Origin of the sequence: Ruegeria sp. HKCCA5463, from assembly GCF_013034175.1 — a bacterium.
GTDB lineage: Bacteria > Pseudomonadota > Alphaproteobacteria > Rhodobacterales > Rhodobacteraceae > Ruegeria.
In genome coordinates this window covers 170,564-282,827 of sequence record NZ_WQFL01000002.1, presented here as the reverse complement: position 1 = coordinate 282,827, position 112,264 = coordinate 170,564, and the positions used below count along the sequence as shown (strand labels likewise).

The window sequence follows — 112,264 nt, the reverse complement described above, 5'->3', positions numbered from 1 at the left end:
GGATATGGTCGTATTGCCGGCCATGTTCTCGATCGTCCTTACCCGGGCCGGGCTGAACGCATCAGCCGCGTTTGGCATCTGGTCCTTCGCTGGCAAACTGGGCCTCGCCCTGGCTGCCTTTTTCACTCTGCCGCTGCTGGAACGCAGCGGTTTCACCCCCGGTCAAACCAATTCCGCACAGGCGCTGGATACACTCAATCTTGCCTATGCGGTGCTGCCCTGCATCCTGAAAGTCGGAGCGTTCGGGATGGTGTTGACCCTGCCGTCCGAGGTCACAAGCAAATGAACGCTTTCACCATCATCCTTCTGGTCCTTCTGACCGCTGTCTTCATCCGCGCAAGGCTGCTGAGCTTTCGCGCGCAATCGCCGTCAGATTACAGCGGCACCGGGCCAGATTTTTCCCTGAAAAAACACCTGAACGGAGAGATCTTGTCCGAGGGCCTGATCTATGGCCCCAACGGCAAAATGTCGAACAGCTTTGTCGCGCGCATGTCCGGCGAATGGAAAGGCAACTCTGGCACGCTGACCGAGTACTTCACGTATTCCAACGGAAAACAGATGACCCGCAAATGGTACCTGACGCTGGGAACTGGCAACACATTCACGGCAATGGCGGATGATATCGTAGGCGAAGGTCGGGGCATCATCTCGGGGTCCACGGTGAAACTGACCTATCGTATCATTCTGCCAGATGACGCCGGTGGACATACGCTGGATGTCACCGATTGGATGTATCTGACAGAAACCGGCGTCATCATGAATCGGTCCGAGATGCGCAAGTTTGGCGTCAAGGTCGCGGAACTGATCGCCACAATGCGTCCAAGCCCCAGTTCTAAACCGATGCATCCAAGTGGGTCAAACGGGTATGACGCGACTTTGGAAGGGAAGCCGTTGCAATGATCACCTTTCGCTCTTTCATCGCCTGCGTCGCCATCGCAAGCCTTGCACTTCTGGCGGCCTGCTCCAGCAAACCGAAGGTACCAAAAACGTTTCTGTCGGACCGACAGTTGAACCTCGAGGAATTTTTCGAAGGCAAAACAGTGGCCTACGGTCAGTTTCAGGATGTTCTGGGAAATATCCCCCGCAGATTCACGGTTGATATCGACGGGACATGGGACGGCGAAACCCTGACCCTGGTCGAAGACTTCGTCTACGACGATGGCGCGACGGAACAGCGCATCTGGACATTGACCAAAACCGGAGAGGATACGTGGACCGGTACGGCGCCTGGCGTGCTGGGAACCGCCAGCGGGATTGAGCGCGGGGATACGTTCAACTGGAAATACAAGATCGACCTGCCGATCAAGGACGGGACCATGCGTGTCAAATTCGACGATTGGATGTGGCTGCTGGATGACGACCGTCTGCTGAACCGCGCGTATGTCTCACGCTATGGCGTCCGTCTGGGTGAAGTCATCCTGTTCTTCGAGAAGAAATAGGGCCGCCAGGACCGGTTTCATCACAAAAGTCAGTAGAAAATAAACTCGTCCACCAATGCTGTCGTCGATCCCTTGACCTCACCGGCCGTGTTTGCCCTTGGCCCGTCCGAGGCCGCGCCCTCGGCGCGTTCGCCGCCCTCGACCTTCAAGCGCGCGCGTTCTATCTGCCCCCAGAGGAAAAACAGACCATCCCGTTTTCCCATGAGGCGCGAAGGAACTGTTGTCCGCAAAACACCTGTTTTCGGTTTTGGCATCTGCTCTCTTACTGCCTCCGGTGTTTTCCACCATTTTCGGAAAACGTAATGGTTTTTCCCGAAAAAGACAATTTTTTATGGACAAAATGAGGTTTTCTACCGACCGTTGACAAGGTGGACTGACAACTCTCGCATGACGGATATTCGCCTTCTTCACCTGCCCCATTGAAAGCCAGCACTATCCCAAACGGATCAACTTCACCCAAAAGGGCTTGCTGCAAACCTCCTTCACTTGGCTTGACACTCTCTTTTCCAGCCATGCTCAGGCGACGTGCAGCGTTTCGTTTCTGATCCGAGCAGCCGGGCCTTCGCCGTCGCGGTTGGGGGACAATTAGGCGGCGCCGATGTCAGACGTGGCCGCATCCATCGCAAGGCCATCGGCCACCGCAAAACGCCATGCTGGCGGGCCTGCCACGCCCCTGTGCCAAGGACTGTGATCCCGGCGCCGTCCACGCTGCCGGAAAATTTCCATGTCTGTTTTGAAACCGGAAATGTCGCAAGCATTTCAGCGCCCAAGCGGGTAAAAAGTAGGCTGCCATCGTGAGGTGCCGCTGCTTGATTCTCAGACAGCGGAGAATTGGGAAATCGGTGTAAGTCCGGTACTGCCCCCGCAACGGTAAGGAAGGTCAGGTTCGACAATCAACCACTGGGACGAGGATCCCGGGAAGGTGTCGCAACCGGGCGCAAGCCCCTTTCAAGTCCGGAAACCAGCCTCAAAGATATGTCAAACCGCGGGTGGCGGTGGGGGCACGGATTTCGGACGTGATCCTCGCGCGCTTCCGGACGGCTCCTCCTTGTCATCTGCCCAAGCAATGCCGCGGGGCGCGGCAGGAGAGCCAGAAGTGAACAATGTCCAAAACCTGTTGGCGCGTCGAATCCCGGGCTATGCTCTGGAACGGGCCTTTTACACCGACCCCGAGATCTTTCAGACCGACCTGGAAACCATCCACTATCGCGAATGGCTCTTTGCCATTCCTGCTTGCGAACTGGTGAAAGCCGGCGACTATGTAACATACAACGTGGGTGCCTATCGCGTGATCATCGTGCGCGGCGCCGACAACCAGATCCGGGCGTTTCACAACACCTGCCGCCATCGCGGCTCGATCATATGCAAGGCGGCAAAAGGCAACGCGCCGAAGCTGGTTTGCCCATATCACCAATGGACCTACGAGCTTGACGGCTCTTTGCTGTGGGCCCGCGACATGGGGCCGGAATTTGATCCCAGGCAGCATGGTTTGAAGACGGTTCATTGCCGCGAGCTTGCCGGGTTGGTTTACATCTGTCTGGCGGATGTCGCCCCGGATTTTGACACGTTCGCCAATATCGCCCGCCCGTATCTTGAGCCGCATGATCTTGCGAATGCCAAGGTCGCCTTCGAAAGCACGATCATCGAGAACGGCAACTGGAAGCTGGTCTGGGAAAACAATCGCGAGTGCTATCACTGCGGCGGCAACCACCCTGCGCTGTGCCGGACCTTCCCTGATGATCCGGGCGTGACGGGGATCGAAGGCGGTGAAACCCCAGCCTATATGCAAGCCCATTTCGACAGGTGCCAGGCAGCGGGTATGCCATCGCAGTTCTACCTGCACGAGGACGGCCAATATCGACTGGCGCGGATGCCGCTGAAAGAAGGGGCCGAGAGTTATACGATGGACGGGAAATCCGCCGTGCGCCGTTGGTTGGGCCGGTCGCCCTTTGCGGATGCGGGATCGCTTTTGAAGTTCCACTATCCGACCACGTGGAACCACTTTCTTGCCGACCACTCGATTGTTTTCCGCGTCACGCCGATCGGCCCGACAGAGACCGAGGTCACGACCAAATGGCTGGTCAACAAGGATGCGGTTGAAGGCGTTGACTATGACGTGAAACGTCTGACCGAAGTCTGGGTCGCCACGAATAACGAAGACCGTCAGGTGGTCGAGGACAACCAGCAGGGCATCAACAGCCCGGCCTATGTGCCCGGCCCGTATTCAGCCATTCAGGAATCCGGCGTGCTGCAATTCGTGGATTGGTATTGCAACACAGTTTCGGCCCGCCTGGCGCCTGACTCCATGGCGGCGGAGTAAGGCTGATGAAAGACCTGAACACGCTTTCATCAGCCGTCTGGCAGGATGGAGAGATGCTGGAATGTGTCTCGGTCGTGCCCGAGATGCCGAACACCGCCAGCTTTTCGTTCCGTGCCCCCTCGGGGGCGCAGTTCGCCTATCACCCCGGTCAGTTCCTGACGCTCGAGATTCCGGCGCCCGGCCAGCCCGGAGGCGTTGTGCATCGCACCTACACGATCTCATCGTCGCCGTCGCGGCCGCGGTCGATCACCATCACCGCCAAAGCGCAACCCGACAGTATCGGCACGCGCTGGATGCTGGACAATCTTCAACCCGGCATGCGGATCAAGGCCATTGGGCCCGCGGGCCTGTTCACCAACGCGTTGAGCGATGCGCGCAAGTTCCTGTTTATCTCGGCTGGCTCGGGCATCACCCCGATGATGTCGATGACCACCTGTATGTGGGACGAAGGCCGCGATCTGGACGTTGTCTTCATCAACTGCGCCAAAAGGCCATCCGAGATCATCTTCCGCCAGCGCTTGGAACAGATGGCCAGCCGCACGGATGGTTTGGACCTGAAATTCGTGGTGGAAGAGCCGGACCGCTACCGCCCATGGACGGGATATCAGGGTCAGTTCAACCAATTGATGCTGGGGCTGATGGCGCCGGATTACCTTGAGCGCGAAGTCTATTGCTGCGGTCCTGAGCCCTTCATGCAAGCGGTACGCGACGCGCTGGCCGGTCTTGGTTTTGATATGAACAACTACCATCAGGAAAGCTTCGGCGCGCCGGTGGAAACCGAGGCGGATCAGCCCGAGTTGGATGACGTTGTTCTGGACGACGACAGCAGCGCCGAGATCCTGTTCGCGACCTCGGGCGTGACGGCCAAGGTTGCCGAGACCGACACGGTGCTTGCCGCCGCCCGCTCGGTTGGCCTGAACATACCGTCAGGCTGTACCTTCGGCGTGTGCGGTACCTGCAAGGTCAAGAAAACTGCCGGAGAGGTCCATATGGTCCACAACGGAGGGATCTCGGAAGACGACATCGACGCGGGGTACATTCTGGCCTGCTGCTCGAACCCGATCGGCAAGGTCGAAATCGAGGTTTAGGCGCTTCGCATCACGATCAAAGCCGCAGCGTGGCTGACACCCGCTGCGGTTTTCGGCGCGGTTTTTCTGCCCTTTGCAGAACACGGGCCGGATTGGGTCGCCGGACGTCCGGAGCTTTCCCGCCATCTCACAAACGCGGCTCAAGCATCTGCCTTTGTCTTCGCCGGCCATCACGCTATTGTAGAAAACGCGAGAAGAGAGAGCCCCACAATGCCCGCGGCTGTTCCCTGCGGCAGTTCCTGAGCACCCTTACAAGGGTTTGAAGAGGTTCTGGCGGTCAGTCAAATGACCGCACATCTGGAAAACCAACGAAAACATGATCACAGGCACGCGCCTCGCAGACGACCCCTTGCGGCAATAAGCTCAAGCTGACGACTTCATCGTCCGCGGACCGGTTGATCAATCATGGCAGTGGATAATGTGTTCGTCGGCGCGGTGTCGAAGCTTGGGCCCGGAGCCAATACGCTAAGCTTGTCCGAGAGTAGGTGTAAGCGATTGGATGAGCGTCATCAGGCCAGAGAACCCATTCACTAAGACGCACCAAAGCAGCGTTGATTCAGTTGATCTATCAGAAAACGGGTACTATGCGCGCTGTCCAACTGTTGCTTGGCCATAGCAAGACGGACAGTACAATGCGAAACCCGGAATGGACGCGCAACAGCAGCCAAGACGTACATTTTATTGGTCAGAGGCTGCCCCTGATGTTCCTCGAATTGTCAGGGTTGCAGAATACTCGAAATGGCGAACTGGCATTTCAGGTGTTCGCATGCGGTCCAGAAGGATCTCGGCCAATCGCGTACCCAATTTTTTTGGGTTGATCGCCATTGTTGTGAGGCCAGGCGTCGAGACGGCGGCATCTTCGATGTCGTCGAAGCCTACTACTGAAAAGTCACGCCCGGGTTTCAAATTGGATTGGATCAAGCCAAAGCATGCCCCAAGTGCAACAACATCGCCATTGCAAACAACGCCTGTTACCTCAGGGTGTCGCTGACGAAGTGCGGTGATTGCTTCAACACCAGAGCGTTTTGTTTCTTCGCATGGCCAGATAACCGGATGCACGCCGCCCAATTTCTCCAAGGCACTCAGATAACCGGCGATGCGCTCTTCGCGCACAGACGTTTGTTCGGTTCCGCCTAAGTAGGCGATGTGCCTGTGCCCCAAATCAATCAAGTGTTGTGTGGCCTGCACGAGGGCCTCTTTGTTTAGAACACCAACGTGATCCAGAGACTGAGACACCTTTCGCATGAATGTGACAGCAGGAACACCGTGAGCATCCAGAAGCCCCATGGCGTCCCCGCTGGTGTTGAGTGCCGGAACCCAGATCAGACCACGTCGACCAAATCTGATGCAGGCTTCCAGAAGGCGGTCCTGGCGCTGAAGGTCTCCTTGAGCATCGAGGACCGAAACCATAAAGCCCTCGGCCTCCAGCAGGTTAACAGCGCCGCTAACGACCTCTGCGTTGAACGGGTTTGCCAACTTGTTAAGGATAAAGCCGATTTCGCGATTGTCGCCCGATCGCATTGTGGCCGCAGCGTGATTTGGGACGTATCGAAGCCGCTTAGCCGCGCTCAAAACTTTTTGACGCGTTTTTTCTGAAATTCGACCTGTGTCGCGCAAGACCTGACTAACAGTTGGTACTGACACGCCAGCTTCTTTGGCAACGCTGGAAAGGGTGGGTTTCTTCGCCATGGATGAGTTTTTGTAGGTATAACGTTTTGTCTATTTTGCAGTCGAAATCGAATACTTCAAGTAAAATATGGAAACATGAACGGGCTATCCGACTTGACTCATGATAAAACGATATATCATAGTGCCAACATTCGCCATAGACTGATCCAAGATTGTCGGCGAGGGAGGGAGGTTGCCAGATTTTGGCCAGCCCCAGACAAACGGAGGAAAACATGTCCATTCAATCGAAACTTGCGGGTGCCGTATCAGGTTTGGCTATTCTTGTTGGCGCAGCTGCCGTACAAGCCGAAACTCTGTTCTGGTCGACCCAAGCCCGTCCTGCTGAAGAGGCGCAAGCCATGCGGGCCGAGGTGCTTGGTGGATTTGATGGCGAAGTTGATTACCAGCCAAACGAAGATGGCCCTTGGTTGACCCGGCTCCAAGCCGAGTTGCAGGCGGGCTCGGGTAGTATTGATCTGCTGGGCTCTTTGCACGGCAACTTCTCGGCAATGAACCCCGATGATCTGATGGATCTCAGCGATCTGGGTGTGATGTCGGCGTCGGACACTTTCAACGATCTGGCTAAGCTGGGAACGGACAGCCTGCAATACATGCCGTGGATGCAAGCGAGCTATATCATGGCCGCCAACAAGGAAGCGCTGCAATACCTGCCAGAAGGTGCAGACGTTAACGCGCTGACCTATGACCAATTGATCGCATGGACAGCCAATGTCGAACAAGCGACTGGTCAGAAGAAATTCGGTTTTCCGGCTGGGCCCAAAGGGCTGAAACACCGTTTTTTCCAAGGCTATCTTTACCCGTCCTACACTAACGGTGTCGTGCGAACGTTTGCTTCGCCCGAGGCTGTGACCGCATGGGAGAAATTCAAAGAGCTTTGGAGCCATACGAACCCTGCATCAACCAACTTCTCGTTTATGCAGGAACAGCTATTGAACGGAGATGCGTGGATCGTCTTCGATCACACCTCGCGCCTGGCGCAGGCATTCAATGAACGCCCCGATGATTTCGTCGCCTTCCCGGCGCCTGCAGGTCCGACCGGCCGTGGCTTCATGCCTGTTCTGGCAGGTGTTGCCATACCGCGCACCGCGCCGGATGCAGAAGGTGCCAAAGCTCTGGTAACTTATCTGATGCAACCAGAGACGCAGATCGCAACTCTGAGAGCCACTAACTTCTTCCCTGTAGTTGACGTCGAGTTGCCAGACGATTTGCCGCCTTCGGTAAAAGCTGCCGGTGAAGCCGTTGCCAAGATGAGCGGTTCGGCAGACGCCAATCCTGGATTGTTGCCCGCAGGTCTGGGCAGCATGGGCGGTGATTTCAATCGTGTCTACGTAGATACGTTTGAACGCATTGTTCTGGCTGGCCAGCCCATCGAGCAGGTACTGGATGATCAGAAGAAACAGCTTGAAAAAATCATGACCGAAACCGGCGCGCCCTGCTGGGCACCTGATGCGCCTTCGGAAGGCGCGTGCCCGGTCGAGTAAGACCTTCCAACGGTCGGGCCGCTGAAATAGCGGCCCGGCTCCCCAGCATTTTCCCAACTTGAAGGAGCGGTCCGATGGAAGCGCGGCTATTGCCATACCTTCTGATCCTCCCGGTGACTCTGTTTCTCTGCCTGTTCTTTCTTTACCCGTTTGCGTTGGTGGCGCAGCAGGCTTTTGGAACCGAGAGCGGTTTCTCACTGGATAATTTTCGCGAGGTTGTGAACTACTGGAAGTTCCCGATTTCAATGAAGAACACTTTTCTTCTGGCAGCGGCTGTGGTGCCGATCCAGTTGGCCCTTTCGCTTCTGATGGCCACAATGGTCACGAAGATGCAAAGGGGACGCGATCTGGTTCTGTACATTTGGACCATCCCGCTGGGCATTTCGGACCTTGCTGCTGGCATCATCTGGTTGGCTATCTTCGAGCAGTCAGGCTTCCTGAATTCGATGATGGTGGGATTGGGTGTCACTGACCAACCTGTGAGTTTGCTGAGCTATCAGACCCCCTGGATTGTATTCCTTGCGATTATGCTGGCCGAGATTTGGCGCGCAACCGCGATTATGCTTGTGATCCTTGTCGCAGGCATCGGCTTGATACCCAAAGAATACTACGAGGCCGCAGACGTGTTTGGAGCCTCGCGCTGGAAGCAATTCACGCGGATCACCCTGCCCCTTTTGCGCCCGTCCTTGCAAACGGCACTGGTCCTGCGTGTCATCCTTGCCTTTGAGGTTTTTGCCGTGGTCGCAGCCCTTGGGGGCACGATTTTTCCGGTGCTTATGGGCGAGATCTATGCCTATCAGTTTGATCTGCAAAATGGCGGTGCGGCAGCAGCACTCGCGATCATCGTTCTGATTATCTCAATCGTCTTCACTCTGATCATTTTGCGCGCCTTGCGCGTCCCGAAAGGAGCCACGATATGACGGCTGTTGCAGACGTAGTTGCCCCCGACGCACGTAAGGCGGGGAAGGGGCTTTACCGGGCCGGGGTTATCCTGCTGTGCGCCTGGGTGATCGTCCCGCTCTACCTGCTGTTTGTGAACACGATGTCCTCACCGGATACTGTTAACAGCTTCCCCAAGAGCTTCCTCCCGGAATTTGACATGGGATCCTTGGAATTCTTTGCGGGGTTCCAGGGAATGCTGGCGGCACTGTGGAATTCAGTTGTGGTTGCTTTGATGACGATGGTGATGTCCATCGCGATCGGAGCCCCGGCTGGGTACGCCCTGTCACGGTTCGACTTCCGGGGGAAGGAACTGTTCCGCCTTTTGATCCTGCTGACACGGGCTTTCCCACTGCCACTGCTGGCGTTGCCTCTGGCGGTTCTCTTTATCCGCACGGGTCTGGATGACACAGCCTTCGGTCTGGCCCTTGTCCACACCACACTGGCAATCCCCTTTGCGGTGCTCATAACCTTTTCGCTATTCTCAGGCATTCCGCTTGAGCTGGAAGAAGCGGCCTGGACATTGGGCTGCACGCGGCTGACCGCCTTTACCAAGGTGATCCTGCCGTTGGTCCTCCCGGGGATCACGGCCTCGGCTATCTTTGCCTTCGTGATCTCGTGGAACGAGGTTTTCGCAGCCGCCGTTCTGACCATCGAAAACCGGACGCTTCCCGCGTTCCTGTTGCAGACCCTGGGCGAAGCACCGCTGCATCTGAAATTTGCAGGCGGGTTCATTCTCGTGGTGCCTGCACTGATTTTCATCTTCGCCGTGCGCAAATATCTCTTTGCCATGTGGGGTATTGCCAACCGCTGAGCGGTGGCTGAAAGGAAACTGTTATGGCTGAAATACAGATCAAAAACATCGCCAAGAACTTTGGGTCCTACCAGGCTCTGCACGACATCAACCTGACCATCTCGGATCAGGAATTCATGGTGCTTTTAGGTGCTTCGGGCTGCGGCAAGTCCACGCTTTTGCGTATCATTGCCGGGCTCGAGACAGCGACCACCGGCGAGGTCTGGATCGGTGGTCGCCGGGTGGATCACCTGTCGCCAAAGGATCGCGGTATCTCGATGGTGTTCCAGAATTACGCGGTGTTCCCGCATCTGACGGTGTTCGAAAATATCGGCTTTGGTCTGCGGATGCAGAAACTGCCCGATGCGGAAGTCAAACGTCGGGTCGAACGCACCGCTGGATTGATGCATATCGAGCAGCTTCTGAAGCGCTATTCGGGCGAGCTATCGGGTGGTCAGCGCCAACGGGTCGCCGTTGCCCGTGCATTGGCGATGGAACCGGATGTGATCCTGATGGACGAGCCGCTGTCTAACCTTGACGCATTGTTGCGGATGGAGATGCGGGCCGAGCTGAAGGGTGTTCTGGCTGAAAGTAAAACCACAGCAATCTACGTGACCCACGATCAGGTCGAAGCTATGTCCATGGCTGACCGGATCAGCGTCATGCATCAGGGCAAAATAGTTCAGGCCGCCTCGCCTATCGAGGTGTACCGGGATCCCGCGGCCGAGTTTGTGGCCAGCTTTATCGGCAATCCGCCAATGAACTTCCTTCCTGCCGAAGCAGCGGGTTCCGGGCGCTGGAATGTGGCAGGGCAAAACCTTGACGGGCCGGCAAACGGCAAAGAGCTGAAATGGGCGATTCGACCGGAAGATCTGCGCATTGCAGATCAGGGTTTCGGAGCGCGGGCCAAAGTTGTGGAGCCTCTGGGCGCGCATTTGCTGGTGACTTGCGATGTGGACGGACACCAATTCCGCGCTGTGCTGGATAGTGAGCTCGACGTGAAACCAGGTGACGTACTCACCTTGGCGCCGCAAGAGGGTCGCGGACGCTGGTTTGACCCCAAAACAACTCTGGCCGTTGCGTAAAGGAGAACCACGATGAGCCAAGCGCTGATCGATCAGGCCTGCAAAGTAATGGAAGGCAACGACCGTGGCAGTTATACCGTGCCTACCCACGGTCTCTATCCCTTTCAGTGGAACTGGGATAGCGCATTGTCTGCGCTAGGCTTTTCGCATTTTGACATGGACAGGGCTTGGGTCGAGGTCGAGACCCTAATGGCCCATCAGTGGGAAGACGGTATGGTGCCCCATATCGTTTTTCACGAACCCGATGACGGCTATTTCCCCGGTCCTGACGTCTGGCAAACCGGCCAATCTGTACCGACGACCGGTATCACCCAGCCGGCGGTTGCGGGACTTGCCCTGCGCAAACTCTATAATCGGGCCGAAGACAAAGCCGCCACCCGGACGCGGCTTGCTGAACTTCTGCCCAAGGTCCACGCATGGCATCAGTGGTTCTACCGCAACCGCGATCCAGAAAACACCGGGCTGGTGGCAATCATTCACCCGTGGGAATCCGGGCGAGACAACTCGGTGGACTGGGACGAAGGGCTGGATGCTGTACCGACTGAGGGCATAGCACCGTTCACGCGACGCGATACAACACATGCCAATCCCGATCATCGCCCGACAGATGATCAGTACCAAAGGTATATCTGGTTGGTGGAACACTTCCGCGGATTGCGATGGGACAACACAAAACTACATGACGCCTCGCCTTTCCGATTGGTTGACCCGGGGTTCAATGCCATCCTTATTCGGTCTTGTGACGATGTTGCGGAATTAGCGGAGATTTTGGGTATTCCTGCCATGGCCTCTGAAGCACGCGAAATGGCCACCAAGGGCCGTGAAGCGTTGGAAAGCTTATGGAATGCAAATCTTGGACAATACACGTGTTACAACCGCGCCGCCGGGAATCTGCAAGACACGCCAACGGTCGGCGGGTTACTTGCGGCAATTGCTCAGGTGCCTCCCGAGCGCGCCCAAGCCCTGGTGCGAAGGATCGCCTTGCTGTCCGAGCGATGCGATTATCTGGTGCCAAGCCACGACCCGGCGGATGACGCCTTTGACAGTAAACGCTATTGGCGTGGACCGACATGGCTGGTCGTGAACTATATGATTGCCGAAGGGCTTATCCAATCAGGACAGGAAGCAATGGCACAACGTATCCTTGCTGGCAGCTTGCGCCTCATTGAGAAAAGCGGCTTTGCGGAATACTATGATCCCATCAGCGGTGAACCGTGTGGGGGTGGAGATTTCACTTGGACAGCTGCAATGGTGATTGAAATTCTCAAGATTCAAAAAGTGCCCGCATGAAACGTTCGCGCATCAACGAGATTATGGCGCAAGCAAATGAGCTAATTCGCTCTCACGGTTTCACATTGCCGCCGTTTGCCTATTGGACGCCGGAAGAATTTAAGGCTCGTGAAAGCGATGCCCGTCACGTGATTGACGCGCGTTGCGGTTGGGATATCACTGATTACGGCGACGGTGATTTTGATCGGATGGGCCTGTTTCTTTTCACCCTGCGCAACGGTCTGCAGAGCGACTTAGCGAAAGGCGGCGGCATGTGTTACGCTGAGAAGCTTTTGATTTCACGGCAAGATCAGCTTTCGCCGATGCACACGCATGTTCTGAAGGCAGAAGATATCATCAACCGTGGTGGCGCGACCCTAGTGATCGAGCTTTTCGGCTCGGATGATGCCGGAGGTTTTGCAGAGGATCGCGGCGGCGTAGTCTGGCTGGATGGTATCCGCCGCGATTACGGCCCGGGCGAGAAACTGCGCCTGGCCCCCGGTGAAAGCGTCACCCTTCGCCCTGGTGATTGGCACGCGTTTTGGGGCGAAGGTGGCGATGTGCTGATCGGCGAGGTCTCGACCGTCAATGACGACGAGACCGACAATGTTTTTCGCGACCCAATTGGCCGATTTGCCGAGGTTCAGGAGGACGTCGCGCCGACACATCTTCTGGTCAGCGACTACTCAAAATGGCTAGGCTGATTGATGAAGCCATTGGAGGAGTTCGTGGCGTCTTGGCGCGAACTTAACGCTCTCTATCCGAGTTTGGGCGGTCATCCTTCACAGAAAATTGGCAATATCTATAGGCTTCATTTGCCCGTTCGCTGCGTTGTGCTTCAACAGCTGGAAACGCGAACAACGCCACGGTTTTAGGATCACCACGATATTCATTTCGCCTGAAAATTAGACGTCACTTAAGACGACAGTATCAAATCGAGCCTGAACGACTTGAAAATTCTGATTTGAGCGTGAAACTTAACACATGAGTGAGTATTTTGATGAAATGTTCAACGGCGATGGATCACTCAGAGGTCCATATGAAGAGATCGGCCGCTGGTTCAATGCTGAAGACGTATCACGGCTGAGGGCGAAACAGCGTGAAGCCGAAGAAGTTTTTAGGCTGACGGGCATCACCTTTAATGTTTACGGCAAAGCAGAGGCAGAGGAACGACTGATACCGTTTGATATCGTGCCGCGTGTCATTTCGGCACGAGAGTGGCAGCGGCTGGAACGAGGTATCGAACAGCGAGTTCGGGCAATCAACGCGTTTCTTCATGACATATACCACCGTCAGGAAATTGTTCGCGCAGGCCGTGTGCCGGCTGAGATGATCGCCGCAAACGAAGCGTTCCTGCCGCAGATGCTGGGCATCACGCCACCTGGTAAGGTTTATACGCACATAGTCGGTGTTGATTTGGTGCGAACCGGGCCGGACGAGTTTTTTGTGCTGGAAGACAATGCGCGTACGCCGTCCGGTGTGAGCTATATGCTCGAGAACCGGGAAACGATGCTCAAAATGTTCCCGGAACTGTTTAGCACCACAAATGTCCGGAATGTTTCCGATTACCCGCGTAGTTTAAGACGGTCTCTGGCTGCATGCGCGCCAGCTTGCGCCGAGGGAGAACCCACTGTCGCCGTGTTGACGCCTGGCATCTACAATTCAGCCTACTACGAGCACGCCTTCTTGGCAGATCAGATGGCCGTGGAATTGGTCGAAGGTCACGACTTGCGGGTTGTAAACGGGCGTGTCTGCATGCGCACCACCAGAGGTTATAAACCCATTGACGTTCTCTATCGCAGAGTGGATGACGACTTTCTGGACCCGTTGAATTTCAACCCCGACAGCGCATTAGGCGTGCCGGGTATTCTGGACGTTTATCGCGCTGGCGGTATCACGATTGCGAACGCCCCGGGAACAGGCATAGCCGATGACAAGGCGATCTATTCATACATGCCTGAAATCGTTGAATTCTACACGGGTGAGAAGCCCCTGCTTCAAAATGTTCCCACGTGGCGTTGCAGCGATCCCGAATCTCTGTCCTACGTACTGGACAATCTGTCCGAGCTTGTTGTGAAAGAAGTGCACGGGTCTGGCGGCTACGGGATGTTGATCGGCCCGACCGCCAGCAAGAAAGAGATTTCAGCTTTCCGCGACAAGCTCAAAGCGCGGCCAGCGAACTATATTGCTCAGCCGACACTGTCGCTTTCAACCGTTCCGATCTTCGCGCGTTCGGGGCTGGCCCCCAGACATGTCGATCTGCGGCCTTTCGTATTAGTGTCGCCTGAGGGGATCAAGATCACTCCCGGCGGCCTGACCCGCGTGGCACTAAAGAAAGGGTCATTGGTCGTAAACTCGAGCCAGGGCGGTGGAACCAAAGACACCTGGGTTCTGGAGGACTGACCATGCTGGGAAAAACTGCTGGTGGGTTGTTCTGGATGTCCCGCTACCTGGAACGAGCGGAAAACACGGCCAGGCTGCTTGAAACAGGTCAGCGGATGGCGTTGACCCGCACCAAGAATTCGACCGAAGAATGGGGTTCTGTTCTGAAAACGGCCGGCGTTCTGGATGGGTACCACGCCAAATACGATGATGTTTCAAAAGACAACGCGGTGGATTGGATGCTGCGTGATGCGGATAATCCATCCTCGATCAAGTCAGTCATCAAACAGGCAAGAGACAATGCGCGCCTTGTTCGAACCGCACTGACACACGATGTTTGGAGCGCAGTAAACTCTACCTGGATGCAGATTGATGATGTCATGAAGCGCCGCGTGAATGAGCGGGACCTGCCTGCGACGCTGGAGCTTATTCGCCAACAGGCGGCCCTGGTTCGTGGCGCTACATTGGGCACGATGCTACGCAATGACATTTTCGACTTCACCCGCATTGGTACCTTCGTCGAACGAGCCGACAATACCGGGCGCATTCTGGATGTGAAATACTACGTTCTTCTGCCCACAGCTTTCTCAGTTGGCTCATCACTGGACAACATCCAATGGGAAAGCATTCTCCGTTCCGTCGGCGCTGGCGGAGGATATCGAATGACCCACGGTGAGAAAACCCAACCGTCTGATATCGCACAGTTTTTGATCTTGGATCAGCGAATGCCGCGCAGCCTTCACTTTTGCTGCAGAAAAATTCAAGAAAACCTTTCTTACCTAAAGAAAGACTATGGCTTTGCCGGGCCTTCCTGCGAGGCCTCGAATGGCCTCTACGAGAAATACCTGGATCAAAAAATCTCTGATATCTTCGAAATCGGTCTGCATGAGTACATTCAGGATTTTCTGACAGATCTCGGCAGCTTAAGTCGACAGATCGAGGTTGATTACAGGTTCTACGAGTAGCCAATGAAACTGCACATTCGACACGAGACACGATACGATTTCGATGCACCCGTTCCCTTCGGGCTGCAACAGCTGAGAAAGACACCAAAGTCATTCCGCAATCAGAACATTGTAAGTTGGAGCACCCAAATCACTGGCGGGCGCAAAGAACTGACTTTTGAAGACTACCACCGCAACACCGTGGAATTGATCAGTTTCGACGTAAACACCCAAAGCATCTCGTTGATTTCAGAAGGCGTTGTAGAAGTGGAAGACACACATGGCGTCCTCGGGCGTCACGAAGGGTCGACTCCATTGTGGCTATTCAAAAGGAGCACCCCTCAGACAACGCCGGGGAAAGGGGTTGCCGAAGTAATAGGCGCGTTGCCCAAAGGCGAACCGCTGGAAAAGATGCATGCCCTTTCCGAAAGCATTCGCACTCAGGTCGCGTACGAGATTGGAAGTTCGCACCCGGGCTGGAGCGCAGAAGACGCGCTCGAATCCGGGTGCGGCGTGTGTCAGGACCACGCGCATATTTTCATTGCCTGCGCGCGACAGATTGGAATTCCTGCACGCTATGTATCGGGTTACCTGATGATGAACGAAACGGAACTACAGGACGCGACCCATGCGTGGGCCGAGGTGCACTTGGACGGGCTTGGGTGGGTTGGGTTCGACGTTTCAAACGGGATTTCACCTGACGATCGATACGTACGCGTCGCGACCGGTCTGGACTATTCCCAAGCTGCCCCAGTAATAGGGAACAGAATTGGGGCAGCGGGTGAGCAATTGACAGTGCAGTTGCAGGTCGCACAGCAATAACGGAGAATTTGATGACCTATGCTGTGGGTATGCGGCTGAATCGCGGGTTGGTGTTCATGTCCGACACGCGCACGAATGCAGGCGTCGATAATGTTTCGACCTTCAACAAGATGTTCAATTGGACAGTTGATGGCGATCGGTCGATCACTATCCTAACGGCCGGAAACCTTGCGACTACTCAGGCCACCATAAGCCTTCTGGAAGAGCGGACCAAAGCGCCAGAAGATCGCTCGCCGTCCATACTGGAAGCACCGACAATGTTCCAAGTCGCGCAACTGGTCGCGGCTACGTTGAATGACGTCATACAGGAGCATTCCCAATCCGGTCAGCAAGCCGACAGCGCCTTTCATGCGACACTCATTTTAGGTGGCCAGATCAAAGGCGGCCCGTCTCGCCTGTTTCTGATCTACCCCGAAGGCAACTTTATCGAGGCTGGCGCTGACACTCCGTTCTTTCAGATTGGAGAGACGAAATACGGTCGTCCAATTCTGGTGCGCGCCTATGATCCGGAGATGAGCTTTGCGGAAACTGTGAAACTCCTGCTTGTCAGCTTCGACTCCACGATCAAGGCCAATCTATCTGTCGGAGCTCCGCTTGACCTTCTTCTTTACGATGAAGACAGTCTTGAAGGCGGCACACGGTCCAGATTCGAACCCGACGATCAGTACTTTCGCACCATTTCCGAGGTGTGGGGCGACGCGTTGAAATCGGCCTTGTCCAAGCTTCCAGAATACAAACCAGAGCGAAAGCCAAGCGATTGAGCGTCCGCTTTAATCCGCACTGCGGACTTTCGCTGAGCTTTGCTTGAGTGTCTACTTGGCGGGCTAGGCAGACGATGGTTTATACGATCGCACCCGTGTTTCTGCCCGCAATAAAAGCGCGCCGTGTTTGCCAAATTCGGAAGAACAGTGTTGAATCTGCAACGGATTAACCCGATTTGTCGACGCGCGCTTGGATAGTAACACTGATTTCGAAGCACATTCTTCTTGATGCTGGAGTGGACGCCTGAAAGCTTTACTTCAGGCAACTCATGAAACTTGCATTTCCCTCTCCGGCCAGAACTCGTCCACTATGACATAAGCGACAATCACGAAGAAAGCGGCCCCTGCAACTTGCAAAACGCGCGTGATACTTTTGACGTCAGCCTCATCCGAAAACGGCGCAACCGACCCACCGTAAACGATCAGAACCGTTGTCAACGCCGAACCGGCTGCTGCTGCGAGTGCGACCTGAGATTTCCCAAGCGCTCCCAGGGTGAAGCAGAAGAACAGACATAACAAAATGGGCGTCAGAATAACCGGTGCGATCACGTTTACCTCGTAACAAATGATCGACACCGCTGCCCCAAGCAGGTTTGCCGTAAGCATAGCTTTGGCGACGGCTTTTCCCATCGACGGCATGGCGGCCAGTTGCTGGCTCAAAAGAGCGACAAAGAACAGAACCAACAAAGCAGATGCCCCGGACACAAAAAACACCATGGCAAATGGAAGCGTCACAAGCGACATTCTGACGATCCGCCGGTACCGGTCAAAATCTGGTGGCGCGTCGGCTTTCTTTTGGGCGACTGTTTGAAGTTCCGCTGGGATCATCACAAACATCAGCGTAGATACGAAACCTGCAAATAGCAGGTTAATCGGTATCCAAAATACTAGCACAAGCGCCAGATCCTGCGATTGCAATACAAGGTTCGGGATCATCAACGCCCCCATGAGTGCTATGACACCGGGTAGAACACCGGCCCCTGAAACTGACCACATGAAGGACAGGATGATCCCGATGGCAACCAGAATAAGGAATACCACGGGATAGGGTGCGAAAACGGACGACAACAGGAATGAGATGAACATCAATCCTATAGAGAAAACAAACAGCTTTGCGAATGCCGCCAACGGCAGCGCGGTGGGCGCTTGTAGGAACAGCGCGGTGAAAACTGCCCCCACAACCGCCAAAGGCCACCCAAGAAACAAACCCAAGGCGAAAACGCCGGTCACACCCAGCGCAAGCCGGATAACGGATTTTCGATCCTCAATAGGCATAGGATAGTATTGAGACCAAACGGATATAGGTCCGGCCGACCACATTCAGCAGGGAATTGTCGCTCAAATACATGATCACGTCGGCCTGCCCGTTGAGTTGGAAGCGCAGTTCGTCTTTGGCGTTTCCGGCCTCATATCCCGGCAGCACGATCCGAACGGGAAACCGTTCTGGTTCGCGCAGAAACCCCTTGGTACTTGGCGGGCTGGCCAACTGGCCAGGTTCATCGCCACCGCTCAAGGATACAGCCGCGCTGAAGCTCTCAATGACACCTGGGATAATTTGACCGGGGTGCATATCCAACACGACATCAACAGGAGAACCCACCCCTGCCCGGCCTAGGTTGTTTTCCGTAAAATACGCCTCTATCCATATGTCGGTTGCATCCAGGAACGTCAAAAGGTCCTGACCGGACCGTGCATACGTACCAGGTGCGATCAACAGATTGGATATGACACCCGTCGCCGGAGCACGCAGTTCAGTCCATTCCAGGTTTAGCTCTGCATCCGCCAAGGCAGCTAACGCGCGCTGAATTTTTGGATTTTCGATCCCGTCGTCACCCAGCCTCTGCTTTGCTTTTTCAAGATCCGCTTTGGCGTTCTCATAATTTGCTTCGGACTCTGCCAGTTGACCTCGGGCATCGTCGGCTTTTGAGACGGCGATCAATCCCTTTCTTTCCAGCGCAAAAACACGCTCTGTTTGAATGCGTATTGTGTCCAGATCGCTCTGGGCCCGCGCCAGTTTGGCTTGCGCGGCTCTTACCTCTGCCGAGGATGCACCCACCTCCTGCGTGGCCGCTTCTAGATCAGCTTCCGCCTTGTTGCGTTGAATTTCGTAGGGCCTGGGGTCGATCCGAACCAGAATATCACCTGCCGAGACGATCTGTCCGTTTTCGACAAGAACTTCGGTCACTGTACCGGTGACCTGTGGAACGATCTGGGTCGCAATGGCCTTTACTCTGGCATTCCCGGTAAACGGCGTTTTTCGGTCAGCGACAAGATACCAGATAAGAAAAACAAGAATGACGGCCAAAGTGGTCCAAATCGTCTTTCTCATTTCGTGGCTCCTTCAGCCGCGCTTTCAGCTTCTGCAGGGGCGTCGATCCAGACCTTGAACAGCTCATAAAACACGGCAAACAGAACAGGTCCCATAAAAATGCCGATCAAGCCATAGGCCATCATGCCGCCAAGAACACCAATGAGTATGACCAGCATTGGTGTTTCGAGGCCTTTTGAGATGAATACAGGCCTTAGGAAGCTGTCCATTATCGCAACGGGAATAGCCAGGATTGTGAAGATCAACGCGGCACCGCCGGACATGGTGCTCCAAGCGTAAATAATCACTGGCAAAAGAACCAAGCCGGGCCCGATCTGGATAATCGAGAGGATCAAACAGATAAACGCCAGCGTGGCGGCCGAGCCAATTCCGAACAGCGCCAACAATATCCAAACCACGACCGCCTGAATCGCAGCCACGCCAATCACACCTTTTGTCACATTGCGGATCGTAGCGCCGGCAAGTGTAACGAACTCACCGCCACGGGGCGCAAAGACACGGTTGGCAAAGCGCTGCAGGCCTTGCACCAGACTTGGACCAGGACTGAACAAAGCCCCCATGATCAAGACGGACAGGGCCAGCGCCAAGAGCCCAAGCCCTATGCTTACGACCTTTCCGAACAGTGATTTGGTGATCTCAAGAATCTGCGCGCCGTATTTGGCAAGCGCGCCGTCAAGGTTTCGTTCAAACAAGCCCCAGACTTCAGCAATTTTGTTTCCGACCAGCGGCAGCTCCTTTAAGCCATCGGGTGCCGGTGGGACTTTTAGCTCGCCGTTGTCAGCTTGTTCTGCAAATCCAGACCCAAGTTCGGCTGCTCCGGATACCGCTGTCGCGACCGGTCCCAAGGTCAGAACGAGGCCCAACAATACCAGTATCGTCGTCGCAAGCTTCTTTCTTCCGCCCAACCTGGACTGCAGCCAATCGAAAACCGGATAGAGTGCGACGCACAGGATCGTCGCCCAGATGACCACGCTTGCCAGCGGGGCCACCATTACCAAAGCGCTGTAAAGGAATAGCCCGAGAAACAGCAATCTAATCGCGAGATCGACAATCTTCGCGTCCTGAGTCTTTTCCATACCATCCCTCCAACATTTGTTTGTTCAAACTTTACACTCAAAAAAATTAATATGTATATTTAAAATACCAAAAAACCTGCAACCATTTGAAGTATATCGCAAATCCGGATTTCAGAGGGGCTGTTCAGTCGACGTATTGCCTGCGTATGAAATCGCAGTGGCTCGGCGGGGCAAAACTAGTTGTCCTCTTGCTTGTCGTCCTGGGACAGGATTGTATCTGCCACCGTAGTCGCTGCAGTCACGAAGATACCGAGCCCAACGATGATGTAGAAAATTGTAAATATTTTCCCTGCCGCTGTTTCAGGAGAAAAGTCACCGAACCCAACGGTCGAAATTGTCACAACAGAAAAATAGATAGAGTCAAGCCAGCTCCAACCTTCGACATAACGGTAAAACACCGACGCCCAGAGGATCATGCCAGTAGTGAATGCTAGAAGGCCCTTCACCCTGCCATCTTTAAAGGCGACGCCTATACCTCGCGTAATTCTCGTTAGTGAATTCATAAAGAAAGAATACCAAGGGATTTATTTATACATAGGATTTTTTGAATTTTCTCGTATTTTTCCAAAAAGCCTGTTGCGCTCCCACCGCGCGTGTCCGGCAGGAATGTTAACCAATGTCTCGCTCAATCGCTTCGGGATTACTCAAGTCAATTCTGTTTTTAATCACCCGGCAAAGTCGGCAATGGGCTCGGCAGAGTCATTCGGTGCACTCGGCGTGAACGACTGCTTCGCGGACAAAGCCGCTATTCAGCCTCAGCGACTGATCCGTCAGGATAGAGCCCAAACTTGCCGCTGGAGGATAGGTTGCGAACGTCTGCTTTGCCCTCTCTCTCACTGAACTCGGGCTACGGTTGTGGTTTTGAGCACCGGGTTTCGAAAGGGAGTTACGCTACATTCGGCTTTCAACGCGAACCTGTGTTGCTAAAACTGTGACAAGCTTCTCGAAAACGGAGTTTTCAACTTTGTCAGAGAAGCCTTCCAATCATAATTAGCCTGCAACTCTGCATTGACTTGACGGGCGGGTTAATCAGCGGAAGCTGGCCTACAGAATACCAAGTATGAGGATGAGGTTTCGTGTTTTTTCTGTCTTATAAGTTGAATCTCAACCTCAGCCCGAACACCAGAGGATCATCATCGGTGAAGCCGGGATTGTTCAGATACTGGACATCTGCCGTAAGCGCGAGGTTGTCGGAAATATCTAAGCGATAAAACGCTTCGACGGTGGTTTGCGTGTCAAGGTTTTGATCGGATGGGTCGGCGACCGTCACGCCAAACCCGATCAAGTCGTCATAAAACCCGGGGCGCCACATGACCCCGGCGTTGACCGCACGTCTGGCAATCGGGGCATCGCCGTCGGACCAGCCAAGGCGACCGAACAGCATAATGCTTTCGTCAAGGGTCACATTGCCTGACAGCATCGCTCCGTGACTGCTGGGCACACCAGCGTCATCTCTGTCATCCACATGGAATACACCGAGATGAACATTGGTGAGGTATCGCTGGTCTCTGGCAGGCGTCCAGCCGATCTCACCGTAGGTGAAAAACTCCGAACCGCCGGGAAACCAGTCTACATCCGTCAATGATCCATTGGCATCGCTGACCAAGCCAAGCGCATAGATCTGATCTGTAAAGTAACCTCCGCCAGCAACGCCAAAGCCAGGATCGGGAATGGGAAGGACTGGACTGAACAGAATTGAAAAATTCGAAAAAGTCGTGCGCGGGTTCACGTAGCCAAGGATATCGGAATAGTCGCCGGGGTCAATGCGACCGGCCACGAAGCCTCCGTTGATCCCGGACAGGGCCTGCGACCAATACGCGACCGACAGTGTAGAGTCCGTGTCGCTGAATGTCGTTGCCGTGACACCGAGATACCCAATTTCGCCCGCGAGACTGCCCGGCGCGATATCCGTGCCCAAACGATGACGGTTTTCGAGGATAAAGACGAAACTGCCTGCATTGTCGGTCCCACGATTCAGCAATTCCCAGTTGCCAATGATCCGCGCCTGCCCCGAAGCGGCCTCGTCGGTGCCACTCAGGCTGTCTGAAGACTTCTGGTAGAGCGCTTGGTAGTCGAAGGACAAATTCAACCCAGTGCGTTTGGCAAAAGCCTCGCGCGACTGTTCGAGGGGATCGAAAAACCGATCCAGCCCCGGCAATCTGGAATCCTCAAGACGCCGGAGCCTGTCCTGCTCTAATTGCGCCTGAGCCGACGCTGGCCCCCCAAGCGATGCGGTGGCAGCCGCCTCCAACTGCCGTACCGTGCTGTTTTCTTGGGCTGACGCGCCCGAAGCGATGGCACCGGCAAATAAGAAAGCAACTATTTTGATGTGCTTCTTGGTCATACTCGTCCTTCGTTTAGGGCGGCAGCGGGTCATTCACGAATCAACCGGCCCGTGCGCGGCATATTTTCAAAGCGACCTACTCTCCCCAATTCGCTTCATAAAGGCGCATCAGATTGCCACCCATCAATCCGCGGATTTCGCTCTCGCTCCAACCGTGCTGTTCCTCCAGAACTCGGGAAACCGCCCATGCGTCGGCGGGCGGGGCCATCTGAGTTGGCAGACCATATCCCTGTTCCGGCGGGTACTTTTCGGGATTCCCAATAATTGGACCAAGTGCGACGGCATAGTTCTCGACATAATCGACGCCGAAGCAGGTTGCCTGTTTTCCGACAAGTTGACCGATGTAGTTGATATGCTTGGCAATGGCCTCCGGCGTAGCCTGAACTTGCCCATTCAGAAAGCCACCAAGGAAATTCACGCATACAACGCCACCGGTAGCAGCGACGGCTCGGATTGCTTCATCCGATACATTTCGAAGGTTCTCGTACAACGCGTACGAGTTGCTATGCGAAATCATCATCGGCTTGGTGGTAAGCTCTGCTGCTTCTATGCAAGTTTCCCATGAAGAGTGTGAGCAATCGACGATCATGCCAACACGGTTCATCTCGGCGACCACAGCTGCGCCCAGCTCGGTAACGCCCATGTCACTCGCCAAGGGGTCATTGTCGACCATACCAGCAGAATAGGGGCCGGTTTGATTGTACGAAAAATTCATCTGGCGGATTCCGAGATCCCAATAGCGCTGAACGTTCGCGATATCCTCGTCGAGCATATCCATGCTTTGCGAGTTCAGCATCACAGCAACAACGCCTGCCTCCTTGGCATCAATCAAATCCTGAACTGTCGTCGCCAGCGTGAAACGGTCAGAGTTTTCGTCAATCCACGCCTTCATGACATCAATCCGTTCGAGAACGGCGAGAGCACCTTCGGAGCCGTTGGATATCGTTGTGCTGAACGCAGCGTATCCATACTCCTCGTAATGATTGGCAAGGCTCTCCCAATCCTTGAGCAGGAAGTCGATACTCTCGAACCCGGGCGAGCCGACCGCAAGCGCATCGATCATTAGGGCGTCGACATACCGCTCCCGATATGCCAAATCGCCCTGCCTCGCCTCATCCCCGCGGGGATCAGCCATTTCCACAAGTTTCTCGATACGCGCGGCGATTTCCTCTTCGCTTGGCGGTGCTTGTGCAAAAACCGGACCGCTCAAAACCACCGCTGCAAGAGCAAGTTTGGTAACCTTTTTCATGCTTTCATCTCCTTTTTCACGACCCGTTACTTCAGATCATCCTGCGCTTTGATCTCAGGTACGCGGGACAACGCTTCGGCCATGTCCGCGCTGCTCATCAGTTCGATCATCTGGTAGTCATCGAGCAGCCCATCCCCAAGACGGCTGACGTAAAACGCCTGAATGAACGTAGGATCGTCAGGTAGCGAAACGGTGATGTAGTTTTTCCCGTTTCCGAGGCCCCAGTAGTAACTGAGAAGCTCCCCGCCAAGCGCCTCAATTCCACCTTTGACGCTAGCTGCGCGATCACCTGGATTTGCGATCTGCATTTCCCACGCGGCACTGTTGGACGTGCCGATGAAGAGAAATGTGCGCATGTTTTGGCTGTCTTCTGCATTGACCAATGTGGCGTATCCCGCCAGAAGAGCGCCCAGCATAAGATGTTTCATTGTGCGTCCTTTCAATGCTGAGCCTGCGGCGAGACGAAACAGGCTACTGTTTGGATGCTCGCGCCAAAAAAGGCGCGATCCGGCGCAGGCATAGGCAGAGTACAAAAAACCTCTGCTTATCACTCCAGCGTGTTCTTGTAGATCACGCCGTCTTTCATGATCATTCGAATGCTTGGGACATCCTGCCCGCGTGGCGGCGCATCAAACCATGTGTCCACCGCGCCGATGGCCGAGATGTCTTCAAGTGGGTTCCCGTCTACGATCAGAATGTCGGCGTAGGCGCCTTCTTCGATCACACCAAGCTTGCCTTCAGGGTAAGGGTTTCCTCGCCCGGTCAGCGCCGCCAGTTCGCCACCATTTGAGGTCATCATCTGCAATGCCCAGAGGTTGCCAAACTCACGCGCGACAAACGCCTTCGTAAAATCCATTGACTGGCGATAAGGGACACCCGTGAGAAGCACGTAATCGGAATCGAACACCATCTTCGGCTTGTATTTTTTTACAAGATCCATCAGCTGCTTGCTGTTTTCCCGCAACCACAGAAACTTCGCCGTCGGCGGGAAAGTCGGGTCCTGATGCATCGGGTGTTCCAGAGCTTCGGGCGCAAGCGCAGTCAGGTTGGGCGAAAAGAACGCCTCTTTTTCGACCAGCTTCTGCATCGTCGGTTCGGTAATGGTCAGGCCGTGGTCTACCACTTTGACACCAAGATCGAGCGCACGGGACAGGTCGCTGTCCATAAATACGTGCATAGCGACGTATGAGTCCATATCGCCTGCAACCTCTACTGCGGCAGAAATCTCTTCGTTTGTGAAAGCAGACTGATATATCGGGTCCTTGATCGATGTCACGCCACCGCTGACCATGATCTTGAGATAGTTTGCCCCTAAAGCAAAATTCCTCCTCGCACCCTGAAGCACCTCGGCGGGCCCGTCCACCAATCTGGTGATCTCCAGTCGCTCAAGATTGCTCTCGTTCTTGCGCTGACCAGCGATACCCCAGTCGCCGTGTCCGCCCGTTTGGCTAAGGCATGCGCCGGAGGAATAAATTCTTGGGCCGGGAAGTGATCCTTCATCAATAACCGCTCTCAGCCCACCATGAGCGCCGCACATATCGCGAACCGTTGTAAAGCCCATCGCCAACATTTCCTGCGCGAATGCGGCAGCACGTGCGCCAATCTCTTCCCATGTGGTGTCCTGAAGCCCCGGGATAGTCCCGTTCTTGTACATGTTCACATGCACATGGCTGTCGATAAGCCCAGGCATGAGCGTACGACCGTCTCCGTCAATGACGGTCACATCCACTTCTTTGGTCTCGATGCCGCGTTCCGTTTGAACGGTGAAGGAGTAGCCGTCGATGCCGCCGACTGGATCAGGCAACCGCTTGGATCCCCCGGTGCGCACATCGACTTCCCACTTCCCGCCCTCAGGAATGTCAGCGTCAATCTTGTGAATCTTGTTGCCTACCACGAGCACGTCGACGTCCTTGAGGCCGTCATTCACTCCATCAAAAACCATCACATTCTTGAAGAGTGTAACAGGGGGGATGTCACCTGTGGCCTCTTGTGCAAAAGCCGCGCTTGTTGTGAGAGCCAGTGCGCTCGCCATCATTGTAGATTTGCCGAGGTATTTCATAGGCTTCCTTTCCCTTCCGCTATCGGGGTGCGCGGGGTGCCGAGGTTAATTCACCCCGCGCGACACTCAATCGAGTGTATTCTTGTAAATCACGCCGTTTTTCATGATGATTTTCAGATTGGCGTCCGGCTCGGCCAGCAGCAGGATGTCCTCCAGCGGGTTGCCATCGACCAGCAGAAGATCGGCATAGGCACCTTCCTCGACCACGCCGAGGGGGCCGTCTTGATACGGGTTGTTCAAGCCGGTCAGTTGGTTCATGCGGGCGCCGTTCGACGTTGCGATGCGCAGAATGTCATATGCGCTGAAACCCGCTTCGTGCAGATACCCGATTTCGTCGTTCATCTTCTTGTCTTGCTCAAGCGTCTGATCCCAGTTGTTCACAAGGTCTGTGCCCAGTGTGTAGAGATCAATCATGCCCGGCGTCGTCTGGATCACTTCGATCATATTGGCCGCAGCATCCCGCACACTTTTCCATTTCACGAAGGACGCTGGCGTGTAAAAGGCTTCCGCTTGTTCGGTGGTCACCGAGTAGACCGGGGCCACCGCCGTCGCGAACATGATCTGCTTTTCGACCATGATCTCGGCAGCCTCCTTGGTTAGGAACGGGATGTGTTCAATCGTCTTGGCACCATTGTCGATGCAGTTGCGGATCGCCTGTTCGGTGAACACATGGCAGGTGACATAGGTGCCCCACTGCGCGGCCGTTTTGACCGCCATCTGAATCTCGTCAGCCTGATACTGAAGTGAGTGCAGCGGATCGAACTCTGACGTAACCCCGCCGCTGACCATGATCTTGATCTGGGTGGCCCCGCGACGCAGGTTTTCACGCACAGCCATTCGGATTTGCTCAGGTCCGTCGGCGATAAAGCTCATGTCCGTTTCGACCCAATGCGACGGCCCCTGACCCGACAATGTGGGATGCCGGTCGTTTAGTTTGCGGAAATCAGCATGGCCGGATGTCTGGGTGATAAACGCTTCCGAGGAATAGATACGTGGGCCCGGAAACATTCCGGTGTCAATTATGCGGGCGATGGATTTGGCCGGTCCTCCAAGGTCGCGCACGGTTGTGAACCCGTTCATGAGAATGCGCTGGGACCGGATCGTGGCGACGCCGCCAAGATGAAAGGGCGTGATATTCTGGCGTAACCCGTCGCTGAGCGGATTGAATACTGTAAGATGCACGTGCTGGTCATGCATACCCGGCATCAACGTGCGCCCACCGCCGTCGATGATCTGGACATTCGCTACAGCCAGAGGCTCGGTCGAAACTTCGGCAATCAGGTTGTCAACCACCAGAACATTGGCATTTTCGATCCGCTCTTCGTTCACGCCGTCAAAGACATGCACGTTGGTGAAGAGGATCGGAAAGCTTTCCTCTTGAGCAAATGAATATGTTGCGACCGCTGAAAGAAAAGTGGCGACCGTTAAACTTTTGAACATTTTGGAGTTCCTTCGTGGCAATGCACTGCTCTGCACGATTGTATCTTTGCGTGTGGCGCTCAGACTGTCATTAGCATTGTGGTTGAAATGCATAAAAAAATGCTCGAAAATGCGAATGGAAAAATTAAACTGTGAGTGTTCGGGTCGACAAATGAAACTCCCAACTGTTGAATGCTCGATGGCGCAACCTTTTGTGTCCCTTGCCCTCAGCCATGGCCTTGAAGTTGACAAATTTCTTGAGCCATCCGGCCTCAGTCTGAAGGACGTGCAGCGCGGCGAAGCGTTCATGGCAGGGCAGCATTGGTACGATCTGATCGACAATTTCGCGAAGGCATTGAGTAACCCGCATTTGGGGTTTGACGTCGGTGCGAATGCGGCTCTCAAGACATTGCCCAACCTGTCGATCCTTGAAACTCAAAGCGCGTCGCTCGGTGACCTTTTGATATCGCTAGTTGTGGACGTGGGCAGGATTTCGTCCATGGCGACCTACAATCTCGAGACCGACGGTCATGTCGCCAGGTTAGATGCAAAACGCACATTCAAGCCATCTTCTCCACCTGGCCAAGTCGACGGCTATTATCTGGGATTTATGGTTCGACTAGTTCGATCCGTCTGCGGTCCCGACTGGGATTCCAAAAAGCTACATTTCTGGGTTTGCAAACCTGATTGCATACCTGATTGGCAGAAAAAGGAGATTTCGGTACGCCAGACCAATCGCTTGGGCGCTCGCATCGAGTTTCCAGCGAACTGGTTGCTGCTTCGGTCCGGGGGTGGGCAAAGCCAGAATCTCCCGGAGAACGTCACAGGCGCCGACGACTTTCTTCAGCAAACCCGCGATTTGCTTGAACTGCATCTCGACAAGCAACCTGCCACCCTGAACTGGTTTGCCGAGTTGTATTCGCAAAGCCCCGACCGTTTGAAACGCACCTTCCGAGCCAATGGTACAAGCTTCAAAGCAGAACTGGAAAAATGTCGGGCGAAGCGAGCGAAGACATTGCTTGTAAACAGCCAACTTTCGATAAAAGAAATTGGTGAAAGTGTTGGGCTTCTGGACCAACCCAGTTTTCACAGGAGTTTCAAGCGATGGACCGGGATGACTCCGAATGAATTCAAGAAACGCAATCAGATATGCAACTCTGACTGATCGTTAAGCTAAAGATTACCGCTCCAAGATTCATAAGCGACGACGCAAGTCCCAACTTACTGCAGGCGTTGGCTCGCTTCGGATATCCGGCGTTTTTCCGTGGGACTTCAACGCCGCGAAAAGCGTAAAGACTCGGCCATACCGACTCAACAGGCTTCTCACGGGCGTTTCGGATATGGGCTGATACGGCCCCCGCAGCTTTCAAACGATCCAACAAATACGCTAAGCCCGCGAACGAAGCGCACTTCTGGAAAGCGGTCATTGATCAAATGGTGGCTTTGTCCCGCTTATGGGGATTTGCATAGTTTAGTTGCGAATGTCCGGTTTGGGCTGCGAGCGGCCACCGATGCGAAAAGCGGCGAATGGCCGTACCGAGCCCAAAACTAGACTTTGCGCAGTAGGTGCACGTCCCTTTCTTACATCAACCGGTTTATCCCAATACCGTGTCTACACCCAGCCTATCCCGCACTCATCGCTGTCGTGGCCCTACAAAATCTGATCAGCGTCAATGCTTGCGCAACCACCAAGCACTATTGTTGCGATTTGCTCAGAAATCTTCACCACTGTAGGCCGCGTTGAGTCCGCATGCTTTCAGCTATGTAATACGTCATTTATGGTTCACCGCTATCAACATGAGGTAAATTCAGACTCAAAACTGAAAATGGGCGGCAGTCGTTTAGTGACTAGGATTCGAAGGAAAAATCAAAAAAATACGTGGACTGCCCTTCGAAGCCAGGCAGTTTACTGCCCGCAAGATCGATTTGTTGGCTGGCAACACATTCGTTTACCAAAATCATTTGTCGCTTTTGATTGCTTCCGTCTCAATGTTAATCGTCACTTCATCGCCAACAAGCCCATTCGCGACTCCGTAGTCCATCCCAAACTCACTGCGCAAAATGGCGGTGTCGAGCGACAGTCCTAAAACCTCGCGTTTATGGCCAAACGGATATTCTGCGACTTTGTTTAGCGTAACATTCAGCGTTACGGGAAGAGTTTGATCCAAGATCGTCAATTCTCCGGTCACAGTTCCGCTGGTGTCGTCCGAAGCTGTGCCACCGTTCGCAACAAACTTGATTTCGGGATACGTCGAGACATCCAGGAAGTCTCGGTTTCGAACATGACCGTCACGCGCGTCGTTGAACGTGTTCACGGACGCCGCTTGGATTATAACCTCTACGTCGCGCAACTCTTGCGTTTCAGTGTCGTAAAAGAAGTTGCCCGACACTTCTGTGAACACACCAAGTGTTTTTGCGTAGCCGATGTGATCAATTGTGAAATAGATGGCCGTGTGCGTTGGATCGAGTTCATACCGCGCCATATCGGCGTTAGCCGCCATTGCATATGCACTTAGTGCAGCCGAGGTTACAATCGTTCGCGTTGTAGTGCCAAAGCGGCCGAGATCGGTTTTTAAACGCTTTAAAGCCATAGTACGAAGACCTCCGAGTGGTAGCCAAGGTTATAAATAATATAGGTTGCAAACGGACAAAGGCCGTAAAAACATGAGCAACTCCACAATTCGCTGCGCAACATGGAACATTCATCGCGCAAAGGGACCAGATGGACAGGTCGATCCAAACCGTGTGGCCAACGCAATCGGGACGGAACTGACGCCTTTGGGTTTGGACATTCTGGCGTTGCAAGAAGCGGATGAGGAATGTCGACCGCACGCTCGGATCGTAGACGTGCAGAACATCTCCGAGCTTACGGGGCTCAGATACACACAAGACGCCCCCGCATTGCGTTGGGGAAGTCAGAGCGATGGATTTCTGGGAAGCATCCTGTTTCTGGGCGAGAGGTTTCAGCGCACCCATGCAGATGTGATTGATCTACCAGGCCATTGCCACCGGGGCGCCATAGTGTTCGAAACGCTGGTTGACGGTTATCCGTTGCGCATAATGACGATGCATCTCTCTTTGTCGCAACCGTTGCGCATCATCCAAATGCGTACCATTGGGCAGTACTTACATCGTCGCCCAACTATGCAAACACTCATGCTAGGCGACTTCAATGAATGGCGGCCTTGGGGCGGTTTGATGTTCCATCAACGGATTACTGGAACGGCCTTTCAAGGGCCTGCTCGAGCCAGTTTCCCGAGCCGAGCGCCTTTTTTACCCCTGGACAGGATCTTGACGGATTTTCCAGACGCAATTTCAGAGGTTCACGCACTAAAATCAGAGGTTTTGGTGCAGGCTTCGGATCACTTGCCTTTGACGGGCGTTGTTAAGCTTGGGAAAAGGACGTGAGCGGTTGGTTGCCCACAAGGCTACCCGAAGGTCGTTGGCGGGCTAATTTGTTCTTAGGATCAATTGGGTGACGTTTATGTTTGGCGGTGATTTTTACAACGCGACAAGGCCTGTGGAGGTGGAACCACCTGTTGCCAACCTGTGCCTGGCCAGCGCGGTCATTGCTCTTGCAATGGCAGTATGCTCATTACTGGCGTTTGGTTCCGCATTGCCCCCTTTGGTCGTCTTTGGGGTAGTCGTCGGATTGCTGATCCCGGGGTTGCGTCGAACCTATCCTTATGAAGTGTTGGGTCTGTGTAACCTTGTAACCCTAATCCGCGCTGCAATGGTCGCGTTTTTGGCTGGCACTGTGGTCGCGCCAACCGTGAACCCTTGGCTGGTATTTGTGGTGGCAACAGTAGCATTCGCATTGGATGGCGTAGACGGCTGGTTGGCGCGGCGATCAAAACTCACATCCCGATTTGGCGCGAGGTTTGATATGGAAACGGACGCGTTGTTGGGCGCGGTCCTCTCTGTGTGGCTTTTGGTATCAGGGACAACAGGCCTGGAAATTCTGGTTCTTGGTTTCATGCGATACACCTTCTGCGCAGCAAGTCTATTTTTGCCCGCATTGCAGGCTGAACTCCCCGAGTCGTTCCGTCGAAAAGCAATTTGCGTTATACAAATCGGTGCGTTGGTCACGCTCCTGTTTCCCTTGACGCCAACAACAGCGTATTTGCCGATATCTTTTATGGCTGCGATACTGCTCGCATGGTCCTTCTTTGTGGACATCAATTGGCTTCTTGGGCGTGCTGAATGAGGCAAGCACTTTTCTTAGCTTTGGGTGCGTTGGCTGTTTTTTCTGTTCTCGCGCTGCCAAACCATCCAAGCGCTTTTGGGTGGGGCGCGGTGTTGCGCTGGCCTCTCGAGCTGCCTGTGATACTATTTCTGATGATGGTGCTGGGTCGGCGCTTGATCATCGTACACGCGGTCGCGCTGGCTTTGTTGGCTGTCGCTGTTTTGAAGCTCGCCGACTATGCAATGTTTAGCGCTTTTGACAGGCCTTTTAATCCGGTCGTTGATATGCCCTTGATCGCTGCAGGGTTCTCATTCGCCCACGATAGCCTTGGTTTGGTTGTATTTGTTTTTGCAGTGTCATCGACCATTTTGTTGCTGGCACTGCTTTACGTTTTTATAGTCCAGGGCTTTGCCGCTTGGGCGTCACTTGGACAAAATGCAAAAACAGGATTGGCAGCAGCTTTGATCGGCGTCGGCTGCACTGGATGGGCTGTCGCGGATGCGGGTCATCACCTCAGTTTCTGGAAATTGGGAAACAGCCCGCCGGGGACCACCTGGACCGCTCGCTTAGCAGTAAATCGCGTAGAGGAAATACAGAGAACAACCAGAGATTTGGCTGAGTTTCGTAAGGCCGCAGGTTCAGATACCTATGCCAATCAGACCGGATTGTTGAACAAGCTTGATGGGCGGGATGTGCTTTTGATCTGGATTGAAAGCTACGGTCGCGCGAGCTTCGACAACCCGCTGTACGCGCCAACGCATCTTGCAACGCTGCGGTCTGCTCAGGCGGAAATCGCGGGTTCGGGCCTTGCCATGAAAAGCGGTTGGCTGACCTCGCCAACGGCAGGCGGACAAAGCTGGTTGGCACATGGGACCCTGGGGTCCGGCTTGTGGACCGCCGATAACGGGCGCTATCAAGCGATGATCGACAGTGGGCGCAAATGGCTATCTCATATCGCGCAAGCGGCGGGGTATCGGACAGCCGCTGTCATGCCTGCAATCACAAAGGACTGGCCCGAGAGCCGAGCGATGGGGTTTGAGCTTGTTTTTGACAAGGCCACAATCCCCTATGCGGGCGAGAGTTTTCGCTGGGTCACGATGCCCGACCAATTCACCTTGGCTGCGTATCCCGATCTCTTGCCGCCGGACCCGAGACCTGATTTTGTCCAGATCGCCCTGATCTCTTCACATGCCCCTTGGACGCCAATCGCAGATGTAATCCCGTGGAAGGACGTAGGCGACGGCACCGTCTTCAATGAGATGGCCTTACGGGGACCGACACCTGAAGTGTTGTGGAAAGACCGGGATGCCGTGCGGGACGCGTATCGCAAATCGGTAGACTACGTTTTGCAAGTCGTCTTTTCTCATGTTCTTCAACTGGCCGACGATGCACCACTGGTCATTGTCGCAGGGGACCATCAAGCCGCTGGATTTGTATCAGGCAGTGACAGCAAGGATGTAGCTGTTCATATAATCGGACCCCCGCAAGTCTTGGATCACATCGAGCATTGGCGTTGGACCGAAGGGCTTGTCCCCGCATCCGACGTCCCTGTTCGCCGAATGGACAGTTTTAGGGACAACTTTATCGCGGCCTTTTCTGACAAGACCTCAACCGCAATGGTAACGCAATGAACCGGTATTGGGTCAGGTTGGTCGTATCGATCACGTTGATTATCGCGTTGCTTTGGTGGACGGATTTGGCGCCTGTCGCTGATCATCTGCGGATGCTTAGCCTGGAATGGGTAGGGCTTTCGATCCTTGCAACAACTGCCGCAACCTTCTCCATGGCATTCCGATGGCAACTTACAGCGCGCACGTTGGATATTCGGTTTGATTACTCTTTCGCCCTGCGCGAATACTATATCGCGCAGCTGGTGAATATGGTTCTGCCCGGCGGCGTTCCGGGGGATCTGACCCGTGCGGTTCGGGCGGGGAAGAAAGCAGACCTCAAACGCTCAGCTCAATCTGTGTTCGCGGAACGGCTGTTGGGGCAAATCGCGATCATGGCAGTCCTTTTTCTGGGCGTCTGTGCTGCGCTAATGTGGCCCGCAGGCTTCGATCATCCTGAACTGAGCATGACAGTTCTTGCTGTGTTGCTATGCGCTCTAGTCGTGGTGAGCCTTATATCACTTGCCCTTCCATCAATTGGGAGGTTCGTTGTCTTTTTGATCAGGTTACAACGTCGAACGGCCTTTGTTTTACTCGGCTTAGTCAGCTCTGCATGTCTGATACTGGGATTCTACGCGTCAGCAAGGGCTGTAGGGGTTGTCATACCATCAGGCGGCTTGCTTATCATTATTCCTCTGGTGTTGACCGCCATGCTGATCCCTATGTCGATTGGTGGTTGGGGTTGGAGGGAAGGAGCCGCTGCCGCCTTATTTCCAATAATCGGGCAGTCATCCAGTGCGGGCATTGCTTCGGGTGTCACTTATGGCGCCGTTATCCTGATCGCCGCGCTGCCAGCAGTTGCAATTCTGCTGTGGCCAAGATCGCTTGAACTGCAACTAACGACAGGGAGAAGAAATTCGCTATGAAACAGCCCGCCCACCTTACACGCCGTTTTTTTCTTCAAACCGGAGCAGCCGGTTTTGCCGCTTCTGCATATGGGTTGCCGGCACTAGCAGCTAACTTACAACCTTTGAATTTCCAGCTGTCGTGGCTGCATTCAGTGCAGTTTGGCGGAAGTTACATTGCGAAAAACAAAGGGTATTGGTCCGATCTGGGTTTGGATGTCTCACTCGCCCAAGGCGGTCCAAACGCGCCTGTCGAGCCGCCCGTGGTTTCAGGAACTGCTATGGTTGGGATATCAGCTGCGGACTATACCGCCGCCGCTGTGGCGCAGGGCGCGCCGTTCAAAATTATCGCTGTTGCAATGCAAAAGAATCCGTTCGCGATTGCATCGCTTGCGGCCAACCCGGTAAACGAACCCGCGGATCTGGTCGGCAAAAAGATCGGTATGGCCGTCGCGAATACGCCCGTCTTGCAAGCCTTATGCAAGTTGAACGGGATAGACATCGACCAAATTGAAATTATCCCCACTCAATATGACCCGGCACCGTTAGTCAGTGGCCAAGTGGATTGCCTGCTTTGCTGGGAAACAGATTTGCCCGTCGCCATGACTGTGCAGGGCGTCGACAACACCACAATGCTCATGGCTGACTACGGGTATGCCGTTCATTCTCAAACCTATATCGCCACCGAAGACTCTCTTGCTCAAAGGCGCGCAGAGCTTGTGTCTTTACTGAAAGGCGAAGTCATGGGGTGGAATGATTATCACAAAGACACCGACGCCGCCGCCCAGTTGACGCTGGAGATGTTCCCTGATGCAGGTCTGGATCTCGCCGCGCAAAAGCTGCAGGCCGCGCGCCAAGTGCCGCTGATGTTCTCAAACCTGACGGCCGAGTTCGGGTTCGGTTGGTTCACCGACGAGACTGTGGCGGCCAATGTCGAAACGCTCGCGCTGTTGGGTCGAAACGTTACTCCTGACCTTTGGGACAGGTCGCTGCTGGAAGAGGTGTATGGCTGACTCGAGGGCTGACGCGTGACCACGCCCGGAATCTCCTGCACCAACATCCGCAAGAGTTTTGATCGCACAGAGGCGGTGTCAGAGCTTTCGGTTGACTTTCGATCCGGTAAGACGACGGCGTTGGTTGGACCATCCGGCTGCGGGAAATCAACCGTTCTGCGAATGATAGCCGGGTTGGAAACACCCGACACGGGGCACATTACGATTGGCCGTGAAACACCAAAACAGGTCGCCCGTCGCGGGGGGCTTGCCATGGCATTTCAAGACGCATCGCTGCTGCCATGGCGAACCGTAAGATCCAACATCGCATTGGGTGCGGAACTCGCTCGCAAACCGGTGGATCGCGTAGATGACCTGATAAATCTTGTCGGGCTGGACGGGTTTGCCGAGCATCGGCCTGCAGAACTGTCAGGTGGTATGCGCCAACGCGCCGCAATCGCGCGCAGCCTTATTTCAGAGCCAGAGGTCCTGCTGTTGGACGAACCTTTTGGGGCCGTCGATGCGATCACGCGACGTCGATTGAATCAAGAACTCCCGCCGTTGTGGCGTGAGCGCCAAACGACAACACTTCTCGTTACGCATTCCGTGGAAGAGGCGGTTTTGCTTTCGGATCGCGTGATCGTGCTGTCACCTCGGCCTGCGCGTATCTTGGCCGATATACAGGTCGAAATTAACCGGAACTGCACAGTTTCCACTGCAACTTCACCAGACTTTCGCGCTTTTGTGACGCAAGTTCTGACCGCGTTGGAGGAGGCTGAGTAGGTGGAACCGGGACGTATCATGCTGGGCGTCTTGCTTATGCTTCTAATCTGGGAAGGCTTGGCGCACGTTCAGCCAAACAGCGTGTTGTTCAGTGGACCATTTGATATCGCGGAGTATATCAATGATCATTCTGGGCTACTTTTCAGGGCAGCGACCGAAACCTTAAGGAATGCCGCGCTCGGGTTCTTTTGGGGAAACCTTGCGGCGGTGGCCCTGGCCTGTTTCGTGATCTTGGTCCCGAAGTCAGAATGGGTAATATCGGCGCTCGCTCTTCTAGTGTTCTGCATTCCGCTGATCGCGAGCGGCCCGATTTTACGGGTCCTGTTCGGGCCCGGAGCTGGCCCACAGATCGCTTTGGCGGCACTGGCTGTTTACTACACCACATTCCTGGCCTTGGTTGTGGGTCTTCGGGCGATCTCGAAAAGCTGGACAGATTTGATGGCCGTTTACGGTCGGGGCCGCCTGTCGACCCTATTCGTTGTGCGATTCAGAGCCAGTTTGCCTTACCTTTTTGTGGGATTGCAGATCGCGGCGCCAGCTGCCTTTCTGGGTGCGATGATTGGAGAATTCACAGGCGCCGAGCGAGGATTAGGTGTTTTGACCTTGAGGGCCATGCGCGGTCTTCAAACGGATGCGACCTGGGCGCTGGCGGCTATTTCCGCATCACTGGCTATGCTCGGGTATGCATGCGTTGGCCTGCTCAAAAACAAACTGACACCACATGCACCGACAATCCTGCTGTCGACGCCCAGAGTTGGTCAAAAGCGCGCGCTCTCTACTCAAATACTTGGTATCGTTTTTCTGTCTGCCATGGTTTTGGTTCTGTGGCAGGGACTCATGGATTTATTTAACCTGAATTCGTTCTTCGCGAAGCGACCAGCAGATATTTGGACCTTCGTTTCCAACACAACGAACCTGAACACATTACTAACTGCGCTTGGCGAAACCCTGGCTTATGCGATACCCGGATATCTCGCCGGTTTGGCGCTTGGTGCGGGACTGGCCGTGATTTTAACGCTTTGGCCACCAGTGGAGCGGGCGATTATGCCGACCGCCATTACATTACGCGCCGTGCCGATCATCACAACTGCGCCCTTGCTGGTTCTGGCATTTGGGCGCGGCTTTACCGGGACCGTTGCAATTGTCGCTGTGATGGTTTTCTTCCCAACTCTTGTTGCCTGCCTGCAGGGATTGCGGCAGGCTCCGAAGCAAATCGTGGATCTTTTTGAAAGCTATGGTGCCGGTCGTTTGAAACTACTCCGATGCGCCCAAATCCCGGCCATGTTGCCCGCTTTATTCGCGTCTGCCCGCATGGCAGTGCCAGCCGCGCTATTGGCTGTCACTACAGCTGAGTGGCTGGCAACCGGGCGCGGCATAGGCGTGTTAATGGCACTGACCGCGAGTACATCAAACTACAATATGCTGTGGTCCTGCGTTGTCCTTTTGTGTCTTGCGGCAGTCACAGCATACGCTGGAGTTGCATGGTGCGAAAAGCGGGTTCTGCGCGTTTATGCGAGCGAGCAAGTGGTATGACAGAAGCTGTTTTTGCAATCCCTGGTGACAAAGACCGGCGCACCGGCGGATTCATCTACGAAGCCACTGTATTGCGGGTTCTTAACGAGATAGGTTGCAAGACCGAACACCTGAAACTACCGGGTCGATTTCCCGACCCAACGCAGGACGATATGGCAGTGGCACTGAACGCCCTGCGCGCCGTACCCGGAAAACGCCCGATTATCCTTGATGGATTGGTTTTTGGCTCCATCGATCCAGAGGGTTTGGCGCAGGTGAGCGCCCCTATAATAGCAATGATACACCACCCCCTTGGACTAGAAACTGGGTTGCCGACGGAACGGGCTAATTTTCTGCTCAAAAACGAAGCCGCAGCTCTTCAGCACGCAGCACATATTGTCGTTCCAAGTCCAGAAACTGCGCGCGTGCTGGTCAACCAATTGGCTGCAAAACCGGATCTAATAACTGTCGCACCCCCAGGTTTTGATCGTCCGGTTGTCTGTAAACAGCCGAAGCGTCCGCCTTTGATTTTGTCAGTTGGCCTGTTGGCCCGCCGCAAAGGGCATGACACTCTTCTAGGTGCGCTTGAGACAATCAGGGACTTGGAATGGCAGGCTGTTATCGTTGGCAAGGAGCACGACGATAACACTGCGGTTGAGCTTTACTGTCAGGCCAAGGCCCTCGGTCTAACTGAGCGCGTGACCTTCACGGGAGAGTTGGACCGAGCCCCGTTGAACGACTTGTTCAACTCGGCGACACTTTTCGCGCTTGCGACCCGGTACGAAGGCTACGGAATGGTTCTTAGCGAAGCAATGATGTTCGGACTTCCAATCGTTTCCTGCGACGTGGGTGCTGTCCCTGAAACAGTCGGTGACGCGGGGATTCTGTTGCCACCCGAGGACGCTCTGGCCTTTGGAGCTACTCTGCGTTTGCTTCTCAAAGACCAAGGAACGCGAGCACGCTTGGGAAGACTGTCAGACTTGAAGTCACAGTCTCTACCAACGTGGCGTGAAACCGCGGGAACATTCGCCTGCGTAATCAAATCACTCGCCGAGAAAACCAAATCATAGAGCTTTTTAGCAAGGGCTTCACCAAGATTTGTTTTTTGGCCACACAGTCTTAGCGGTCAGATCAACGGCAAAAGACGTGCTTAGCCGTAACGACCTGAAAGATTTCATCCAGCAAGGCATCGAAGCCTAGAAGCGCAAGAAAGCTGGTTTGTGTTGGACCGACTTCGCAGGGGTTCGCTGACGCATAGTGACTGTGCGTTCTCGCTAGTGGCGAGCACTTGCCCGACCTCCCATCTTTGGCCTGAAAGGAGACAACCGATGCTCGATACATATACCATTCGCCAAGACGACATGCCTCAAGAAATGCGGTTTCTCTTGGACCAATACCCCCGCGACAGTTGGGAAGCCCATCCAGGTTTCAAAGAGAAAACCGAGCATTGGCTCGGCGCGCATGAGATGTTCCGCCGTGTTGCGGAACGTATTCGCTTGGATACAGAAGGGGTTTTGAGCAACGATATAGGGTTGGACGACTACGTTGGGCGGCTGTCGTACTATGGCGGCAACCTGGTTGGAAACCTGCATGGCCATCACGGCTGGGAAGATCGCAGCTATTTCCCTGCACTATCTGCTGCGGACCCTCGTTTTGATGCGGGGCTTGAGTTGCTAGAACAGGATCACTTCGATCTGGATAAGGTGCTGAGTGACTTCACCGGCACTGCGAACCGTGTGATCAAGCTATCCGCACTTGATGAGGAGCAAGCTTACGACGAAGCCGGACAGCTCCATGCGACGAGCAACACGATTGAAGCGTTCCTTAAACGGCATCTCAGCGATGAAGAAGAATTGGCCGTGCCAATCATCTTGCATCACCGGCTCAGAGGATGATGCTGAAGTTATGGCCGACACGTCTACCGAAGTAGACCAAACTGATATCAACAAGCGCCGTGCACGGGGTGAATTCGTGCGCGGTGTCAGCGGCTTTCGCCACGCTATTGGCGATCCAGTGTTTCCAGCAGAACCTGTTCGCTATCTCCTATTCGTAGCACTGAATTGTCCGTGGTGTCACAGAGTGACGCTAGCGCGAAATGTGTTGGGCCTTCGAAACAGCATCACGATGGACGTTGCATTTCCAAACCGCACCGGCGACGACGATCCAGAGGCGCCAAACCTATGGGAGTTTGCGCCTGATCGGATTGCATCGCTCACTAGTGAGACTTTGCCAGAATGCACGAGTGAGACCGGCACCGGCAAAGGACTGCGCCTTGCCAAAGAGATCTATCGTGCCGAAGGCTCTGAAGAGTAATCCCTTCCAATCCTGTATGACAAGATTGCAGGGCGCATAGTTAACAACGAAAGCGCTGAAATTGTCCGAATGCTGGACGCATCAGAGGATTCTCTTGCAGCACAATCCCGGCAGCTGAACGCGTTAGGCTTTACCCAGACGAAGTGCCGATTCACCAAATTCACGACCTGAACGAACGGATTTATACAGCGATTAACAATGGTGCCTACAAGGCCGGGTTTTCCTCTGATCAAACGTTCTTTAAAACAGCCTTTGACGCCTATTTTGAGACACTCGAATATTTGGAGGAACATCTCTCAGATGGCAGGCCCTATTTGACAGGCAACCACTTTTCAGAAGTAGATCTTCGCCTGTTCCCAACTCTCTATCGTCACGATCCCGTCTACTATGTGCGAATGAAGCTTAATGGTGCGAGAATCCTAGATTACCCGTACTTGTGGCGGTGGCTGTGCCGTGTATACGCGTTGCCTGGAATTGCCGAGGCAGGTTCTCTTGTACACTGCCGCCAGGGCTATTTCGGACGCAGTTGGAATGTTGTGCCCAATGGGCCTTTCAAGCCAATGTCGTACCCAGAGGCCTATCGCCACCCTGACCTCGCAACACTGTAGGCCTCGTCAAATTGTATTTGGGAGGCCTAACTTCGAAACCAAACGTTTCTGTTTTGGACGACGGGAGCATTTTTCCTCCGCATTTCGTAACCTGTAAATGTTTAGTTGCAAATGTCCGGTTTGGGCTGCCACCGGCCAATCATGCTCGCCGCAGAAGACGTGTGCTCTGAGCTCAACTTGTGAATTCGAAATTCTCGTTGAGTGCACTCGCAACATCAAAATCGCCGCGGCCGCATCATTCATGTCTTCGTCACGCGGCTCGAAAGACTGCGAGCTTGTTTGCAGCAGCAGTAGTTCGAATGATGCCTATTTTTGCGAGTGCGGAACGTTTCGTTTGCCGAATTGTCGAAAGCGCATCATGATTAGAATTGCACGTGTCTACGACGAACATCTTGTTCTGCATTGCCTGACTCAACCAAAGGGCAGATCAACATTAAGTCGTAGCAAAGGACAAAATTCCTTTGGCCGGTACGGCATTGATCCCAGGAGAAAGCCCATGAAACGCCGCAATTTCATCAAGTTAAGTGCTGTCAGTTCTGTGGCGCTGTCCATGCCGGCTTATGTACGAGCACAGACGGAGCGTACAATCGTGTATCGTGGCGGCATAGTGCTTCCTGTAGATGCAGCCTTTTCGCAGCACACGGCGCTTGCCGTTCGCGGCAATCGCGTGCTCGGTGTCGGCTCGAACGACGACATGGCAGCGCTTGCAGGCAGTGGGGCCGAAACCATTGATCTTGATGGCCGCACGCTACTGCCCGGCTTCATAGAGCCTCACCTGCATCTGACGCTGCTTGCCGCGCTCTCCGACGCCGTCGACATCGGCCCATTTGTTTTCGCAACATTCGATGAAGCCGTTGCCGGATTGAGGCAAGCGATCTCGGATTTACCGGGGCCTGAAGCCTGGCTGGTCGGTCGACAGTTCGACCCGAGTCTCCTTGAACCCAGCCGTGATCTGACAACGCGGGAATTGGATGAACTCGCGCCGGACAGACCGGTCTTCATCCTAAACGCATCGGGTCACATCGCCTATGTAAACTCCATTGCCATGAATCTGGTCGGTTACACCAACGACTCCGAACCGCCAGCCGGAACCGAGTTTGGCCGGTATGACGACGGCTCGCTCAACGGTGTTCTATTCGGCCAAGCCGCCTTCCTGCCGATCCTGTTCATGAACGAGGACATCGCAAACATCATGGGTACGGGTTTTGGACCGGCTGTGTCGCGTGTCGGTGAAATGGTTGCTCCCCACGGTATTTCAACCATGACGGATATGGCGGCGGGGGTAGTGACTGGTCTCTCGGAGTTGGAGGCCATTCGCGGCCAATATGACGGTGGCGCAATGAAAGCGCGGGTCCGGTCCTTCATTTTTGATCTGGGGGCGATCAAGCTCGGCGACATCGATCCCAACTGGGGGAACGATTTCGTCCGGGCTTCAGGATGGAAGATCGTTTCCGATGGCTCCAATCAAGGCCTGACCGGCCGCCAGCGGGCTCCGTATTTTTCCGAACTTTCTCTCGGTCTTCACTATGTGGAACCGGAGGATCTGATGCTGCGCGTCAACGAGGTCGCGAGAGCGGGCTGGCAGCTTGCCATTCACGGAAATGGCGATGCCGCCATCGATTCCATACTAAACTCGGTAGAGTACACGACCCGCAACGGTCTCGACATGAAGAACAAGCGGACTCGAATAGAGCACGCTTCGATCATCCACGACGACCAGTTTGCGCGCATGGCCGAACTGGGCGTTCATCCCAGTTTCCTGATCAACCACGTCCACTACTGGGGCCACGCCATGCGTGACAATGTTTTCGGCCCCCGCAAGGTCGAGTTGCTGGACCGTTGTGCGGCAGCGGAAAACGCAGGTCTCACCTATACGATCCATACCGACGCGCCGGTCTCGCCGCTCGGGACCTTGCACAAGATCCGAGTCGCAATCGCCCGCGACCTGTGGAAGGAACCCGAGACGATCCTGGCTCCGCAAGAACGGGTGTCGGTGGAATCGGCCATCCGAGCGGTTACGGCCAATGCTGCCTGGCAATGCAATTCGGAGGATGTGATCGGTAGCCTGGAAGAAGGCAAGCTCGCGGATATGGTCATACTTGAGGAGGATCCTCGCGCGGTCGACCCGACGACCATATCCGACATCAAGGTCAGTGAAACTTGGATGGATGGGAACAAGGTCTATGAAGGGTAAGTTGGTTCGCGGCGTATCCGCATTTGGGTTGCTGCTCGCAAGCAGCGTGTCTGCGCAGGCGTGTGCCAGCGATTTAATGTTCACCTTTTTTCTCCACAAGAACCCCGAAGCTCAGAAAGCCAACACGGCCATCTTGGAAGCCGATGAAAACGGGATACTTGTGGGAGAGCAGTGGGAAAAGTCTGTGGGCCTTTCATTGCATGCCTGGCGTGCACAAAAGACTGAGTTTACTATCCGGGCGTTGCAGCACCGAATGAAAGCCGCGTCGAACTCGACCAGAGACATTGGTAACGCACATCTCTTCCTGATGAGAGAGTTCACTTGGCTTGATCTCACATCAGGTAACGACGGAATGACAGTGTCACGCACACGGCCGCGAGAAACTGCACGAATGTCCACTGGCGCAGTTGGCGACGCCCTCCTCATTTATACGACGCGCCGAGTGCTTGACACTCTTCTTGCGGGCGAGATGACGCTGGACGTAGCCATTGAGAAAGGCCTGATTACGTCAAACTGCGGGAGCCAATGCCCCGGCGACCCCTTTGGTGCATTGGCCGTAGCGATGGCAGAACCGCAGCAGAAGGCAGAGCTCGGCTTGGACTAGTCAGCTAGAAGATGTATCGGGTTCGCCGCAGCTGGCGCACTCCTTCAGAGATGCTTGTTTTCTGTCCCTTTGTTATATCGATATTTTGTAAGCATTTAGATTCTTCATCTAACGCAGAGTCTGGCACCTAATGTGTAATCGCTGTGGTGTTGAGCCAGAGGCGAACTGATGTCCACTGATTGGATAGCCTTGGACAACGCTATCGATTTGACTAGAACGAATGGCGGCTTTGTCCGCAAAGTGGCCGTTCATGCCAAGTGAAGCGAACGACTGCTCTGAGCCCAAAGCAGACCTTCAATTCCAAGCAAGGTGACTTCCGAAATGCTGACAAAGCTGTCGTTGGTTGTTTAGTTTTCGATCTCCGGATTCTACAGGGTGGTGCCCTTTGCAAAGATGCTCTGACACAACCTCTCAATCCGTAGTGTTTGGATTTGAAGCGACGGAAGGACAACTCTCAATCGCTTCGCAAATGCAGTCCACTGATCTAAGGTTATAGAAAAATCAACAGCCTCATGTGGTGTGACCATGAATCCCGAACAAATATTTGCCGTCCTGTCTGCTTTGCTTGGAGAGCCTTCTGATCCGACGGCTTTTGAAGCTCAATTCGTGGGTGGAGCCGACACGCGCTATCCGGTCGAAATCACTCCGTGCTCGCGCCCCGTGGTCCCTGATGAGATTGACGGAGAAACTGTAATCTGCGGTATCGTGGCAGTACCTGAGGACCACAGAGATGCTCAAAGCAGGACCCTGGACCTGAGCTTCATCGTTTTCAAGGCTCATTCGCTGGCACCCGTGGCAGACCCGGTTGTCTACCTTCACGGGGGACCGGGCGGCGGTTCAGTTGAATCTGTGCGCTCGCTCAGTCTGTTTTTTGACCATTTGCGGGGGCGAAGGGACGTCGTGGCGTTCGATCAACGCGGCGTCGATGCAAGTGCCCCGGATATGGATTGCTTCGGGACTCTGGCAAAAAATCTGGAGCCAATCGTCGATCAGTTGGGCGGGGCTGACCTACCTCAGCTGGAGACGGCACTTGTTCGCGACTGCATTTCGGAATTGACCGAACGAGGCTTCGATCTTCCGCAGTTCAACACGACCCAAAATGCTTTAGATGTGCGAGCTGTTATGTCGGCTCTTGGCTACGCTGAGTACAACATTTATGGCGTTTCATATGGCACCAAGCTCGCGCTAGAAGTCATGCGCTCTGCGCCAGCGGGTGTGCGTGCGGTCGTTTTAGACAGCGTCGCCCCACCCCAAATCGCGCTTTACGACACTCTGTTCGTCCCACACACCGAGGCCATTTTTAATACGTTTGCACCGTGTGAAGCGGATCCTGTCTGTGCGGAGGCGTATCCCGATATAACGCAGCGGTATTTTAACCTCCTTGAAGACTTAGAGGCACGTCCATTGGAGGCTGCGGGGATCGAGATATCCGGGCAAATGCTTTTCAGCATTTTTTCCGGCAGAAACGATTGGTCCGACCCAACGATCCGGGGCTTCACCACTTACGCGCCCGCACTGGTCAGAGAGCTTGAGGACGGAACGGTCGACCTCATCACACAAATCATCAACGGTGACCTTCCACCCCAGCCCTCCGCAGAAACGTTGTTGGCGGGTACGTTGGACCTGAGCGCCGATGAAAAGGCTCTGGCGCAAGCTGCAATCAACGCCATGTCGCAAATGGAAATTGCTTCCGACACTGCGTCCTCGGCTTTGGAGCAACTTGAAGCGGATCGCGACCGAGATCTCGAACCGGCCTCCTTGGGAGAGTTCTTTGACGATGCTCTTGAAGATGCTCTGGCCGGGTTGCCTGATCGAGCGGATCGTTTGGCGTTTGCGCAAGACTATCTAAACCTACGGTTTGAAACGCCGCGTGCTGGAGCGTTGCTGGACCTAGTCCGCGCCCATTTCAATGAAGCGACAGCAGGACGGTTGGCCTCATTGATCGCTTTGCTCGGCCCCGAAGATGTCGAGCGCGTTTTCAACTTGATCGCAACAGATAACGCAGCTTTGCAAACCATTATGGAGGGTGAATTCGAGCTATTGCTCTACGCTTGCCAGGAAGATTTTGTGGACGGTTTCAACTCAGCGGCGGGATTTGGCGCTTTGGTAGCAGAGTTGGGCTACGGTCCATTGATGACAGCGGCTCTAGCTGAAATTCCGAGCCTATTTGCAGATTGCAGTGAGTTCACACCAATACCTCGAGACAACTATCTTGAACCCGTGCTTTCCGACATCGCGGTACTGGTCCTGTCTGGTGAGATTGACACACAGACCGCATCTTCCTGGGGTGGGCTAGCGGCAGACACTTTGCACAACAGTCAGTCGTTCCTGTTCCCGGAAACAGGGCACGGGGCCCTTGTTTTCAGCCAATGCGCCCGCGATATTGGTGAAGCGTTTCTGGAAAACCCCGGGGCAGGCATCGATAGCACATGCGTCTCGGATCTAAGGCTACCGTATTTGATGCCGGACGGCAGCTTGCATAGTGTCGAGAATTGAAGACTGCGTAAGCAAATGGAGACTCCAATGAAGGCCCTGATCACAGCAACGATTTTGGCGGTTGGCTTTGCATCGTCTGCCCATGCATTTGATCGTCAAACGACTGACGCGCTTCAACTGTGCCACGACTATTTGTGGGATGTACCCAAATATGCTGACCTGCCAAACGCCGCGATTTCCGTATTTCCGGGCATTTTGAACGATCAAAGTATCGTCGTTTTCTGGAATGTGTATTGGGACGACCCAACAGTGCGCGCAGCTGGTAACTGCACGATCATTGACGGCGCGGTGAAGGGTTTTGAAGATTATCTGGCGCAGGAATAGGACAAGACCCTTGCCGTCTTTTGCAAAAACGTGGCGCGGGTCGGAGACTTTATGAAGCGGTCAGCGTTTCTCTGGCTAGCGGCTGCTCTTCTTATAGCGGCGGGCACGACCTGGCTTGTATCTCGCCCTTTTTTACGGATTGAAACACTCAGAGACTTGGCGGAGGCAGTACCGCCTGAACCGGCGCTCCTGAACGCATCAGAGTTGGAGCAACGCCTTCTGGCAGTCGGCCTTCACCCGACCGGTCTGCTAAGCGATCTCGGCGTCGATGACCACCTGGCTCGGCTGGAAGCCGACAAGGTCGACGCAGCTACACTGAGCGCGTATGCCGATGCCATAGGCGAATTGTCGGCAGTCAGCGCGGATCGCGGTCAAGCCTTGCCGCCGACGCTTTGGGATGTGAGCACGCCAGCGCTTCGTGAGGCGGGCTGGACTGTATACACACTCACCGAAGCAATGGCATCAGATGCCGGAGCAATTCACGTCGCACTTCTATCTGATGCTTACGCGGCTTTTCTCGAGCGCAAGCCCAATGCATTGGAAGGCGCATTGGCGCTGCTGCCGCTTTCCCGTAACTATGTCGAAACGCTGCCAGAGAGTGCGCGAGCAGAGCGTGAACGCCATGCCAAGACAGAGGGACAGGCCACTCTGTTGATCTGGCAAGCTCTGTTATCAGGCACAAGCAGGTACAATCCCTTAACGCACCGCCCCCTGTGGAGCCACGGCTACATCGGCCACTTTAGTGTGCCGCACATCCATCAATATGCAACGGGCGAAGGCCTAACCGCGAGCCAGGTTTGGGGAGTTGACGGGTTCAATCCCGCGTTCGTCGGCCCCCCTACCAATAGCAACCAAGTGGAACATTTGGGCATTAGCGCATTGCTACAGGGCGTGGCGCATGTGCCGGGCGCAGTCTTAGCCGCCACTGAAGCATTCGAAGTCTTCGTCGATCACGATGACCCAGCCGCTGCCCGAGCGGATAGGGCATTGAACGACGTCGTGAGAACAGTACTTCTCCCCCGCATGGAGGAAGATCCGAACGCGCTGGTCTCTGCATTGACTAAAGCACTCCAATAGCGTTGCCACTTTGTCAGGCCAACTTTGATGCCGTTATCCGCATTATCGAGATAGTCTGTTTCTTTATCCTGGGCGGCAGTCCGGAAGCGGACATTCGAAATAGGTGCAGCAATCTGCCGCTTTGGGCTCAGACCGGTCATCTGACGGTTTCAGTAGGTCATTGAGTCGGTTCAATCGGCATCAAGGTCAGCAAGGCGGACTCTTCGGTCATTCGCGTGCAACACCAGTGTCTATCTTGACCCTTGGCAAATGGCTCAGGCCAGATTGTTCTTGTGAACTTTGCCGTTCTTCATAATCACATCGAAATTGTCCGCAGAGGCCATGACCGTAAGGTCGGCAATCGGGTCTCCGTCCACGAGCAGAATATCGGCGTAGGCTCCGGGTTGGATGACACCGACTGGACCAGCCTGGTAGGGATTACGCGGGCCGGTCAGGTCCCAAAGCTGTCCATTCAGACCTGTCGCCTGCCGCAGAATCTCGGCGTTGCTGAACCATGGCGTCCTGAGCTGCAATTCCTCCAACTGCGTTGCTTTCGTTTCCCTCGATCCGACGAAGTCTGTTCCGAGTGCAATCTTGGCGCCAGATTCTCGCGCTAGTCGAAGCATGGCATCGAGACCATCAAACGCCATCTGTTGGCGCTCTGCTTGGGCGGGCGAGAACCCTGCCGGAATGTCTGCCGCGAAGAAGCCAACCTGGGTTGAAAGCCAGACGCCTTTTTCCACGGCCAACTCCATCGACTCGGGCGTCATGAGGTTGCAGTGTTCGATACATTGGTAACCTGCCTCAATAGCCGCCCGAACCGATGTGTCCATGTATGCGTGCGAGGTCGCGTAAGTGTTCCAACGTTTGGCCTCGTCTACTGCCGCTTCGAGTTCTGCCGGCGAAAACTCGTTGATATCCAATGGGTCGTAGAGGCCGGTCACGGCGCCACCTGAAAAGACTTTGATGAAGTGCGCACCCTGCCGAAACTGCTCGCGTGCAGCCGCCAGAACTTCAGGAACTCCGTCTGCAAAAAGTGTGATCCCAAGTCGCTCCGCTTCCGTGAACGGCGGCCCGCCGAAGGCTCTCGGACGCACAGACCGCGGCCGAAGGTCGCCATGACCGGCGGTCATTGAGATCGCAGCGTTTGACGCCTGAATACGCGGGCCGGGGTGGAGGCCTTCGTCTATGGCGCGAGCCAAACCGAGAATGCCGCCACCGGTATCTCGAACACTGGTAAAGCCACGCATCAGGGTGGCTTCACTTTCGCTCAATGCCAATGCAGCAATGTAATCTGGACGTGCCGTCAGGAAGCCAGCTGGGTCCTGGTTCCACTGTAGGTGTACGTGCATGTCGAGGAGCCCCGGCATCAGGGTCCGCCCATCCCCATCGATGCGCGGCACCTCTTGCGCAGCATCGGCAGCGGGCGAGACATCCTTGATCACTTCCCCTTCGACAAGGACGTTCGTGAGCTCGGTCAATTCATCGGACATCCCGTCATAAACACGCACGTTCGTGAAGAGCGTGGCATCCGGGGCTTGAGCACGGACTCGCGCCGGGACCAGCGCCAGCGCAGTGGTCGATGCGAGACTGGACAAAAATGCGCGTTTGGTGATCATAACTTAACCCTCAAGATGACGAAGAAGTTGTTGAAGGCTACCTCAGGCGCGCGTGTAAAACCATCCGGTAAACCCGATGAAAAGGGTGACGTAAGGTATAGAGTTTTTAAGGCGTTGAACTGCAGGTCATCCTGCTTTGCAAGAACGTCCGCTTTGAGTGCGTTGTACAAATACCGACATAAGAACATAGTAAGAACATCTCTTTCTTTGCGGAAGCTTCTCCCTTATGATTTCGATAAAATCTGGAGAAGCAGATGGGCGGTATTGGAAGTGGTCGGCACTGGCATTGGGGAGCAAAGAACACGACTTCCGACTATCGCAGCATCGATGCGCGGCGCTGGGCGCGTGAGGGCTTTCTGACGCCTGGACGACGCTTTTCATGGCAATGGTCTATCGAAGGCAAAAAAGTCGCCAGCATCGATGTACTGGCAGAGCATGGGTGTGTGAGACTCATCTATCGCAGCCGAGACCACGGCGACGAGTGGGAGAGCCTCGACTACCCGGTGCGATTGCTTTCTCAGCCTTGTCATTACGGGGGCCATCGCTACTGGTTCGCTTGCCCAGCGCGCGGTTGCGGTCGACGTGTCGCTAAGCTCTATGGTGGGCGTATTTTCGCGTGTCGTCATTGCCACCAACTCGCATATCCGTCCCAGCGAGAAACTACTTTTCAACGTAACCAAAGGCGTGCTGATAAAATACGCGAACGCCTGGGTTGGTTGAACGATCCGGATCTGATGGAAGGAACGAAGCCGAAGGGGATGCACTGGCGCACGTATTATCGCCTTGTTGCGGAGTTGGAGCATTGGGAGGAAATGTCGAACAAGTCGCTGCTGCGATACTTGGGTAGGCTGGCAGTTAACCTTAAGGCAACGTGAACTCAGAGCACTTCGGGGGGCGGTGAATTCTTCACCGTGCTTCTTTCGCTAGACCCGCCGTTCAGGCTTTCGCGTGCTTCCGCAGTTCAACATTTGTTTACACCAACAGTCACCAACCTTCGGAATCCCTAAATATCCATCGGAAAACGCGGACACGGTGTTACAAAGGGTGGATATCGGGGTGGATAGAAAGGGCAGGAAAACTGATAATACCTTTTAAATCAAATATTTACATCTGAGATTTGGTGCCGCTGAAGGGACTCGAACCCCCGACCCCATCATTACGAATGACGTGCTCTACCAGCTGAGCTACAGCGGCACCGTAGGTCATACTGAACACATTATGACCGGATGCGAAGCTTCGTTTAAACCGTCAGTTCGGCGCCTGCAAGCCCGGTTGCAACCGTTTTGGCGTTGCTCAGCACGGCCGGGCCTTAAGTTGTGAACCGAAAGCCTGCGGCCAATCTTTCAAATTGGCGCTCTGATCCGTGAATTTTTTGTGACGACGTGGAATGAAATTGACTCGCCTTCTATATTTCAATAATTCATGAAATATGATAGGACAGATAACCGATCAATTGACCATCCTTGGCCACCCGCAGCGCATCACCGTGTTTCGCATGTTGATGCGACGGTTTCCTGACAGGGTTCCCGCGGGCGAGCTGGCGGCGGAGCTGGATATCAAACCCAGTACCATGTCGAACTACCTGAATGCTTTGCAGCGGTCGGGGCTGGTGAAACAGGAACGATCCGGGACGTCTCTGCTCTATTCGATTGAAATGAAAACTGTGCAGCAAATGCTCGATTTCCTGATCGTGGATTGCTGCCGTGGCCGCCCGGATATTTGCATGCCCTTTCCCAAAGACACCGCGACGAACCGAAAGTTCAATGTGCTGTTCATTTGTTCTGGCAACTCCGCCCGTTCGATTTTTGCCGAATCCTTGCTGCGACAGATCGGCGGCGACCGGTTCAACGTTTATTCGGCCGGGACGCGGCCCAGTTCAGAACTCAATCCCTTTGCTGTGCAGGTTCTGCGCGACAAGGGGCACGATATCTCGGTCCTGCGGCCGAAGAATCTGTCCGAGTTTTCGGCGCCGGACGCGCCCGTCATGGATTTTGTCTTTACTGTCTGCAATCAGGCCGCCAACGAGGAATGCCCGGCTTGGGAGGGTCAACCGATAAGTGGCCATTGGGGCGTGGAAGATCCGGTCAAGGCCGAAGGTACCGACGCCGAGAAAAGTCTGGCCTTTCAAACCGCCTACGGCGCACTGAAGCGCCGGATTCAGGCCTTTTCGTCATTGCCGGTCGAAAGCCTTGACCGGATCGCATTGCAATCCGCCGTCGATGAAATCGGGCGCACGCCTACCGAGGAAACGAAATGACCACCTACGCACTGAACGGCCTTGGCCGTATGGGAAAACTGGCCCTGAAGCCTTTGCTTGAAAAAGGCGCAAAGATTGCCTGGATCAACGATGCCGTCGGTGATCCCGAGATGCATGCGCATCTGCTGGAGTTCGACACTGTCCATGGGCGCTGGGACGCGGAATTCGACCATGATGCAGACAGCATCACGGTCAACGGTACCCGCCTGCCGTTCGTTGGCACAAAAGACCTGAGCGCGTTGCCGCTGGACGGTGTTGATGTGGTGATCGACTGCACCGGCGTGTTCAAGACCGAAGCGAAGCTGGCACCGTATTTTGACGCTGGGGTGAAGAAGGTTGTTGTCTCTGCTCCTGTCAAGGACGGGCCGACGGCCAATATCGTCATGGGTGTGAATGACGGAACCTACGACCCCGCGGCGCATAAGATCGTGACGGCGGCCTCGTGCACGACAAACTGTCTTGCGCCTGTTGTGAAGGTCATTCACGAAAACCTGGGCATCCGCCATGGATCGATGACGACGATTCACGACGTAACCAATACGCAGACAATCGTGGATCGGCCTGCCAAAGATCTCAGGCGCGCACGCTCGGCCCTGAACTCTTTGATCCCGACCACGACCGGGTCGGCCACGGCCATCACTCTGATCTATCCGGAACTCAAAGGTCGTCTGAACGGCCATGCGGTTCGGGTGCCGTTGCTGAACGCCTCGCTGACCGATTGCGTGTTCGAGGTTGAGCGTGAAACCACGGTTGAAGAGGTCAACGCCTTCTTCAAAGCCGCTGCCGAGGGCGAACTGAAGGGCATTCTGGGCTATGAGACGCGCCCGCTGGTGTCCACCGATTACACCAATGACGAACGCTCTTCGATCGTCGATGCGCCCTCGACCATGGTTGTGAACGGGACGCAGGTGAAAATCTATGCGTGGTACGACAACGAGATGGGCTATGCGCATCGGCTGGTGGATGTCGCGCTGATGGTCGGGGCATCATTGTGACGCAACGCCCCGAAGGACTGTCGGCCTATATCGCGGTCACGGCTGCCTATTGGGCCTTCATGCTGACCGACGGGGCGCTCAGGATGTTGGTGCTGTTGCACTTTCACACCCTGGGCTTCTCGCCGGTGCAACTTGCCTATCTGTTTGTGCTTTATGAAATCGCCGGGATTGTCACCAACCTGTCCGCCGGTTGGATCGCCGCACGGTTCGGGTTGACCTCGACCCTCTATGCAGGGCTAGGGGTGCAGATTGTCGCGTTGCTCGCCATGACGCAGCTTGATCCGAACTGGACCGTCGCGGCTTCGGTCACTTTTGTCATGATCGTGCAAGGGGCCAGCGGAGTGGCCAAGGATCTGGCCAAAATGTCTTCGAAATCGGCGGTCAAATTGCTGGCTCCCTCCGAAGGAGGCGCGTTGTTTCGATGGGTTGCGGTTCTGACGGGTTCGAAAAACGCGGTCAAAGGGCTGGGATTCCTGTTGGGTGCCGCCATGCTTGCAACACTGGGCTTCCTTCCGGCAGTGCTTGCCATGGCCGCCGCTCTGGCGGTGATCCTGGTCGCGGTGATGTTGTTCATGCCAGCGGGCCTGCCGAAGGGGCGCAAGGGCGCAAAGTTCTCTGAGGTTTTTTCAAAATCAGCAAATGTGAACTGGTTGTCCGCGGCGCGTGTCTTCCTGTTCGGCGCGCGGGACGTCTGGTTCGTGGTCGGCATCCCGATCTATTTCTATGCTGTTCTTTCAGATGGCACCGAAGAGGGCAATCGGGCCGCGTTCTTCATGATCGGAACATTCATGGCGGTGTGGATCATCCTCTATGGCGCCGTGCAAGCCAACGCGCCAAGGATTCTTCGTGCGTCAGATCGAACCGAAGGTGATCTGATCCGTGCCGCACGCAGCTGGGCGGCGATCCTGTTCTGTGTTCCTGCGGCTCTGACACTGGCTGTTTTGCTGTCAAATGGGCCCGAGACCTGGCTGACCCTGACGCTGGTCGCAGGGCTTTTGGTCTTTGGTGCGATCTTCGCGGTCAACTCATCGCTGCATTCCTATCTGATTCTTGCCTTCACCCGGTCCGAGCGTGTGACGATGGATGTCGGCTTTTATTACATGGCAAATGCGACGGGGCGGTTGGCCGGCACCGTCTTGTCTGGCCTGACCTATCAGGTCGGGGGGCTGCCCATGGTGCTGGGCACAGCGGCCGTGATGGTCGGGCTTGCCGCGCTGACCTCTGGCAAACTTACGGGTCAAACGGCTGAGGCGCTGTCATGAGCATTTTTGAACGGTATCTCACGATCTGGGTTGCGCTTGCGATGATCGGTGGCGTCCTGATCGGACTGGCCGCGCCGGGGCTGGTGCAGCTGGTGGCAAGCGCCGAAATTGCCAGCGTCAACCTGGTGGTGGCAGTGCTGATCTGGGCAATGGTCTACCCGATGATGGTCAACGTCGATTTCGGTGCAGTCGCCGGAGTCGCCCGCCAGCCACGTGGTCTGATTGTGACGCTGGTGGTGAACTGGCTGATAAAGCCTTTCACCATGGCACTGCTGGCCGTCCTGTTTTTCGACTATGTCTTCGCACCCTGGATCGCGCCCGAAGATGCCGCGCAATACACCGCCGGTCTGATCCTGCTGGGGGCCGCCCCTTGCACCGCCATGGTGTTTGTATGGTCGCAGCTAACCAGAGGCGACGCGACGTACACGCTGGTTCAGGTTTCCGTCAATGATCTGATCATGGTCGTGGCATTTGCGCCGATCGTGGCCTTTTTGCTGGGTGTCACCGACATCGAAGTGCCGTGGCAGACTTTGGTTTTGGCCACGGTCCTTTATGTGGTGCTGCCGCTTGTCGCCGGGTTGATCACGCGCCGCAGATTAGGCTCTAAACAGGCGATAGAAGCCTTTTCTTCGCGGGTGAAGCCGTGGTCCGTCATGGGATTGATTGCAACCGTGGTCATCCTGTTCGGCCTGCAAGGTCAGACCATTCTGGCGAAACCTATGGTCATCATTCTGATCGCCGTTCCCATTTTGATCCAAAGCTATGGTATTTTTGCCATTGCCTATGGCGCCGCTTATGCGCTGAAGGTTCCCCACCGGATCGCAGCGCCCTGTGCCATGATCGGGACATCGAATTTCTTCGAACTGGCCGTTGCCGTCGCAATCAGCTTGTTCGGTCTTCATTCCGGCGCGGCACTGGCGACGGTCGTGGGGGTCCTGGTCGAAGTACCGGTGATGCTGTCGCTTGTGGCTTTCGCCAATCGAACACGCCAGCGTTTCCCGGAACCTGCGACATGACAGAATCGGTCAACGCGGCAGGGCGATAATCGGAACTGGCGGCTATGCACCGCCAGCCTTGCAGCAACGCTGCTTCAGAAATCCACGCCGCGCTGTGCTTTGATGCCCGCTTGGAACGGGTGTTTCTCCTCGGTCATTTCCGTGACCAGATCAGCATAGTCACGCAGCGCGTTCGGCGCGTCGCGGCCAGTCAGGAAAACACTGGTCTTTTCCGAGCGCGCGTTCAAACCTTCGATGACCTGTTCGACCGACAGGTATTCGTAACGCAGGGCGATGTTGATCTCGTCCAGCACAACCAGATCGTATTCGCCGCTGGACATCAGGGCGCAGGCCTTGTCGAAGGCGGCATTGGCAGCTGCAATATCGCGTTCCCGGTCCTGTGTGTCCCAGGTAAAACCTTCGCCCATCGTATGCCATGTCACCAGATCACGCTCTTCGAAGAAACGGCGCTCGCCGGTTTTCCATTTGCCCTTGATGAACTGCACCACAGCAACCTTCTGGCCCCAGCCCAGGGCGCGAATGACCACGCCGAACGCGGCCGAGGACTTGCCTTTGCCCTTGCCGGTATTGATCAGGACCAGACCACGGCCTGGATCCACGGCCTCGGACACTTTCTTGCGGTGCTGGGCCTGCACCTTCTGCATCTTTTCCTTGTGATCCTGCGCGTCGCTCATTTGGGAACCTCTTTGACTGTTCGGCCCAACCTAGGGGAAGATTGCAAAAGGTAAAGTCACGCTTTGGGGTCTGTAACCGACCGGGCCTTGCCGCGCTCCAGCCCCAACTGGTGTTCGCGCCAGATGACGACAACATTGCCTGCAATCACCAGCGCGGCCCCGATCAGGATTGCAAGCGTTGGCAGTTCGTCGAACCAGACATAGCCGATCACGATCGCAAAAAGCATGGTTGCATAGTCATAAGGTGCCAGCATCGAGGCCTGGCCAAACCGATAGGAAGATGTGACCAAAATCTGCGCGACGCCGCCGATCAGGCCCATCATGATCAGTATTAGAGCCTGATTTACTGTCGGCATCGTCCAGCCCCAGAACGCGGTCAGGGCCGACAGAAGCGTCGCGGTCATCGAGAAATAGAACACGATGGCCGCAGGGTGATCGACCTTGACCAATTGCCGGATATGGATCTGAACGAAGGCACGTGCGAGGGTTGCGCCCAACACGCATAACGCGCCGATGGTGGCGGCGAGTTCCATCTCGGTGGTGCCAAGACGTGGCCAGATCATGATCAGGACGCCCAGCAGACCCAAAGCCACAGCGCCGATACGAATAAGCCGAATCCGTTCGCCCAGCATGACGGCGGCCAGAATCAGGGTGAAGATCGGTGTCGCATAGCCGATGGCAGTGACTTCCGGCAGGGGCAACAGGCTGAGGCCGGTAAAGGTAAGCCCCATGGCGCTTGTTCCCAGAACACCGCGCCAGAAATGGCCCATGGGTTTCTTGACCACAAAGCCTTTCGACAACTCCCCCCGCGCGATGAGCCAAAGAATGATCACGGGGATTGCGAACAGGGACCGAAAAAACACCAATTGGCCCGGCGGGAATTCATCTGAAAGTGCTTTGACCAGCGCGGACATCGACGTGAACAGGAACAAGGCGCACAGCTTCAGCGTTACGGCAAGCAGAGGTCGATGCGAAGTTAAGGGTTTTGTCATCGGCGCGAACCTGCGTCTTTGACGGGCAAAGATCAACGGGTGGATTCAGCAATTCGCCCAGGATTGCGGCAAGGAGCAGCCGATCTCTTCGGCGAATTCTTCAAGAAAGCGGATCATGCGCGCGGTGCGTTGTTCTGCAATCCGCCTTCCGGTCTCGGTCAACATGTCACCTGGCAGGCGCAGCAGTTTCACCTTCCAGTGGTCGAGCGAGAAATGCAGGTCATCCAGTGGCCGGGCTTGGGCAAAAGGGTCCGCAGGATGGTAAAGAGTGCGCCCCAAGGCCCCGGAAACGGAAAAGTTGCGGGCGATACCGATGGTGCCCAGGGCATCAAGGCGGTCCGCATCGCGCAGAATGCATGCCTCAATCGTCTCAGGTGGGATATCGGCCGAAAAACTATGGGCTTCGATCGCGTGCTGGATCGCGCGGACCTGATCGGCCTCAAACCCGATTTCCTTAAGAATAGGCTCTGATTCTGCTGCGGATCTGCGCGAGGCAAGATGTCGGTCAGGATCGTCCTTGGGCAGATTCACAAGATCGTGCAGGTAACTTGCGGCCAGCAGCACGGACATATCGGTTTGATCATCAGCGATGGCCCGGGCGTTGGTCCAAACACGATCCAGATGGGCCAGATCATGGGCCGGATCCGTTTCCATGCGATGTGCGACCACAGCCCGCAGGCGGGTGCGCAGATCAGCCGATCCGTCCACGGTTCTCTCCGATCTGGCCGCGATGCAACAGCAGGTGGTCGAGGATCACGCAGGCCATCATCGCCTCTCCTACCGGGACCGCGCGAATGCCTACACAAGGGTCGTGACGGCCCTTGGTGATGATCTCGGTCTCTTCGCCTGATTTGGTGATGGTTTTGCGTGTGGTCAGAATCGACGAGGTCGGCTTGACGGCAAAGCGCACGACGATGTCCTGCCCGGTTGAGATGCCGCCCAGAATCCCGCCCGCATGGTTCGAGCTGTATTGAGGTCCGTTCTGCCCCATGAATATTTCGTCGGCATTGGCCTCGCCCGTCAGTTCAGCCGCGGCCATGCCTTCGCCGATTTCGACGCCTTTGACCGCGTTGATCGACATCATCGCAGCAGCTAGATCAGTGTCTAACTTGGCGTAAACCGGCGCGCCAAGCCCTGCGGGCACGCCGCGCGCCACAACTTCGACAATTGCGCCAACCGAGTTGCCGGACTTGCGCAGATCGTCCAGATAGGTGGCCCACTTCTCGGCGGCTTGCGCATCCGGTGTCCAGAACGGGTTCTGTTCGATCTGGGACCAGTCGAAATTGTCGCGCTCGATCTTATGCGGCCCGATCTGGGTCATGTACCCGGTGATCTGCACGTTGCGTGCGATCTGTTTGATCGCCTCACGCGCCAATCCACCCGCAGCCACACGCGCGGCTGTTTCGCGTGCAGAACTCCGCCCGCCGCCGCGATAATCCCGGATCCCGTATTTCTGCCAATAGGTGATATCGGCATGGCCCGGGCGGAACTTGTCCATGATATCGCCATAGTCTTTCGAGCGCTGATCGGTGTTTTCGATCATCAGCTGCACAGGCGTTCCGGTGGTTTGCCCTTCGAACACACCGGACAGGATTTTCACCTGATCGGGTTCGCGCCGCTGGGTGGTAAACTTGTTCTGCCCCGGTTTGCGCTTGTCCAGCCAGTGCTGGATCATGGTCTCGTCGATGGTGACACCCGGCGGACAGCCGTCAACGGTGGCACCCAAGGCGGGTCCATGGCTTTCACCCCAAGTGGTAACACGGAATAGATGGCCAAAACTGTTCATCGACATGGGGCGGGCTCCTTTGGGATCGTGATTAGCGGGGAGCGCCTTGAGCCTCAAGGGGATTTGCGAATTGGTGGGCGCCACCTTGCGGTGGCGCGAATGAATATTTTTGAAAAGATGAAGATCAGGCGGCCTGCGTCAGCACCGCTCGGGTCGCTGTGATTTTCAGCGCGGCTTGTGCTGCTTCGCGGCCTTTCTCGACAAAATGCGCACGGTAGATGGCGTTGTGGTGATCCGTCTCCTGGTACTGGTGCGGCGTCAGGGAAACGGACAGGACCGGCACGCCTGTATCCATGCCGGCGCGCATCAAACCGTCCACGACGGCCTGGGCCACGAAGTCGTGACGGTAAATGCCGCCATCCACGACAAATGCGGCGCAGGCGACAGCGGCGTAGCGGCCGGTTTGGGCCAGATCGCGGGCCAGCAGCGGCATCTCGAACGCGCCGGGTACGTCGAAAACATCGACCTGATCGGCCGGGATCAGTTCAAGAAATCCGTCCAGCGCGCGGTCGACGATGTCGGAATGCCAGTTGGCTTTGACAAAAGCATAGCGGGTGTGTGTCATCGTGATCTCCTTTCAGTTCGGTGGCCCGCTGGCGGTCGCGAAAACCTTCGCTGCCAGCCCGGCATGACACGTCACCCAAGGCGATCACGAGCAGGCGCGCCGGTTCACCGGCACGGCTTGCACGTTCTCTTCCATCCGGACTTTGACCGTCGGCTCTGGCCTCTCACCAGATCTGCTGACACTCTTTCGTGGTTCCACACTTTGTCCAAATACCGGCCTTTGCCGTTCGGATCGTGGACACGGCAGAGCCGCTCGCGGGCTTGCGGGTCATGGCCCGCATACCGCCGGTGGGGAATTCCACCCCGCCCTGAGAACGAGGCAGACCTTGCCAAGAACCAACCCCATCTGCAAGAGATTTGGCAGGAGGTCGCCCATGCACCCAAATCCAGCCTTCCGCGTCGAGGATCGAGCGCGTCATATTGAATTCGCCCGTGACCGGGCTTTTGGCGTTCTGGCGATTTCCGGCGACGGCGCGCCATTGATCAGTCACGTGCCCTTTCTGCTGTCTGAGGACGGTGCGGTGGTCGATCTTCATCTGGTGCGATCAAACCCCATTGTCCGTATGCTGCACGGGCCGAAAGAGGTCAGGATCGCGGTGCAGGGGCCTGATGGCTATGTCTCGCCCGACTGGTACGGTGTCGCCGATCAAGTTCCGACGTGGAACTATGTCGCCGTGCACCTGACCGGACAGCTTGAACTGCGCCCGCAGGACGAGCTGCGTGATTTGCTGGATCGACAAACCGCATTCTTTGAAGATCGACTGCTGCCCAAAGCGCCATGGGTCACCGGGAAAATGTCTGATGACGCGTTGGCCAGAATGATGCGGATGATCGTACCATGCCGGATGCAGGTAGAGGATATCCAGGGCACCTGGAAACTGGGCCAGAACAAGCCGGAGGATGCAAGAATCGCTGCCGCCGACAAAGTGCCCGGCGGATTTGGCAGTGAAACCGGTCAGCTGGCCGCCTTGATGCACAAGGCGTAACCAGCACCGGGAAACAGGATTACTCGGAACTGAAAGTCGCCAGATAGGCGGCGATATCTTCCGCGCCTTTCCTAAGCTTGACGCTCATGTTCGGGCGGGCGGTTTCGTCATCCAGATACTCTTTGATGAAACCGATGGGGTCTTTGGAATAGGCGGCGATGTTTTCTTCGGTCCAGATCAGACCTTCTTCGCCGGCGCGGATCATGTCATCGGTGAACATACCGACCGGCAGGCGCTCGCTGCCATAGCGATAGTCTTTTTCGGACCCGGCGACACGTCCGACGACGCCATAGAGATTCGGGCCGGTGATTCCGCCTTTGACCAGTACTTCGCCGTCCTTGATGATCGCATGACACGATGAACAGCGGTTGTACATCGCCTCGCCTTTCGCAGGATCACCTGCTGCAAGTGTTTGCGAGGACAGGGCCAATGTGAATATTGCAGTGGCCAGAGTGACTTTTGACATAGGGGTCTCCTTGCAGGAGTTCGCGCGATTTTCGCGCTGTCCGGTATTCACGGAAAAAGTGCAACTGTGTAATTGCGCTCAATTTTCGATTTAAATCATCTATTTGGCGAATATGATTTACCCAACAGACAATCGCTGCTTCGTGATGCTGATTGTCAAGAATACGCTCTCAAATGACTGGCCGACTGGTGGTTAGAATCGGGCTGGATTTCGCCTGCAAAACGGAGTTCGAGGTTCGAATCAAACCTCGTTGATTCGAAGCCGCAGGCAAAGTTGCGGACGAGAATCACCAAAAAAAGCCCCTCGTCACGTGCATGAAGGGACACATGCGGCGTATTGCGCGTTTATGAACGCTGGACGAACACTATTCTCCCCGATAGTAAGCGCGGTTAAGACACCGCATTCGTGCGGTGCGCGAGCTATTTGCCCGTCCGCGGGCGCCAGATAATCGGAGATAACCTCGTGTCCCACGCAGAAGACCACGAAGGCACCCGCAGAGATTTCCTGTACTACGTCGCTGGCGGCGCAGGTGTCGTTGCAACGGGTGCAGCCGTATGGCCACTGATCAACCAAATGAACCCGTCGGCAGACGTTCAGGCGCTGTCCTCGATCCGTGTGGATGTGAGCGGCGTCGAGCCGGGCACGCAACTGACGGTAAAATGGCTGGGAAAACCCGTTTTTGTCCGTCACCGCACCGGTGCCGAGATTCAGGAAGCCCAGGAACAGGACGCCGAAGGTGTTGATGCGCTGCCAGATCCGCTTGCACGCAACTTCAACCTGAGCGCAGATGCGCCTGCGACTGACGCAAACCGCGTCATGCCGTCACCGGAAGGCGAAGCGCCGGGTGCCTGGATCGTTCAGATGGGCGTTTGTACGCACCTCGGCTGTGTGCCTTTGGGGGATGCCGGCGACTTCGGTGGCTGGTTCTGCCCGTGCCACGGTTCGCACTACGACCTCGCCGGTCGTATCCGTAAAGGCCCCGCGCCTGAGAACTTGCCTGTCCCGCCCGCAGAATGGGTGGACAACAGCACAATCAAACTCGGCTAAGGGAGACCCAAACTTATGTCCGGAATTCCCCACGATCATTACGAGCCGAAGACAAACGGCGAGAAGTGGCTGAACAGCCGCCTGCCGATTGTCGGCCTGCTGTACGATACGCTTATGATCCCGACCCCCAAGAACCTGAACTGGTGGTGGATCTGGGGCATCGTTCTGGCGTTCTGCCTAGCGCTGCAAATCATCACCGGTATCGTTTTGGTGATGCACTATACCCCGCATGTTGATCTGGCCTTTGCCAGCATCGAGCACATCATGCGCAACGTGAATGGCGGTCACTTTATCCGCTATCTGCACATGAATGGCGCATCGCTGTTCTTTGTGGCGGTTTACATCCACATGTTCCGTGGCCTGTACTATGGCTCGTACAAAGCCCCGCGTGAAATCACGTGGATCATTGGTATGCTGATCTACCTGATGATGATGGGCACCGCCTTCATGGGCTATGTTCTGCCCTGGGGTCAGATGTCCTTCTGGGGTGCGACCGTGATCACCGGCCTGTTTGGTGCGATCCCGTTTGTTGGTGACGCGCTTCAGACCTGGTTGCTGGGCGGGCCCGCCGTGGACAACGCCACGCTGAACCGCTTCTTCTCGTTGCACTATCTGCTGCCGTTTATCATTGCGGCATTGGTTGTGGTGCATATCTGGGCCTTCCACACCACCGGCAACAACAACCCGACAGGTGTTGAAGTGCGCCGGGGCTCGAAAGCTGAGGCCGAGAAAGACACGCTGCCGTTCTGGCCGTACTTCGTGATCAAGGACCTGTTCGCGCTGGCCGTGATCCTGGTCGTGTTCTGGGCCGTCGTGGGCTTTATGCCGAACTACCTGGGCCACCCCGACAACTACATCGAAGCCAACCCTCTGGTGACACCTGCACACATCGTTCCCGAATGGTACTTCCTGCCGTTCTACGCGATCTTGCGCGCGTTTACCGGTGAGGTCTGGGTCGTTCAATTCGCCAGCTTCATCACCGGCGGTATCATCGATGCCAAGTTCTTCGGTGTTCTTGCGATGTTCGGCGCGATCTTGGCCATGGCGCTGGCGCCCTGGCTGGACACGTCTAACGTGCGTTCGGGTAAGTACCGTCCGATGTTCAAATGGTGGTTCTACCTGCTGGTCATCGACTTCTTTGCCCTGATGTGGCTGGGTGCGATGCCCGCGGAAGAGCCCTATGCGACCTTCTCGCTGATCGCGTCCGCCTACTGGTTCGCCTATTTCTTCGTGATCCTGCCGATCCTCGGAGTGATCGAGAAGCCTCTGGCACAGCCCGAGACCATCGAAGAAGACTTCAACGCGCATTATGGCAAGGCTGATGCCGACGCCACGCCGGCCGAGTAAGAAGAGGGACCGGAAACATGTTCAAGAAACTTGCAATCGGCGCCGCGTTTGCCTTGGCCCTGACCCCTGTTGCATCCATTGCAGCAGGTGGAGGTGAGCAGCATATCGAAGACTTCGACTTCTCGTTCGAAGGACCCTTCGGTACCTGGGACCAGCATCAGCTGCAGCGCGGCCTTCAGATCTATACCGAGGTCTGTGCAGCCTGCCACGGTCTGCAATATGTGCCTTTGCGCGATCTGGAAGCGCTGGGCTATTCGGAAGAAGAAGTCATCGCCTATGCGGCTGACAACTTCGAAGTGTTCGATCCCGAGCTGGACGATTTCCGCCCGGCGATTCCGACTGACCACTTCCCGGCCAACAACGGTGTCGGCGCACCGGACCTGAGCCTGATGGCCAAGGCCCGCGCGGGCTTCCACGGACCTTACGGTTTGGGCATCAATCAGCTGGTCAAAGGCATGGGCGGAGCCGAGTACATCGCCTCACTGCTGGACGGCTATACTGGTGAAGAGAAGGAAGAGGCAGGAACTGTCCTCTACGAAAACAAGGCCTTCCCCGGCGGCTGGATTTCGATGGCACCGCCGCTGGCGGATGAACAGGTCGAGTTCGCTGACGGGCACTCGAACTCGGTCGAACACATGTCAGAAGACGTCTCGGCGTTCCTGATGTGGGCGGCCGAGCCGAAGATGATGGAGCGCAAGAACGCTGGCTTTGTTGGCGTGATTTTCCTGACCGTTCTGTCGGTGCTTCTCTATCTGGTCAACAAGCGCCTGTGGGCTCCGCATAAGGGCAAACTTCGTAAAGAAGACTGAGACCCTTTTCAGTAAGCATAAATTGAAACCCCCGCGCCATCCGGTTGCGGGGGCTTTTGATACCAGAACGGGTCACGGGCCCTTGCCCCCCTTCTTGGCCATTGGGCAGTTCTTCCCCGGGGTCTTTCTTGCCTGATGAAGGGAATCAGGCCGTGAGTTGGGTCATGGTCCGCCCGGTTATAGCAGCGCGCACGATCTGGCCTTCGGGTTGAGGTGCTTTGAACGAAACCTCGGTGAACTGTTCGGTCCGGCCCATATGGGCGTTTTCCATCAGGATGTGATGGGTCTTGCCGATTTGCTGCGACAAGTGCTTTGTGACCTGAGCGTCGCCTGCCGCGCGCAGGCGGGCGGCGCGATCCTTGATGACCGTTCCATTCACCTGCTGCGGTATGCGGGCTGCCGGTGTTCCTTCACGCTTGGAGTAGGGGAAGACATGCAGCCAGGTCAGGTCGCAGTCGGTGATCAGCTTCAGCGAGTTTTCGAAATGCGCTTCGGACTCGGTCGGAAAGCCTGCAATGATATCCGCGCCAAAGGTCATGTCGGGGCGTAGCTTGCGTGCCTCTTCGGTAAAGCGGATGGCGTCGTCGCGCAGGTGGCGGCGTTTCATGCGCTTTAGAATCAGATCGTCGCCGTGCTGAAGCGACAGGTGCAGGTGCGGCATCAGGCGCGGCTCGATTGCGATGGCCTGCATCAGATTCTCGTCCACCTCGATCGAATCGATTGAGCTTATGCGCAGGCGTGGCAAATCCGGCACCAGCTTGAGGATGCGCATCACAAGATCGCCCAGCTTGGGGCTTGCGGGCAGGTCGGCGCCCCAGGATGTCAAATCGACCCCGGTCAGCACGACCTCGTTATACCCCTTGTCGACAAGCCGCTTGATCTGATCCACCACCACACCGGCCGGGACGCTTCGCGAGTTGCCCCGGCCATAGGGAATGATGCAGAAGGTACAGCGGTGGTCACATCCGTTCTGAACCTGCACATAGGCGCGCGAGCGGGTGCCGAACCCGTCGATCAGATGGCCGGCCGTTTCCGTGACCGACATGATGTCATCCACCTGCACCGCCTCGGTCTGGCCGATGAAATCGGCAGCCATGCCTTTCCAGGTCTCGGGCTGCATCTTTTCAGTGTTGCCGATGACCGCATCGACCTCGTCCATCCGGGCAAAGGTTTCGGGCTCGGTCTGGGCGGCACAGCCTGTGACGATCAGGCGGGCATTCGGATTCTCGCGCCGTAGCTTGCGGATCTCCTGCCGGGCCTTGCGCACGGCCTCAGCCGTCACTGCGCATGTGTTCACCACCACAGCGTCTGTCAGACCGGCCTGTTGCGACAGCTCTTTCATCGCCTCGGTTTCATATGCGTTCAGGCGGCAGCCCAACGTGGTGAACTTGGGCGGGTTCATCCCAGCGACCTCAGAAATTCAGGCGTCAGAGTGCCAGAGAAAACGTGACATGTCGGGCCGGTCATCCAGACACCATCGTCGCGCCAGTCGACCCAAAGCGTGCCACCATCCAAATCAATCCGCACCTTGCGCCCGGTCCGCCCCCGTCGCGCGGCAGCCACGGCCGTTGCACAGGACGAAGAGCCAGATGCCAAGGTGATGCCTACTCCGCGCTCCCAGACGCGCATACGGATGTGATCCGGGCCAATGACCTGGGCCACCTGGACATTAGTGCGTTCGGGATAAAGCGGGTGGTATTCGTAACGCGCGCCGAATTCTGCCAACGGGATCGCTTCGGCGTTGTCAACGAAGAACGTGCAATGCGGGTTGCCCATTCCCGTTGCCGTCGGGGTGCCTTCGATCGGCAATTCCAGCGTGTCCATCTCTTCTGCCAGAGGAACTTCGCGCCAGTTCAGCTGCGGGTGCCCCATGTTGACCGAAGTGAGCCCATCGCCGGTATCCCGCGCATGAAGGGTTCCCCGTTCCGTGGTGAGCTTCAGGGCAGATCGCCCCGTCTCATCCATAAGCAACCGTGCAATACAGCGGGTGGCGTTGCCGCAGGCGGCAGAGGTTGATCCATCGGAATTGTAGAACACCAGATGCGCGTCGGCTTCACCTTTTTCGATAACGGCCAACTGATCGAATCCCACACCAAATTGCCGATGCCCGATTCCCCGGGCCAGTTCCGGCGTGATCGGGGCATCCTGTGCGCGTGCGTCAACAATGACAAAGTCATTGCCCAGCCCGTGCATCTTTATGAAGGGCAGTCCGGTGTCGAGTCTCTGTTGCATGGCGGGCATATAACGTCGGTCCGAACATGAATCCACCCTGTCGCGAAGATTCCTCAAAAAAGGGGTTGACCCTCCAGCGCCACCTGCCTAATTAGGCCGCCTATCGGGTTGCCGGAAACACGCGTTGTTACGGCGAAACGAGGCGCGAAATAAGGGCTTGAACCCAGTCGGGGAATTGCCGTAAAGAGCGCCACGGATCGACAGATCCAACAAAAGAGTGGGCCGTTAGCTCAGTTGGTAGAGCAACTGACTTTTAATCAGTGGGTCGCAGGTTCGAATCCTGCACGGCTCACCACTTTTTTCTAAGTTAAAATAATGTGTTATGCGCTGAAGCGATTGTGTTGCTACTTGCTCAGCAACAACAGTTGCTTTGAATGGGGGACATATGGGGGACAAAAGCCGCTGATTTCTAACCCTAGTTCAAACCCGTAGCCAGCCTAGCTGATGTCAGGTATTTTAAGCATTCCTTCAAAGGAAGTGCGCCTGCATCATCTTTCGTCAAAAACGCTGACCAGCTTTCATCGGCGAGTGTTTATTGATTTGCGCGGGCGAATTATGTGCAATGATGGCCTCGTTCCAGGCCTCGACACACAAGTCAACATGCGTCATGTCGTTGGAACGACAGCTCAGAGCCTTATACGACGCCTAGTCCGCGATCGCCACGAGATTCAGGAGTCCGTTCTTGACTGGCACGAAGGCGATGTCCGCGCAAGCCCGCTTAGACAAGCCACAACACAAGGCAACATGCGATTGATCCGAGGGACAGGCTTCCAACAACCAATTGCAAGTGGAAGCGAGATGCCGGTTGGGCGCTGTGCGCTTCCAATCGGGAATACACGCGGCGGGCGTTCATCCACGCTCCCCAGTAGATTAGCAGCGAGATCAACACAAAAAGGGTGGCTGCAGCCTTCGCCAGCCACTCGGGTTCGACGGCGGAAAATACGGCCTTAAGGCCAAGGGCGATGGCCACGCATGCCATTCCGGTTCTCATCCATCCCGCAAATGTGCGCTCATTTGCCAAAATGGTGCGGTCTTCGGCCCAGTCGGTCCGCTCCTCGGCCAAGTTTTGGCTTTTCGTGTTTTTTTCAGACATTGCCGCCCTTTGGACTGGTCACCAAATTGGAACGCGCAGGCTTGCCGGTTTTTCGGCAAGCCTGCCCAAGACCTTACACGCGCGCAGTTGGGTCGCAAATCGACACATGCGCCGGTCACCGCGTCAGCTTGATTTTGAGATCGCCCGCAGCATCCATGCTGCCTGCTCATGAAATGCCGAACGTTCGGTCGCCAGATCTTCGGTCACGACGTCTTTGCGGCTTCCTGCAAGCTCGGTCAGGGCGTGCAGGCGGTGCGCCACCCGCTCGTGATCGGCGGCCAGATCTTCGATCATGTCGGCGGCGGACAGGTCCCCTTCGCGATCCTTGATGGTCGAGAAATCGAGTATGTCGGACATGCGCGAGGGCGCCAGATGTCCCAGCGCGCGGATGCGTTCCGCGATCTCATCAGCGGCGGCGAACATGTTTTCGTACTGTTCTTCGGTCAGCTTGTGGATCGAATAGAACAGCGGGCCTTCCACGTTCCAGTGATACGCATGTGTTTTGAAGGTCAGCCGGTAGGTGTCGGCCAGAACATCAGCCAGACCCTTGGCCAAGGGTGCGGTGTCGCGCACGCCAGTGGAAACGGGGTTTTCGTTCGGGACAACGTTCAATGCGTCGGTCATGACAACTCCTTTTTCTACTAGGAAATAAACGCCCAAAGGCGGATTTGGTTCCACTTTCGGCGGAAAAATCAGGTGACGGTGGGCATCCCGCCATCAGCCGAATAGTCGACCGACACCCGCAGCAGGGTTGGAACGGCGACGTCAGCCGCCGCCTGCAGCGCAGGAGCAAGTTTGCGGTGGCTTTCAATATCGTGGTAGACCCAGCCAAAGGATCGGGCCAGTGACTCCCAATCGGGGTTACCGAAGGAAAACTCGCGCGCACCTGGCTGTTTTTCGTCGATCAGACCATAGCCGTTGTCTTCCCAGAGCAGAACGGTAACGGGCACGCACAACCGGGCCGCCGTCTCCATCTCCTGAACGTTCATCAAGAAGTCCCCATCACCGCAAACGGCAATCACCCGACCCTCGTCCAACAGACGGGCCGCCTCGATCGCTCCGGGCAGCGCAAGGCCCATACCGACCAGACCGTTCGGAATGATGATTTGCCCCGCTCGGCGTGCTTGAACCTTGCTGGCGACCCAAAGTTTGTGCAGGCCCACGCCAGACAACAGAACGTCGCTTTCGCGAAGCGTTTCGGAAATCGCCTGACAAATGTCCGACGGCGCGACGCAGGCGGCATCGGTAGCTGTTGATCCACCTTCCAGCGAGGCGTCAATCCTCCGCTGGAGACCTTTGAACCAGCTTTGCGCGGGACTTTCGGCCGTGGCCTTCGCCAGAACGTCGATGCAGTGCGGAAGATCCCCAGTCAGAGCGGCCTTTACCGGCCAGTCCACATCAACAGTCGAGGCCACGTCCGAGATCTCGAGAACCGGCTTCTTACCGCCCGTCGAAATGTTCGAGGGTGGATATTCAACCGGGTCAAACCCGATGGCAATGATCAGGTCGCACAGGTCGAAGGCTTCTGATGCCAATTCTTTGCCCGGCTGACCGATCGAATGCAGCGAGAGCGGGTGTCCCGGAGGCAGAACGCCTTTGGCCATGAACGTCGTGACGACCGGGGCCGAAAGGCTTTCCGCAAGTTCCCGAACGTCGCTTGCGGTGCCGGATCGGATGACCCCGTGCCCTGCAAGAATCAAGGGCTTTTTCGCCTCGGCCAGCAGGCGCGCGGAACGGATGACCGCATCGGCCACCGGTCGCACCTCGGCTGGCGGCGGCGCCACGAAAGGTTCGGCCAGACTCGGGACCTCTGCCAGATCCTCGGGCAGAGAAAGATGGACGGCTCCGGGTTTGTCGAGCTTGCTCAACCGCACGGCCTCGGCAACGACTTGGGGGATTTCATCCGCGACCATCAGCGTTCGGCTCAACTTGGTGACTGGCTTGAAGAGCGCTTCGAGATCGATGATCTGATGACTTTCGCGGCCCAGCCTGGACCGCGCACCCTGCCCCGTGAGGGCGATCAGCGGCACATGGTCAAGCGTAGCGTCAGCCACACCGGTGACAAGGTTGGTCGCCCCAGGCCCAAGTGTCGAGAGGCATACTGCCGGGTTCCCCGTCAATCGACCGTGAACCGATGCCATGAACGCCGCCGACTGCTCGTGCCGGCACAGGACGAAGTTGATGCTCGACTTGTCGATTGCGGAGATCAGATCGGTTGTTTCCTCACCCGGAACACCGAATGCACAGGTCACGCCGTTGGCTTCCAAGCAGGCAACCAGCAATTCGGCGGCGGTTTGGGTATGGATGGCATCTTTCATAGGGCTTTGAACCTCGGGGTACTGTTTCAGGGATTGCGGATGCGCGGGGGCTTACCCACGGATCAGTCGCAAGATCAGCGAACCGATGAACAGGACCAGAAAGATCACGAAAAGGATCTGCGCGATACCGGCCGAGGCCGACGCGATGCCGCCAAACCCGAAGATGCCAGCAACGATAGCAAGTGCGAAAAAGATCAGCGCCCAGGACAACATGGGATTTCCTTTCATTTCTGTGGCTACTGACGGGTCAACGCTTGGAACCCCAGATTGGTTCCGGGTCATTTTGGTGGAACCTTTGGCGAGCGCCTGCGTTGGGTTGATGAAAGGAGATCTGACATGACACAGAAAACGGCGAAAAAGGCCCCTCAGGACACTCCGCATGTGGAGATGGCGGCGCGGATCGACGAAGTGGCCAAGGAGGCCAAATCAGCCTTGGAAGATGGCGTAACCGCAACGCGCGACACGTTGAAAACGGCGCGCGACGAGGCGCAAAAGCAGCTGACACAGACATCCGAGAAAAGTGCCGCATTTGTGCGCGAGAACCCGGGTATGGCTATGGTCGGAGCGTTGGGCGCGGGTGTCCTGCTGGGCCTCGCGTTGCGCAAGGCGGAACGTGGTTAGAACACGCGGTACACCGCGACCGATATGGGTATCGAGTACCTTTTGCCGGCCATGCTCGGCTTGGGTTTGGCCGGACTACTGATCTGGTTCTTCATCAGGAATCGTTGACACCGCTACTCGTCACTGCCACGCCAACCAATCCGCCATCCCAAAGACCCAAAGCGCCTCAACCGCGCTTTGGGTCTTCTTCTATTTCGGGTTTGATCTGGGCGTAGGCCAGCATCGTGAAGACAGCGGTTCCGCCGATGATGTTGCCGGCGAGAACGGGCAGGAAAAAGCTGAAAACGGCTGTGCCTACTGGCAACTGCCCCTGAAGCATCAGAACCGCCATTTCCACCGAACCGGCAACGACGTGGGTAAAGTCGCCGGCCGCAATCATCCAAGTGAAGATTACGATGACCAGCACCTCGTTGTTCTGTGCCGAAGGCAGCATCCAAACGATCGCCGCAATCAGGATCCCCGCCGGTATTCCGCGCAGAAAGCCAACCCAGGCGCCCATGCCGGTGGCGTGGTGGCTCAGGTCGTTGATGACCGCGACGAGTTGGGGCGACAACACCGGCGTATGGATCAGGAAGGCAGATATCGCAAACGCCCCCAGCACATTGGCACCCAGAACGATTGCCCACAGCCTCGCGGTTTTGGTGAAGCACGCGACGGACGGATTTATCATGGCTGGAACGACGGTCGTAATCGTGTTCTCGGTGAATAGCTGCATCCGCCCCAGGATGACCAAGACAAAGCCGAGGGAATAACCCAGGTTCTCGATCAGAAAGCGCCCGCTGGTTTCGGGCAGATGTGCCCGCAATATCGCTTCGCCCAGCACCGAAAAGCTGATCAGCACTCCAGCGGCAATCCCGGACCAGAACAACGCTTTGGTCGGGCGGTCCAGCTCCTCCTCACCGTTTTGGCGGATGGTCTCGAATATCTGGCGCGGAGACAGCCCGGACGCTTCTTCGACCGCTTCGCGCTCACTCTCTTTCTCGACAAGATCGTCTCGCGGCGCGTTGTGTGTATTGGACATTTTGACCCCTTGTATCGACCTTCAAACCCAACGTTCTGCCGGTCGTTTTGGTTCCATCAGGCGCAAAAAATCCTCAAGCCTCGTGCGAGAACTGGGATCACACCCAGATCTTTGTCGGGAACTTTTAGCCAACTATCGCGTTGTGTCCGTGTAGGAACAACGACACGTAATTCGAAAGGAACTTCGGTATGGTGGAAGTATATGGCATTGGCGGTCTGATCGTCCTGGTTTTGTCGATCTGGGCCATTATCTCGATCATCGGTTCGTCTGCGACAACCGGTGCGAAAATTCTGTGGGTCCTTTTCGTTTTGTTGCTTCCGGTCATCGGGTTCATCTGCTGGCTGATCTTTGGCCCGAAGGCAGCGCGCAGCGCGATCTGATCAGCGCGGAAATTGTCGGTACAAAAAAGCGCGGCATCGGCCGCGCTTTTTTTGAGTCAATTGTATAGATGGTGAAATGGGCCTTGTGTCAGTTCACCCAGGATCAACGCCGATTTTCAAGCCGTTCCCACTGAAATCAATGGCTGCGATCTTGCGGGCAAGATCTGCGGCAGTAAAAGGCCGTATCAGTGCCACACATTCAAATTGCGCTTGCACCTCGGGGGACGGGTCCAACAGCAACAGTGCACTGCCGCGCTCGGCCAACAGCCGCGCGACGGCGTCAAATGACGTCTCACTTCTGCGATAGCTCAGAACGCTCAAGGCCGGGGCGAATTTGGGATCCTGCCAGAAATGCCCGCCCGCGTGCAGCTCGCGGATATGGACAATGCGATCGGTTGGAACTGCGGGGATGGCGTCACTGATGTCCGCTGCTTCGATAAAGTTTTCCGTAACAATCAAAACATCTGCTACGCTGCGGGAAGAGGCTTCCATAAATACCATCCTGAAATCTGTTCGATGCCACCCTAGGGCAATCCCGCAGCGCCGCAATAAACTATGACACAGCAACGAAAAAATTCTCTGATCGCATGTGCGGACTGTCCGCTGAGGCAGATGGACGTCTTCCTGCCGTTTTCGGAAGACGACCTGCGATTCATGCAGGGTTTCAAAACCGGCGAGATGCAGGCCGAACCCGGAACACAACTGTTCATCGAGGGCGCGAAATCCGCGCATCTGTTCACGGTCCTGAGCGGGATGGGCGTTCGCTACAAAACGCTGGAAAACGGTCGTAGGCAGGTCATAGGCTTTGTGCTTCCAGGCGATCTCGTCGGGCTGCAGGCTGGCGTCATGGGCGAGATGCGGCACTCGGTCGAAGCGACAACCGCGATGCGGCTGTGCGTTTTCAATCGCTCGCGGCTGTTCGAGTTATATCAGAACCAGCCTGATCGCGCCTTTGACCTGACATTCCTGGCCGCCGTCGAAGAGCATTTTCTGGGCGACGCTCTGACAACCGTCGGCCAGCGCGGCGCGATCGAGAAGATCGCGTGGAGCCTGCACCGCTTCTACACAAGGTCGCAGGCTGCCGGATTGGCCAAAGGCTTGCAGTGTCCGCTGCCCTACCGGCAGCAGGATCTTGCGGATGCGTTGGGCTTGTCGCTGGTTCACACGAACAAGACCCTGCGCCGGCTGAAGGATCTCGGTCTGGCCGAGTGGTCCAACAATGTGCTGCAGATTAACGATCTTGAGGGTCTGGCCGAGCTTGGCTTGGTCGAAATCACCGAAGCCGTTCCGCGCCCGCTGATCTAAACGTGGCGGATGGACAGGAACTAAAGAACCGCCGACCGAAAAATCGGCCGGCGGCTTGATCACATGCTTTGCGACTGAGGAGCCGTTTTACGACCCTTCGTAGGCCGGCATACCCTTCAGCATCTCTTTGTCAGCGTGAACGAAGGCATAGGTGTTGTCACCATTGACTTCACGCATCAGCGACACGCGCGAGAAATCGATCAGAACATCCTTTTCCCCCAGGCCGAGGAACCCGCCGACGCCGATCACGGCCCCTTCGACCGATCCGTCCATGTCGACGACGACCTCTTCGATCTCGCCGATCCACTCTTGCGAGACGTCATAGACGCGCATGCCGGTCAGATCTTCGGCCGGGATGGTGCCTTGGGCAACGGGGACATAACCTTCGATGTCGATGGTGGTGGGATCGACCGCATCAGCCATCTGTCCGGCTTTTTCGCTGATGTACTGACCGGTTGCTTCGGCTGCCTGGTCGACGTCTTCCGCCGTGTTCTGCGCAGCGTTCTTGATGTCCTGCGCGGTATTCGACAGCGCATCACCGGCTGCCTCGGCTGCCTCTTCCAGGTTCTTGCCGACTTCTTCGACATTCGAGCTTTCTGCATAGGCCGATGCCGACATCACCAGAACGATCGAAGTTGTGGTCAGAAAACGTTTCATAGCTCACTCCTTTGGTCTGTTCTGACCGCGTTTCCCGCGGTCTTGTTGAACAAACGAATGACGCCGAGACTTGTTCCCAGAAAAATGCAAAAATATTTGTTTTAAAAAGAAAAAAACGCGCATCTGCGCGGTATGACAAGCCGTGGCCAGACCCTCAGACCGGGTGCAGCGGATCGGAAGGTCTGGACAGAACCATGTAGTGTTCATCGTCGGGAATATTGCGTAACTCAGCGAACGGAAAACTCAGGATATCTGGTCGCCCGTCGATCAAGAGAAACCGCAGAGCCTTGGTGTTTGGGTCGAGCTCAATATCCATAAACCTTCCCAACTCACCAGTCGCGTCAAACACGGGGTTGCCCTGCAACTTCGCAAACCATCGGAAGTTGCTTCCGGGTGGCCTGGGCTGGGGGCGTTGGCGGAGAGCGTCATTCAGGATCGCCCCCATCACAACCGGCGCAATCGCGTTGCCGAACGGCCCTACGACCAGGGGCGGCAGGCCTTTGATGTCTACTGCGAGGGGGTCTTCGCCCCCTTCGCGCTGTCGAAGGTGATTCACTTGGTGATGGGATAACGCGCACACTACCTCGCTTGCACCAAGTTTGAGCGTATCGGCGGTGAAAGCCACCGGGTCATTCCCTCCGGCCACGCTCAGATTGACTAAGACGTACTCCAACTCGGTCTGCCCAGCGCGAATGGCGATATCGGAAATGCGACCAATTGCGTGGTCGGTTCCAGCTGGGACAACGGGCGTGTTGATGAGGGTAGACAGTTTCATGGCGCTCGTGATTACCTGTTGGGGTCGATCTTGAGAGTCTGTGGGGCGCCATTGACTTTATGCCGCCCAGCGCGATGTGCGCATCCACCTTCGGGCTACATGTCCTTGATCAGGCGATCCACGATTTCCCGAACGTCTTCTTTCGAATCTCCGTATTTCTTTTGGATGATGCCTTCCAGTTGCTCGCGATCGCCGCGGGCTTGCTCGATCTCATCATCGGTCAAATCGCCGAAACGCTCGATCAGCTTGCCTTTGAATTCGGTCCAGCGTCCAAGAATTTGGTCCCAGTTCATCGTAAATTCCTTTCGATTGCTTCGTCGCTGTCAGTGAAACGCGCCAAACGCGAGCTGGTTCCGGGCGGCGGCGTTTTTTCTGCAACTGACACCGTGCAAGGGTGATCTGACGGTATCCGAACTGGGTCCACCGTGGCGTTCGAACTGGTCTTGGGAACAATTTCGCCTTCTATGCGTTGGAGGACCGAGACCTCAACACAGGAGATCGAACCATGCCACGTCGAACCGAGACCACGGAGAAGGCAAAAGCCCATGCCCAGGATCTGGCCGACAAGGTCAAGGACACCGTGACCGCCGAGGCCTCGGCCCGGGTCGAATCACTGAAGCACAGCGCAGCGCAGGAGGTTGAGAGCGCCGCTCATGCAGCCGACGCAGCTGCCGATGCATTTCCCGACCGATCGGTGCAGCATCAGGTCTTGTCGAGGATTGCGGACAACATGGAGGCTGTGGCTGGGCAGGTCCGCTCTGCCGATTTGGCCAGTATGAGCCGAAAGGTGTCTGATTTCGCCCGCGAAAACCCTCTATTGTTCGTCGGATCGGCTGCCCTGGCCGGGTTTGCCGCGGCCCGTTTCCTTAGCGCGCGCAATACGGGCGCGGCCCAATCCGCATCTTTTGGTGCAGATCCTTGGGATATTGATCCGTCGCTGCTGCATGGGACCTCGGTCGATACCTCGGGCCACACCAGCGCGTTGGCGCGAATGAATGGTGGCCGCGATGCATAACCCCAACGATCTGCGATCTGCACCGGGGCTTTTGGCAAACGCGCTCAAACATCTGTCGGGTTTGCTTCAGGCTGAGGTAAAGCTTGCCAAGGAGGAGTTGTCCCGAAACCTGACGCGAGCGGGCTTAGGGCTGGCCTGCCTTGGCGTTGCTCTGATCCTTTTGATGATCGCACTGAACCTCATGGCGACATCCCTGGTCGCGTATATCGCCGCCAATGGTTTTTCGGTGGGTATGGCCTCGTTGCTCGTTGGCGCGGGCTTAGCACTGGTTGCTGGGTGCCTGGCGCTTTTTGGCCGGTCCCGCTTGTCCGCCACCGCGCTGGTCCCCGAGCAAGCCATGAAAAACCTGCAGCGCGACATCGAAGCGATGAAGGAGTCGACCCATGTCTGACCTGACACCTCTTGAAACGCAGATCGCATACGAACGCAGCGCTCTTGCACGCTCGCTGAATGCTCTGTCGGATACGCTGGCACCGCCGCGCCTGGCAGACGAGGCGAAATCGACGCTCGAAGCCTATGGCGGGCAGATCGGTGCGCAACTCTGGTCCGCGGCTCAAAAAAACCCGGCCGCCTTTGCTCTGCTCGGTGCAGGAGCAGCCCTTTTGGTTGCGGGTCCAGGGTCTGGCTCAAAAAGCACCCAATCCCCGCGCCAGGCCGTACCTCCGCAGCAGGCCTTCGACGGCTTTGATCGGCGTGTCGCCGACGCCGACAGCCGCATGAAACAGGAGATGACCGGAATGACTGAACACAGCCAATCTGCCAGCGTGCTGTCCGCCGCCTTGGATCGTGGTCTGGACAAGCTCTCACCCCAGGCCCGTGCCCGTGTGATCGAAGCGCGCAAGGCCGCAATCGGTGCGCAGCAAGCGGTCGAGAAGCGTGCGCGGAAGGCGACGAAGGCCTCGCAGACCTTCGTCCATGATCAGCCGCTGGCGGCCGGCGCATTGGCGCTGGGCGTAGGTATTCTGGCTGGTGCTCTGCTGCCCAACACTCGCAAGGAGGACGAGCTGCTGGGCCATCGGCGCGATCAGCTGATGCGTCACGCCCAAAAGGTTTTGAACGAAGAACTGGACAGGCTGCGTGCCGCGGCCGATGCACGGCTGGATGACGCGGCTGATCGGGCCTCTGACGCTTTGCGCAGTCAGTGAAGCGCGCCCATGCCAACTGTCTTCAGCTCTCCATCGGCCTTGCGTGCAATGCTGGCGATCCTGACCGGGATCGCCATCATCACCGCTTTGTACCTGGCCCGGTCCATCGTCGCTCCGATCACCTTTGCGTTGGTTTTGGGGGTCGTGGTCGCCCCGCTTGCCGACAAGCTTGAAAAAGTCGGTTGCCCACGTGTGATATCCGCCTCGGCACTGTTGTTCGTGACCAGCACCGTCATTGTCGCGGCGTTCCTTCTGCTCGAACCATTGCTGTCCACGCTGGTCGAACAGTTGCCTGCCATCAAACGCGAGTTGCGCTCTTGGGTCGCCGCGATGTCCGAATTCATTCGGGGTATCGAAACGCTTGGACGCGAGATCGAGGAAACCGTCGGGGCCGATGGGGCAGCGGAAACGGAATCCGCCCTTCCGTCGGTGATGGATGCCTTGTGGCTGGCGCCCAACTTCGGATCAAAGATCCTGATTTTCATCGGCACGCTGTTCTTTTTCGTTTTGACCCGGCCCGATCTCTATGCCGCAGCCGGTCCCCTGAAAGCGCGGCTGTATCTGGCTGACCGCGCGGTCTATCGCTATTTCGCTGCCGTGACGTTGGTCAATATCGGCCTCGGGACGGTAACGGCTGTGGCCTTGGGGCTGATCGGCATCAATGACGCCGTGGTCTGGGGAGTGGCCGCCGGCCTTCTGAATTTTGTGCTGTATCTCGGCCCGCTGATGATCCTGACCGGCCTTCTGATCGCCGGTTTAACCCAGTTCGGTGGAGCCGCGGCCCTGTTGCCCCCCCTGGTTTTCCTGGCGATCAATCTTTCTGAAGCACAATTCGTAACACCCGCCTTCGTCGGCCAACGTCTGCAGGTGAACCCGTTGGTCGTGTTCATCGCCATCATCTTTGGGCTTTGGCTGTGGGGGCCGGTCGGCGCCATCGTCGCACTCCCGATCCTGCTGTGGTTCGGCGTGTTGATGAACCCCAAGGTCATGAGCCCGGTCGCGCCCACCTAAACGATGTTTTCAGTTACCCCCGGAAGCGGTTGCCGCATGTCGCGCGCAACGTCGGCGTCATGCGGGACCAGGAAGCCGCTGCGCGCTTCGGGGCGCCGCACGCCGTTGGCCTGTACCTCTCGCCCCCACCACGCGAACATGGCATCGGGCTCGATCGGTTTGCTCAGATCATCCGAGAACCACCAATGGTCCACCAGGGCCTGCCGCAGAACCGCGACCCGCTGCCGGTCGGTGACCCGAAGGGCGACTTCTGTGTCCCACCGCAAAGACCGTCCGTTCAGGTTGGCGGACCCGACCAAAGCATGATGGTCATCCACCACCAGAACTTTGTTGTGAACGTGAATGATCGGAGACCCGCTCAGAACTTCAGCGCTGGCATCGGCCCCACTGGCCGAAATCGGTTGGACCGGGGTCGACACCGAAACCCGGTCTTGGAACCCCTGCTGAATGATCTCCAGGCATTTGGCCTGCAGGTCCAACCCGTATTGCGCGTCCAATCCGTCATGGCCGCCAAAGGCCACTTCCTCGGGCAAGGCTGGTAAAACAAGTACCAGTTTCAGATCCTGCTTGGAATGGCCCGCCTCAGCCAAGGCCTCGGCCAGCCGGGTTGATCTGAAATACTGGGTCTCGATGTGCAGAAGTTGCCGCGCGGCTTGAAAGGCGGCTATGTGCTCATCCTCGATCTCATGCGCGATGGTCTTTGGCGACAGCCGCCAGAATGCAAACCGGCGCGGGCTGGACAGGGTGCGGCGCAGGTGGGTTGCCTGTGGGGCCGTTTGTCCGGTTGCGATTTCATGTTCGAACCGGTCGATATGGCGCGCGGCCTCGGCGGCCTCGGGTCCGCGGACCAGCAATTGAACGTCTGACCAGGTGTTTTTGGCCAGACGATCGTGATCCGGTGTGTCAAAGCGCCTTTCGTTCAAGTCCAATCCGCCGAGGTAGCAGATCTCATTGTCGATCACGGCGACTTTCTGATGGTGCGACACGGTGTGAAGCCGGGGTAACGTGTCCGACCCCAGCCGTACTGCCTGCCGTTCGCGTCGTTCGCGGGACAGCTCCTGAATCCGCTGCGCCTTTTTCCGAAGAACCGCCGGCAACAGCGCGGCCCACGGCAATGCGCCAGCCTGTGCCGGGTGCATGGACACGCGAACGGTCAAGCGCGAGGCGATCTCTGGACCCAGGATTTCCGCCAGCGCAACCGCCTGCCGTTTCGTGCGCCAGCTCAGCTCGTGCAACTCGGTCGCGAAGATCGGATCGAAATCGCTGATGACCAATTGAAACGAGACACCCTTGCGAATGACATGCTCGATCAGGTCAAACCAGGTATCGCCGATCTGGCGCGCCTCGTCGCTGCGCAGCCGTGTCATGAAATCGAATATCCGAAAACTTGCCTTGATCTGGTGCCGGGCCTCAAGAACCGCTTTTTCCAAGGCGGGCCAGGCTTGCTCGGCCGTAATCAGGACCTCAAAGTCATTCTGCTGCGGCACGGGCATCACCGCCTCTCTCATCCGCAATGGACTGAGGTTCGCTATCGCCTTCTACTTCGGAGATTTCGAAGGTCACCTCATACACATAATGCGATGACGTCTCGGTTATGGTTTCGGAACCGTCCAATTGGCGGAGGAAGGCCTGCATCAGCCGTTGACCGATCCCGCCGCTGTGGAATAGATCTGCACCGTCGTCCGACTGCCCGCGCGTGTTGGAGATTTTCAGGTGCAGGGTGCTCTCGTCGGGTCGGGTCAATTCCACCGAAATTGTCGGCGGTCCGTTCTGCGTAACGCCTACGTATTTGACCGCGTTCGTCAGTGCCTCGGCCACCAGCATCGACAGCGTGACTGCCTGATCCTGCCCCAGTTCGACAGGCGCGATCCGGCAGTCAACCTCGACCACCTGACCCAGAATTGGCGGTCGATGCGCCAGTTCGGCCACCAAATGCCCGATGAGAGCCTCGGTGTTGATCGTCGTCATCTGCGAGTTCTGGTTCAAGGTCTGGTGCACCATGGCCAGGCCGCGAACCCGACGCTGCAACTGTTCCAGCAAGCGCCGGGCCTCGGGGGTTTCGGCCTTGCGCAAGTGCATGTTCATGATCGAAGCGATCAGTTGCAGGTTGTTTTTGACGCGATGGTGCACCTCGCGCAACAACAGCGTTTTTTCGACAAGATCGCGTTCGTGCTGCGCCTCAGCCTCGCGGATCAACAAGACCATGCGGTTGAATGCAGTCTGGATTTGCTGGAACTCCTGCGGCGCGCCTGCAAGGCTTTCAATCGGGTCGCGCTCACCCAATGCAAAGCGACGAACGGCAGAACGCAAGCTGTCGAGATGTCGGATCACCAATCGATGCAGGCCCCACAGGGCAACTCCCAGTCCGGTCACCCACATCAGGATGGGAAACGCAATGGTCAGGGCCGTACTGCCCGCACCGACAGAGGCCAGCGCCGCCTCGCGCGGCCAACTGCCGATCACGGCAACTTCGCCCGGAATGATGCTGGCAACTGCAAAAACCCGATCCTCGCCGCCGACCGTCTTGGCGGAAAAGGTCTTGCCGGAACTGGACAGGACCAACAGATTTTCCCGCGCGGGCGGCAGGAATTTCTGGACCTCATCCAAGCCCACATTTGACGACAGCACTTCTCCGGTCGCATCGAACAGGGCGATGACAACGTCGCTCCCAATATTACCGACATCCAAGGGTGTCCGCGCCAGCGCATGCGGTATCGAGATGGAGACGAACCCCACAAGCTCGGTCCTGTTCAGGACCGGCTGGGTCACGATGATCACCGATTGCCCTGTCACCGCGCCGGCACGATTGACAGAAAACGTAAGCTGCGGATTTTCCGAGATCTGCCCGAAACCGGGCGCGTTCGACAAATCGATGGTCCTTTCGACGGTCGAGCAAGCCATGCCCCCGTTTGGCTGGATGAATCCAGCAAATACAAACTCGGGCTGGCGTTCGACGAACCGGCGCATGAGGTCCGAACAAGCGGAATTATCCGGGCTTCCCTCTGCAAGCGCGGCAGTCAGACCCGAACTTGCACCAACGGCTTTCTGCAGAAGCTCCCGTTCCCGGCTGGCTGCCTCAATCGTGCGCGCCAGCACCGAAGCCCGCGATCTTTCGTCGGCCTCGGCAATAACAGCGCGTGTCTGCAATACCGCAATCAGCCCCAAAGGCAGAAGCGCCAGGGTGACCAGCGCGGCAAGATAAACGGTCAGGCTGCGCGGCTTCGCATCCATCGATCGTCATGCCGCCGGTTGCGTCTGAACGATTGCCGCCGTTACCGCGTCAGTCAATTCGATGGGTTCGTCATCTTCCAAATCCATCAGCTCGGCCAGTTGCGCGCGGGCACGGTTCACCCGGCTTTTGATCGTTCCAAGAGCGACGCCGCACATCTCGGCTGCTTCCTCATAGGAAAACCCTTGTGCACCGACCAGCACCAAGGCTTCGCGCTGTTCATCCGTCAGTTGGCCAAATGCAACAGCAAAATCCTTTAACGCCAACCGCCCGTCATGGTCGGGCTTTTGCGACAGGCTTTCGGCCATCGCGCCATCCACATCCTCGACCTCACGTTTGCGCTTGCGGTGCAGCGAAAAATAGGTGTTCCGAACGATGGTGAACAACCACGCCCGCATGTTGGTGCCTTCCTGAAACGAGTCGATATTGCTCCATGCCTTTATCAATGCGTCCTGTACGATGTCATCGGCCGTGGCCCCGTTTCGGCACAGGCTGATCGCAAAGGCACGCATCGCGCCAATATGTTCGACAAGCTCTTCTCGGGAATCAACCATCCGAGCCTCCCGTGTCACCGCTTTTGGGGACACTGGTCTGATTGCGAAGTTTTTCAAGAAGATCGACGAACCGATCCGGAACCGGTTCGTTGGCTACCTCATCGAAAGCCCGCTTGAGGTTCTCGTCGATCCTTTGCTCTATTTCTTGCCGATGGCTTCGGCTGGGCTGTGGTTTTGTCATGGCATCATCAAAAATTTTTACTTTTGCTGGAACCATAACGCCCCAGTATGCGTTTGGTTCCCGAGTTTAGAGAAAAAAATGAGGAAAACATAGATGACCGAGCTGACCGGAGTTTCCGTCGCAGATCAAATTGGCCCGCTCTTGCCGTTTCTGCGCCGTTATGCCCGTGCCCTCACCGGCTCACAGGACAGTGGCGACGCCTACGCCGCAGCATCGCTTGAGGCGATCCTTGCAGATCCCGCCCAGTTCGATGCCGATCTCGCGCCGCGGGTCGCGCTGTTTCGTGTGTTTCATAGCATCTGGTCAACATCGGGAATGCCCGTTGACGCAGATGGCCACAGCTCTGACATCCAAACGCGCGCCCACGCCCAGTTGGCACGCCTGACGCCCAATACGCGCGAGGCCTTGCTGCTGCGCACGGTCGAAGAGTTCTCGGTCAGCGATATCGCCGCAATCATGCAGATAGAACCCGCCGAGGCTCAGAAGCTGATCGATATCGCCTACGAGGAAATGGCCCGCCACACTTCTGGGCGCATTTTGATCATCGAAGACGAGGCAATCATCGCGATGGATCTTGAAACTATGGTGACGGACCTGGGCCACCGGGTCACAGGGGTCGCACGCACCGAGACGGCCGCCATCGAACTGGCCGAGCGCGAGCCGTTCGACCTGATCCTGTCGGACATCCAACTGGCGGACAAATCCAGTGGAATCGATGCAGTGAACCGCATCATTGCCCAGCACGGCGATTGTCCCGTCATTTTCATTACCGCATTCCCCGAGCGCCTTCTGACGGGCAAAGGGCCCGAACCGGCCTTTTTGATTTCCAAACCCTACACCGAAGAACAGGTCAAATCGGCCGTCAGCCAGGCCATGTTCTTTGCCTCTAGCGCCGTGATCGAGGTCTGACGCGGCAGGGCCGCGCTGCAAGACACGAAAACTCAGGCGATGAGACACGACGAGGAACACCATGGAAAACGAGATTGCACAGACCGCAGAGACCGTGACGAACACCGTTTGGGCCGAACTGTCGCAAGTTCTGAATACCGAGCTGTATGACGGGAAATCGCTGAGCGACCTGTTGACGCTCGAGGCCCTTCTTGGCCTCGTCGCGAACACGATAGCCGCGCTGATCCTTCTGGTTCTCGGGCTTGTGATTTCAAGATATGTCAGCCGGAAGATCCGGGGCGTCGGTGAAAAATCGGAACGCCTGGACGATACGTTGTTCAACTTTCTTGGCAATCTGGCGCGCTATACGATCCTGGCGTTTACCGGGCTGTTCATTCTGAACACGTTCGGGGTGCAGACGACGTCGATCATTGCGCTGATCGGTGCCGCCGGTTTGGCCATTGGTCTTGCGTTGCAAGGCACATTGTCCAACGTTGCAGCCGGCGTGATGATCATCCTGTTCAGGCCGCTCAAGATCGGCGATTTCGTCGACGTGAATGGCGTGCTCGGAACCGTTAAAGACATCACTCTGAACTACACCGAAATTGCCGATATGGGAAACGTCAAGGTTATCGTTCCCAACGCCGAGGTGTGGGGAAACACCATCAAGAACTATTCCGTCTACGAGACCCGTCGTGCCGAGTGGACGTTCGGCGTTGGATACGGCGTCAACTTGGCGGAGGCCGAGCGCGTCATTCGCGAGACGATCATGTCGGACGCCCGTTCGTTGGCTGACCCCGAACCGTTCATCCAGGTGAACAATCTTGGCAGCAGCAGCGTCGATTTTCTTGTCCGCGTGTGGTGCAAGTCTTCGGACTACTTCCAATACCAGGCGGACATGAAGCGCAAAGTCAAAGAGGCGTTGGACGAAGCGGATATCAATATTCCGTTTCCGACCCGCACTCTGTTGATTGAAGGCGAAAAGACTCAGCGAGAAAAAGCGATCGCGGCAGAGTAACCTTGACTGTTGACCCCAGGTGCCTGAAGCCAGCACTCTTCAGGCAAAATTAGGGGTTTGAGCAACGGAGGTGCGGTCATCGGGCTGAGTCGCCAAAATGATTGCCGCGACTGAAACGCCAAAATGAGTTGGCCTGATCCTCCCCCAATGAAGTGGTCCGCCATTATGCTTGGGAAAACCGAAGATCAGCATGGCAACGAAGAGACACAAGCCAGAGGAGATTGTCACGAATAGTAATCCTTGGGCTAGAACCTGAGCGGCAGTACCTGTCTTGGTAGGCCCAGAGCTGGTCAATATGATCCTAATCAGTCTTTTCACGCTCAGACTCCGGCTGGCTCGAAGCTCAAACATGCAATTAAGTCCACTTGGCATCCCAGGGCAGGCAAACGGTCGTGCCAACCTTCTTACCTATCTCGATGCCTGTCTGGTCGAAGCGACGCATGAACTCAGCGCCCGACTCGTCTTGTCTCCGTTGCAAAGTGACAGTTTCCTCTGAATCCGAAACGCTCACTATGGCACGATGAACGTCCTCTTTTAGATTGGGGGGCCAGCCGTTTTCGGTCGAAATTGGGTTCCCGTGCTTGTCAAAGAACTCGCCCTGAGTGACGACGACTTTGAACTGGTTTCCTGCGTCCTTTTCCAGTTTTTCCACCCTGCTACGAACACTCATTTTGAAGCCTCCAAAGCTGCTATTCGTTTCTCTAGTTCCGTCGTTTCCAGAACCCGCCTGTATTGCTCAATAAGCCCCATGACCGTCGCTCCCTCCAAAGGTGTCACGTCACCCTGAGAAACGGCTTGTAGCACCGCTTGTGCGGCTTCTGAGGCGTCGGATGCGGATTTGATGGGGGGAAGGTCGAAATTGACCGGTGCGTCCTTTCTGGTGGGTGCTATCCGCTCTAGACAAAGCCGCAGGGCCGTGCTGTCACCCTCAAGCGCCAACTCAACCGCTTTTTGCGTGATTGCCTCCGATTGCCCCTCAAGCAGTTCCTCTACTGCCCGAGTGACCCGGTTTCGGGTTCCTCTGGGCTTGCCGGGATTGCCAGTCGCAAAAGTGCCATCCGGGTTTCGTTCGTCCGTATTGGTTCCGTTTTTTCGGTCGGGTTCATCCGTCATTACTTATGCCTCGTTTGTTGGACTGTTGGTCCAGAAGGTGTCTGTTTCCCCCAGACCCCCTGGTAGATTAAGGATGTCTTAAAAACTGCGACGGGGGACTTGCCGAAATCGGGCGTTTTCGTCGCAAATATTGATACGGCCCGTCGCATTTATTGCGTCGCCTCCGTCATTCTCGTCGCAAAATCTACGACGGTCTCGTCGCAGTTTTTAAGACAGGGTTTTGTTTTTCCGCCCTTGCCAGTCGGATTGTGAACTGGAGCTTTTACGACCGGGAAATCTGCCCCTTCAGACCACTGCTTGTATAATCTGCGACCTGCCTCCCCGTGTGCGGTCGGCAGCGAAATTTCGGTCAGTTCAAACAGCGGAGATGATGCGACGCCACTGGTGCCGAGTTTGGGCGGACGCGTCACGGCGATGAAGCCCTTCGCCTGTAATTCACGAAACCCTTTGGCGGCTGTGTTGTACGACACGCCTAACCGGTCAGCGGCTTGTCTGACGCTCAAGCAAATTCTGCCGTTGTTATTGTTGGCCGCTCCGTGCCATTCCAGCCTAAGCCATGGATACAAGGCCTGCGCGGTGGAAGAGAGGGCCCGCCAAGCGGGCTCCTCCATCATGTTGCGAACAAGCTTGGTCCAATGCTCGACGCGCTTTTCGTTTCTCTTGTCGCGCCCCATCTAAGCAACCTCCGCCTTGCTAAGCGCGTCTATGAATTCCGGTAGCAACTCCGCCTTGAAGGCGACGCCTTGCTTGCCCGGTAGCATCTCTCCGTCTTTTGAGGTGAAGAACACGCGGATATTGATGAGGTCATGCCCCTGAAAGTCATTCCGGCTGACACGGTATTCCTCGTGGCTGTTCTTGGGGATCTGGGTGATGAGGGCCATTAGCGGCCCTCCCCGTAGTACAGCGTTGCGACGATGCGTGCAGCAGAGTCCGAGAGGCCATGCTTGCGACGAAATGTGTGGATCTGAAGGTCGCGGGTTTTCATGCCGCTAACTCCTGACCGCCAATACGTGTCACGCTGTCCAAAAGGTTGTAAACGCCAAACCGGCTGCGTCCGGCCTTTGGGTCATTGTCGAACCATATCGTCTTAATGTTTGGGCCCTGCTCATCTCGTAGACCCATGACGAAGTGGCTCAAACTGCAGGGCGATGCGCAGTGAACCGGGCCGTCAATCAACGAATCCAGCATGCGGCGCTTTTTCTTACTTACCCAGATGTTGCGGGTTTCACTTGACTCACCGGTTACCCGGTACTCAGCCGGTTCGGTGTCTGGCGAAAGGTCACGCCATGCGGTAACCCACAATGCGTTTCTTACGAGTAGTTCGGGTGTTTTGGTATTCATGCTCAATTCCTCAAGCTTGCGCTTTAGGTCAGAACACGTTACATTTCTTGCAGTCATAGCCACCGACTTACAAACGAAATGCCGCGTGCCCATGTTTGACCCATGGTGCGCGGGTTTCGTTTTAAGCAGCGACCTCTTTTGATTTCTCGTCAAACCAGCGGTCTAACTCGTTGTATTCCAAACGAGTTGCGCCACCGATTTTGACAAACTTAAGAGCCCCCTTCTTCATCTCTGCATACAGTGTTGCGCGGGACATGCCGGTGTAGGCAACTGCGCCAATGATATCCGTGGCGCGCGGCCTAACGGTGATTTGAGTAGTGCTATCCATCCTGCTCACCTCTGTGTTGCTTCGATGCACACAGGGTGTCAGGCTCTATTCGCGCCGAAAATACCGCCGAATTCGCGCCAATCGCGCCGTTTACTAATATGGATAAATTTTCGCGCGATTTACCCGCGTTTGGACTTTACTCCCGGCCTTGAGCCATCATCGGGCTTGTAGGCATCCCACAATTGGCGCTCTTTGTCCCTAGTGATACCATGAGCCTTTCGCCATTCTTCACGTTGTTTCTGAGTTGGTTTTCGACCAGGGAAGCTATCAAGTAATGTGTTGTAAGCTGCGTCTCTTTCAGCAGTGGTTGCGAACCGCTTGGCGGGCTTAGGAGATAGGTTCTTGAGTGCAACTCGGATCCTGTCTGCCTCAATGTCCGATACGATAATCTGCTGCCCTTCAAAGGGTTCCAACTTCTGTGCAAAATCTAGGGAAATTTGGTGCCCTGTCAGATTGGCCGTATCAAGGCGAAATAGAATAGCGACACCAACAAACAACTCAGGTTCCATGCCTTTTGCCGCGTCTCGAATCTTGGCGAGTGAGACCACACCGGAGCCTGCATCAATGAACGCAAACTCCATCCGTTCGCCCCATTGGATCATGCTTAACAAGTCTAGAGAAACCTGTACCGGCTGTTCACCGGGACTGTAAATCGCCACCGATCCAACTTGACCAATCTGGTTGGCGAAATCATCCCAACTGACGTTAGCACTGCGGTATTCTGAGGCAATCTCATAGAGAGACACATATCCGATTGGGTTAAACATTTTGCCGCCCCTCAAGCTCAATCACATCCGCGCTTTCCTGCGTCACTAACTCGGCCCATTTATCCAGCGCCACGGCGCGCTCCGCCAGCAATTCGGCCTGATTGTAAACACGGGCAACAGCACTGGCCTTTGATGCAGTGGCCGCGTGGTTCAACACCCGGTCAACCACAGATTCAGGTATCCCACGTTCGGCCATGTGCGTTGCAAATGCCGTCCTGAAATCGTGTAGCCGCCACGGCTCAAACTCATCGCCAAGCAATTTATCAAGCCGGGTTTTCATTTTGCTCCACCCAGATATTGGGGTGCGGCCCGTTGTGGTGAATAGGAAGTCTGATGCGGCTGGGGTCTTACCGGATTTTTTGCTTTTCTTGGCCTCTGCCTTAGCTTGCTCTTGGCGAGCTAGGACCTTTTCAATCTCAGCCATTGCCGAGGCCGATAAGTGGGTGATGTGTCCTCGGTCGTTCTTTTCCTGCGAAATAGCCTTCCTGAACCGCGACTTTGCAAGTTCCAATTCACTTTTGCGCAGGTTATTGATTGAGGTGCGGCGCTGAACAGTCAGCAATAGAAGGCGAACAGGTGGCCCCCAAAGGTCGCCAAGCTCATAGGTCAATTTCCATATTGCCCGTATCTCATCTAGGCTAAGCACTCGATCCCGAATTTGCTCTTCGGTGGCGCGTTCCAGCCGGTCGCCCACATCCTCGCTCAGATACTCACGACGCCACGCCCAGCGCGTGAAGTGCTTCAAAGCCGCCCTTATCCGGTTCGCCATGAACATCTTGCCCTCTTTGGCCTTATCATCAATCGGCTTTTGAAGGCTGGCACGATTCAGGTCGCCGATAGGCTGGGCAAGGTGTTTGCGCAATGCGTCCTCAAGCTGGCGCTTTCTCTCACCCTGACGTTTAAGGGTGGAAAGGTGCAGTTCGTCATATACGTCCAAAACGTCTTGAAGGGTTTGGGCCGTTGCGGCGGCGCGCTCCTGATCTCTGCGGGCTTGCTGGGCTTCAAGTACTCGATCAAACCCACGTGCGGCCTCAGCCTCTATCTCAAGAGCCAGTGCCCGCGCCTCCCCCAGCCCAATCGCACCATCTTCGCGCTTTCCGGTCGCGGACCATGTGCAATAGGTTCCAAAGGTATGCTTCCGCTTCGCACCGCCCTTGACGCGCTTTTCGTACATCCAGACCGCACGGGCAGGGTAAACCCTCAACCGCAGACCGGAGCGTTTCGTGTCGGATATCTCATCCCGCCCAACAGCCGGGGGTTTGAGCTTCATCAGGAATGCGTTGGTAAGCTCTTTCTTCACGTAATGGCCTCTGGGGGACTTATGGGGGACAAATTTAGTTGGATTCTGCTGGACGACCACGGACTATTGTAGACGCCACTTACCTGGTGGGCAATAAGGATTTCGCCGGAAATGCCAGTAAAATATAGCATATTCTGGACACCCTCAGACGATTTTGGACAAGTGTAGATAGTGACGTAGGATACTGGTGCTTCTGACTTTTAATCAGTGGGTCGCAGGTTCGAATCCTGCACGGCTCACCACTTTTTTAAATAAAAATAACTACTTACACGGGGCCGTGCAGGGTGCGCTTCGTGACGTGCGGCCTGCCGGAAGCAATACGGAAGCACTGTGACAAAGATTGAAGTGTGCTTATTGGATCACAACGGTATAACGCGGCGGCAGCTCACTGACACGTGTGTACAATCTCCCGGACAAACTCAAGCGGGACTTGAGCAGGTCGGCCACCAAGCAGACCTTCGCTGCGGTTGCGACATCGAGCAGCTCGGATGGCAGCTATGCGCAGGAAGCGGGCTTTGCAGTGGGTCGCGAACGGCCCATAGTGGACGTCCAGTAGTAGTCTCCAATTTCGCAGCGCGGCTCTTCATTTGAAGCGCGGCGCGGTTATTGGCAGACAGACGCGGCATTGTTGCCAACACCGTCAATCTCAAACGCCCTCAATTTAGCTGGATGCAGCCTTTGGGACATGGGGATGACTAAACGGGACATTGTTAGCCCCAAAAGATTGCCAGATATCGCTCTGATGACAGTCTCCAACTGCCCGAGAAACGGCAATCCATTGGGTTTTAAGATGTCATTGTAGTTAAGGTAAGGCGAACATAGTGACGCAGATTGAGAAACGCAGTGCTCAATTCTCTTGCTAGCAATCTAGAGTTGTTGCAAGATTCCCCCAAAAATGAGCAGTGATTTATGAAAAAAGTACGTTTCGAGATCGCATTCGAAGGCGAAGTATTTAATGACGGTGAGATTGATGTGCGTGATCTTGCACCGACGCTTTTGTCTCTTGGGAATGTCGTCCAATCAGCCAATCAGGCGCTCAATGGCAACCGAGCTGACGCACGGCTAAAAGTTGCTGCAACTGCGGAGGGTTCATTTGTTGCGCAACTGGCCATGGATGTCAGTTGGATTGTCGATATGTTGGATGCCGTTGTAGCCCATCCTGATAGGATGGTTGCGGCAGACCAATTGATGGACCTTTTGATTAAAGGCGGCTCAATTGTAAGTGGTACGGCCGTCGGATTGTTTGGTGCCGTCAAAATTCTCCGAGGAAAGCGGCCTGACAAAGTTCAGAAAGTTGGCGACGGCACTACCCAGATAACTGTAAATCAAACGACATTCATCGTGGATGACAGGACTGTTGACCTGCTTCAGGATTTGCCTACGCGTGAAGCTCTGGAGGATTTGGGAAAAAAGGCAAGCAGTGTAGAAGGGTTGGAAGGGTTCCGCATCGGCACGGACGGCCCTAACGAAGAGGCTGTTCGGTTAGGGCAAAATGATTTTCGCGCGCTTCGTGTACCACCGGAAAATGAAGATCCGGAGGTGGAAATCACCCGTCGAGATGCTTGGCTGAAAATTGTGTCAGTGCATTTCCGAGATGGCTATAAATGGCGTTTCAGTGACGGTGGTGAACGCGCCTTCACTGCAGAAATGGAAGATACTAAATTTCAGAATGACGTTCAGGCCGGTAAAGTAGCCCTAAATGCAAATGACGCTATCCGTTGCAGACTTCGCGAAGAACAGTCTCTTACCGCCTCACATCTTATTAAAACATTGTACGTCGAGGAAGTTCTCGATTTTCGTACAGGAGCTCGGCAACTGAATCTTCTCTAGGTATAGAAAACTTAGGACGAAGCATGAGAATTGATGAAATCTCGCATTCAGTGCAAACTGGAAGAATAGGTACTACATATGCCAGATAGAAAGAAACCTTCAGAAGGCTCATCACGCCCCAAATCTGAGCGCGGCACCCAAAGGCAAGACCGTAGCGGTGAAAGGGCCATCAACAGATCCGAGGGCATCTACAATGTCTCGCCAACTCGACCAGCGCCGCGCCGGAAGCCAGACAGAAGCGAAGATAGCGACGATTGACCAGCTACACGAGGTCGCGTGCCACCTTCAGCGATCGGTAAGATACCATCGCGCCAGAGAGCGTTTTTTTGACACTTGGTCGAATTGGTTCTCTTTCGCTTCCCTGATAGCAGGCTCGTCAGTTGTGGTGGCGCTGCTATCTGCTTTGCCAAGCTGGATTGCGCTTGCGTCGGGTGCAGCTGTGGCGGCAATGCAAGCTCTGGAGCAAGTGTTTAGGCTATCTTCAAAAGCTCGCGACCATAGCGGACTAGCTGCGGAGTTTTTAGCTCTTGAGCGGATTATGGCGATGCGGGAGGAAATGCCCGTTAGTGAGCTTCGCGAAATGAAAGCGGAAATATTGTCTATTGAAGCGAGAGAACCGCCAGTTAAGCGATATCTCGACCTGATTTGCCACAATCAGGTCGCGAAGGCGATCGGCTCAGATGACATTGAAAAACTCAAATTTTGGCAAAGACTGTTTGCGCAGTACCTAAACGGCGATCACGTGACCCTAGAAGGTGGGGATAGGAGTTCTTAATTTTATCCAGCTGTTTCAAGACAGGATAGCGCCAACCCCAATATTGCCAGGTGCGGTCTTCGAGGCACAGCTACTTGATAATAAGGGCAATTTGGCGTGGCCATCAGGTATGTTCGGAGGCCACTACCGGACGTATGCAGGCGCAGAGTTCAAATGGCTTACCAATGGCAGGTCAGGGCTCATCGTGCAGTCGAGCACGTCACAGCTTCGATCCGCATTGAGCCCTGACCGCCTGTCAGTACTCGCACACATTCTGAAAGAAATGCTGGCAATCAACGCGGAAAGCCCCATGTCAACATTGCGTTTGCCCTCAATATCGGTTGTTTTGATCACAGTAAATCAGGATGAAAATAGAGATGAAAGAGGTTCTTCCACTGGCTGTCATCGTGGCTTTCTTTGTATTGTCTCTGCTTTGTTTCAAGGCTTCGAGAATTGTTGAAAACTGGAGTCAAGACATACGCCCACCAGCCCTCAATGAGTTCTACGCTGCGCTATTATCCCGAGTTGGGTTGCGCTATTTTTCAAGACACTCGGCTGTCCTTGCCTGTTTGCTCTGGCTGGTTGTAGCAATTGAGTTGTTTTTTGCAGGCCTCAATGCGGCTCTTGCCTACTAACCAACAGTAGTAATTTTTCTGCAAAGTTAGTGTTCTCCGCTCTAAGAGCGAAGGTCTGCATTCCGACCAAAAATTGCTGAATGCATCCGCAGAAGCCGAGTTGTACGGCTATGACCGGTTAGGGCTCATATGACTTGTTCATGCTCACCGCAGAGAAAGTTGGCAGCGAGCCCCAAATGCCCCTGATCCACGAACATCGGAAAACAAAAAACTGCAAGTAATCGGCATTCTATGCAGCTAAGTGAGCTACGAGACGGTATGAGCATAAGTCCGAATTGTTAAATCCGGTGCGTCGGGCATGGCAGAGCAGAAGTGAACCACTACAATGCCGTTAAACAGATACTGCGGACCTTAGTTGTTCTTTGCCAATTTGGCATTTGGAGCCGCGTAGAAGAGGGGTGCCTCGCTCGAGAACCAAGAATTCATCGCCTAACGAATAAGCAAACTCAAAGAACTGCTCGACCAATATTATGGCCATTTCACCCTGATCACGCAGCAGACGAATGACTTCGCCAATCTGCTTGATGATGTTGGGTTGAATGCCCTCGGTCGGCTCGTCCAACAGCAAGAGTTTTGGCTTTGTGATCAACGCACGTGCAATGGCAAGTTGCTGCTGTTGACCACCAGACAGGTCGCCTCCGCGCCGCGACAGGAACTCTTTGAGGATCGGGAAAAGGTCAAAGATATAGTCGGGGATGGTGTGATCGCTGCGGGGCAGGCAGGCAAAGCCGGTTTCGAGGTTTTCGCGCACCGTCAAAAACGGGAAAATCTCGCGCCCTTGCGGAACGTAAGCCACGCCTTTTCTGGCCAGCTCGAAGGATGTGGTGTTGCCGATCTCTTCGCCGGTTAGCACATAGTCGCCACCGCTGCGGGGATGCGTGCCGGATATCGCTTTCAAAAGGCTTGTTTTTCCGACGCCGTTTGTACCCATCACGCAGGTCACCTGACCCTGACGCGCGGTGATGTCGACGCCGTTCAAGATCTGGCTGCCGCCATAGTGCAGAGTCAAATCAGAGATGTTCAGAAGGTCAGCGGCCAAGATAAACCTCGATTACTTTCTCGTTCCGGGTGACATGGTCCAACGATCCTTCGGCCAGGACCGAACCCTCGTGCAGCACGGTGACTTTGCAGTTCAGGCGACGGACAAACTCCAAATCGTGTTCGACAACAACGACGGCCCGGGTTTTGGCCGCTTCGACAAGAATGTCGGTCGTATGCTTGCGCTCTGCCGGGGTCATCCCGGCCGCAGGCTCATCGACCAGCAGCAATTGTGGGTCCTGAGCCAGCAGCATCCCGATCTCGAGCCATTGCTTTTGCCCGTGGCTAAGTTCACCCGCCTTGCGGCCCAAGGCGCTCTGCAGTCCGATTTCCTCGGCCAGCGTTGCGACTTTCTCATGATCTTCCTGACGCGCCCGGAACCGCAGCACAGCCAACGGCCCGCGTTTGTTTTTCAGGGCAAGCATCAGGTTTTCGCGGATGCTTTGGTCTTCGAACACAGTTGGTCGCTGGAACTTTCTTCCCACTCCGGCCTGCGCGATCTGGCTTTCGCTCATCGACAGTAGTGAGACAGATTTCTCACCCCACAGAACATGACCATCTTCCGGCTTGGTCTTGCCCGTGATGATGTCCATGAACGTCGTCTTTCCCGCCCCGTTCGGGCCGATGACAGCGCGCATTTCGGCCGGACCGATTTGGAACGTCAGGTTGTTGATGGCCTTGAACCCGTCGAAGGATACGGAAACGCCAGAGACTTCGAGCAGCGTGCTCATTCATTCGCCTCCTTTTCGCGCAACGACCCAAGGTCTGGTCCCAGGTCGGCCCCATGTCGATCCGGTGCGCGGCGTTCTGTAAGCTTGTCGATCAGTCCCCCTATGCCGCGGGGCGCGAACAGCGTGACCGCAACAAACGAGAAACCAAGCAGGATGGTCCACCAATCGACCCATTGGATCGTATAGAACTCTAGCGAGATGTCGGGGGTTTGCCCGCCTGTAAACCATGTCGACAGCAACGAGACAAAGGCCGCACCGATCACCGCTCCGTACAGCCGTCCGCGTCCGCCGATTGCCACCCAAACGGCCAGGTAGATTGACGCGATGGGCGCAATTTCGGCCGGGTTAATGATGCCCGCTTGCGGATAGTACAAAGCGCCCGCGATACCGCAGATCACGGCGGTGAAGGTGAAGATGAAAAGCTTGTAGGCCTCGACTGAGTATCCAAGGAACCGAACGCGGCTTTCATCGTCTCGGATGGCGCGAATGACCGATCCGAATTTGCCGGACACCACCCATGCGCAGACAAGGTAGCCAAGGCCAAGCGCTAGGGCGGACGCCCAAAAGAACAGGATCGAAACCGTTGATTGCGGCACCGAGTCCAGACCCGGCAGGTTCTGCAGCCCCGACAAGCCGTTATTCCCGCGCAGCCCACTGTCGTTCTGGAACAGGTAAAGGGACAGCGCCAGCGTCATCGCCTGCGTCAGGATCGACAGGTAAACCCCGGTCACCCGACTGCGAAACGCCAACCACCCAAAAACAAGCGCCAGCAGACCGGGTACCAACACCACCGCAGCCAGTTGTAGCGGTAAGGAATGTGCAAAAGCCCAGATCGGGGGAAACTCGGACGCACCGACAACGCCGAAAATCTGAGCGGCAATGCCATCCGATATTTCCTGGACCGTCGGCGGCAATGCAGACGCCGCGAGGCTGTCGACCACGATAATCTCGGTCCGGGCGTACATCAGCCACATGCCGATGGCGTAGCCGCCAATGCCAAAAAATGCCATGTGCCCCAGCGACAGGATACCTGTGTATCCCCACACCAGATCCATCGCCAGTGCAGCAAGACACAGGCACAGCGTTTTGCCCAAAGTTTTGATAAAGCTGGTGGAAATCAGCCCGATGCCAAACCCTTCGCCCAAAACAGTAATGATAACCGTAAACAGGGACAGGATGATCAGAAAGATCGCGCCAGAGGGATAGCGCAGCACCAGCGGCTTGCGTACAGGCTTGGCTGTAGAAGTCATGTCAACCATATCACGCTTCCGCCGCCCGACCTTTGAGCGCGATGATACCGCGCGGTCGGAATTGAATGAACAGGATGATGAAAAGGATCATGTACGTCTGCGCCGCCAGCGTATTGGACGGGTTGAGCCACTCGATCCCCTTTTGCAGCGTTCCGACCATCGTCGCACCCAGCAGCGTGCCCCAGATGTTGCCAACACCGCCAACGACAACTGTCATAAAGCTTTGCACAATGTAGTCAGAGCCCATCTCGGAAGTGACTTTGGCATAAAGCCCGATGGCCACGCCGGCGATGCCCGCGATGCCTGAGCCCAGGCCGAATGTCAGCATGTTGATCCGGTCCGGGTTAATACCCATGGAGGACGCCATGCGGGGGTTTTGAGTGACCGCTCTCACCTCAAGCCCCACCCGGGTTCGGTTCATGACGATAAGGAACAGGGCCAGAAACAGCAACGCCAGAACGAAGATCGCGATGCGGATATAGCTGATCGAGACGATGTCGTTCAGCACCATCGACCCGTCCAACCATGCCGGAGCAGTCAGAGGACGCGCCTGCGTGCCAAAGATGTTCTTGGCCAGTTGCTGCAAGGCAATGGAAACGCCGAAGGTTGCCAGCAGCGTCTCTAGCGGCCGGTGATACAGCCACCGAATGACCAGCCGCTCCAGTAGAACACCGGCCCCGAAGGTCACCAGAAACGCGCAGGGAATGGCCACAAGGATCGAAAGCGTCAGGTCAGGAATGAACAACTGCACCACATAGCCGGTGTAGGCGCCCATCATGATGAACTCACCATGCGCCATATTGATCACGCCCATGACTCCGAAGGTGATCGCAAGACCGATCGCCGCAAGGAAATAGATCGAGGCCAAAGACAGCGCGTCCAGCACCAGATCCGCTGTCTGGTTCAAAGCAACTTGCGTTTCAATGTTGTCCAAAGCCGCCTGTGCAGCAAGAGCGATGGGCAAGGGGGCTGAGACGTAAACCTTGAAAAACTTATGTTTTTGAACAGCTTCGGCAATATCTTCCTGTGTCACCAGCGGGGTCGCAAGACCTTGTTGGGCCAACACCTGATACGCGGCCTCTCGGGCGACGTCCTCGTCAAGGCTCGCCACTTGTACACCCGCAACAGTATCGCCGTTTATGTTGGCGATCAGGGCTTGCTTTACCGCTGCTGCATCCACCGGCTCCGGGGCCAACCCGTTTGCGACAAGCAGGTCATAGGCCTGGTCCTGCGTCAGATCGTCCGATCCGACCTCAATGCCAACCGCACCGTCCGGGATTTCATCTGCGACCTTGATTTCGGATGAAACCAAAGGATTGAGCGTTGCCCTGACATCAACACCCAGATCGCCGGCAAAGCTGTCGATTGCAGCAAGCCTCGCGGCCTCATCCTCATCAAAGCGAATGGTGAGCAAGCGTTCCAACCGGTCTTTGCGCGCCTTGAGGTTGGCGTCTTGTTCAGCCTCGTTGGAACCCCGCAGGGCAGACAGGTGCGACGCTTCGGCGTCTCGCTCAATCGCTGTCAAAGCAGCGACGCGTGTCCTTGGATTGGGGTCGTTCAACTGAAACTGCACCAGAGCAGACGCGATCAACCCGCGAATGCCAGAATTGGGCTTGAGTTGTTTGTATTTCTTTTTCTCGACAACCCCGATCTCGGCCCCGTCAGATACATCGAAGACTTGCAACCCACCGTCAGCCTTTGAGGCAAAGACAAAAAGACCGGTTTCTTTGTTGAACCACATGTCCTTGGCCTGCCAACGCTCCAGAACGGTCTGCGCTTCCGGCAGCCCACTTTGCGCCAGCGCGTCGATCGCAGGGCCAATCGTCTTGCGAGAGGATTTCTGGATCACCTCCGCGTGAGACTGCAATATCTGCTGCACCGGGGCGTCTGCGGATTGCGCTTGCAAAAGGGTAGGGGCCACAAGGACCAGCAGGGCAAGCACTGCCCGCCTGAACGGAAGCGTCATTTAGGAAGACCTTTGTATTGAGCCTCGGGGCACAACTCGCGCGCCCCGAGGAATTCAGGTTAAGACCTTAGTAGTTGGACTTGATCTGTACGCAGCTCTCGGTTTCGGTGTTGTACATCCCGCAACCCAGCTCTTTCCAATCCGACACGAGAACAGCGGACTCAGGCAGATAGTCGGTCCAGGCGTCGCCCGGAACTTCTTCGGTCTGGCTGATGATGTCGAACTGACCGTCTTCCTGGATTTCACCGATCAGGACCGGCTTGGCCAGATGGTGGTTGGGCAGCATCACAGCGGTGCCGCCTGTCAGGTTCGGGAATTCCTGACCGTACATGGCGGTCCGAACGGCATCGACATCGGTGGTGTCGGCAGCCGTCGCCGCGTTCACCCACATGTTGAAGCCGATATAGTGGGCCTCCATCGGGTCATTGGTCACACGGTCCTCACCCATTCGGGCTTTCCAAGCTTCAACCCATGCTTCGTTCGCATCGCTTTCGGCCGACTGGAAATAGTTCCAGGCCGCCAGGTGACCGACGAGGTTGGTGGTATCCAGACCGGCCAACTCTTCCTCACCGACCGAGAATGCGACAACCGGAATGTCATCAGCCGAGATGCCCGCAGCAGCAAGTTCCTTGTAGAACCCGACGTTCGCGTCGCCATTGATTGTCGAAATCACGCCGACTTTCTTGCCATCCGCGCCAAGTGCAACCACGTCGGCCACGATCTTGGACCAGTCCGAATGACCGAACGGCGTGTAGTTGACGAAAATGTCCTCTTCCGCGATGCCCTTCTGCTTCAGGTAACTTTCAAGGATATTGTTCGTGGTCCGCGGATAGACGTAGTCGGTTCCCAGCAGCGCGAATTTCTCAACTTCCAGCTCATCCAGGAAGTAATCCGTGGCTGGGATCGCCTGCTGGTTCGGCGCAGCACCTGTGTAGAACACGTTTTTCGAGCTCTCTTCACCCTCATACTGAACCGGATAGAACAGCAGGCCGTTCAGTTCTTCGATCACCGGCAGGACGGATTTGCGGGAAACCGATGTCCAGTTGCCAAAGATCACGTCAACCTCGTGGACTGTGAGCAACTCACGCGCCTTTTCGGCAAACAGTGGCCAGTCCGAGGCCGGGTCTACAACGACGGCTTCAAGCTCACACCCCAGAAGACCACCCGCTTCGTTTTGCTGTTCGACTAGCATTTCCATCGTGTCTTTCAGCGTGGTTTCCGAAATGGCCATGGTACCGGACAACGAATGAAGGACGCCAACCTTGATCGGGCAATCAGCCAGTGCAGGCAATGAACTGGCCAACAGGACTGCGGCGGTTGTGGTGAGAATTTTGGTGTGCATCAGCATTTCCTTTTATGCGACGCGCAGCAGGGTTGTTCGGGGCGCCGAAACGTCCCATATACCCCCCACGCATAATTGCGGTGTGCGAGGGCGTCTTCAGGTTCCTAGGCCGGGCACCTTCGCACATGTTCCAAGCCGTCTTGCGGCACTCCATAGTGCTAGGACAGTTCTTTGCAGCTCTTAGAGTCTCATAGCCCGAGTTCTTGGATTGATTGAGGGTATTGCCCAATTTCGCGGCAATGCAGCACGTCGCGCTTAAAAATGCGGCGGCGCAGCGAAGCGGTCTTTAAGCGCCGCCCAAGATCAACAGATTGCATTGATCCAAGTACTGCTTGGCAGCTCGGCGCGCCGCACTTGCTTTCACTTCATCAGAAGTAAAGGTTGCGGTTTGCAGCAAACGTGCGTGGGCGTGTTTGGAATTCACCCTGTGGCCTAGGACAAATTCGGCATTATTTGCTGTCGTAGTCGCTTCCAGCAACGAGATAAACCTACCGCGCCGCAGTTCATAATCCTGAGCTTTTGGATCGTTCAAAAGCCACGCGTGTTCCATTTCAGCCGAGAAGCGACCTGCACAACCTGCAAAAGATTTTACGATCCCACTTTCTGCGTAGAGCAATCCAGAAGTCACCAGGATGCACACAATAGAAAGAAAGAATGTTCTCAAAATGCACATATTTTAATCATCGCCACAGTAATTGCGTCCGTCAAGGCAGCACTTTGAAATCAACTGTGTCCAGTTTACGGATTACTCTGAATAGAAAGCCCCAGCATTTTCAGGCTCAAATTTGATTAATCACACCGATTCCGCAATGTACGGCCAAGCTTGCACCAATCTTCTGGATAGGCCGAGCTAACACTTACTATCGGATTCAAATATCTAAAGCTTCGCACTAGTTGGAAGTTGCAATGTCTGATTTGAGTCCCAATTGAAACCCTCGATCCGCTGACCAAGACCGAAACTGATTCCGCCAACCAGTCGTTCACTCCGACCAAACTTGCTGCAATGTAGCTAAAACGGCTCAGTCCGCGAAGAAGCCATCAGACGCCGGGATGCGAATGTCTGGAATGCGACGTTTGAGACTTGTTGCACAAGCGAGACTCTGGGTGTTGACGAAAGTCCGGTAAGGGCTCAAACTACCCTAACGGGCGCGACACAATAAAGGCGGGTGCTCGTCAGTGGTTTAGGCAATAAACCGATATCTGTTCTTGGCTTCATGCAGCTTGTTTGCTGCGCGCTCAGGGTCAGCCTGTACATTCTCTGCGAGCCTGCCTCCAACACTTTCCATGAAATCACTCAACTCGCTTTCCTGAGTATCTTCCAGGGCAGCCAGCGTGATCCCAAGGCCCGCAATCTGTGTCATTATCAGACGTATCTGCTCGTTTCGGTGTACGTGCTTAATGTTGGTCGCGTCGATGTGGCTGCGCATTTCCTGCAAGTCATCCTCCGACGATCCAGAAACCAAGTCCCAAATTTCATGATTGGACCACCGGGCGCGATTGCTGTCATCAGGATCAGGCTCACAGTAGCGTATCTTCTGCAAGGCCTCGGAAATGACATCACCGAACATAGCGTCGAACTGAGGCCACGTCCTGATCTGCCAACGATCCTTGAGCAAGTCTTTCCCCGCGCGTATCTCAATCCGCCAAACACGGCTCTGAGACGCATCAGAAGAGTCTAATGGGGGTAAACCTTCCCGCTCAAGGTTGGTGTTCCAGATATCCCACCAGATCGGCTTTTTCTTATCAATCACTTCGCGACGCTTGTCATAGATGATGACCTGCCGTCCCGGCATTTTGCCAACCGTGACAGATGTGAACTGACCAGATTTACCGTTGCTGCGCATGTCATCTTGAGCGGTAAGATAGTCAGCGCGGTTGGTGTGGCTGTGAATGACGAAGTTTTCAGGAACAAGTTCGAATTCCGGCGCGAGAATATCGACGCAGAAATCGGCACGACTGATACTGACCTGATGCGACTCAAAGCGGATTCCAAGCCTAGTTAGGGTCTTATCGATGTAGGAACGCGCGTATCCGAGTCCTTGTGTCGCTAGAAGAGTTGAACCAACCGAAATCCGAATGCCCCAAGGATCGCGTGCATTTGGTTTCTTGAAAGACCAATGCACATCCAAAGGCCCACCTTTGAGGATAAAGCGATACCCGTTGCCGCCGTGGGGCAACAAGTCAAAGTCTGCACCGCCGTAACTGAAAGGAACAGGGTGCCGCTCTTCTTCGGCCCTTTCCCGTTCGGCGTTCAGAAGGTCGAACAACTCCTGAGAGATATTCGCCTGAATCGAAAGTGCGATGGTGTCAAATCCGCGATGAACAACTTGCATTTTTGGGCTCTCCTTGGGTTCCGGTATTTCCAGAGGGGGGTGCTACAATCACCCCCCTCTTTCGGCGAATGCCGCGCGATTTGGTTAAGGTTGGGAAAAGGGGCGGGCGCTAAAGCGCCCTTCGATAGTGCCTCCGGCGGGGCAGCTATTTTTTTGGGGCCGGGCTGGACGCCCGGCGGAAATCATTGGCTGGCTGCTGCCTGCTTGCGCGAAATCCAATTCTCTGCACGTTCCGCGCATTTGGCGACGTTGAGAAGATCATTGTGAGAAAACGCACTGGTGGTACGCCAGTCGCCCTCCCCGTTCTTGTAGGATCGTGAGATATCGACTGAGAAAAACCCATCATTGTCCCAGATCGTTGCGGTGATCAGCCCGATTTTGAATTTGAAAGCGGGTTGCTGTGTCATGGTGAACTCCTTGTTTGAATTGTTTGGCAAACACAAAAAGGGCGCAGGGTGGCGACACCCCGCGCCCCTGAGAGCCATTCGGCCCCAAAATCCCGCTCAGCGCTGCCAACTCTGAACGGGCAAAACTCAAATGTTAGGAAGGTGCGGCGCTGGTATTGGCGACGCGCTTTTCAGCGATCCATTTTTTCAAGTCACTGCGCGTGTAACGGACAGACCGACCGGAGACCTTTACAAACATAGGCCCACCACCTCGAACACGCCAATTTTGCAATGCGCGTACTGAATAACAGAGATAGTTGGCGGCTTCTTTCTCGTCGATGAGCCGGTCGAAGTAGTCAGGGTCAATCTGTGTTTGCATGGTTGCCTCGCTGCATAGCGTTTCATTGCAACCAGAATGCAGCGTAGGTCCGTCTCAATCTAATGTCATATATGGCTCAAAATTTGTCCATTTATGACATCCCTATTTTTTAAGGCCAAACACGCGCAATGTCGCGTTCCCGAGAGTGTGCGACGTCGGGAATTTGTGATTCTGATCGACCCAGAAAAACGCATACATGAAACTAAAGAAATCGCTCTTGTAGGGCTGTTCTTCGTCCAGTTCATCATAGCGATAGGTCTTTACTGGATTGCGTCCGGTATAGTGTTGGAACACTTTCGCAAGCCGTTGGATTGTATCTTCCAAGCTTTCATTTTGTTTAGGGCGGGCGCGTGGGCGCTTGTGATGTTCCAGCCCTTCTTGGATCAGGAACGCTATCTCGGGGAGTTTCCCTTTCAGGACGTCAATCAAATACTCTCCGTAGTCCAGCCCTTCGTGGTCAGCGCCAATCGCGTTCTCAAAATAGTCTTCCGGCTCATTTGCCATTCCAACTTCTTCGATTTCCCATTGAATAGAAGGAGGCAGGTTTGAAAGCTGGTCCAGCAAAGAACTGACGGTCTTGTCTAGCTTGCTATAGATCGTTTTTCGCTCTTTTGCTGGCAACGGCTTTATTCGCCGGTCCTTGGGGCGATAGTGTCGAGCTATATATTCAATATCCGTGGCAAAGCCCTTAGCGACGGGCAACGGTAGTTGCATCTGGCCCCACATATGCTCAAGGTCCAGTTCAAGCTTCTTGTCGTGATTGTCCAGCATGTGTTCCAAGCCTGTATGATATCTTATGGTCGCTTTGTGGTGCCCTATGTAACGTAACCTATACATAGAGCGTTCGAATCCTTGCCGATGCCCCTATGTAAGGTAACGTTACTGCACAACCCGAAGGGGCGCGGCTCGTACATCCTTGCGAACCGCGCGTGCCAATCTCGCCGCGACAGACCCAGCCGCGCGCTGAACAGCATCATCGGCAAGGTGCGCGTAACGTAGTGTCGTTATCAGATTCTTGTGACCCATAATCTCTTTCAGAGTGAACGGATCGATCCCGTCTTTCATGGCGACCGAGGCATATGTGTGTCGCAGGTCGTGAATGCGGACATCCTCCAACCCTGCCGTCTTACGTATGCGCCGCCACGGCTTTTGCAGGTTGTTTAGCGGCCCGGTGTCTGACTCTCCTAGTATTACATAAGGGTTCCCCGGTTGCCGGGGCAATTCCATCAGGATGTCATAGGCTTCCCTTGGCAGGGGAATGCGGCGGCGTCCGGTCTTGCTGTCCGGCAATTCCAGATGGTGCGACGTTACATAGTCCCAGCGCAGGGTCAGAATCTCGCTGAGGCGGCATCCGGTGTAAATCAGCAATAGCAGGGCCGACACCACGTAAACGGTCTCTGTGCCGTCTTCCAGCGCCTCGGCCAGCACTTCACCAAGCCGTATCTGTTCCGCGTCAGACAGGTAGCGTTTCTTTTCTTCTTCGCGAAACTTTTTGATCCGACGGGCGGGGTTCGATCCGGGTTGCCGTAATCCCCAATCCTCGGCCAGATTAAACAGCTTCGACAACATCGCCGCCGCCCGGTTTGCTTGATACGGTGTCTCGCGCAAACCGTGATGAAAAGCCACCACGTCGGCACGGGTTACTTCTGCAATTGGGATAGGTCCAAGTTTGGGCCGGATGAAACGGCGAATGACGCTGTGATAATCGCGGGCTGTGGTCGGCTTACAATGCTGATCGACATATTCCTCAAGGAACCGGTCACACAGCCCGGCAACGGTCGGTGCGCGCCGCTTGGCCTGCTTCTCGGCAGATGGGTCTGATCCGCGCGCAACGTCGCCGAGAAGCTGCTTGGCGTGTGTCCGTGCTTCCTCAGCCGTCAGAACGCCATGCTGGCCGATAGTGATCCGTCGCGTCCGGCGGCCAGCTCTATATTGAACCAGATAGGTCTTTTTGCCGGACGGATAGACCCGCAGCCCAAAGCCGCGCATGTCCCGGTCCCAGACAAGGTATTCCTTGGTCTCAACGGCAAGCCCCTCAACTGCGCGTTTGGTCAATTTGAACATATCCAGAACACTCCTTGCTTCCGGCCTGCTTCCGGAAGCTATACGGAAGCAATTGGCGGCGAACTTTGGAGTAATTCATGAATTCAAGGCGCAGCGAAGGTCAACGTAAATAATTGTTTTCGCTCCATTTTTGTCAATGTGGCGAAATCCGGAGAAATACAGCGAAATGGCTCTGGCCGTTCTTTTAATCAGTGGGTCGCAGGTTCGAATCCTGCACGGCTCACCACTTTTTTCAAAGAGTTAGCAAGAATAGGCGAGATTTTCTCACGCCTACAGCAACCACCAAGCAACCACGCGGCATAGATTGACGAAGAAACGTGTACAAAACCGTTTTGCTGAATGTGTAGTCTTGTTCTTTCAAGTAAACACTTAAGGCATTGCTATTTTGACTATTTTTGACCACGCGAAGAGTTTTTCTAAACCAACAACGCACAGATCGGCGTTTTATTGTCGCGTGCAAATACTAACACCCTAGAACATCTCACGTTGCAGGCAAGTTGTCGCGCTGGTGTCGACTTGAAGCGAAAGGTTGGGTCTTGCTTAATGATGGGTTGGTTACCTTGAAGGTGGCACTTTGCAAACTCAGCATTGAAGTAACGCACCAATGGCTGCTAAGTGAGCAAACTTCCCACGCGGACGCTGTTCAAAAGTAGGTGGGTGCTCGTCGGCAGTTTACGCTTTGAACCGGAATTTGTTCTTGGCTTCATGCAGTTTCTTTGCGGCTCGCTGAGGATCCGCCTTAATGCTCTCTGCGAGCTTGCCTCTAACAATGTCGATAGAATCACTAAGCTCATTTTCCTGAATGTTTTCCAGTGCGGCCAATGTAACTCCAAGGCCTGCAAATTTCGTCGTTATCAACCTAATATGCTGATAGCGATGCGCGCGCTTAACGCTTGTGGTGTCGATGTGGCTGCGCATTTCCAGTAGGTCATCCTCGGATGATCCAGCAACCAAGCCCTACATTGTATGGTTAGACCACCGCGCGTGGTTTCCATCGTCAAGATCAAGCTCGCAGTATCGTACCTTCTTTAAAGCCTCGGCAATGGCATCGCCGAACAAGGCATCGAACTGGGACCACGTCCTGATCTGCCAACGATCTATGGCAAGCTGTTCCCCGCAACGCGCCACACACAGCTTTGAGACGCATCAGAAGGGTCAAATGGGGGTGTAAATACGGACATCGTCCAAGCCCGCCGACTTACGTATGCGCCGCCGCGATTTTTACAGGTCATTTCGCGGTCCACTGTCAGAAGCGCTTAATTTTATACATGGATTTCCCGGTTGACGAGGCAATTCCATCAGGATGTCATAGGCTTCTCTCGGTAGAGGAATGCGGCGGCGTCCGGTCTTGCTGCCCTGCAATTCCAGATGGTGCGACTAACATAGCCCCAGCGCAGCGTCAGAATCTCGCTGATGCGACACCCGGTGTAAATCAGCAGCAATAGTGCCGACACTCTGTCCCGCTTCCGGCGATAAATCTGAATGCCAGAAGACCAAAAGCATCTAGTCGGACACTGGGAAGACGTGACTCTCATGGTTGTTAAGTCATTGAGAATCAGGAAGTGGTATAGGGTAGTTGTGACCGAAGGGTCGTGACAATGCGTGATCTGGTCTTTGAGAATCGATTCCCCGACTGAATCACCGGCGTGGTTGCGGTCACGCGACGACGGCAATTGGTAGAAAGAAGTCATCCAACAGAATTGGTCAGATGACTGCAACGAGCCCGAAGTAAACGGATGCTGCGCTCCGCACAAACGACGGCAACGCGCAAAAAGTTGATCTTGCAAAGAACAGCGTGCGGCCACTGCCGGCGTTACCAGCGAGCAGACGCGGTGGCATCAGAACGGGTTTGATTTGTACTGCAACAGAGCCAGAAGGTGTCCTCACGCTTTGGACGTTTCCGAGCCATTGGAACTGGTTGCCGACGTGTTCCGTGGGAATCGAAATTGCTCAAAACCAGCTTTGTCGCAATACTAGCTTCACTATTCAGCGCTGAACCAGATCGGCGATGTGTAAGCACGGTCCTGGACTTCTGCGGGAACCGCCTCGGGCAGCGGTATATCGTAGAAAGCTGCGTCTATGGTCGTCCATCGCGGCTTTGGAATTTCGATCACTCTTACATAGTAAAACGCGTTGTTGTTCGCGTCAAAATCTGGGTCTTGCCAATAACCGGCGAGTTCCACGGAACCGATTGAGTTGCTGTATGTCGCGCTTCCAATGTCTACCGTCGAGCCTACTGGTTCGTGTGCACGGCCATCCTCTCCAATCTCTCGGCCATCGGAGACGGCCACGTCGAAGACCCGCTCATGAGTTTCGCCACTCTCGTCGATCCAGCCTTTGATAATTTGGACTCGGTCGAGGTTCGCGCCGTCTGGGTCGCGCAGCGCCCGGATCAGGAATCTGGGAGAAACCCCATTCGGCGCGTTCCTAAGGTCTCCGCCCATCGGCACGCCGTTCTTATACCCGTTGGAAACAAAATCCGAGGCGTACAGATCATCGGCATCAAAATTCCAGCCGCCAAAGACCCGGACTCGCATTCGCGGCCCGGTCGTAGCGTAGGCCTCTTTACGCTTGATTGCTCCGTGGACTTCCTCGCGGGTGTTTTCGCGCGCCCAAACAGCGGTGAGGCCTGCAGCCGATTCTTGCGCCGTAAGGATACGCAATGCCGGGTCTTCGGCCGGGATTACATCAAAGTTGTGACGGTTCGCTGAAGGCTCTGTGTGTTGGTACTTACCAAAGTAGTTGTCTTCCCGCGTGGTTGGGAGCGCGGTGTGCGTGTCCGTCGTGCCGTAGAAGCCGAACTTGAATGGGTTAACGCCTGTCTCCCGCTGAACTTCGAGCCCGACCTTCAAGGCAGAGCGCCCATACTCGTAGCGCAACATTTCAGGGGTCTTTGCGACGGTGCCCGAGATATTCGCAACGTCCCAGGTTTCGAAATCCGCAAACTCATCATCAGGTGACAGGAATGGGTGCGTTTCCTCGTCCCCCTTGATCTGGGTTACCTCATGCATCGGCTCCCAACGAACGCGTTTGGCGGCGTATTCCGCGTCCATAGGTGTGCCGTCGAATTTCGTAGGCGCGAACATTATTCCATTGGATATATTTCCGTTATGGGGAACAGATACTGCGCTTCCACCCGTCTCTTCTTCGTACGCAGCCAGATAGTCCCACAACGGCTCAGGGTCTTCGCTTTCAAAATAGGTAAATGGGCGGGTTCGACCGGTCTTATCGGCGCCGTCTCCGAAGATCACCACCCGGTGGAGATTGTTACCTCTCGGAGTTGATGTCCACTCGTACCCAGCCAATGATGTGAAAACGCCGGGTTCGTAGTGTTCGTCGACCGTTTCCACGATTTTTTGCCAAAGGTCACCGTCCAAATCCAATCCAGCGGTCGGGTCTCGCCCTTCGATTGATGCGATTTCGATGATATCAGCGAACGCCTCCATCCGACCTTCTTGCCCGGAATTGAACCTTTCGTAGGTCAAACGACCCCACTCGTCAGCCAAAAGCCGAGGGTCAGCTGCTCGAACGGCGGTCGCAAGTCCCAACATTTCCGCGTGTTCAGTAATCGCGAGGAAATCGAGGGGCCTAATGAGTTGAACAGGTTGTCCGGTGTTTGAAGTTATCCTCTCACCGCGGGCCACGCGGAAGGCGTCGTGGACGTTCAGAGAAGTCCCAACAAGCCCTGCGTCGAATGAGATTTCAGTGTGGAAGTGAAGATCACCAAATAGAACCTGATCAGGATAAGATCGGTCGACAAACGGAGAGTAGGTCTGTGCAGGAACCACCTTATCTGGAGGTACTTCGCCTTCAAAGCCAACTGCTTGCGTTCCTAATGAAAGCGCCAAGGCGGTTGCAGCATGCAACATAATCGTGGGTTCAAAATGAGTTTTCATGACTGCCCCCCAGACAAAAAACCAAAGTAAAAGTGTATGATAAAACATGCATAAAATCAAATATTCAAGTGAGTGGGGTCCGCCGCCCCCCATCCGCGCGCGTGGACCTGTCCAAGACTCGTTTTTGAAGGACCGCTTTGGGCTGATTGCGGTACTTTGGAGCAAGAATGCAGATGGATGCAGAGTCCGCATATCAGACTTGAAAGCACTTGAACCGCTGGTTCAGGAGTGGCAACCCGAAAGGGAACCAGCGTCACTTAGGAAACGTCATATGAAAAACCTTATTCTAACGTGCTGCTTTGGAACTATTTCCCTATGTTTCACAGCGTTTCCGTTGACTGCACAGCCGCGGCTAGGTTGGGCGTATCAGGTTGATGGGCTTGCCGCTTTTCAAGGGGATGCGGATTTGAGCGGCGGTGGCGAGTTCTCTGCAAGTCGAACATTTCTTCGTGCGACCGCACTATACAATCTGGACGGAGGAAATTCAGTTGGGCTTTCCACCAGCTTTGGCAAACTGGATTATCGCTTCAGCCAATCAAACAACCAGCCATGGGAAAACATCCGTGACCTCCGCGTCGCTGTTCCTGTGCGGCTTCGAGTGAGTGATACAGCAACAGTTTTTGTGTCGCCACAGATCAGATGGGACTATCAAAGCGGGGCCTCCTCATCTGAAGGAAGAACCCATGGTATTTTTGCAGGAATTGCTTGGCAACTGAGCGAGCGCTTGACGATAGGTCCGGCCTTTGGCGCGTTTTCTCAATTTGACGAAAGCGGTACAGATTTTTTTCCAGCCCTGCTGATCGACTGGGACATAAACGATCGCTGGAACTTGAATACTGGCTCTGGTGTTGGAGCGACGCAAGGTCCTGGACTGACACTGAGTTACGCGTTGAATGACATCTTGGACATTTCGTTGACCGCGCGATCGGAAAGGATTCGATTCAGGTTGGATGGGGACGGCCTTGCCCCAAATGGGGTGGGTGAGGATAAAAGTATCCCTGTAGTTCTTTCTGTTGGGTACAACCCGAACCCTGGGGTTTCATTAAGTGTCTTTGCTGGCGCAGAATTTGACGGCCGCCTGACGCTAGATGATGCGAATGGATTGGAAATTAGTCGTCAGAGTTATGAAACAGCGCCATTGGTTGGGCTGGCGTTCAGAGTCAGGTTCTGACCACAGCATTGAGCCAGTTTGCCAGTTGTGTGCGGAGTTTTCTCGCGGCTGAGTTTACGCGTCTAATTTGTCCACATAGGGGGCGTTCATCCCAAGTGCAGCGAACGACTGCAACGAGCCTAATCTGTCTTATGCTTCGGAACAGCCGAAGTCCGCATGTCTTAGGCGACCATCACGGCACGCGCCTTCGCAATGACCCTAAGCCAACGTGGAATAAACCTCGGCAACTCGCTGAACGGTCCAAAAGCAGGCGATAGCCGCACACCCACCGGCTAAGCCCACTCGTACGGACATCCACAAACTGGAGTTCACGCGCCGACACATTATCAAGGCGGGCCAGAGTGCAAGAATAATGGCAACTTGGCCAAGCTCGACGCCAAGATTGAAAGCAAGCAGGCTTTGCCAGATGTTTGGAGATGTGACCTGCAAGATCTTGTGCAACACAAAGCTAAACCCAAGCCCGTGCAAGAGGCCAATCAGCGTTGTCAGAAGCACCATCGTGACCTCAGAGCGCGCGCTGTCCTTAAAACTCATAAACGCTGCGACGGCTGCAAATATGATGGAAAGCGCGATCCCGGTTTCGACGGCAGGAACAAACCACGCGCCCGATGGCACAAACCCGAAGAACCCCAGCGACAAAGTTACGCTATGTCCAACGGTAAAACCGGTTGCACGCAGCAATAGTGCCCTGAGTGTCTGCGCTCCGATGACCAAACACACAACAAATAAGACATGATCCAACCCTTCGAGGATATGTCGTATGCCTTCCCAGACGAAACTGAGGAATCCTCCATACCCCTTCTTCTGAACCACCAATGGTTCAGTCATCAGGCCCCGAGATCGGAATATCTGAGGCGTGTCAGACGCGTAGTCGAGAATGAGGTTGGCCGTTTGGTGCTGATCCGGCAAGCCGGGGTCTAGCACGTTAGAAATGCTGTACGATTGGATCGGGCCGTCAGTCTCATAATACAGGACGAGATCGACAATCGTATCACCAACAAAAAGCGGTGGCGTTAAGGCCGTTTCGGTGTCCACGGCCTGTTGAGCTTCGGCCAAAGTTGCAAATCCGGGCTCATTTCCAACGCGATGCAAGCGAACGGACTTAACTGTTCCTCTCAAGCGCTGATTGTCGACCAACAGATGCAACGCACCTTCCGCGAATTGCCCCAGCCCATTGGGATCGCTCATGAAAGCCTGCAAGTCGACAAAGTGGACTAACTGACCGTCGCTCATGGCATTGGTCGTGAATGGTGCAGCTTCCGGCAATGCATCACCATTCTGATCACCGACCTTATCTGCAACAAGATAAGGCATGGGCGTACGCATGTAGACACGCAGACCGCCCTCGGAATGCTCGACATGCGAAATTCGAACGTTGAGGTTAAGCAAAAAATGCGCCGAGGCTGACAGCGTCAGTGACAAAAACACACCGACAAACAGAGTGCCGAAAGTAAAAACCTTTGATCTTAAATACTTATGCATTTGGATCGCGAGCCTCGATTACAGTTAATCCATCCAGCTTCCATTGCCCTGACTCAGGTATGACCTCGGCCAGCACTCGGAACGTAACCGCGCGTAAATGGGCGTGCCCCCAATGACCACCTTGGGCTTTCACTGTCCATTTTGCCAGAGTTCTGAATCCACCCGGTTTAAGGGTCGGGTCAACGCGCTCTACTTTCAGGGCACTAATATCTGTAACTGTAGCAAGACTGCCTCCTGGCGTTCGGATCACGAGACCACGCTCTACCTCTGTTGCGATGTCGCCCAGAGATGCCGCCGTTACAATGTGGGCCAGCTCTGCCTTTCTTGCTGCCGGCGAAGTTTCCAGGGTCACCGTGTTCAAGTTTTTGACCATCGAGCGCAGTATGTCTTCCGCAACCTGCTGCTCAGGGGGCTCGGGCTTATTCCAGAGTAATTCCGGCAAATACCCCCCCGAAAATACAAACGTTGCCGAAGCAGCGGCAATCACAGTCACGCAACTGGCACGCTTTGCGACTTTGTCCCTGGTTAGCAGAAGAAAACCAATTGAGACGGCGCTGATAATCCCGGCGATCAACGCCAAAGCCGGGTCCTGCCGTTTCTGCTGCTCAACTGGAATCTGAGTAACAGATGCTCTTTGGTACTGGAGCAGGTGGTTCTGCCAGTGAAACTGCGGGTCAGCAGATGAAACAGCCCCAAAGAACGGCCCTGCGATATCGTTTGAAATCGTTGCGACGCGGGAAATCTCCTCGTCAAACATATCCCATGTGACTGTCACCTGATTGGGAAGGTCTGCCGATGAGAAAGACAGGATAGCCCCGATAAACGCATTGTTCACGGACACTTCCTTTCCAGGCTCGACAACCTGATAACCCTGCGATGTCAGCTCCAGGAGCTTTGCTGTAGCGTTCGACGGTTGCACTAATTTGCCATCAATTGTCACCGGGTTACGAGAAGCCAGGAAGGACGCCGCTTGGTTTACGATCATGGCGCTACGCTGTGGCGAAAGTGTTTGACCGACTTCGGTAGTTTCACCAATCCAAGGCGCCAGTTCACGCAAGCGGATCAGCGTCTCATGCCGAACTTCACGAGGTTCGATGTAGAGAAAGGTGGATGTCCCGTCCTGCGCTTTTCGATTTAGGCTTTCAGCAGAAAAACGGCTATCCCACGGATCAGGCCAGTGAATCTTTAACTCTGCCGGCTTTGACAAGAAGCTAAAATCGGTGACCGGAACCTCTCGGTCAAAAACCTGCATCCCGATAGTCGCCAGTGGTTCACCATCCCGCGATGGAGGCATTATAGTCAGCTCGTTGGGAACTGTGTTTTGAAACGGAAAGAACACTTCTACGAACAGAACACGCGGATCTTTTGGCGGGCTGGGAACAATTTGACCCGAGAATGGATTCCGCTGACCTGCAAGTGGCGAGGCCCGGTCGATGCGTGTTCGGTATTCTAAATTTCTGATTTCAGCGATTAGGGGCTGATTGTCCCTTCCAACAATCGATAGCGCACGACTTTCGGCTTGGGCAAAACCTTGATTGGTCTCTTGTTTAGCCTCCGGCTCACCCTCGACGAAATCCGATGACCAACCGATTGGCAACATATCAGTAAACAACGGAATATCTTCGATATAGATCTCAAGGTCGACGTAGACCCCATCGTCTTTGATATGAAGGACAGCGATGTTGGGGGCGACTTCTGATCCGTTAGTCAGAACGACATCCGCCGAAACGGCGCGTGCACCTGAGGCCATCAGGCTCAGCATCAGGAATAGTCGGTACAGATACTGCCAAATCGGAATTTTGTTCACCCCTGAACGTTAATTATCCGGCATTGGCGGTGGCGTGTAACCCTCCCATTTTCCCGCTTTGACTTTGTCGGACGGCTCTTTTTCTTTTGAACGTTGGGCAGTGATGTACTCGTCGCTCACAGCAGGTGGCAACGCATAGTCATCAACACTCGCTTCCCGAACAACGATCTGGTCTTTGGTTACGTTGATCACCTGAAGATCCCGCGCCAGCGTAAGCGGTCCATCGTAAGTCGAACGGACACCTTCCAAGATCGCCTGATAATTTTCGGGTGAAAGAACAGAGTGATACCCCAGCGCCATGCGCGGTTCGACCGCAGACATCACCTTGCCAAAGGCCGCAGGTTCGGTATGAACGCGCGTGGCTACATAGGTTGCCTGTTTCATGTCCCAGCCAAAATATGGGGCCAAAGCATCAGGTGGCAGAAAAGCCTCGTGAGAAGCGATATCCGCCCCTTTGGCATATTCTACATACCATTTGTTTGGGTAAGTATCTCCGCCAAAGACGTATTTCAGCCCATTCCATTCCAGAGAATAACTCACCGAGCCATCTAGGCTGTGGATGGCAGGCCAGGACCGGATAGTTACGTCGTTCTCCTGATAAACGATCTCGTTTTCCTGCATGTAATCGAATTCGGTAACTTCAAGCTTGGCACCATCATCCGGCAGCGCCCCCGTACGTGTGGCCAGATCCCAAGCATAGGCTTTTGACATTCCTTCTACATAGGCTTTGGTGCCCAGTTCATCCTCTGATCCGGACGGGCCGAAGACACGGAGCGGAGTATATCTGCCCGAAAGCCAACCCCCAACATGAAGACCCATGAAGTCTCCAACGTGGTCTACATGCAAATGACTGAAAAAGACCTTATCGACCTTCGCAAAATCCGGTCTCAATGAAAACAAGTTTCCAGTTGCACCCGTGCCCACGTCAAACAGGAAAACGTCTCCATTTCCTAGTTCAACATAAAATGAAATCGAAACGGCAGCTTTGGTTTGGTTTGGCATCCCTGTCCCCAATGCCGTGATACGCATCTCATCCGCGCCAAGGATTTCAGTGTTGGGAAAGTATGACGCGGGATAAACACCATTTTCAATTGCAGAAGCAGTTCGACCAGTCGGCAGCGCGTTTTGCGCTGAAGCGGTGCCAGCCAACGACAAACCCAATGCCAATAGTGCGCCAGTCGTGGAATTCATAATGCTATTCATTGATCCCCCCTTTTCTGCGTGGCGTTTCGGAGAGCACGATGTCGTGAACTACCAGTCAACCATAGACTTCTCTACGGTAAGTCCATAGACTGCTCTATGTCAAACAAAGAATGCTGTAATCTGAATGTCAGAAACTATCACCCGAGCCTCACCCAAAAACGCCGCGACCAAAGAAGACTGGATATTGCTGGCTTACAAAGTTCTGAACGAGGGCGGCGTTTCCGCGATAAAAGTCGTACCAATGGCAAAGCGACTGAACCTGACAAGCGGTAGCTTTTATTGGCATTTCAAAAACGTCCGTGAGCTTTTGGATGAGGTTCTCAGATATTGGGAGCAGGAACTGACTGACAAAGTGATCGCACAGGCAAAGACATTTGGCGGCCCCCCGGAAGACCGAATTCTTCTTCTTATGAAAAAGGTCATTGAAGAGGACGCCGCATTGCCTGATCACGCTGTCTCAGTCTGGGCGAATACCGATGAGAAGGTGAAAGAATCGTATCAAAGAACCATCGGCAAACGCTTCCAATTTGCCACCTGGATGTTTGAACAGGCCGGTTTCTCGAATGAGGAAGCGAAAGCGCGTGGAAGACTCATGGTCACGTCGCTAATGGGAGACTCTTCGACTGGTCTGAAGGCGCAAGGCGATTGGGAAAAGGTCATCGAACGGGAACACGCAATTCTTGTCGGAAAGTAGAAAAAAGTCAGGATACTAGCCAGATTAGGATGCTTGCTGGAAACGGAACACTAGTTTTACCAGCCTCATGACCCATTGGATTAAGTTATGCGGCGTGATTCACGGTTCGAAAACGAGCGATAA

General features: G+C 55.3%; 115 protein-coding genes, 2 tRNA genes, 1 pseudogene and 2 riboswitches (1 of these 120 only partly in view). Of the genes and pseudogenes, 59 read left to right on the top strand and 59 right to left on the bottom strand.

What is annotated here, in order from left to right; translation table 11 throughout:
* The 3 genes in view from GOW09_RS07455 to GOW09_RS07445 are tightly spaced (each overlapping or abutting the next) and all read left to right on the top strand, a layout consistent with a single transcriptional unit that may run on beyond the window.
* Nucleotides 1-286: the end of an MFS transporter gene (locus GOW09_RS07455; RefSeq protein WP_171117004.1), read on the top strand. 938 nt of this gene lie to the left of the window's left edge; the window shows 286 of its 1,224 coding nt (coding positions 939-1,224); its start codon lies beyond the left edge, outside the window; its stop codon occupies nt 284-286.
* Entirely contained in the window at nt 283-900 is a 618-nt protein-coding gene (locus tag GOW09_RS07450) for a DUF3833 domain-containing protein (RefSeq protein WP_171117002.1), read from the top strand. Before GOW09_RS07455 ends, GOW09_RS07450 begins: the two co-directional genes overlap by 4 nt.
* Nucleotides 897-1,439, top strand: coding sequence for a DUF3833 family protein (locus GOW09_RS07445; protein WP_152459485.1), 543 nt, complete (start codon nt 897-899; stop codon nt 1,437-1,439). Before GOW09_RS07450 ends, GOW09_RS07445 begins: the two co-directional genes overlap by 4 nt.
* A gap of 29 nt (nt 1,440-1,468) precedes the next feature.
* Here GOW09_RS07445 and GOW09_RS07440 read toward each other — a convergent pair whose 3' ends face one another.
* On the bottom strand, nt 1,469-1,693 hold the full coding sequence (locus GOW09_RS07440; protein WP_152459486.1) for a hypothetical protein: 225 nt from the start codon (nt 1,691-1,693) through the stop codon (nt 1,469-1,471).
* Nucleotides 1,694-1,701: 8 nt separating this feature from the next.
* Nucleotides 1,702-1,953, bottom strand: a complete 252-nt coding sequence (locus GOW09_RS07435; RefSeq protein ID WP_171117000.1) for a hypothetical protein — start codon at nt 1,951-1,953, stop codon at nt 1,702-1,704.
* A 266-nt stretch (nt 1,954-2,219) separates the two neighbouring features.
* A riboswitch (cobalamin riboswitch) is annotated at nt 2,220-2,424 on the top strand.
* Nucleotides 2,425-2,505: 81 nt separating this feature from the next.
* Between GOW09_RS07435 and GOW09_RS07430 the strand changes: the two genes are divergently transcribed.
* The 3 genes and pseudogenes from GOW09_RS07430 to GOW09_RS22535 form a co-directional block, all read left to right on the top strand.
* Complete coding sequence (locus tag GOW09_RS07430; RefSeq protein ID WP_171117270.1) at nt 2,506-3,759, top strand: aromatic ring-hydroxylating dioxygenase subunit alpha; 1,254 nt, start codon at nt 2,506-2,508, stop codon at nt 3,757-3,759.
* A gap of 5 nt (nt 3,760-3,764) precedes the next feature.
* A complete protein-coding gene (locus GOW09_RS07425) occupies nt 3,765-4,847 on the top strand; it encodes a hybrid-cluster NAD(P)-dependent oxidoreductase (protein WP_171116998.1) in 1,083 nt (360 codons plus the stop codon).
* 509 nt (nt 4,848-5,356) lie between these two features.
* Nucleotides 5,357-5,485, top strand: a pseudogene (locus tag GOW09_RS22535) (integrase); the annotation flags it as partial.
* A gap of 40 nt (nt 5,486-5,525) precedes the next feature.
* Here the strand turns inward: GOW09_RS22535 and GOW09_RS07420 are convergent.
* A complete protein-coding gene (locus tag GOW09_RS07420; protein WP_152459490.1) occupies nt 5,526-6,536 on the bottom strand; it encodes a LacI family DNA-binding transcriptional regulator in 1,011 nt (336 codons plus the stop codon).
* A 212-nt stretch (nt 6,537-6,748) separates the two neighbouring features.
* Here GOW09_RS07420 and GOW09_RS07415 point away from each other — a divergent pair, with 212 nt between their 5' ends.
* The 10 genes from GOW09_RS07415 (at nt 6,749) to GOW09_RS07370 (ending at nt 17,012) form a co-directional block, all read left to right on the top strand.
* Nucleotides 6,749-8,017, top strand: a complete 1,269-nt coding sequence (locus GOW09_RS07415; protein ID WP_152459491.1) for an ABC transporter substrate-binding protein — start codon at nt 6,749-6,751, stop codon at nt 8,015-8,017.
* Nucleotides 8,018-8,091: 74 nt separating this feature from the next.
* Entirely contained in the window at nt 8,092-8,937 is an 846-nt protein-coding gene (locus GOW09_RS07410) for a carbohydrate ABC transporter permease (protein WP_171116996.1), read from the top strand.
* Entirely contained in the window at nt 8,934-9,770 is an 837-nt protein-coding gene (locus tag GOW09_RS07405) for a carbohydrate ABC transporter permease (protein ID WP_152459493.1), read from the top strand. The genes GOW09_RS07410 and GOW09_RS07405 overlap by 4 nt, the downstream gene beginning before the upstream one ends.
* A 23-nt stretch (nt 9,771-9,793) precedes the next feature.
* Nucleotides 9,794-10,834 (top strand): ABC transporter ATP-binding protein, encoded by a 1,041-nt coding sequence (locus GOW09_RS07400; protein ID WP_171116994.1) that lies wholly within the window; start codon nt 9,794-9,796, stop codon nt 10,832-10,834.
* A 12-nt stretch (nt 10,835-10,846) separates the two neighbouring features.
* Complete coding sequence (locus GOW09_RS07395) at nt 10,847-12,124, top strand: amylo-alpha-1,6-glucosidase (RefSeq protein WP_171116992.1); 1,278 nt, start codon at nt 10,847-10,849, stop codon at nt 12,122-12,124.
* Nucleotides 12,121-12,807 (top strand): D-lyxose/D-mannose family sugar isomerase, encoded by a 687-nt coding sequence (locus GOW09_RS07390; RefSeq protein WP_171116990.1) that lies wholly within the window; start codon nt 12,121-12,123, stop codon nt 12,805-12,807. The genes GOW09_RS07395 and GOW09_RS07390 overlap by 4 nt, the downstream gene beginning before the upstream one ends.
* A 280-nt stretch (nt 12,808-13,087) precedes the next feature.
* Nucleotides 13,088-14,506, top strand: a complete 1,419-nt coding sequence (locus GOW09_RS07385; RefSeq protein WP_171116987.1) for a circularly permuted type 2 ATP-grasp protein — start codon at nt 13,088-13,090, stop codon at nt 14,504-14,506.
* 2 nt (nt 14,507-14,508) lie between these two features.
* A complete protein-coding gene (locus tag GOW09_RS07380) occupies nt 14,509-15,450 on the top strand; it encodes an alpha-E domain-containing protein (protein WP_152459498.1) in 942 nt (313 codons plus the stop codon).
* 3 nt (nt 15,451-15,453) lie between these two features.
* Complete coding sequence (locus tag GOW09_RS07375) at nt 15,454-16,251, top strand: transglutaminase family protein (RefSeq protein WP_171116985.1); 798 nt, start codon at nt 15,454-15,456, stop codon at nt 16,249-16,251.
* 11 nt (nt 16,252-16,262) lie between these two features.
* Nucleotides 16,263-17,012, top strand: coding sequence for a proteasome-type protease (locus GOW09_RS07370; RefSeq protein ID WP_171116983.1), 750 nt, complete (start codon nt 16,263-16,265; stop codon nt 17,010-17,012).
* Nucleotides 17,013-17,279: 267 nt separating this feature from the next.
* Here GOW09_RS07370 and GOW09_RS07365 read toward each other — a convergent pair whose 3' ends face one another.
* The 4 genes from GOW09_RS07365 to GOW09_RS07350 all read right to left on the bottom strand — a co-directional run bounded on the left by GOW09_RS07365 (nt 17,280) and on the right by GOW09_RS07350 (nt 20,833).
* Nucleotides 17,280-18,287, bottom strand: coding sequence for a DUF2955 domain-containing protein (locus GOW09_RS07365; RefSeq protein ID WP_171116981.1), 1,008 nt, complete (start codon nt 18,285-18,287; stop codon nt 17,280-17,282).
* Nucleotides 18,277-19,341 carry an HlyD family secretion protein gene (locus GOW09_RS07360; RefSeq protein ID WP_171116978.1) on the bottom strand — a complete coding sequence of 355 codons (1,065 nt, stop codon included), beginning with the start codon at nt 19,339-19,341 and terminating at the stop codon, nt 18,277-18,279. Before GOW09_RS07360 ends, GOW09_RS07365 begins: the two co-directional genes overlap by 11 nt.
* Nucleotides 19,338-20,417, bottom strand: a complete 1,080-nt coding sequence (locus tag GOW09_RS07355) for an AI-2E family transporter (protein ID WP_152459503.1) — start codon at nt 20,415-20,417, stop codon at nt 19,338-19,340. Before GOW09_RS07355 ends, GOW09_RS07360 begins: the two co-directional genes overlap by 4 nt.
* A gap of 176 nt (nt 20,418-20,593) precedes the next feature.
* Nucleotides 20,594-20,833, bottom strand: coding sequence for a potassium channel family protein (locus tag GOW09_RS07350; protein ID WP_253282527.1), 240 nt, complete (start codon nt 20,831-20,833; stop codon nt 20,594-20,596).
* Between GOW09_RS07350 and GOW09_RS22300 the strand changes: the two genes are divergently transcribed.
* Nucleotides 20,832-21,257 carry a hypothetical protein gene (locus GOW09_RS22300; RefSeq protein ID WP_217360260.1) on the top strand — a complete coding sequence of 142 codons (426 nt, stop codon included), beginning with the start codon at nt 20,832-20,834 and terminating at the stop codon, nt 21,255-21,257. The genes GOW09_RS07350 and GOW09_RS22300 overlap by 2 nt on opposite strands.
* Before the next feature lie 250 nt (nt 21,258-21,507).
* Here GOW09_RS22300 and GOW09_RS07345 read toward each other — a convergent pair whose 3' ends face one another.
* The 5 genes from GOW09_RS07345 to GOW09_RS07325 form a co-directional block, all read right to left on the bottom strand.
* A complete protein-coding gene (locus GOW09_RS07345) occupies nt 21,508-22,761 on the bottom strand; it encodes a carbohydrate porin (protein WP_170568150.1) in 1,254 nt (417 codons plus the stop codon).
* A gap of 76 nt (nt 22,762-22,837) precedes the next feature.
* Nucleotides 22,838-24,010: a dipeptidase gene (locus GOW09_RS07340; RefSeq protein ID WP_170568149.1), complete on the bottom strand. Its 1,173-nt coding sequence runs from the start codon at nt 24,008-24,010 to the stop codon at nt 22,838-22,840.
* Nucleotides 24,011-24,036: 26 nt separating this feature from the next.
* Nucleotides 24,037-24,438 (bottom strand): hypothetical protein, encoded by a 402-nt coding sequence (locus GOW09_RS07335; protein ID WP_170568148.1) that lies wholly within the window; start codon nt 24,436-24,438, stop codon nt 24,037-24,039.
* A 119-nt stretch (nt 24,439-24,557) separates the two neighbouring features.
* The gene (locus GOW09_RS07330; RefSeq protein ID WP_171233977.1) at nt 24,558-26,042 is read right to left on the bottom strand and encodes an amidohydrolase family protein; all 1,485 of its coding nucleotides are present in this window, start codon (nt 26,040-26,042) and stop codon (nt 24,558-24,560) included.
* Nucleotides 26,043-26,135: 93 nt separating this feature from the next.
* Nucleotides 26,136-27,509, bottom strand: coding sequence for an amidohydrolase family protein (locus GOW09_RS07325; protein ID WP_170568146.1), 1,374 nt, complete (start codon nt 27,507-27,509; stop codon nt 26,136-26,138).
* A 115-nt stretch (nt 27,510-27,624) separates the two neighbouring features.
* Here GOW09_RS07325 and GOW09_RS07320 point away from each other — a divergent pair, with 115 nt between their 5' ends.
* Entirely contained in the window at nt 27,625-28,653 is a 1,029-nt protein-coding gene (locus GOW09_RS07320; protein WP_171116976.1) for an AraC family transcriptional regulator, read from the top strand.
* A 793-nt stretch (nt 28,654-29,446) separates the two neighbouring features.
* On the opposite strand, the gene GOW09_RS07315 is transcribed toward GOW09_RS07320, so the two are convergent.
* Nucleotides 29,447-30,079 (bottom strand): YceI family protein, encoded by a 633-nt coding sequence (locus GOW09_RS07315; protein ID WP_171116974.1) that lies wholly within the window; start codon nt 30,077-30,079, stop codon nt 29,447-29,449.
* A 46-nt stretch (nt 30,080-30,125) separates the two neighbouring features.
* Between GOW09_RS07315 and GOW09_RS07310 the strand changes: the two genes are divergently transcribed.
* The 16 genes from GOW09_RS07310 to GOW09_RS07240 all read left to right on the top strand — a co-directional run bounded on the left by GOW09_RS07310 (nt 30,126) and on the right by GOW09_RS07240 (nt 47,089).
* Nucleotides 30,126-30,896, top strand: coding sequence for an endonuclease/exonuclease/phosphatase family protein (locus GOW09_RS07310; RefSeq protein WP_253284218.1), 771 nt, complete (start codon nt 30,126-30,128; stop codon nt 30,894-30,896).
* A gap of 76 nt (nt 30,897-30,972) precedes the next feature.
* On the top strand, nt 30,973-31,695 hold the full coding sequence (locus GOW09_RS07305; protein WP_171116972.1) for a CDP-alcohol phosphatidyltransferase family protein: 723 nt from the start codon (nt 30,973-30,975) through the stop codon (nt 31,693-31,695).
* Nucleotides 31,696-32,285: 590 nt separating this feature from the next.
* A complete protein-coding gene (locus GOW09_RS22530) occupies nt 32,286-33,305 on the top strand; it encodes a sulfatase-like hydrolase/transferase (protein WP_253284217.1) in 1,020 nt (339 codons plus the stop codon).
* Nucleotides 33,302-34,207, top strand: coding sequence for a lysylphosphatidylglycerol synthase transmembrane domain-containing protein (locus GOW09_RS07295; RefSeq protein WP_171116968.1), 906 nt, complete (start codon nt 33,302-33,304; stop codon nt 34,205-34,207). Before GOW09_RS22530 ends, GOW09_RS07295 begins: the two co-directional genes overlap by 4 nt.
* Nucleotides 34,204-35,199: an ABC transporter substrate-binding protein gene (locus GOW09_RS07290; RefSeq protein ID WP_171116966.1), complete on the top strand. Its 996-nt coding sequence runs from the start codon at nt 34,204-34,206 to the stop codon at nt 35,197-35,199. The genes GOW09_RS07295 and GOW09_RS07290 overlap by 4 nt, the downstream gene beginning before the upstream one ends.
* Before the next feature lie 15 nt (nt 35,200-35,214).
* Nucleotides 35,215-35,961: an ABC transporter ATP-binding protein gene (locus GOW09_RS07285; protein ID WP_171116964.1), complete on the top strand. Its 747-nt coding sequence runs from the start codon at nt 35,215-35,217 to the stop codon at nt 35,959-35,961.
* On the top strand, nt 35,962-37,494 hold the full coding sequence (locus GOW09_RS07280; protein ID WP_371808029.1) for an ABC transporter permease: 1,533 nt from the start codon (nt 35,962-35,964) through the stop codon (nt 37,492-37,494).
* Nucleotides 37,491-38,543, top strand: a complete 1,053-nt coding sequence (locus GOW09_RS07275; protein ID WP_171116962.1) for a glycosyltransferase family 4 protein — start codon at nt 37,491-37,493, stop codon at nt 38,541-38,543. Before GOW09_RS07280 ends, GOW09_RS07275 begins: the two co-directional genes overlap by 4 nt.
* Nucleotides 38,544-38,801: 258 nt before the next feature.
* Nucleotides 38,802-39,368 carry a hemerythrin domain-containing protein gene (locus GOW09_RS07270; protein WP_171116960.1) on the top strand — a complete coding sequence of 189 codons (567 nt, stop codon included), beginning with the start codon at nt 38,802-38,804 and terminating at the stop codon, nt 39,366-39,368.
* Between the two features lie 10 nt (nt 39,369-39,378).
* Entirely contained in the window at nt 39,379-39,786 is a 408-nt protein-coding gene (locus GOW09_RS22525) for a hypothetical protein (RefSeq protein WP_253283814.1), read from the top strand.
* A gap of 143 nt (nt 39,787-39,929) precedes the next feature.
* A complete protein-coding gene (locus tag GOW09_RS22520) occupies nt 39,930-40,394 on the top strand; it encodes a glutathione S-transferase family protein (RefSeq protein ID WP_371807927.1) in 465 nt (154 codons plus the stop codon).
* 496 nt (nt 40,395-40,890) lie between these two features.
* Nucleotides 40,891-42,588 carry an amidohydrolase gene (locus tag GOW09_RS07260; RefSeq protein ID WP_171116958.1) on the top strand — a complete coding sequence of 566 codons (1,698 nt, stop codon included), beginning with the start codon at nt 40,891-40,893 and terminating at the stop codon, nt 42,586-42,588.
* On the top strand, nt 42,578-43,192 hold the full coding sequence (locus GOW09_RS07255; protein ID WP_171116956.1) for a hypothetical protein: 615 nt from the start codon (nt 42,578-42,580) through the stop codon (nt 43,190-43,192). The genes GOW09_RS07260 and GOW09_RS07255 overlap by 11 nt, the downstream gene beginning before the upstream one ends.
* A 525-nt stretch (nt 43,193-43,717) precedes the next feature.
* Nucleotides 43,718-45,688 (top strand): alpha/beta hydrolase, encoded by a 1,971-nt coding sequence (locus tag GOW09_RS07250; protein WP_171116954.1) that lies wholly within the window; start codon nt 43,718-43,720, stop codon nt 45,686-45,688.
* 27 nt (nt 45,689-45,715) lie between these two features.
* Nucleotides 45,716-46,012, top strand: a complete 297-nt coding sequence (locus GOW09_RS07245) for a hypothetical protein (protein ID WP_170660744.1) — start codon at nt 45,716-45,718, stop codon at nt 46,010-46,012.
* Nucleotides 46,013-46,168: 156 nt separating this feature from the next.
* The gene (locus GOW09_RS07240) at nt 46,169-47,089 is read left to right on the top strand and encodes a hypothetical protein (protein WP_217360258.1); all 921 of its coding nucleotides are present in this window, start codon (nt 46,169-46,171) and stop codon (nt 47,087-47,089) included.
* A 254-nt stretch (nt 47,090-47,343) separates the two neighbouring features.
* Here the strand turns inward: GOW09_RS07240 and GOW09_RS07235 are convergent, their stop codons facing one another.
* Nucleotides 47,344-48,687: an amidohydrolase family protein gene (locus tag GOW09_RS07235; RefSeq protein ID WP_171116950.1), complete on the bottom strand. Its 1,344-nt coding sequence runs from the start codon at nt 48,685-48,687 to the stop codon at nt 47,344-47,346.
* 254 nt (nt 48,688-48,941) lie between these two features.
* Here GOW09_RS07235 and GOW09_RS07230 point away from each other — a divergent pair, with 254 nt between their 5' ends.
* Nucleotides 48,942-49,562 carry a hypothetical protein gene (locus tag GOW09_RS07230; RefSeq protein WP_171116949.1) on the top strand — a complete coding sequence of 207 codons (621 nt, stop codon included), beginning with the start codon at nt 48,942-48,944 and terminating at the stop codon, nt 49,560-49,562.
* A 243-nt stretch (nt 49,563-49,805) separates the two neighbouring features.
* On the opposite strand, the gene GOW09_RS07225 is transcribed toward GOW09_RS07230, so the two are convergent.
* Nucleotides 49,806-49,881: transfer RNA gene (locus GOW09_RS07225), tRNA-Thr, on the bottom strand.
* Nucleotides 49,882-50,116: 235 nt separating this feature from the next.
* Here GOW09_RS07225 and GOW09_RS07220 point away from each other — a divergent pair.
* The 4 genes from GOW09_RS07220 to arsB are packed head-to-tail and all read left to right on the top strand — an operon-like array spanning nt 50,117 to nt 54,217.
* The gene (locus GOW09_RS07220) at nt 50,117-50,944 is read left to right on the top strand and encodes a helix-turn-helix domain-containing protein (RefSeq protein WP_171116947.1); all 828 of its coding nucleotides are present in this window, start codon (nt 50,117-50,119) and stop codon (nt 50,942-50,944) included.
* The gene (locus GOW09_RS07215) at nt 50,941-51,939 is read left to right on the top strand and encodes an ArsJ-associated glyceraldehyde-3-phosphate dehydrogenase (RefSeq protein ID WP_171116945.1); all 999 of its coding nucleotides are present in this window, start codon (nt 50,941-50,943) and stop codon (nt 51,937-51,939) included. Before GOW09_RS07220 ends, GOW09_RS07215 begins: the two co-directional genes overlap by 4 nt.
* Complete coding sequence (arsJ, locus tag GOW09_RS07210; protein ID WP_171116943.1) at nt 51,936-53,201, top strand: organoarsenical effux MFS transporter ArsJ; 1,266 nt, start codon at nt 51,936-51,938, stop codon at nt 53,199-53,201. The genes GOW09_RS07215 and arsJ overlap by 4 nt, the downstream gene beginning before the upstream one ends.
* Nucleotides 53,198-54,217, top strand: a complete 1,020-nt coding sequence (gene arsB / locus GOW09_RS07205) for an ACR3 family arsenite efflux transporter (protein ID WP_171116941.1) — start codon at nt 53,198-53,200, stop codon at nt 54,215-54,217. Before arsJ ends, arsB begins: the two co-directional genes overlap by 4 nt.
* A 74-nt stretch (nt 54,218-54,291) precedes the next feature.
* Here arsB and cobO read toward each other — a convergent pair whose 3' ends face one another.
* The 5 genes from cobO to GOW09_RS07180 form a co-directional block, all read right to left on the bottom strand.
* Nucleotides 54,292-54,891: a cob(I)yrinic acid a,c-diamide adenosyltransferase gene (gene cobO / locus GOW09_RS07200; protein ID WP_171116939.1), complete on the bottom strand. Its 600-nt coding sequence runs from the start codon at nt 54,889-54,891 to the stop codon at nt 54,292-54,294.
* A 56-nt stretch (nt 54,892-54,947) separates the two neighbouring features.
* Nucleotides 54,948-55,883 (bottom strand): DMT family transporter, encoded by a 936-nt coding sequence (locus GOW09_RS07195; protein WP_171116937.1) that lies wholly within the window; start codon nt 55,881-55,883, stop codon nt 54,948-54,950.
* A 45-nt stretch (nt 55,884-55,928) separates the two neighbouring features.
* On the bottom strand, nt 55,929-56,591 hold the full coding sequence (locus tag GOW09_RS07190) for an HD domain-containing protein (RefSeq protein ID WP_371808028.1): 663 nt from the start codon (nt 56,589-56,591) through the stop codon (nt 55,929-55,931).
* Complete coding sequence (aroC, locus tag GOW09_RS07185; RefSeq protein WP_171116935.1) at nt 56,575-57,675, bottom strand: chorismate synthase; 1,101 nt, start codon at nt 57,673-57,675, stop codon at nt 56,575-56,577. The genes GOW09_RS07190 and aroC overlap by 17 nt, the downstream gene beginning before the upstream one ends.
* A 118-nt stretch (nt 57,676-57,793) precedes the next feature.
* Nucleotides 57,794-58,234, bottom strand: coding sequence for a 6,7-dimethyl-8-ribityllumazine synthase (locus GOW09_RS07180; RefSeq protein WP_170347485.1), 441 nt, complete (start codon nt 58,232-58,234; stop codon nt 57,794-57,796).
* 119 nt (nt 58,235-58,353) lie between these two features.
* Nucleotides 58,354-58,553: riboswitch (FMN riboswitch) on the bottom strand.
* 54 nt (nt 58,554-58,607) lie between these two features.
* On the opposite strand from GOW09_RS07180, the gene GOW09_RS07175 reads away from it, so the two are divergent.
* Entirely contained in the window at nt 58,608-59,219 is a 612-nt protein-coding gene (locus GOW09_RS07175) for an FMN-binding negative transcriptional regulator (RefSeq protein ID WP_171116933.1), read from the top strand.
* 19 nt (nt 59,220-59,238) lie between these two features.
* Here GOW09_RS07175 and GOW09_RS07170 read toward each other — a convergent pair whose 3' ends face one another.
* The gene (locus GOW09_RS07170; protein WP_171116931.1) at nt 59,239-59,685 is read right to left on the bottom strand and encodes a cytochrome c family protein; all 447 of its coding nucleotides are present in this window, start codon (nt 59,683-59,685) and stop codon (nt 59,239-59,241) included.
* A 462-nt stretch (nt 59,686-60,147) separates the two neighbouring features.
* On the opposite strand from GOW09_RS07170, the gene petA reads away from it, so the two are divergent.
* Genes petA through GOW09_RS07155 form a run of 3 tightly spaced genes read left to right on the top strand, consistent with a single transcriptional unit; the run spans nt 60,148 to nt 62,888 of the window.
* Nucleotides 60,148-60,732 (top strand): ubiquinol-cytochrome c reductase iron-sulfur subunit, encoded by a 585-nt coding sequence (gene petA / locus GOW09_RS07165; RefSeq protein ID WP_152459513.1) that lies wholly within the window; start codon nt 60,148-60,150, stop codon nt 60,730-60,732.
* Between the two features lie 15 nt (nt 60,733-60,747).
* Nucleotides 60,748-62,079 carry a cytochrome b gene (petB, locus tag GOW09_RS07160; RefSeq protein WP_171116929.1) on the top strand — a complete coding sequence of 444 codons (1,332 nt, stop codon included), beginning with the start codon at nt 60,748-60,750 and terminating at the stop codon, nt 62,077-62,079.
* Between the two features lie 17 nt (nt 62,080-62,096).
* Nucleotides 62,097-62,888, top strand: a complete 792-nt coding sequence (locus GOW09_RS07155) for a cytochrome c1 (protein WP_152459511.1) — start codon at nt 62,097-62,099, stop codon at nt 62,886-62,888.
* A 145-nt stretch (nt 62,889-63,033) separates the two neighbouring features.
* Here GOW09_RS07155 and mtaB read toward each other — a convergent pair whose 3' ends face one another.
* Nucleotides 63,034-64,290 carry a tRNA (N(6)-L-threonylcarbamoyladenosine(37)-C(2))-methylthiotransferase MtaB gene (gene mtaB / locus GOW09_RS07150; RefSeq protein ID WP_171116927.1) on the bottom strand — a complete coding sequence of 419 codons (1,257 nt, stop codon included), beginning with the start codon at nt 64,288-64,290 and terminating at the stop codon, nt 63,034-63,036.
* Entirely contained in the window at nt 64,287-65,129 is an 843-nt protein-coding gene (dapF, locus tag GOW09_RS07145) for a diaminopimelate epimerase (protein WP_171116925.1), read from the bottom strand. Before dapF ends, mtaB begins: the two co-directional genes overlap by 4 nt.
* Nucleotides 65,130-65,339: 210 nt before the next feature.
* On the opposite strand from dapF, the gene GOW09_RS07140 reads away from it, so the two are divergent.
* A tRNA-Lys gene (locus GOW09_RS07140) sits at nt 65,340-65,415 on the top strand.
* Between the two features lie 423 nt (nt 65,416-65,838).
* Here GOW09_RS07140 and GOW09_RS07135 read toward each other — a convergent pair.
* From GOW09_RS07135 to GOW09_RS07120, 4 genes are all read right to left on the bottom strand, one after another.
* Nucleotides 65,839-66,183 (bottom strand): YidH family protein, encoded by a 345-nt coding sequence (locus GOW09_RS07135; RefSeq protein WP_371808027.1) that lies wholly within the window; start codon nt 66,181-66,183, stop codon nt 65,839-65,841.
* 153 nt (nt 66,184-66,336) lie between these two features.
* Nucleotides 66,337-66,837, bottom strand: a complete 501-nt coding sequence (locus tag GOW09_RS07130; RefSeq protein WP_171116921.1) for a Dps family protein — start codon at nt 66,835-66,837, stop codon at nt 66,337-66,339.
* A 68-nt stretch (nt 66,838-66,905) separates the two neighbouring features.
* Nucleotides 66,906-68,531, bottom strand: coding sequence for an acetolactate synthase large subunit (locus GOW09_RS07125; RefSeq protein ID WP_171116919.1), 1,626 nt, complete (start codon nt 68,529-68,531; stop codon nt 66,906-66,908).
* 51 nt (nt 68,532-68,582) lie between these two features.
* The gene (locus GOW09_RS07120; protein ID WP_093961673.1) at nt 68,583-68,744 is read right to left on the bottom strand and encodes a DUF1328 domain-containing protein; all 162 of its coding nucleotides are present in this window, start codon (nt 68,742-68,744) and stop codon (nt 68,583-68,585) included.
* Nucleotides 68,745-68,867: 123 nt separating this feature from the next.
* On the opposite strand from GOW09_RS07120, the gene GOW09_RS07115 reads away from it, so the two are divergent.
* Nucleotides 68,868-69,152 carry a hypothetical protein gene (locus tag GOW09_RS07115; RefSeq protein ID WP_171116916.1) on the top strand — a complete coding sequence of 95 codons (285 nt, stop codon included), beginning with the start codon at nt 68,868-68,870 and terminating at the stop codon, nt 69,150-69,152.
* 166 nt (nt 69,153-69,318) lie between these two features.
* Here the strand turns inward: GOW09_RS07115 and GOW09_RS07110 are convergent, their stop codons facing one another.
* Nucleotides 69,319-70,173, bottom strand: a complete 855-nt coding sequence (locus tag GOW09_RS07110; RefSeq protein ID WP_171116914.1) for a formate/nitrite transporter family protein — start codon at nt 70,171-70,173, stop codon at nt 69,319-69,321.
* A gap of 188 nt (nt 70,174-70,361) precedes the next feature.
* Here GOW09_RS07110 and GOW09_RS07105 point away from each other — a divergent pair, with 188 nt between their 5' ends.
* Nucleotides 70,362-70,553 (top strand): PLD nuclease N-terminal domain-containing protein, encoded by a 192-nt coding sequence (locus GOW09_RS07105; RefSeq protein WP_093961670.1) that lies wholly within the window; start codon nt 70,362-70,364, stop codon nt 70,551-70,553.
* 93 nt (nt 70,554-70,646) lie between these two features.
* On the opposite strand, the gene GOW09_RS07100 is transcribed toward GOW09_RS07105, so the two are convergent.
* Nucleotides 70,647-71,045 (bottom strand): hypothetical protein, encoded by a 399-nt coding sequence (locus GOW09_RS07100; RefSeq protein WP_171116912.1) that lies wholly within the window; start codon nt 71,043-71,045, stop codon nt 70,647-70,649.
* Between the two features lie 63 nt (nt 71,046-71,108).
* Here GOW09_RS07100 and GOW09_RS07095 point away from each other — a divergent pair, with 63 nt between their 5' ends.
* Nucleotides 71,109-71,858 carry a Crp/Fnr family transcriptional regulator gene (locus GOW09_RS07095; RefSeq protein ID WP_171116910.1) on the top strand — a complete coding sequence of 250 codons (750 nt, stop codon included), beginning with the start codon at nt 71,109-71,111 and terminating at the stop codon, nt 71,856-71,858.
* A gap of 87 nt (nt 71,859-71,945) precedes the next feature.
* Here the strand turns inward: GOW09_RS07095 and GOW09_RS07090 are convergent, their stop codons facing one another.
* The 3 genes from GOW09_RS07090 to GOW09_RS07080 form a co-directional block, all read right to left on the bottom strand.
* The gene (locus GOW09_RS07090) at nt 71,946-72,515 is read right to left on the bottom strand and encodes a PRC-barrel domain-containing protein (RefSeq protein WP_171116908.1); all 570 of its coding nucleotides are present in this window, start codon (nt 72,513-72,515) and stop codon (nt 71,946-71,948) included.
* Nucleotides 72,516-72,669: 154 nt separating this feature from the next.
* Nucleotides 72,670-73,290: a PRC-barrel domain-containing protein gene (locus GOW09_RS07085; RefSeq protein ID WP_171116906.1), complete on the bottom strand. Its 621-nt coding sequence runs from the start codon at nt 73,288-73,290 to the stop codon at nt 72,670-72,672.
* A 95-nt stretch (nt 73,291-73,385) separates the two neighbouring features.
* Nucleotides 73,386-73,583, bottom strand: a complete 198-nt coding sequence (locus GOW09_RS07080) for a CsbD family protein (RefSeq protein ID WP_171116905.1) — start codon at nt 73,581-73,583, stop codon at nt 73,386-73,388.
* Between the two features lie 212 nt (nt 73,584-73,795).
* Between GOW09_RS07080 and GOW09_RS07075 the strand changes: the two genes are divergently transcribed.
* Genes GOW09_RS07075 through GOW09_RS07060 form a run of 4 tightly spaced genes read left to right on the top strand, consistent with a single transcriptional unit; the run spans nt 73,796 to nt 76,461 of the window.
* Nucleotides 73,796-74,305, top strand: coding sequence for a hypothetical protein (locus GOW09_RS07075; RefSeq protein WP_171116903.1), 510 nt, complete (start codon nt 73,796-73,798; stop codon nt 74,303-74,305).
* Nucleotides 74,298-74,696 carry a phage holin family protein gene (locus tag GOW09_RS07070; RefSeq protein ID WP_171116901.1) on the top strand — a complete coding sequence of 133 codons (399 nt, stop codon included), beginning with the start codon at nt 74,298-74,300 and terminating at the stop codon, nt 74,694-74,696. Before GOW09_RS07075 ends, GOW09_RS07070 begins: the two co-directional genes overlap by 8 nt.
* Entirely contained in the window at nt 74,689-75,450 is a 762-nt protein-coding gene (locus GOW09_RS07065; protein ID WP_171116899.1) for a DUF883 family protein, read from the top strand. The genes GOW09_RS07070 and GOW09_RS07065 overlap by 8 nt, the downstream gene beginning before the upstream one ends.
* A gap of 9 nt (nt 75,451-75,459) precedes the next feature.
* Entirely contained in the window at nt 75,460-76,461 is a 1,002-nt protein-coding gene (locus tag GOW09_RS07060) for an AI-2E family transporter (protein ID WP_171116897.1), read from the top strand.
* Here GOW09_RS07060 and GOW09_RS07055 read toward each other — a convergent pair.
* From GOW09_RS07055 to GOW09_RS07040, 4 genes are read right to left on the bottom strand one after another with little or no spacing between them, the layout of a single operon-like run.
* Nucleotides 76,458-77,954: a phospholipase D family protein gene (locus tag GOW09_RS07055; RefSeq protein ID WP_171116895.1), complete on the bottom strand. Its 1,497-nt coding sequence runs from the start codon at nt 77,952-77,954 to the stop codon at nt 76,458-76,460. The two genes, GOW09_RS07060 and GOW09_RS07055, sit on opposite strands and share 4 nt — an antisense overlap.
* The gene (locus GOW09_RS07050; protein WP_171116893.1) at nt 77,932-79,692 is read right to left on the bottom strand and encodes a sensor histidine kinase; all 1,761 of its coding nucleotides are present in this window, start codon (nt 79,690-79,692) and stop codon (nt 77,932-77,934) included. Before GOW09_RS07050 ends, GOW09_RS07055 begins: the two co-directional genes overlap by 23 nt.
* A 6-nt stretch (nt 79,693-79,698) precedes the next feature.
* Complete coding sequence (locus GOW09_RS07045) at nt 79,699-80,244, bottom strand: RNA polymerase sigma factor (RefSeq protein ID WP_171116891.1); 546 nt, start codon at nt 80,242-80,244, stop codon at nt 79,699-79,701.
* Entirely contained in the window at nt 80,237-80,425 is a 189-nt protein-coding gene (locus tag GOW09_RS07040) for a NepR family anti-sigma factor (protein ID WP_170452416.1), read from the bottom strand. Before GOW09_RS07040 ends, GOW09_RS07045 begins: the two co-directional genes overlap by 8 nt.
* Before the next feature lie 93 nt (nt 80,426-80,518).
* Between GOW09_RS07040 and GOW09_RS07035 the strand changes: the two genes are divergently transcribed.
* Nucleotides 80,519-81,334 carry a response regulator gene (locus tag GOW09_RS07035; RefSeq protein ID WP_171116889.1) on the top strand — a complete coding sequence of 272 codons (816 nt, stop codon included), beginning with the start codon at nt 80,519-80,521 and terminating at the stop codon, nt 81,332-81,334.
* Between the two features lie 61 nt (nt 81,335-81,395).
* Entirely contained in the window at nt 81,396-82,331 is a 936-nt protein-coding gene (locus GOW09_RS07030) for a mechanosensitive ion channel family protein (RefSeq protein ID WP_171116887.1), read from the top strand.
* A 355-nt stretch (nt 82,332-82,686) separates the two neighbouring features.
* On the opposite strand, the gene GOW09_RS07025 is transcribed toward GOW09_RS07030, so the two are convergent.
* The 8 genes from GOW09_RS07025 to GOW09_RS06990 form a co-directional block, all read right to left on the bottom strand.
* Nucleotides 82,687-83,001, bottom strand: coding sequence for a hypothetical protein (locus tag GOW09_RS07025; RefSeq protein WP_171116885.1), 315 nt, complete (start codon nt 82,999-83,001; stop codon nt 82,687-82,689).
* Nucleotides 82,998-83,444 (bottom strand): DUF5681 domain-containing protein, encoded by a 447-nt coding sequence (locus GOW09_RS07020; RefSeq protein ID WP_171116883.1) that lies wholly within the window; start codon nt 83,442-83,444, stop codon nt 82,998-83,000. Before GOW09_RS07020 ends, GOW09_RS07025 begins: the two co-directional genes overlap by 4 nt.
* 149 nt (nt 83,445-83,593) lie before the next feature.
* The gene (locus tag GOW09_RS07015) at nt 83,594-84,118 is read right to left on the bottom strand and encodes a hypothetical protein (protein ID WP_171116881.1); all 525 of its coding nucleotides are present in this window, start codon (nt 84,116-84,118) and stop codon (nt 83,594-83,596) included.
* Complete coding sequence (locus GOW09_RS07010) at nt 84,119-84,325, bottom strand: transcriptional coactivator p15/PC4 family protein (RefSeq protein ID WP_171116879.1); 207 nt, start codon at nt 84,323-84,325, stop codon at nt 84,119-84,121.
* Nucleotides 84,326-84,425: 100 nt separating this feature from the next.
* A complete protein-coding gene (locus GOW09_RS07005; protein WP_171116877.1) occupies nt 84,426-84,785 on the bottom strand; it encodes a hypothetical protein in 360 nt (119 codons plus the stop codon).
* Nucleotides 84,786-84,906: 121 nt separating this feature from the next.
* Nucleotides 84,907-85,113, bottom strand: a complete 207-nt coding sequence (locus tag GOW09_RS07000) for a helix-turn-helix domain-containing protein (RefSeq protein ID WP_171116875.1) — start codon at nt 85,111-85,113, stop codon at nt 84,907-84,909.
* 119 nt (nt 85,114-85,232) lie between these two features.
* On the bottom strand, nt 85,233-85,880 hold the full coding sequence (locus GOW09_RS06995) for a hypothetical protein (RefSeq protein ID WP_171116873.1): 648 nt from the start codon (nt 85,878-85,880) through the stop codon (nt 85,233-85,235).
* The gene (locus GOW09_RS06990) at nt 85,873-87,180 is read right to left on the bottom strand and encodes a tyrosine-type recombinase/integrase (RefSeq protein ID WP_371808032.1); all 1,308 of its coding nucleotides are present in this window, start codon (nt 87,178-87,180) and stop codon (nt 85,873-85,875) included. The genes GOW09_RS06995 and GOW09_RS06990 overlap by 8 nt, the downstream gene beginning before the upstream one ends.
* Nucleotides 87,181-88,089: 909 nt before the next feature.
* Between GOW09_RS06990 and GOW09_RS06985 the strand changes: the two genes are divergently transcribed.
* The 3 genes from GOW09_RS06985 (at nt 88,090) to GOW09_RS06975 (ending at nt 90,399) form a co-directional block, all read left to right on the top strand.
* On the top strand, nt 88,090-89,010 hold the full coding sequence (locus GOW09_RS06985; RefSeq protein ID WP_171116869.1) for a hypothetical protein: 921 nt from the start codon (nt 88,090-88,092) through the stop codon (nt 89,008-89,010).
* A gap of 193 nt (nt 89,011-89,203) precedes the next feature.
* Nucleotides 89,204-89,785 (top strand): hypothetical protein, encoded by a 582-nt coding sequence (locus GOW09_RS06980; protein WP_171116867.1) that lies wholly within the window; start codon nt 89,204-89,206, stop codon nt 89,783-89,785.
* A 356-nt stretch (nt 89,786-90,141) separates the two neighbouring features.
* Nucleotides 90,142-90,399: a hypothetical protein gene (locus tag GOW09_RS06975; RefSeq protein WP_171116865.1), complete on the top strand. Its 258-nt coding sequence runs from the start codon at nt 90,142-90,144 to the stop codon at nt 90,397-90,399.
* Nucleotides 90,400-90,730: 331 nt separating this feature from the next.
* On the opposite strand, the gene urtE is transcribed toward GOW09_RS06975, so the two are convergent.
* The 11 genes from urtE to GOW09_RS06920 form a co-directional block, all read right to left on the bottom strand.
* Entirely contained in the window at nt 90,731-91,438 is a 708-nt protein-coding gene (urtE, locus tag GOW09_RS06970; protein WP_171116863.1) for an urea ABC transporter ATP-binding subunit UrtE, read from the bottom strand.
* On the bottom strand, nt 91,428-92,168 hold the full coding sequence (urtD, locus tag GOW09_RS06965; RefSeq protein ID WP_171116861.1) for an urea ABC transporter ATP-binding protein UrtD: 741 nt from the start codon (nt 92,166-92,168) through the stop codon (nt 91,428-91,430). The genes urtE and urtD overlap by 11 nt, the downstream gene beginning before the upstream one ends.
* A complete protein-coding gene (gene urtC / locus GOW09_RS06960; protein WP_171117263.1) occupies nt 92,165-93,418 on the bottom strand; it encodes an urea ABC transporter permease subunit UrtC in 1,254 nt (417 codons plus the stop codon). The genes urtD and urtC overlap by 4 nt, the downstream gene beginning before the upstream one ends.
* Nucleotides 93,419-93,428: 10 nt before the next feature.
* Nucleotides 93,429-95,384: an urea ABC transporter permease subunit UrtB gene (gene urtB, locus GOW09_RS06955; protein WP_171116859.1), complete on the bottom strand. Its 1,956-nt coding sequence runs from the start codon at nt 95,382-95,384 to the stop codon at nt 93,429-93,431.
* A gap of 67 nt (nt 95,385-95,451) precedes the next feature.
* Entirely contained in the window at nt 95,452-96,726 is a 1,275-nt protein-coding gene (gene urtA, locus GOW09_RS06950) for an urea ABC transporter substrate-binding protein (protein WP_171116857.1), read from the bottom strand.
* A gap of 286 nt (nt 96,727-97,012) precedes the next feature.
* Nucleotides 97,013-97,354: a hypothetical protein gene (locus tag GOW09_RS06945; RefSeq protein WP_171205321.1), complete on the bottom strand. Its 342-nt coding sequence runs from the start codon at nt 97,352-97,354 to the stop codon at nt 97,013-97,015.
* Nucleotides 97,355-97,907: 553 nt separating this feature from the next.
* Nucleotides 97,908-99,059 (bottom strand): hypothetical protein, encoded by a 1,152-nt coding sequence (locus GOW09_RS06940; protein ID WP_171116853.1) that lies wholly within the window; start codon nt 99,057-99,059, stop codon nt 97,908-97,910.
* 182 nt (nt 99,060-99,241) lie between these two features.
* Nucleotides 99,242-99,466, bottom strand: coding sequence for a hypothetical protein (locus tag GOW09_RS06935; protein WP_170326242.1), 225 nt, complete (start codon nt 99,464-99,466; stop codon nt 99,242-99,244).
* 133 nt (nt 99,467-99,599) lie between these two features.
* Entirely contained in the window at nt 99,600-99,824 is a 225-nt protein-coding gene (locus GOW09_RS06930) for an AlpA family transcriptional regulator (protein WP_171116851.1), read from the bottom strand.
* A 102-nt stretch (nt 99,825-99,926) separates the two neighbouring features.
* Nucleotides 99,927-100,595, bottom strand: a complete 669-nt coding sequence (locus GOW09_RS06925) for a hypothetical protein (protein ID WP_171116849.1) — start codon at nt 100,593-100,595, stop codon at nt 99,927-99,929.
* A 108-nt stretch (nt 100,596-100,703) separates the two neighbouring features.
* Nucleotides 100,704-101,888: a site-specific integrase gene (locus GOW09_RS06920; protein ID WP_171116847.1), complete on the bottom strand. Its 1,185-nt coding sequence runs from the start codon at nt 101,886-101,888 to the stop codon at nt 100,704-100,706.
* 615 nt (nt 101,889-102,503) lie between these two features.
* On the opposite strand from GOW09_RS06920, the gene GOW09_RS22295 reads away from it, so the two are divergent.
* Nucleotides 102,504-102,815 carry a hypothetical protein gene (locus GOW09_RS22295; RefSeq protein WP_217360257.1) on the top strand — a complete coding sequence of 104 codons (312 nt, stop codon included), beginning with the start codon at nt 102,504-102,506 and terminating at the stop codon, nt 102,813-102,815.
* 1,055 nt (nt 102,816-103,870) lie between these two features.
* Here GOW09_RS22295 and GOW09_RS06910 read toward each other — a convergent pair.
* Nucleotides 103,871-105,784: a DUF3604 domain-containing protein gene (locus GOW09_RS06910; protein WP_171116844.1), complete on the bottom strand. Its 1,914-nt coding sequence runs from the start codon at nt 105,782-105,784 to the stop codon at nt 103,871-103,873.
* Between the two features lie 271 nt (nt 105,785-106,055).
* Between GOW09_RS06910 and GOW09_RS06905 the strand changes: the two genes are divergently transcribed.
* Entirely contained in the window at nt 106,056-106,955 is a 900-nt protein-coding gene (locus GOW09_RS06905) for a hypothetical protein (protein ID WP_253284187.1), read from the top strand.
* Between the two features lie 198 nt (nt 106,956-107,153).
* Here GOW09_RS06905 and GOW09_RS06900 read toward each other — a convergent pair whose 3' ends face one another.
* The 3 genes from GOW09_RS06900 to gntH are packed head-to-tail and all read right to left on the bottom strand — an operon-like array spanning nt 107,154 to nt 111,447.
* Nucleotides 107,154-108,437: a HupE/UreJ family protein gene (locus GOW09_RS06900; RefSeq protein ID WP_171116842.1), complete on the bottom strand. Its 1,284-nt coding sequence runs from the start codon at nt 108,435-108,437 to the stop codon at nt 107,154-107,156.
* Nucleotides 108,430-110,244: a hypothetical protein gene (locus GOW09_RS06895; RefSeq protein WP_171116840.1), complete on the bottom strand. Its 1,815-nt coding sequence runs from the start codon at nt 110,242-110,244 to the stop codon at nt 108,430-108,432. The genes GOW09_RS06900 and GOW09_RS06895 overlap by 8 nt, the downstream gene beginning before the upstream one ends.
* A 9-nt stretch (nt 110,245-110,253) precedes the next feature.
* The gene (gene gntH / locus GOW09_RS06890; protein ID WP_171116837.1) at nt 110,254-111,447 is read right to left on the bottom strand and encodes a guanitoxin biosynthesis MBL fold metallo-hydrolase GntH; all 1,194 of its coding nucleotides are present in this window, start codon (nt 111,445-111,447) and stop codon (nt 110,254-110,256) included.
* A gap of 124 nt (nt 111,448-111,571) precedes the next feature.
* Here gntH and GOW09_RS06885 point away from each other — a divergent pair, with 124 nt between their 5' ends.
* Nucleotides 111,572-112,141, top strand: a complete 570-nt coding sequence (locus GOW09_RS06885; protein ID WP_171116835.1) for a TetR/AcrR family transcriptional regulator — start codon at nt 111,572-111,574, stop codon at nt 112,139-112,141.
* Nucleotides 112,142-112,264 lie beyond the last annotated feature (123 nt).

Coding starts and splice junctions, on each gene's coding strand:
- GOW09_RS06930 (WP_171116851.1), bottom strand. CDS start 99,824: ATGCAAACACAGATTGACCCTGACTACTTCGACCGGCTCATCGACGAG.
- GOW09_RS07400 (WP_171116994.1), top strand. CDS start 9,794: ATGGCTGAAATACAGATCAAAAACATCGCCAAGAACTTTGGGTCCTAC.
- GOW09_RS07415 (WP_152459491.1), top strand. CDS start 6,749: ATGTCCATTCAATCGAAACTTGCGGGTGCCGTATCAGGTTTGGCTATT.
- GOW09_RS07375 (WP_171116985.1), top strand. CDS start 15,454: ATGAAACTGCACATTCGACACGAGACACGATACGATTTCGATGCACCC.
- GOW09_RS07115 (WP_171116916.1), top strand. CDS start 68,868: ATGACACAGAAAACGGCGAAAAAGGCCCCTCAGGACACTCCGCATGTG.
- arsB (WP_171116941.1), top strand. CDS start 53,198: ATGAGCATTTTTGAACGGTATCTCACGATCTGGGTTGCGCTTGCGATG.
- GOW09_RS07175 (WP_171116933.1), top strand. CDS start 58,608: ATGCACCCAAATCCAGCCTTCCGCGTCGAGGATCGAGCGCGTCATATT.
- urtC (WP_171117263.1), bottom strand. CDS start 93,418: ATGACTTCTACAGCCAAGCCTGTACGCAAGCCGCTGGTGCTGCGCTAT.
- GOW09_RS07250 (WP_171116954.1), top strand. CDS start 43,718: ATGAATCCCGAACAAATATTTGCCGTCCTGTCTGCTTTGCTTGGAGAG.
- GOW09_RS07090 (WP_171116908.1), bottom strand. CDS start 72,515: ATGAAACGTTTTCTGACCACAACTTCGATCGTTCTGGTGATGTCGGCA.
- GOW09_RS07335 (WP_170568148.1), bottom strand. CDS start 24,438: ATGAAACATCTTATGCTGGGCGCTCTTCTGGCGGGATACGCCACATTG.
- GOW09_RS07220 (WP_171116947.1), top strand. CDS start 50,117: ATGATAGGACAGATAACCGATCAATTGACCATCCTTGGCCACCCGCAG.
- GOW09_RS07195 (WP_171116937.1), bottom strand. CDS start 55,883: ATGACAAAACCCTTAACTTCGCATCGACCTCTGCTTGCCGTAACGCTG.
- urtB (WP_171116859.1), bottom strand. CDS start 95,384: ATGACGCTTCCGTTCAGGCGGGCAGTGCTTGCCCTGCTGGTCCTTGTG.
- GOW09_RS07380 (WP_152459498.1), top strand. CDS start 14,509: ATGCTGGGAAAAACTGCTGGTGGGTTGTTCTGGATGTCCCGCTACCTG.
- aroC (WP_171116935.1), bottom strand. CDS start 57,675: ATGTCGATGAACAGTTTTGGCCATCTATTCCGTGTTACCACTTGGGGT.
- GOW09_RS07295 (WP_171116968.1), top strand. CDS start 33,302: ATGAACCGGTATTGGGTCAGGTTGGTCGTATCGATCACGTTGATTATC.
- GOW09_RS07080 (WP_171116905.1), bottom strand. CDS start 73,583: ATGAACTGGGACCAAATTCTTGGACGCTGGACCGAATTCAAAGGCAAG.
- GOW09_RS07345 (WP_170568150.1), bottom strand. CDS start 22,761: ATGACCAAGAAGCACATCAAAATAGTTGCTTTCTTATTTGCCGGTGCC.
- GOW09_RS07275 (WP_171116962.1), top strand. CDS start 37,491: ATGACAGAAGCTGTTTTTGCAATCCCTGGTGACAAAGACCGGCGCACC.
- cobO (WP_171116939.1), bottom strand. CDS start 54,891: ATGAGCGACGCGCAGGATCACAAGGAAAAGATGCAGAAGGTGCAGGCC.
- GOW09_RS07410 (WP_171116996.1), top strand. CDS start 8,092: ATGGAAGCGCGGCTATTGCCATACCTTCTGATCCTCCCGGTGACTCTG.
- GOW09_RS06905 (WP_253284187.1), top strand. CDS start 106,056: ATGAAAAACCTTATTCTAACGTGCTGCTTTGGAACTATTTCCCTATGT.
- GOW09_RS07320 (WP_171116976.1), top strand. CDS start 27,625: ATGGAAAAATTAAACTGTGAGTGTTCGGGTCGACAAATGAAACTCCCA.
- GOW09_RS07305 (WP_171116972.1), top strand. CDS start 30,973: ATGTTTGGCGGTGATTTTTACAACGCGACAAGGCCTGTGGAGGTGGAA.
- GOW09_RS07390 (WP_171116990.1), top strand. CDS start 12,121: ATGAAACGTTCGCGCATCAACGAGATTATGGCGCAAGCAAATGAGCTA.
- GOW09_RS07425 (WP_171116998.1), top strand. CDS start 3,765: ATGAAAGACCTGAACACGCTTTCATCAGCCGTCTGGCAGGATGGAGAG.
- GOW09_RS07155 (WP_152459511.1), top strand. CDS start 62,097: ATGTTCAAGAAACTTGCAATCGGCGCCGCGTTTGCCTTGGCCCTGACC.
- GOW09_RS07270 (WP_171116960.1), top strand. CDS start 38,802: ATGCTCGATACATATACCATTCGCCAAGACGACATGCCTCAAGAAATG.
- petB (WP_171116929.1), top strand. CDS start 60,748: ATGTCCGGAATTCCCCACGATCATTACGAGCCGAAGACAAACGGCGAG.
- GOW09_RS06920 (WP_171116847.1), bottom strand. CDS start 101,888: ATGTTCAAATTGACCAAACGCGCAGTTGAGGGGCTTGCCGTTGAGACC.
- GOW09_RS07125 (WP_171116919.1), bottom strand. CDS start 68,531: ATGAAAGATGCCATCCATACCCAAACCGCCGCCGAATTGCTGGTTGCC.
- GOW09_RS07170 (WP_171116931.1), bottom strand. CDS start 59,685: ATGTCAAAAGTCACTCTGGCCACTGCAATATTCACATTGGCCCTGTCC.
- GOW09_RS06995 (WP_171116873.1), bottom strand. CDS start 85,880: ATGTTTAACCCAATCGGATATGTGTCTCTCTATGAGATTGCCTCAGAA.
- GOW09_RS07035 (WP_171116889.1), top strand. CDS start 80,519: ATGACCGAGCTGACCGGAGTTTCCGTCGCAGATCAAATTGGCCCGCTC.
- GOW09_RS07020 (WP_171116883.1), bottom strand. CDS start 83,444: ATGACGGATGAACCCGACCGAAAAAACGGAACCAATACGGACGAACGA.
- GOW09_RS07350 (WP_253282527.1), bottom strand. CDS start 20,833: ATGATCCTCTGGGCGTCGGTGTTTTACCGTTATGTCGAAGGTTGGAGC.
- GOW09_RS07045 (WP_171116891.1), bottom strand. CDS start 80,244: ATGGTTGATTCCCGAGAAGAGCTTGTCGAACATATTGGCGCGATGCGT.
- GOW09_RS07025 (WP_171116885.1), bottom strand. CDS start 83,001: ATGAGTGTTCGTAGCAGGGTGGAAAAACTGGAAAAGGACGCAGGAAAC.
- GOW09_RS07105 (WP_093961670.1), top strand. CDS start 70,362: ATGGTGGAAGTATATGGCATTGGCGGTCTGATCGTCCTGGTTTTGTCG.
- GOW09_RS07015 (WP_171116881.1), bottom strand. CDS start 84,118: ATGGGGCGCGACAAGAGAAACGAAAAGCGCGTCGAGCATTGGACCAAG.
- GOW09_RS06940 (WP_171116853.1), bottom strand. CDS start 99,059: ATGCAAGTTGTTCATCGCGGATTTGACACCATCGCACTTTCGATTCAG.
- GOW09_RS07245 (WP_170660744.1), top strand. CDS start 45,716: ATGAAGGCCCTGATCACAGCAACGATTTTGGCGGTTGGCTTTGCATCG.
- GOW09_RS07235 (WP_171116950.1), bottom strand. CDS start 48,687: ATGATCACCAAACGCGCATTTTTGTCCAGTCTCGCATCGACCACTGCG.
- GOW09_RS07050 (WP_171116893.1), bottom strand. CDS start 79,692: ATGGATGCGAAGCCGCGCAGCCTGACCGTTTATCTTGCCGCGCTGGTC.
- GOW09_RS07055 (WP_171116895.1), bottom strand. CDS start 77,954: ATGCCCGTGCCGCAGCAGAATGACTTTGAGGTCCTGATTACGGCCGAG.
- GOW09_RS22525 (WP_253283814.1), top strand. CDS start 39,379: ATGGCCGACACGTCTACCGAAGTAGACCAAACTGATATCAACAAGCGC.
- urtA (WP_171116857.1), bottom strand. CDS start 96,726: ATGCACACCAAAATTCTCACCACAACCGCCGCAGTCCTGTTGGCCAGT.
- GOW09_RS07085 (WP_171116906.1), bottom strand. CDS start 73,290: ATGAAACTGTCTACCCTCATCAACACGCCCGTTGTCCCAGCTGGAACC.
- GOW09_RS07040 (WP_170452416.1), bottom strand. CDS start 80,425: ATGACAAAACCACAGCCCAGCCGAAGCCATCGGCAAGAAATAGAGCAA.
- GOW09_RS07435 (WP_171117000.1), bottom strand. CDS start 1,953: ATGGCTGGAAAAGAGAGTGTCAAGCCAAGTGAAGGAGGTTTGCAGCAA.
- GOW09_RS06935 (WP_170326242.1), bottom strand. CDS start 99,466: ATGACACAGCAACCCGCTTTCAAATTCAAAATCGGGCTGATCACCGCA.
- gntH (WP_171116837.1), bottom strand. CDS start 111,447: ATGAATAGCATTATGAATTCCACGACTGGCGCACTATTGGCATTGGGT.
- GOW09_RS07005 (WP_171116877.1), bottom strand. CDS start 84,785: ATGAATACCAAAACACCCGAACTACTCGTAAGAAACGCATTGTGGGTT.
- GOW09_RS07325 (WP_170568146.1), bottom strand. CDS start 27,509: ATGTTCAAAAGTTTAACGGTCGCCACTTTTCTTTCAGCGGTCGCAACA.
- GOW09_RS07395 (WP_171116992.1), top strand. CDS start 10,847: ATGAGCCAAGCGCTGATCGATCAGGCCTGCAAAGTAATGGAAGGCAAC.
- GOW09_RS07010 (WP_171116879.1), bottom strand. CDS start 84,325: ATGGCCCTCATCACCCAGATCCCCAAGAACAGCCACGAGGAATACCGT.
- GOW09_RS06910 (WP_171116844.1), bottom strand. CDS start 105,784: ATGAAAACTCATTTTGAACCCACGATTATGTTGCATGCTGCAACCGCC.
- GOW09_RS07230 (WP_171116949.1), top strand. CDS start 48,942: ATGGGCGGTATTGGAAGTGGTCGGCACTGGCATTGGGGAGCAAAGAAC.
- GOW09_RS07260 (WP_171116958.1), top strand. CDS start 40,891: ATGAAACGCCGCAATTTCATCAAGTTAAGTGCTGTCAGTTCTGTGGCG.
- GOW09_RS07385 (WP_171116987.1), top strand. CDS start 13,088: ATGAGTGAGTATTTTGATGAAATGTTCAACGGCGATGGATCACTCAGA.
- urtD (WP_171116861.1), bottom strand. CDS start 92,168: ATGAGCACGCTGCTCGAAGTCTCTGGCGTTTCCGTATCCTTCGACGGG.
- GOW09_RS06900 (WP_171116842.1), bottom strand. CDS start 108,437: ATGCATAAGTATTTAAGATCAAAGGTTTTTACTTTCGGCACTCTGTTT.
- GOW09_RS07315 (WP_171116974.1), bottom strand. CDS start 30,079: ATGGCTTTAAAGCGTTTAAAAACCGATCTCGGCCGCTTTGGCACTACA.
- GOW09_RS07340 (WP_170568149.1), bottom strand. CDS start 24,010: ATGAAAAAGGTTACCAAACTTGCTCTTGCAGCGGTGGTTTTGAGCGGT.
- GOW09_RS07095 (WP_171116910.1), top strand. CDS start 71,109: ATGACACAGCAACGAAAAAATTCTCTGATCGCATGTGCGGACTGTCCG.
- GOW09_RS22300 (WP_217360260.1), top strand. CDS start 20,832: ATGCCAGTAGTGAATGCTAGAAGGCCCTTCACCCTGCCATCTTTAAAG.
- GOW09_RS07405 (WP_152459493.1), top strand. CDS start 8,934: ATGACGGCTGTTGCAGACGTAGTTGCCCCCGACGCACGTAAGGCGGGG.
- GOW09_RS07360 (WP_171116978.1), bottom strand. CDS start 19,341: ATGAGAAAGACGATTTGGACCACTTTGGCCGTCATTCTTGTTTTTCTT.
- GOW09_RS07120 (WP_093961673.1), bottom strand. CDS start 68,744: ATGTTGTCCTGGGCGCTGATCTTTTTCGCACTTGCTATCGTTGCTGGC.
- GOW09_RS07070 (WP_171116901.1), top strand. CDS start 74,298: ATGCATAACCCCAACGATCTGCGATCTGCACCGGGGCTTTTGGCAAAC.
- GOW09_RS07420 (WP_152459490.1), bottom strand. CDS start 6,536: ATGGCGAAGAAACCCACCCTTTCCAGCGTTGCCAAAGAAGCTGGCGTG.
- GOW09_RS07000 (WP_171116875.1), bottom strand. CDS start 85,113: ATGGATAGCACTACTCAAATCACCGTTAGGCCGCGCGCCACGGATATC.
- GOW09_RS06980 (WP_171116867.1), top strand. CDS start 89,204: ATGTCTCGCCAACTCGACCAGCGCCGCGCCGGAAGCCAGACAGAAGCG.
- GOW09_RS07110 (WP_171116914.1), bottom strand. CDS start 70,173: ATGTCCAATACACACAACGCGCCGCGAGACGATCTTGTCGAGAAAGAG.
- GOW09_RS07255 (WP_171116956.1), top strand. CDS start 42,578: ATGAAGGGTAAGTTGGTTCGCGGCGTATCCGCATTTGGGTTGCTGCTC.
- GOW09_RS07450 (WP_171117002.1), top strand. CDS start 283: ATGAACGCTTTCACCATCATCCTTCTGGTCCTTCTGACCGCTGTCTTC.
- GOW09_RS07065 (WP_171116899.1), top strand. CDS start 74,689: ATGTCTGACCTGACACCTCTTGAAACGCAGATCGCATACGAACGCAGC.
- GOW09_RS07330 (WP_171233977.1), bottom strand. CDS start 26,042: ATGGCGAGCGCACTGGCTCTCACAACAAGCGCGGCTTTTGCACAAGAG.
- GOW09_RS07445 (WP_152459485.1), top strand. CDS start 897: ATGATCACCTTTCGCTCTTTCATCGCCTGCGTCGCCATCGCAAGCCTT.
- GOW09_RS06885 (WP_171116835.1), top strand. CDS start 111,572: ATGTCAGAAACTATCACCCGAGCCTCACCCAAAAACGCCGCGACCAAA.
- GOW09_RS07180 (WP_170347485.1), bottom strand. CDS start 58,234: ATGACACACACCCGCTATGCTTTTGTCAAAGCCAACTGGCATTCCGAC.
- GOW09_RS06985 (WP_171116869.1), top strand. CDS start 88,090: ATGAAAAAAGTACGTTTCGAGATCGCATTCGAAGGCGAAGTATTTAAT.
- GOW09_RS07355 (WP_152459503.1), bottom strand. CDS start 20,417: ATGGAAAAGACTCAGGACGCGAAGATTGTCGATCTCGCGATTAGATTG.
- GOW09_RS06925 (WP_171116849.1), bottom strand. CDS start 100,595: ATGCTGGACAATCACGACAAGAAGCTTGAACTGGACCTTGAGCATATG.
- GOW09_RS07030 (WP_171116887.1), top strand. CDS start 81,396: ATGGAAAACGAGATTGCACAGACCGCAGAGACCGTGACGAACACCGTT.
- GOW09_RS07365 (WP_171116981.1), bottom strand. CDS start 18,287: ATGCCTATTGAGGATCGAAAATCCGTTATCCGGCTTGCGCTGGGTGTG.
- GOW09_RS07130 (WP_171116921.1), bottom strand. CDS start 66,837: ATGACCGACGCATTGAACGTTGTCCCGAACGAAAACCCCGTTTCCACT.
- GOW09_RS07060 (WP_171116897.1), top strand. CDS start 75,460: ATGCCAACTGTCTTCAGCTCTCCATCGGCCTTGCGTGCAATGCTGGCG.
- GOW09_RS06975 (WP_171116865.1), top strand. CDS start 90,142: ATGAAAGAGGTTCTTCCACTGGCTGTCATCGTGGCTTTCTTTGTATTG.
- GOW09_RS07215 (WP_171116945.1), top strand. CDS start 50,941: ATGACCACCTACGCACTGAACGGCCTTGGCCGTATGGGAAAACTGGCC.
- GOW09_RS07440 (WP_152459486.1), bottom strand. CDS start 1,693: ATGCCAAAACCGAAAACAGGTGTTTTGCGGACAACAGTTCCTTCGCGC.
- GOW09_RS07370 (WP_171116983.1), top strand. CDS start 16,263: ATGACCTATGCTGTGGGTATGCGGCTGAATCGCGGGTTGGTGTTCATG.
- dapF (WP_171116925.1), bottom strand. CDS start 65,129: ATGCCCGCCATGCAACAGAGACTCGACACCGGACTGCCCTTCATAAAG.
- GOW09_RS07430 (WP_171117270.1), top strand. CDS start 2,506: ATGCCGCGGGGCGCGGCAGGAGAGCCAGAAGTGAACAATGTCCAAAAC.
- GOW09_RS07290 (WP_171116966.1), top strand. CDS start 34,204: ATGAAACAGCCCGCCCACCTTACACGCCGTTTTTTTCTTCAAACCGGA.
- GOW09_RS07075 (WP_171116903.1), top strand. CDS start 73,796: ATGCCACGTCGAACCGAGACCACGGAGAAGGCAAAAGCCCATGCCCAG.
- mtaB (WP_171116927.1), bottom strand. CDS start 64,290: ATGAACCCGCCCAAGTTCACCACGTTGGGCTGCCGCCTGAACGCATAT.
- GOW09_RS07100 (WP_171116912.1), bottom strand. CDS start 71,045: ATGGAAGCCTCTTCCCGCAGCGTAGCAGATGTTTTGATTGTTACGGAA.